The organism is Arthrobacter sp. Y3221087 (assembly GCF_059089905.1).
In genome coordinates, this window is the sequence record NZ_JBNHFE010000009.1 from 1 (window position 1) to 104,734 (window position 104,734).

Annotated in this window: 95 protein-coding genes, 1 tRNA gene, 1 pseudogene and 2 riboswitches; of the genes and pseudogenes, 54 read left to right on the top strand and 43 right to left on the bottom strand. The window is 65.9% G+C overall.

From position 1 onward, the window contains the following. The 3 genes and pseudogenes from AC5RUO_RS18170 to AC5RUO_RS18180 all read left to right on the top strand — a co-directional run. Positions 1-1,024, top strand: a 1,024-nt coding sequence (locus AC5RUO_RS18170) for an ATP-dependent 6-phosphofructokinase (protein WP_494104246.1), incomplete at its 5' end; no start/stop codon positions are given. Between the two features lie 161 nt (positions 1,025-1,185). Further along, positions 1,186-2,058 (top strand): annotated as a pseudogene (locus tag AC5RUO_RS18175) (aldehyde dehydrogenase family protein); the annotation flags it as partial. Positions 2,059-2,110: 52 nt separating this feature from the next. Next, the gene (locus tag AC5RUO_RS18180; RefSeq protein WP_494104247.1) at positions 2,111-2,944 is read left to right on the top strand and encodes an endonuclease/exonuclease/phosphatase family protein; all 834 of its coding nucleotides are present in this window, start codon (positions 2,111-2,113) and stop codon (positions 2,942-2,944) included. A gap of 105 nt (positions 2,945-3,049) precedes the next feature. Here AC5RUO_RS18180 and AC5RUO_RS18185 read toward each other — a convergent pair whose 3' ends face one another. The 6 genes from AC5RUO_RS18185 to AC5RUO_RS18210 form a co-directional block, all read right to left on the bottom strand. Next, positions 3,050-4,255 carry a fumarylacetoacetate hydrolase family protein gene (locus AC5RUO_RS18185; RefSeq protein WP_494104248.1) on the bottom strand — a complete coding sequence of 402 codons (1,206 nt, stop codon included), beginning with the start codon at positions 4,253-4,255 and terminating at the stop codon, positions 3,050-3,052. Continuing rightward, entirely contained in the window at positions 4,252-5,721 is a 1,470-nt protein-coding gene (locus AC5RUO_RS18190) for an aldehyde dehydrogenase (NADP(+)) (protein ID WP_494104249.1), read from the bottom strand. Before AC5RUO_RS18190 ends, AC5RUO_RS18185 begins: the two co-directional genes overlap by 4 nt. A 121-nt stretch (positions 5,722-5,842) precedes the next feature. Continuing rightward, complete coding sequence (locus tag AC5RUO_RS18195) at positions 5,843-7,030, bottom strand: mandelate racemase/muconate lactonizing enzyme family protein (protein ID WP_494104250.1); 1,188 nt, start codon at positions 7,028-7,030, stop codon at positions 5,843-5,845. Positions 7,031-7,040: 10 nt separating this feature from the next. Then, positions 7,041-7,874: a carbohydrate ABC transporter permease gene (locus AC5RUO_RS18200; protein ID WP_494104251.1), complete on the bottom strand. Its 834-nt coding sequence runs from the start codon at positions 7,872-7,874 to the stop codon at positions 7,041-7,043. Beyond that, positions 7,871-8,596, bottom strand: a complete 726-nt coding sequence (locus AC5RUO_RS18205) for a carbohydrate ABC transporter permease (protein ID WP_494104252.1) — start codon at positions 8,594-8,596, stop codon at positions 7,871-7,873. Before AC5RUO_RS18205 ends, AC5RUO_RS18200 begins: the two co-directional genes overlap by 4 nt. A 257-nt stretch (positions 8,597-8,853) precedes the next feature. Next, positions 8,854-10,155 carry an ABC transporter substrate-binding protein gene (locus AC5RUO_RS18210; protein ID WP_494104253.1) on the bottom strand — a complete coding sequence of 434 codons (1,302 nt, stop codon included), beginning with the start codon at positions 10,153-10,155 and terminating at the stop codon, positions 8,854-8,856. Positions 10,156-10,223: 68 nt separating this feature from the next. Here AC5RUO_RS18210 and AC5RUO_RS18215 point away from each other — a divergent pair, with 68 nt between their 5' ends. Beyond that, a complete protein-coding gene (locus AC5RUO_RS18215) occupies positions 10,224-10,967 on the top strand; it encodes a FadR/GntR family transcriptional regulator (protein WP_494104254.1) in 744 nt (247 codons plus the stop codon). 175 nt (positions 10,968-11,142) lie between these two features. Beyond that, positions 11,143-12,552: an aldehyde dehydrogenase family protein gene (locus AC5RUO_RS18220; protein WP_494104255.1), complete on the top strand. Its 1,410-nt coding sequence runs from the start codon at positions 11,143-11,145 to the stop codon at positions 12,550-12,552. 69 nt (positions 12,553-12,621) lie between these two features. Here AC5RUO_RS18220 and AC5RUO_RS18225 read toward each other — a convergent pair whose 3' ends face one another. The 6 genes from AC5RUO_RS18225 to AC5RUO_RS18250 form a co-directional block, all read right to left on the bottom strand. Then, positions 12,622-13,008 carry a hypothetical protein gene (locus AC5RUO_RS18225; protein WP_494104295.1) on the bottom strand — a complete coding sequence of 129 codons (387 nt, stop codon included), beginning with the start codon at positions 13,006-13,008 and terminating at the stop codon, positions 12,622-12,624. 169 nt (positions 13,009-13,177) lie between these two features. Further along, positions 13,178-13,603 carry a heat shock protein transcriptional repressor HspR gene (locus AC5RUO_RS18230; protein WP_494009823.1) on the bottom strand — a complete coding sequence of 142 codons (426 nt, stop codon included), beginning with the start codon at positions 13,601-13,603 and terminating at the stop codon, positions 13,178-13,180. Between the two features lie 15 nt (positions 13,604-13,618). After that, the gene (locus AC5RUO_RS18235) at positions 13,619-14,590 is read right to left on the bottom strand and encodes a DnaJ C-terminal domain-containing protein (protein WP_494009824.1); all 972 of its coding nucleotides are present in this window, start codon (positions 14,588-14,590) and stop codon (positions 13,619-13,621) included. A gap of 83 nt (positions 14,591-14,673) precedes the next feature. Beyond that, entirely contained in the window at positions 14,674-15,354 is a 681-nt protein-coding gene (locus AC5RUO_RS18240) for a nucleotide exchange factor GrpE (RefSeq protein WP_494009825.1), read from the bottom strand. A gap of 3 nt (positions 15,355-15,357) precedes the next feature. Further along, on the bottom strand, positions 15,358-17,229 hold the full coding sequence (gene dnaK, locus AC5RUO_RS18245; RefSeq protein ID WP_494009826.1) for a molecular chaperone DnaK: 1,872 nt from the start codon (positions 17,227-17,229) through the stop codon (positions 15,358-15,360). Positions 17,230-17,351: 122 nt separating this feature from the next. After that, positions 17,352-18,407 (bottom strand): helix-turn-helix transcriptional regulator, encoded by a 1,056-nt coding sequence (locus tag AC5RUO_RS18250; protein ID WP_494104256.1) that lies wholly within the window; start codon positions 18,405-18,407, stop codon positions 17,352-17,354. An 82-nt stretch (positions 18,408-18,489) separates the two neighbouring features. Between AC5RUO_RS18250 and AC5RUO_RS18255 the strand changes: the two genes are divergently transcribed. Beyond that, the gene (locus AC5RUO_RS18255) at positions 18,490-18,924 is read left to right on the top strand and encodes a nuclear transport factor 2 family protein (RefSeq protein WP_494104257.1); all 435 of its coding nucleotides are present in this window, start codon (positions 18,490-18,492) and stop codon (positions 18,922-18,924) included. 20 nt (positions 18,925-18,944) lie between these two features. Here the strand turns inward: AC5RUO_RS18255 and AC5RUO_RS18260 are convergent, their stop codons facing one another. Then, the gene (locus AC5RUO_RS18260; RefSeq protein WP_494104258.1) at positions 18,945-19,169 is read right to left on the bottom strand and encodes a hypothetical protein; all 225 of its coding nucleotides are present in this window, start codon (positions 19,167-19,169) and stop codon (positions 18,945-18,947) included. Positions 19,170-19,321: 152 nt separating this feature from the next. Continuing rightward, positions 19,322-21,532, bottom strand: coding sequence for an MMPL family transporter (locus AC5RUO_RS18265; protein ID WP_494104259.1), 2,211 nt, complete (start codon positions 21,530-21,532; stop codon positions 19,322-19,324). 191 nt (positions 21,533-21,723) lie between these two features. Between AC5RUO_RS18265 and AC5RUO_RS18270 the strand changes: the two genes are divergently transcribed. The 7 genes from AC5RUO_RS18270 (at position 21,724) to pabB (ending at position 27,688) form a co-directional block, all read left to right on the top strand. Continuing rightward, complete coding sequence (locus AC5RUO_RS18270) at positions 21,724-22,236, top strand: MarR family winged helix-turn-helix transcriptional regulator (RefSeq protein WP_494104260.1); 513 nt, start codon at positions 21,724-21,726, stop codon at positions 22,234-22,236. Positions 22,237-22,283: 47 nt separating this feature from the next. Beyond that, a complete protein-coding gene (locus AC5RUO_RS18275; RefSeq protein ID WP_494009832.1) occupies positions 22,284-23,102 on the top strand; it encodes a methyltransferase domain-containing protein in 819 nt (272 codons plus the stop codon). Positions 23,103-23,184: 82 nt separating this feature from the next. Then, entirely contained in the window at positions 23,185-23,808 is a 624-nt protein-coding gene (locus tag AC5RUO_RS18280; RefSeq protein ID WP_494104261.1) for a LysE family transporter, read from the top strand. 148 nt (positions 23,809-23,956) lie between these two features. Beyond that, complete coding sequence (locus tag AC5RUO_RS18285; protein ID WP_494104262.1) at positions 23,957-24,496, top strand: low molecular weight protein-tyrosine-phosphatase; 540 nt, start codon at positions 23,957-23,959, stop codon at positions 24,494-24,496. Between the two features lie 54 nt (positions 24,497-24,550). Beyond that, complete coding sequence (locus tag AC5RUO_RS18290) at positions 24,551-25,456, top strand: CobW family GTP-binding protein (RefSeq protein WP_494104263.1); 906 nt, start codon at positions 24,551-24,553, stop codon at positions 25,454-25,456. Then, positions 25,453-25,575 carry a type B 50S ribosomal protein L36 gene (ykgO, locus tag AC5RUO_RS18295; protein ID WP_009357396.1) on the top strand — a complete coding sequence of 41 codons (123 nt, stop codon included), beginning with the start codon at positions 25,453-25,455 and terminating at the stop codon, positions 25,573-25,575. Before AC5RUO_RS18290 ends, ykgO begins: the two co-directional genes overlap by 4 nt. Before the next feature lie 16 nt (positions 25,576-25,591). Beyond that, entirely contained in the window at positions 25,592-27,688 is a 2,097-nt protein-coding gene (pabB, locus tag AC5RUO_RS18300) for an aminodeoxychorismate synthase component I (protein WP_494053072.1), read from the top strand. Between the two features lie 55 nt (positions 27,689-27,743). On the opposite strand, the gene AC5RUO_RS18305 is transcribed toward pabB, so the two are convergent. Then, on the bottom strand, positions 27,744-28,475 hold the full coding sequence (locus AC5RUO_RS18305) for a polysaccharide deacetylase family protein (RefSeq protein WP_494104264.1): 732 nt from the start codon (positions 28,473-28,475) through the stop codon (positions 27,744-27,746). A 228-nt stretch (positions 28,476-28,703) separates the two neighbouring features. Beyond that, on the bottom strand, positions 28,704-29,732 hold the full coding sequence (locus AC5RUO_RS18310) for a LacI family DNA-binding transcriptional regulator (protein WP_494104265.1): 1,029 nt from the start codon (positions 29,730-29,732) through the stop codon (positions 28,704-28,706). Between the two features lie 192 nt (positions 29,733-29,924). Between AC5RUO_RS18310 and AC5RUO_RS18315 the strand changes: the two genes are divergently transcribed. After that, positions 29,925-31,091 carry an endo-1,4-beta-xylanase gene (locus tag AC5RUO_RS18315; protein ID WP_494104266.1) on the top strand — a complete coding sequence of 389 codons (1,167 nt, stop codon included), beginning with the start codon at positions 29,925-29,927 and terminating at the stop codon, positions 31,089-31,091. Positions 31,092-31,193: 102 nt separating this feature from the next. On the opposite strand, the gene AC5RUO_RS18320 is transcribed toward AC5RUO_RS18315, so the two are convergent. Continuing rightward, a complete protein-coding gene (locus AC5RUO_RS18320; protein ID WP_494104267.1) occupies positions 31,194-32,105 on the bottom strand; it encodes an aldose-1-epimerase in 912 nt (303 codons plus the stop codon). A gap of 29 nt (positions 32,106-32,134) precedes the next feature. Further along, entirely contained in the window at positions 32,135-33,160 is a 1,026-nt protein-coding gene (locus AC5RUO_RS18325) for a LacI family DNA-binding transcriptional regulator (protein WP_494053067.1), read from the bottom strand. Between the two features lie 141 nt (positions 33,161-33,301). Here AC5RUO_RS18325 and AC5RUO_RS18330 point away from each other — a divergent pair, with 141 nt between their 5' ends. From AC5RUO_RS18330 to AC5RUO_RS18355, 6 genes are all read left to right on the top strand, one after another. Further along, positions 33,302-34,600: an extracellular solute-binding protein gene (locus AC5RUO_RS18330; RefSeq protein WP_494104268.1), complete on the top strand. Its 1,299-nt coding sequence runs from the start codon at positions 33,302-33,304 to the stop codon at positions 34,598-34,600. Positions 34,601-34,608: 8 nt separating this feature from the next. Then, positions 34,609-35,562, top strand: a complete 954-nt coding sequence (locus AC5RUO_RS18335; RefSeq protein ID WP_494104269.1) for a carbohydrate ABC transporter permease — start codon at positions 34,609-34,611, stop codon at positions 35,560-35,562. Then, complete coding sequence (locus AC5RUO_RS18340; RefSeq protein ID WP_494009844.1) at positions 35,563-36,381, top strand: carbohydrate ABC transporter permease; 819 nt, start codon at positions 35,563-35,565, stop codon at positions 36,379-36,381. It begins immediately after the preceding gene. A gap of 2 nt (positions 36,382-36,383) precedes the next feature. Further along, positions 36,384-38,747 carry a beta-xylosidase/alpha-l-arabinosidase gene (locus AC5RUO_RS18345; protein WP_494104270.1) on the top strand — a complete coding sequence of 788 codons (2,364 nt, stop codon included), beginning with the start codon at positions 36,384-36,386 and terminating at the stop codon, positions 38,745-38,747. A gap of 91 nt (positions 38,748-38,838) precedes the next feature. Then, positions 38,839-39,066: a hypothetical protein gene (locus tag AC5RUO_RS18350; protein ID WP_494104271.1), complete on the top strand. Its 228-nt coding sequence runs from the start codon at positions 38,839-38,841 to the stop codon at positions 39,064-39,066. A 61-nt stretch (positions 39,067-39,127) separates the two neighbouring features. Next, entirely contained in the window at positions 39,128-40,402 is a 1,275-nt protein-coding gene (locus tag AC5RUO_RS18355; protein WP_494104272.1) for a multidrug effflux MFS transporter, read from the top strand. Between the two features lie 18 nt (positions 40,403-40,420). On the opposite strand, the gene cls is transcribed toward AC5RUO_RS18355, so the two are convergent. Next, positions 40,421-41,860, bottom strand: a complete 1,440-nt coding sequence (gene cls, locus AC5RUO_RS18360; RefSeq protein ID WP_494104296.1) for a cardiolipin synthase — start codon at positions 41,858-41,860, stop codon at positions 40,421-40,423. 132 nt (positions 41,861-41,992) lie between these two features. Here cls and AC5RUO_RS18365 point away from each other — a divergent pair, with 132 nt between their 5' ends. From AC5RUO_RS18365 to AC5RUO_RS18375, 3 genes are all read left to right on the top strand, one after another. After that, positions 41,993-42,922 (top strand): aminodeoxychorismate lyase, encoded by a 930-nt coding sequence (locus AC5RUO_RS18365; protein WP_494009848.1) that lies wholly within the window; start codon positions 41,993-41,995, stop codon positions 42,920-42,922. Positions 42,923-42,963: 41 nt separating this feature from the next. Further along, the gene (locus AC5RUO_RS18370; RefSeq protein WP_494009849.1) at positions 42,964-43,431 is read left to right on the top strand and encodes a pyridoxamine 5'-phosphate oxidase family protein; all 468 of its coding nucleotides are present in this window, start codon (positions 42,964-42,966) and stop codon (positions 43,429-43,431) included. A 232-nt stretch (positions 43,432-43,663) separates the two neighbouring features. Then, the gene (locus AC5RUO_RS18375) at positions 43,664-43,918 is read left to right on the top strand and encodes a hypothetical protein (RefSeq protein WP_494009850.1); all 255 of its coding nucleotides are present in this window, start codon (positions 43,664-43,666) and stop codon (positions 43,916-43,918) included. A 106-nt stretch (positions 43,919-44,024) separates the two neighbouring features. On the opposite strand, the gene opgC is transcribed toward AC5RUO_RS18375, so the two are convergent. Beyond that, complete coding sequence (opgC, locus tag AC5RUO_RS18380; RefSeq protein WP_494104297.1) at positions 44,025-46,499, bottom strand: OpgC domain-containing protein; 2,475 nt, start codon at positions 46,497-46,499, stop codon at positions 44,025-44,027. A 235-nt stretch (positions 46,500-46,734) separates the two neighbouring features. Further along, positions 46,735-46,849: riboswitch (SAM riboswitch) on the top strand. Between the two features lie 13 nt (positions 46,850-46,862). Here opgC and AC5RUO_RS18385 point away from each other — a divergent pair. The 3 genes from AC5RUO_RS18385 to AC5RUO_RS18395 are packed head-to-tail and all read left to right on the top strand — an operon-like array spanning position 46,863 to position 48,751. Next, positions 46,863-47,135 carry a DUF1737 domain-containing protein gene (locus AC5RUO_RS18385; RefSeq protein ID WP_009357403.1) on the top strand — a complete coding sequence of 91 codons (273 nt, stop codon included), beginning with the start codon at positions 46,863-46,865 and terminating at the stop codon, positions 47,133-47,135. Further along, entirely contained in the window at positions 47,132-47,542 is a 411-nt protein-coding gene (locus AC5RUO_RS18390; RefSeq protein WP_479772852.1) for a rhodanese-like domain-containing protein, read from the top strand. The genes AC5RUO_RS18385 and AC5RUO_RS18390 overlap by 4 nt, the downstream gene beginning before the upstream one ends. Next, complete coding sequence (locus AC5RUO_RS18395; protein ID WP_494009852.1) at positions 47,543-48,751, top strand: O-succinylhomoserine sulfhydrylase; 1,209 nt, start codon at positions 47,543-47,545, stop codon at positions 48,749-48,751. On the opposite strand, the gene AC5RUO_RS18400 is transcribed toward AC5RUO_RS18395, so the two are convergent. From AC5RUO_RS18400 to AC5RUO_RS18410, 3 genes are all read right to left on the bottom strand, one after another. Continuing rightward, positions 48,748-49,071, bottom strand: coding sequence for a DUF1905 domain-containing protein (locus AC5RUO_RS18400; RefSeq protein WP_494009853.1), 324 nt, complete (start codon positions 49,069-49,071; stop codon positions 48,748-48,750). The genes AC5RUO_RS18395 and AC5RUO_RS18400 overlap by 4 nt on opposite strands. Positions 49,072-49,120: 49 nt before the next feature. Then, the gene (locus AC5RUO_RS18405) at positions 49,121-50,350 is read right to left on the bottom strand and encodes a glutamate--cysteine ligase 2 (protein ID WP_494009854.1); all 1,230 of its coding nucleotides are present in this window, start codon (positions 50,348-50,350) and stop codon (positions 49,121-49,123) included. 67 nt (positions 50,351-50,417) lie between these two features. Continuing rightward, on the bottom strand, positions 50,418-51,941 hold the full coding sequence (locus AC5RUO_RS18410; RefSeq protein ID WP_494009855.1) for a UDP-N-acetylglucosamine 1-carboxyvinyltransferase: 1,524 nt from the start codon (positions 51,939-51,941) through the stop codon (positions 50,418-50,420). A gap of 200 nt (positions 51,942-52,141) precedes the next feature. Between AC5RUO_RS18410 and AC5RUO_RS18415 the strand changes: the two genes are divergently transcribed. Further along, positions 52,142-52,975, top strand: coding sequence for a glycoside hydrolase family 25 domain-containing protein (locus tag AC5RUO_RS18415; RefSeq protein ID WP_494104273.1), 834 nt, complete (start codon positions 52,142-52,144; stop codon positions 52,973-52,975). Here the strand turns inward: AC5RUO_RS18415 and AC5RUO_RS18420 are convergent. The 3 genes from AC5RUO_RS18420 to AC5RUO_RS18430 are packed head-to-tail and all read right to left on the bottom strand — an operon-like array spanning position 52,972 to position 55,945. After that, a complete protein-coding gene (locus AC5RUO_RS18420) occupies positions 52,972-53,772 on the bottom strand; it encodes an energy-coupling factor transporter transmembrane component T family protein (RefSeq protein ID WP_494104274.1) in 801 nt (266 codons plus the stop codon). The two genes, AC5RUO_RS18415 and AC5RUO_RS18420, sit on opposite strands and share 4 nt — an antisense overlap. Continuing rightward, the gene (locus AC5RUO_RS18425) at positions 53,769-55,322 is read right to left on the bottom strand and encodes an ABC transporter ATP-binding protein (protein WP_494104275.1); all 1,554 of its coding nucleotides are present in this window, start codon (positions 55,320-55,322) and stop codon (positions 53,769-53,771) included. Before AC5RUO_RS18425 ends, AC5RUO_RS18420 begins: the two co-directional genes overlap by 4 nt. Continuing rightward, positions 55,322-55,945: an ECF transporter S component gene (locus AC5RUO_RS18430; RefSeq protein WP_494009859.1), complete on the bottom strand. Its 624-nt coding sequence runs from the start codon at positions 55,943-55,945 to the stop codon at positions 55,322-55,324. Before AC5RUO_RS18430 ends, AC5RUO_RS18425 begins: the two co-directional genes overlap by 1 nt. Before the next feature lie 62 nt (positions 55,946-56,007). Then, positions 56,008-56,143: riboswitch (TPP riboswitch) on the bottom strand. An 80-nt stretch (positions 56,144-56,223) separates the two neighbouring features. Here AC5RUO_RS18430 and AC5RUO_RS18435 point away from each other — a divergent pair. From AC5RUO_RS18435 to AC5RUO_RS18470, 8 genes are all read left to right on the top strand, one after another. Next, a complete protein-coding gene (locus AC5RUO_RS18435) occupies positions 56,224-56,775 on the top strand; it encodes a heme-degrading domain-containing protein (protein ID WP_494009860.1) in 552 nt (183 codons plus the stop codon). Further along, positions 56,772-56,978, top strand: coding sequence for a hypothetical protein (locus tag AC5RUO_RS18440; RefSeq protein ID WP_494009861.1), 207 nt, complete (start codon positions 56,772-56,774; stop codon positions 56,976-56,978). Before AC5RUO_RS18435 ends, AC5RUO_RS18440 begins: the two co-directional genes overlap by 4 nt. A gap of 98 nt (positions 56,979-57,076) precedes the next feature. Further along, positions 57,077-57,535 carry a DUF4383 domain-containing protein gene (locus AC5RUO_RS18445; RefSeq protein WP_494104276.1) on the top strand — a complete coding sequence of 153 codons (459 nt, stop codon included), beginning with the start codon at positions 57,077-57,079 and terminating at the stop codon, positions 57,533-57,535. A 61-nt stretch (positions 57,536-57,596) separates the two neighbouring features. Beyond that, positions 57,597-58,646 carry an iron-containing redox enzyme family protein gene (locus AC5RUO_RS18450; RefSeq protein ID WP_494009863.1) on the top strand — a complete coding sequence of 350 codons (1,050 nt, stop codon included), beginning with the start codon at positions 57,597-57,599 and terminating at the stop codon, positions 58,644-58,646. Then, the gene (locus tag AC5RUO_RS18455) at positions 58,643-59,713 is read left to right on the top strand and encodes a glycosyltransferase family 2 protein (protein WP_494104277.1); all 1,071 of its coding nucleotides are present in this window, start codon (positions 58,643-58,645) and stop codon (positions 59,711-59,713) included. Before AC5RUO_RS18450 ends, AC5RUO_RS18455 begins: the two co-directional genes overlap by 4 nt. Next, positions 59,710-59,922 (top strand): CDGSH iron-sulfur domain-containing protein, encoded by a 213-nt coding sequence (locus AC5RUO_RS18460; protein WP_494009865.1) that lies wholly within the window; start codon positions 59,710-59,712, stop codon positions 59,920-59,922. Before AC5RUO_RS18455 ends, AC5RUO_RS18460 begins: the two co-directional genes overlap by 4 nt. Positions 59,923-59,991: 69 nt before the next feature. Then, on the top strand, positions 59,992-62,163 hold the full coding sequence (locus tag AC5RUO_RS18465) for a hypothetical protein (protein ID WP_494104278.1): 2,172 nt from the start codon (positions 59,992-59,994) through the stop codon (positions 62,161-62,163). A gap of 66 nt (positions 62,164-62,229) precedes the next feature. Beyond that, complete coding sequence (locus tag AC5RUO_RS18470) at positions 62,230-62,493, top strand: DUF4235 domain-containing protein (RefSeq protein ID WP_494009867.1); 264 nt, start codon at positions 62,230-62,232, stop codon at positions 62,491-62,493. Positions 62,494-62,502: 9 nt separating this feature from the next. Here AC5RUO_RS18470 and mnhG read toward each other — a convergent pair whose 3' ends face one another. Genes mnhG through AC5RUO_RS18500 form a run of 6 tightly spaced genes read right to left on the bottom strand, consistent with a single transcriptional unit; the run spans position 62,503 to position 68,937 of the window. Then, positions 62,503-62,928 (bottom strand): monovalent cation/H(+) antiporter subunit G, encoded by a 426-nt coding sequence (gene mnhG, locus AC5RUO_RS18475; RefSeq protein ID WP_494009868.1) that lies wholly within the window; start codon positions 62,926-62,928, stop codon positions 62,503-62,505. Further along, positions 62,918-63,196 carry an MrpF/PhaF family protein gene (locus tag AC5RUO_RS18480; protein WP_494009869.1) on the bottom strand — a complete coding sequence of 93 codons (279 nt, stop codon included), beginning with the start codon at positions 63,194-63,196 and terminating at the stop codon, positions 62,918-62,920. Before AC5RUO_RS18480 ends, mnhG begins: the two co-directional genes overlap by 11 nt. Continuing rightward, positions 63,193-63,738, bottom strand: coding sequence for a Na+/H+ antiporter subunit E (locus tag AC5RUO_RS18485; protein ID WP_494104279.1), 546 nt, complete (start codon positions 63,736-63,738; stop codon positions 63,193-63,195). Before AC5RUO_RS18485 ends, AC5RUO_RS18480 begins: the two co-directional genes overlap by 4 nt. Next, positions 63,735-65,408 carry a Na+/H+ antiporter subunit D gene (locus AC5RUO_RS18490; protein ID WP_494104280.1) on the bottom strand — a complete coding sequence of 558 codons (1,674 nt, stop codon included), beginning with the start codon at positions 65,406-65,408 and terminating at the stop codon, positions 63,735-63,737. Before AC5RUO_RS18490 ends, AC5RUO_RS18485 begins: the two co-directional genes overlap by 4 nt. Further along, entirely contained in the window at positions 65,405-65,926 is a 522-nt protein-coding gene (locus AC5RUO_RS18495; protein ID WP_494009872.1) for a Na(+)/H(+) antiporter subunit C, read from the bottom strand. The genes AC5RUO_RS18490 and AC5RUO_RS18495 overlap by 4 nt, the downstream gene beginning before the upstream one ends. Beyond that, positions 65,923-68,937, bottom strand: coding sequence for a Na+/H+ antiporter subunit A (locus tag AC5RUO_RS18500; protein ID WP_494009873.1), 3,015 nt, complete (start codon positions 68,935-68,937; stop codon positions 65,923-65,925). Before AC5RUO_RS18500 ends, AC5RUO_RS18495 begins: the two co-directional genes overlap by 4 nt. A gap of 191 nt (positions 68,938-69,128) precedes the next feature. Between AC5RUO_RS18500 and AC5RUO_RS18505 the strand changes: the two genes are divergently transcribed. The 6 genes from AC5RUO_RS18505 (at position 69,129) to AC5RUO_RS18530 (ending at position 75,172) form a co-directional block, all read left to right on the top strand. Next, positions 69,129-70,532 carry an MFS transporter gene (locus AC5RUO_RS18505; RefSeq protein ID WP_494104281.1) on the top strand — a complete coding sequence of 468 codons (1,404 nt, stop codon included), beginning with the start codon at positions 69,129-69,131 and terminating at the stop codon, positions 70,530-70,532. Positions 70,533-70,656: 124 nt separating this feature from the next. Then, complete coding sequence (locus AC5RUO_RS18510) at positions 70,657-71,757, top strand: Gfo/Idh/MocA family protein (protein ID WP_494009875.1); 1,101 nt, start codon at positions 70,657-70,659, stop codon at positions 71,755-71,757. After that, on the top strand, positions 71,754-72,731 hold the full coding sequence (locus tag AC5RUO_RS18515; protein ID WP_494104282.1) for a DUF6807 domain-containing protein: 978 nt from the start codon (positions 71,754-71,756) through the stop codon (positions 72,729-72,731). Before AC5RUO_RS18510 ends, AC5RUO_RS18515 begins: the two co-directional genes overlap by 4 nt. Further along, complete coding sequence (locus tag AC5RUO_RS18520; RefSeq protein WP_494009877.1) at positions 72,728-73,462, top strand: cupin domain-containing protein; 735 nt, start codon at positions 72,728-72,730, stop codon at positions 73,460-73,462. The genes AC5RUO_RS18515 and AC5RUO_RS18520 overlap by 4 nt, the downstream gene beginning before the upstream one ends. Positions 73,463-73,502: 40 nt before the next feature. Next, positions 73,503-73,985 carry a cation:proton antiporter regulatory subunit gene (locus AC5RUO_RS18525; RefSeq protein ID WP_494009878.1) on the top strand — a complete coding sequence of 161 codons (483 nt, stop codon included), beginning with the start codon at positions 73,503-73,505 and terminating at the stop codon, positions 73,983-73,985. A 5-nt stretch (positions 73,986-73,990) separates the two neighbouring features. After that, complete coding sequence (locus AC5RUO_RS18530) at positions 73,991-75,172, top strand: cation:proton antiporter (protein ID WP_494009879.1); 1,182 nt, start codon at positions 73,991-73,993, stop codon at positions 75,170-75,172. Between the two features lie 12 nt (positions 75,173-75,184). On the opposite strand, the gene dcd is transcribed toward AC5RUO_RS18530, so the two are convergent. Further along, positions 75,185-75,760 (bottom strand): dCTP deaminase, encoded by a 576-nt coding sequence (gene dcd / locus AC5RUO_RS18535; protein WP_494009880.1) that lies wholly within the window; start codon positions 75,758-75,760, stop codon positions 75,185-75,187. 134 nt (positions 75,761-75,894) lie between these two features. Here dcd and AC5RUO_RS18540 point away from each other — a divergent pair, with 134 nt between their 5' ends. Further along, positions 75,895-77,619, top strand: a complete 1,725-nt coding sequence (locus AC5RUO_RS18540; RefSeq protein WP_494104283.1) for a CAP domain-containing protein — start codon at positions 75,895-75,897, stop codon at positions 77,617-77,619. A gap of 28 nt (positions 77,620-77,647) precedes the next feature. On the opposite strand, the gene AC5RUO_RS18545 is transcribed toward AC5RUO_RS18540, so the two are convergent. Next, positions 77,648-78,109, bottom strand: a complete 462-nt coding sequence (locus AC5RUO_RS18545) for an SRPBCC family protein (RefSeq protein WP_494009882.1) — start codon at positions 78,107-78,109, stop codon at positions 77,648-77,650. Between the two features lie 239 nt (positions 78,110-78,348). On the opposite strand from AC5RUO_RS18545, the gene AC5RUO_RS18550 reads away from it, so the two are divergent. Both AC5RUO_RS18550 and AC5RUO_RS18555 read left to right on the top strand, forming a co-directional pair. After that, a tRNA-Gly gene (locus AC5RUO_RS18550) sits at positions 78,349-78,422 on the top strand. 96 nt (positions 78,423-78,518) lie between these two features. After that, positions 78,519-78,662, top strand: a complete 144-nt coding sequence (locus AC5RUO_RS18555; RefSeq protein ID WP_494009883.1) for a hypothetical protein — start codon at positions 78,519-78,521, stop codon at positions 78,660-78,662. A gap of 69 nt (positions 78,663-78,731) precedes the next feature. Here AC5RUO_RS18555 and AC5RUO_RS18560 read toward each other — a convergent pair whose 3' ends face one another. Further along, the gene (locus AC5RUO_RS18560) at positions 78,732-80,138 is read right to left on the bottom strand and encodes an MFS transporter (protein ID WP_494104284.1); all 1,407 of its coding nucleotides are present in this window, start codon (positions 80,136-80,138) and stop codon (positions 78,732-78,734) included. 135 nt (positions 80,139-80,273) lie between these two features. On the opposite strand from AC5RUO_RS18560, the gene AC5RUO_RS18565 reads away from it, so the two are divergent. Next, positions 80,274-81,128, top strand: a complete 855-nt coding sequence (locus AC5RUO_RS18565; protein ID WP_494104285.1) for a LysR substrate-binding domain-containing protein — start codon at positions 80,274-80,276, stop codon at positions 81,126-81,128. A gap of 186 nt (positions 81,129-81,314) precedes the next feature. Further along, on the top strand, positions 81,315-81,629 hold the full coding sequence (locus AC5RUO_RS18570; RefSeq protein WP_494009886.1) for a hypothetical protein: 315 nt from the start codon (positions 81,315-81,317) through the stop codon (positions 81,627-81,629). Positions 81,630-81,736: 107 nt separating this feature from the next. On the opposite strand, the gene AC5RUO_RS18575 is transcribed toward AC5RUO_RS18570, so the two are convergent. Next, complete coding sequence (locus AC5RUO_RS18575) at positions 81,737-85,243, bottom strand: proline dehydrogenase family protein (protein ID WP_494104286.1); 3,507 nt, start codon at positions 85,241-85,243, stop codon at positions 81,737-81,739. A gap of 299 nt (positions 85,244-85,542) precedes the next feature. After that, on the bottom strand, positions 85,543-87,006 hold the full coding sequence (locus AC5RUO_RS18580) for an amino acid permease (RefSeq protein ID WP_494009888.1): 1,464 nt from the start codon (positions 87,004-87,006) through the stop codon (positions 85,543-85,545). 153 nt (positions 87,007-87,159) lie between these two features. Between AC5RUO_RS18580 and AC5RUO_RS18585 the strand changes: the two genes are divergently transcribed. The 4 genes from AC5RUO_RS18585 to AC5RUO_RS18600 all read left to right on the top strand — a co-directional run bounded on the left by AC5RUO_RS18585 (position 87,160) and on the right by AC5RUO_RS18600 (position 90,701). Next, positions 87,160-88,074 (top strand): LysR substrate-binding domain-containing protein, encoded by a 915-nt coding sequence (locus tag AC5RUO_RS18585; protein WP_494009889.1) that lies wholly within the window; start codon positions 87,160-87,162, stop codon positions 88,072-88,074. 82 nt (positions 88,075-88,156) lie between these two features. Beyond that, positions 88,157-88,582 (top strand): aspartate 1-decarboxylase, encoded by a 426-nt coding sequence (gene panD / locus AC5RUO_RS18590; protein WP_494009890.1) that lies wholly within the window; start codon positions 88,157-88,159, stop codon positions 88,580-88,582. Positions 88,583-88,633: 51 nt separating this feature from the next. Further along, positions 88,634-89,560: an AEC family transporter gene (locus tag AC5RUO_RS18595; RefSeq protein WP_494009891.1), complete on the top strand. Its 927-nt coding sequence runs from the start codon at positions 88,634-88,636 to the stop codon at positions 89,558-89,560. Between the two features lie 13 nt (positions 89,561-89,573). Further along, positions 89,574-90,701 carry an FAD-dependent oxidoreductase gene (locus AC5RUO_RS18600; protein WP_494104287.1) on the top strand — a complete coding sequence of 376 codons (1,128 nt, stop codon included), beginning with the start codon at positions 89,574-89,576 and terminating at the stop codon, positions 90,699-90,701. 44 nt (positions 90,702-90,745) lie between these two features. On the opposite strand, the gene AC5RUO_RS18605 is transcribed toward AC5RUO_RS18600, so the two are convergent. After that, positions 90,746-91,735 (bottom strand): LLM class flavin-dependent oxidoreductase, encoded by a 990-nt coding sequence (locus tag AC5RUO_RS18605; RefSeq protein ID WP_494009893.1) that lies wholly within the window; start codon positions 91,733-91,735, stop codon positions 90,746-90,748. A gap of 162 nt (positions 91,736-91,897) precedes the next feature. Between AC5RUO_RS18605 and AC5RUO_RS18610 the strand changes: the two genes are divergently transcribed. After that, complete coding sequence (locus tag AC5RUO_RS18610; RefSeq protein WP_494104288.1) at positions 91,898-92,596, top strand: type 1 glutamine amidotransferase domain-containing protein; 699 nt, start codon at positions 91,898-91,900, stop codon at positions 92,594-92,596. An 89-nt stretch (positions 92,597-92,685) separates the two neighbouring features. Here AC5RUO_RS18610 and AC5RUO_RS18615 read toward each other — a convergent pair whose 3' ends face one another. Next, complete coding sequence (locus AC5RUO_RS18615) at positions 92,686-95,022, bottom strand: coiled-coil domain-containing protein (RefSeq protein ID WP_494104289.1); 2,337 nt, start codon at positions 95,020-95,022, stop codon at positions 92,686-92,688. 246 nt (positions 95,023-95,268) lie between these two features. Between AC5RUO_RS18615 and AC5RUO_RS18620 the strand changes: the two genes are divergently transcribed. The 3 genes from AC5RUO_RS18620 (at position 95,269) to AC5RUO_RS18630 (ending at position 98,549) form a co-directional block, all read left to right on the top strand. After that, positions 95,269-95,667: a GvpU-like protein gene (locus AC5RUO_RS18620; RefSeq protein ID WP_494104290.1), complete on the top strand. Its 399-nt coding sequence runs from the start codon at positions 95,269-95,271 to the stop codon at positions 95,665-95,667. 71 nt (positions 95,668-95,738) lie between these two features. Further along, the gene (locus AC5RUO_RS18625) at positions 95,739-97,418 is read left to right on the top strand and encodes a helicase HerA-like domain-containing protein (protein WP_494104291.1); all 1,680 of its coding nucleotides are present in this window, start codon (positions 95,739-95,741) and stop codon (positions 97,416-97,418) included. Between the two features lie 138 nt (positions 97,419-97,556). Further along, positions 97,557-98,549, top strand: coding sequence for a hypothetical protein (locus tag AC5RUO_RS18630; RefSeq protein WP_494009898.1), 993 nt, complete (start codon positions 97,557-97,559; stop codon positions 98,547-98,549). A gap of 83 nt (positions 98,550-98,632) precedes the next feature. Here the strand turns inward: AC5RUO_RS18630 and AC5RUO_RS18635 are convergent, their stop codons facing one another. From AC5RUO_RS18635 to AC5RUO_RS18650, 4 genes are all read right to left on the bottom strand, one after another. Further along, positions 98,633-99,487 (bottom strand): endonuclease domain-containing protein, encoded by an 855-nt coding sequence (locus AC5RUO_RS18635; protein ID WP_494104292.1) that lies wholly within the window; start codon positions 99,485-99,487, stop codon positions 98,633-98,635. Positions 99,488-99,652: 165 nt separating this feature from the next. Continuing rightward, positions 99,653-101,674, bottom strand: a complete 2,022-nt coding sequence (locus AC5RUO_RS18640; RefSeq protein WP_494104293.1) for an NHL domain-containing thioredoxin family protein — start codon at positions 101,672-101,674, stop codon at positions 99,653-99,655. After that, positions 101,674-103,827: a bifunctional copper resistance protein CopD/cytochrome c oxidase assembly protein gene (locus AC5RUO_RS18645; protein ID WP_494104294.1), complete on the bottom strand. Its 2,154-nt coding sequence runs from the start codon at positions 103,825-103,827 to the stop codon at positions 101,674-101,676. The genes AC5RUO_RS18640 and AC5RUO_RS18645 overlap by 1 nt, the downstream gene beginning before the upstream one ends. 142 nt (positions 103,828-103,969) lie before the next feature. Next, positions 103,970-104,257: an HU family DNA-binding protein gene (locus AC5RUO_RS18650; RefSeq protein WP_009358243.1), complete on the bottom strand. Its 288-nt coding sequence runs from the start codon at positions 104,255-104,257 to the stop codon at positions 103,970-103,972. Positions 104,258-104,734: the final 477 nt, after the last annotated feature.

A 104,734-nucleotide genomic window follows, 5' to 3' on the forward strand; every position in this document is an offset into this window, starting at 1 on the left:
GAAAATTGGAATCCTCACCAGCGGTGGCGACTGCCCCGGATTGAACGCGGTGATCCGCGGCGCCGTGCTGAAAGGCATCGCCATCCACGGCCACGAGCTCGTCGGGTTCCTCGACGGCTGGCGCGGCGTGGTGGAGGGCGACATCATGGAGATCCCCCGCACCATGGTCCGTGGCATTGCCAAGCAGGGCGGCACCATCCTCGGCACCTCCCGCACCAACCCGTTCGAGAACGGCGGCGGCCCCGAGGTCATCAAGGCCCACATGGACCGGCTGGGAATCGACGCCATCATCGCCATCGGCGGTGAGGGAACCCTGGCCGCCGCCAAGCGCCTCACCGACGCCGGCCTCAAGATCGTCGGCGTCCCCAAGACGGTGGACAACGACCTTGACGCCACCGACTACACCTTCGGTTTCGACACCGCCGTGCAAATCGCCACCGAAGCCATCGACCGGCTCCGCACCACCGGCGAATCCCACCACCGGTGCATGATCGCCGAAGTCATGGGCCGGCACGTGGGGTGGATCGCGCTGCATGCCGGCATGGCCGCCGGTGCCCACGCCATCCTCATCCCGGAGCAGAAGGTCAGCATCGAACAGATTACCCAGTGGGTGAAGGAAGCCCACGCCCGCGGACGCGCACCCCTGGTGGTGGTGGCCGAAGGCTTCGTTCCGGAGCACATGGAAACCCCGCACTCCGAACGCGGCCTGGACACCTTCGGCCGTCCCCGCCTGGGCGGCATCGCCGACCAGCTGGCCCCGGAGCTTGAAGCCCGGACCGGCATCGAAACCCGCGCCACCATCCTCGGCCACATCCAGCGCGGCGGCGTCCCCTCCGCCTTCGACCGGGTCCTGGCCACCCGGCTCGGCATGGCCGCCATCGACTCCGTGGTGGAAGGCTTCTGGGGCACCATGGTGGCCCTGAAGGGAACGGACATCGAGCACGTAGGCTTCCAGGACGCCCTGGGCCAGCTCAAGACCGTGCCGCAGAAGCGCTACGACGAAGCCTCAGCCCTGTTCGGCTAAGGCAAGGACTGGGAAGAGAACCAGTGAGCGCCCACCCGCTCCTGGGAGGGGGTGGCTGGGGTGAGCAGCATGGTTATAGTGTCAATGCGCTCATCAGCGTCCTGTCCCTCCACCAATGCCACGGCTTCGCTGCGCGTTGACACCACCGGGACCGAACCGAGGAGCGTGGCCTGCCCGCCGGCGTCCTCAATGTTGTTTCATCGTCGTCCGCTTCGGGGGTTTCCGGACCGCTGCTGAAGGACTCCCGCCTGCGGAAGGTCTCGTTCACAGGGTCCACCCCGGTCGGCAAACGCCTGATGGCCGACGCCGCCCAGAACGTCCTGCGCACCTCGATGGAACTCGGCGGGAACGCACCCTTCATCGTCTTCGAGGACGCCGACCTCGATGCCGCGGTCGAAGGGGCCATGGCGGCGAAGATGCGGAACATGGGCGAAGCCTGCACCGCCGCCAACCGCTTCCTCGTCCACGAAACCGTTGCCGCCGAGTTCACCCGGAAGTTCGCTGCCGCGATGGGCGCCCTGGCTACGGGACGGGGCACCGATCCTGCCAGCCGGGTTGGTCCGCTCATCGACGCCGGCGCCCGCGAGGATGTCCACGCTTTGGTGCGTGCCGCCGTCGACGCCGGAGCCGTTGCTGTCACCGGTGGGGCGCCCGTGGACGGGCCAGGCTACTTCTACCAGCCCACCGTCCTGGCCAACGTCCCCAACAACGCAGCGATCCTCGGCCAGGAAATCTTCGGCCCCGTCGCCCCCGTCACCACCTTCACCACCGAGCAAGAAGCCATCAACCTCGCCAACGCCTCCGAATACGGCCTCGCGTCCTACCTCTACAGCCGCGACTTCAACCGATTGTTAAGGGTGGCCGAGCAAATTGAGTTCGGCATGGTCGGGTTCAACGCAGGCGTCATCTCCAACGCCGCCGCACCCTTCGGCGGCGTCAAACAATCCGGACTCGGCCGCGAAGGCGGCACCGAAGGCATCGCCGAATACACCACCACCCAATACATCGGCATCGCAGACCCCTACGCCGGCTGACCCGCACCGCATGCCCTAGGGATTCTGGCGATCCCAGGGGCATGCGGGCAGGATGGATGGCGCAGCACCTGGACATTCCGCCGAACTTTACGGCGAGCTGATCACAACCAGCACCCGTGTGATCACCTGGAATGTGTGGGGCCTGTACGGCCCCTGGCAGGAGCGTGAAGCGGCGATAACTTCCACGCTGCTGGAGGCAAAGCCGGATCTTCTTGTGCTGACGGAGTCCTGGGCGAAGGGTGACGACAGCCAGTCCGCGAGGCTGGCCGGACCTCTGCGGCTGCCGTACCACGCCTTTAGCGGGGTTCCGGCTCAGGAGGACGAGTCAGCGCTCTCGGGCGTTGCCGTCTTGTCCAGATGGCCGGTTGCCGATGCTGCCGGCTTCAGCTTTGGTGCGTTGCGGGTGCAGTACGTCCAGGTGGACGGCCCGCGTGGACCGCTCCACGTGTACGGAGTGGTGATGAACGCCTGGTCGCTGGACCAGAGCCAGGCACGGCAGGATGCGGTCCGCGGACTGATCACCCACCTGCACGCGGCACAGGATGAGCGGACTCCCCTGGTTGTCTGCGGAGACTTTAACGCCGACCCCGACAGCGACGAAATGCGCCTCATGACGGGCCGAGCGGCAGCACCGGTTCCTGGTTTGTCCTTCTACGATGCCTGGGAAGTGGCGGCACCGGGCATAACAGGCAGCACGTGGTCCAATACCAATCCATGGGCAGCCCAGCTCTTGTGGCCGGACCGGCGGATCGACTATATCTTCACCGCCGCACCACGGAGGGGTGGAGCCGGACATCCGAGGGCAGCAGCCCTGCTGGGCACCATCCCGATGGCTGGCACCTATCCGTCGGACCACTACGGGCTGGAGGCTGATATCCGTTACTAAAAAGGTCCTGCTGGACTTCACTGACTCGCGCTGAGCGCCGAAGTTACATCCGGAGGAGTATTACCAATGCCGGAAGGCTGCTTGCGCAGCCTGCCGGCACGGTCATTAGGCAATGGGCTGGGTGCTTGCGGCGTGTATTCTCGCCGTCTCGGTTCCCAGCCCGGCGAGGTAGTTGAACAAAGCGTTGATACCAAACGTCCAGGGCTCCATGTCCTCAGTCTTTTGGGTTTGGTTGATCAGCGCCCCAAGCTGGGGGCTGCTGATGGTGACTATATCCCCGTGTTTGTGGGTGAAGCCCATCCCTTCTATGCCGCGGTCTTGCGTCGGCGCGAAGAGTGTTCCGGTGAAGAGGACGAAGCCGTCAGGGTATTGGTGATGCTTGCCTCGAGCCGCTTTGACCAACTCTTCGAAGGGGCGGCTGATGTGGGCCAAGCTATTGCGGCCCTCCAACCGGTACCCATCCTGTCCCTCTACCGTGAGGGTAATTTCTTCTTCCCGGAGGGATTCCAGCGTGAAGTCCTGGTGAAAGAGCCGGATCAACGGACCGATCGCACAGGAAGCGTTGTTGTCCTTGGCCATGCCCAGCAGGAGCGCGCTGCGGCCCTCCACGTCCCGGAGATTGACGTCGTTTCCAAGCGTTGCACCTCGAACTTTCCCGGCAGAGTCGACGATGAGCACGAGCTCAGGCTCGGGGTTGTTCCAGGAGGAAAAGCTGGGGATGCCCACACCGGAACCAAATCCCATTGATGCCAGGACGGGGGCTTTGGTGAACACCTCGGGATCGGGGCCGAGTCCGACCTCAAGGTACTGCGACCACATGCCCTGCCCCGTCAAGACGTTTTTGACCTCTTGCGCCTCTTCAGATCCCGGCCGTAGCGAGTCCAGGCTTCCGCCCAAGGCGTCCGCTACAGTCTTTCGGACTTCTACCGCGCGGTTGAAGTCACCGCCACAACGCTCTTCGATAACACGCTCGATCATGCTCTCGACGAACGTCACGCCACAGGCCTTGATCACCTGAAGGTCAATCGGGGCCAGCAGATGAGGTCTGCTGCGGTCCCCTTCCAAGGAGGCTTCTATGAGTTCCGGGAGGACCCATTTGGGAGCGTCAGGCCTGGGGAGAAGGAATCCCAGCGGGTTCTCGTGATTCACCAGCTCGGCAACAGTGCGGATCTCGGGAGTCAGATCGAAAACCTCGTCACCGCGGACAGAGACCACTCGGGGACCTTCGGAGATGGGATCCCAGACGCGCCCAATAAGAACGGCTTCCTCCCAGTCAGCCGGAAGGATCTGCCGTGACGCCTCGTTGATCATTTGATGTCCTTACCTTTAGCGGTTGGTTCCCAGAATCCGTCTACCCTTCGTCGGACGCCCCATGGATTGCTGTCTTGCAGCGGCGCTGGAAGTTGCTGGGCCGGGAAGGAGTCGTAGGCGACGGGACGCATGAAGCGACCAATCGCTGCTGTTCCGACGGAGGTAGTGGTGGCGGTGGTGGCCGGATAGGGGCCGCCGTGGTGCTGGGCGTACGAGACAGTTACCCCCGTTGGCCACGCGTTCCAGAGCAACCGCCCGGCCCGCTCCCGCAACTCCACCAACAGTTCAGTGACGTCTTCGTCGGGCTCTGCCTGCACGGTGGCGGTGAGTTGCCCATCCAAGAGCCGGGCCAAGCCCGCCAAGTCAGTGCCCTGTTGGTAGCCGATCACCAGCGTGGCAGGCCCGAACATCTCCTGCTCCAGGATTCCCGGGCGCTGGTGGACGTCCTCAGCAGTGGTAAGCAGCACCGTCGGCCGGGGAGCCAGCGACTCGTCCCCGGGCACCAGGACCTGGACGCCGGGCGTTGCACGTACTGAGTTCAGGGCCTTGTCGAAACCTTCCCGCAGCTTCGGGCTCAAGAGGGGGCTTGACGGTTTCGAGGCCAGTTCCTGGTGCAGAAACCCAGCGAGCTCTTGGATGTCGTTCACCGGGGCGAACAGCAGCCCGGGCTTTGTGCAGAACTGGCCCATGCCCAAGGTGAAGGATGCCGCGTAGCCGGCGAGGATTTCGTTCTGTCTGGCACTCCATGCCTGCTCGGTGACGAAGACAGGGTTGATGCTCCCCAATTCCCCAAAGAATGGAATGGGAACTGGGCGGCGCGAGGCCCGGTCAAAGAGGGCCCTCCCACCGGCCGTTGACCCCGTGAAGCCGATGGCCTTCACCATCGGGTGATCAACCAATAGTTCCCCTGCCTGCCGGCCAGCGATCGTCGAGAAAAGCCCGTGGGGCGCGCCTGCCCCTTGAAGGGCATCCTGGACAATGGCGCCGGTCCGCACAGCCAGGTTCAGGTGGCCCTCATGGATTTTGTGCACCACCGCACAGCCGGCCGCGAGGGCTGACGCGCTGTCTCCGCCCATGACGCTGAAGGCAAAGGGGAAGTTAGAGGCGCCGAAAACACCGACGACGCCGAGCGGCACAGAGTAGCGCCGTATGTCCGGCCTGGGACCCATCCCCCAGCCAGGATCGGCATGGTCAATGGTTGCGTCCAGGTGTTCCCCGTGCATTATTTCCGCTATGAAAAGCCGGACCTGAAACACGGATCGCTTCAGCTCAAAGCGGAGCCGGCCTTCCTCCAGGTGAGTTTCGTGGCGCCCAAGGAAGACCAGTTCATCCGCGTGGGTCTCCAGTGCAGCCGCGATAGCCTCCAACCAGCGGGCCCGAACTCCCGGCTCAACATCTCTCGCCTGCTTAAACGCCCGGTGAGCGGCAACGATCTGCTGATCTGTCGCCTCAGGTGATGTCATCATCGTTGGTTCCTTCCGGGGCAACGGCCCCAAATTCACTGCCGCCTTGCTGATTTCCAATGGCTTGAGCCCTCCGGACAGGGGCGCAGGGACGTGCGCCGGCGCCCCTTCGGGTCACTTTCGGTCAGAGGGCGGGCGTGCGTTCGAGGTTGAAGTAGGAGCGGGCATCCGGCGGCCGAATGTCAGCAACTGCGTCGTTGAAGATCCGCATCGGATGCGGCGTGTACGGATGCTCAGCAATCGCGTCGAAGTCGAGTTCGATACCCAGTCCGACGCCGTCAGGAATGAGAATGTCACCCTCCTCGGTCAACTGGAGGCGCTCGTTGGAGATCTCGCTTCGCCACGGTACGTCCGAGGCCATGATTTCCAGGTATCGGAAGTTGGGCAGCATCGCGCCCAGCTGGAGTGTTGCCGCGGTACTGAGGGGTCCGCTCGGGTTGTGGGGTGCGAACGGGATGTAGTGGGCTGCGGCGAGCGTGGAGATGAATGACAGCTCCAGCAGGCCCCCCGCATGGGTGACGTCCGGCTGTATGTAGTCAACTGCATTCCGTGCCAGGGCGGGGACGAAAGTGTTCCGTCCGAACCAGCGCTCCCCTGCTGCAATAGGGACTGGCGATTTGGAGCGTATCTCCAGGAGGGAATCGATACCATCCGGCGGGCATGGCTCTTCGAAGAACACTGGTTGGAACTGCTCGATTTCGCGGGCAACGCGGATGGCTGTGGGCACGTCGAAGCGGCCGTGTCCTTCGATAAACAGCTCAATGTCGTCGCCTACTGCCTCACGGACAGCGGCGACGGGCTCGAGCATTCGCCGCAGATCCCGCGGTTCGAGGGTGAGGTCAGCGGCTTCGAAAGGGTCCCACTTGAGTCCGCGGAAGCCTTGGGCAACTGTCTGTAGGGCGGCGTCCGCGAAGTCCTCCGGTGTTTTGGCTCCTGAGAACCAGCCGTTGGCGTAGGCGCGGACCCTGTCGCGGACCTGGCCGCCGAGCATGCGGTGGACCGGGACGTCCAACGCGCGGGCGGAAACGTCCCACATTGCCATTTCGAGGGCGCTGAGAGCGGTCATGGTCACGGGCCCGCCGCGCCAGTAGGCGTCGCGATTGAGCTCGTAGATGTTGTGGGCGATCCGAGTGGGATCCTTGCCCCGTACCGCGTCGGCGAGGACGGCGACGGCGCCGCGCACGGCGTGCTCCTGGCCTTCGAGGGTTGCCTCTGCGACCCCGGTGAGTCCCGAATCGGTGTGCAGGCGGACGAAGATGAGGTTCGTCCGGTAGAAGTCGACCACAACTGTGTCGAGATTGGTGATTTTCATAGGTGGAATGTCATCCCTTAACAGCGCCAGCGGTCATACCGCTGACGACATAGCGTTGTGCGAACAGGTAGAAGGCGACGGCCGGAAGCGTAAACAGCAGACCGACGGCCATGATGCTTTGGATTGAGGTGTCCTGCTCGCCGATGAAGCCAGCCACACCAACCGAAGCTGGCTGGAGCGATTTGTCGAACACAAACGTCACTGCGAAGACGTACTCATTCCAGGCGCTGAAGAAAGCGATGACCGCGGCGGCCGCGATGGCTGGCGCGATCAGCGGCAGGATGATGCGGGCGAGGACGGTGGGCGGGCGGCTGCCGTCAACACGGGCCGCCTCGTCCAGGTCCCGGGGAACGCCGTCGATGGCGCCCTTGAGGATCAGTGCGACAACGGGAAGGGTGAAAGCTGTGTCGGCCAGGATCAGCCCGTGCAGCGAATTCAGCAGGTCGAACCGCCGGAAGATGGCGAACAGCGGCACAACCAGCAGGGCTTCAGGGAGCATCTGCGTGAACAGCAGCGCCAGGCCAACCGCAGCCTTGCCCCGAAAGGTGAATCTCGACAGGGCGTAGCCCAGCGGGATCCCCAGTCCGATGGACAGAACAGTTGTCCCCGCCGCAACGATGAAGCTGTTGAGCAGCCAGCCGACGACCTGGCCGTCCGCGAGTGCGTCTGCGAAGACGAACCGGGAGAAGTCGGGAAGCAAGTTTATTGAAGATGATCCGAAAAGCACGTCGTCAGGCGCCAGAGCGGTCACAAACATCCAGTAGATGGGAAAAACTGAAATCCCGAGGACGAAGAGAACGGCGAGGGTACGGGCTGTCACCCCGAAGCGTATGCGGCCCATCATGCCTCCTTGGCGGCCGCACGGGCGACCAGTTGACTGCCGACGATGACGATCAGGGAGATGACAATGCCCACCATGCCAATGGCTGCTGCCGTCCCCAGCTGCTTGGACTCGAACGCCTGAGAGTAGAGGTCGATCACGAGGGTGCGTGTGGAGCCCAGCGGTCCGCCCCGGGTCATCAGCCAGATCAGCTCGAAGCGACGCAGTGACCAGATGGTCATGAGTACCGCGACTAAGCCGACCGTCGGTTTCAGGACCTGCCAGGTCACCACACGGAAGGTCATCCAGCGCCCGGCGCCATCCACCTGGGCTGCCTCCACCAGCTCCTGCGGAACTCCTTGCAGGGCCGAGAGGAGCACAACCGCCACGAACGGCACCAGCTGCCAGATAGTGGTGACGAGGATCGCCGCGAGGGCCAGCTGCGGGTTGTCAAGGATGCCGTTCGGACCCGGGTCGATTCCTATTCCCCGCAGCAGGCGTGTCAGGATACCGAACTGCGGGTTGAACATCCATGTCGCGATAAGGGCAACTGCAATGCCAGGCGCGGCCCAGGGAACGGTAACCAGCGAGCGGGCCATAACACGGCCGGGGAACCGCCCGTTCAGCAGCAGGGCAACGAGCAGGCCAAGGCCCACTGCGCCGACGACGCATGCTGTGACGTAGATCAGCGTTGTGAGAAGGGTCTGGCGGAAAGCAGGATCTGCCAGGACGGATTGGTAGTTCACCAACCCGACCCAGACGTTGTTGTTCGGGTTGAGCAGGGTCGTCCTCGTAAAGCTGAGCCAGACTTCCTGCAGGAGCGGGACCAGTTGAAAGACGACGATGTAGAGAATGGCGGGGGCCAGAAAAAGGTACGGCGTCCAGGGGCTGCCGACCGCGCTCCTGCGGCGGCGTTTACTCCCTCTGCGATTGGTGTCCGGGGCCGGCCCTCCGGTCGGTCCCGGGGACCGCACCAGAAGGCGCGGTCCCCTGCTTGGTTCAGTCATCGCCCGACCAGCTCCTCCGCCTGCTTCTGGGCCTTCTGCATCGCAGTCGCCATGTCCTGCTGGCCCTGAAGTGCGGCCAGCACCTCGCTCACCACGATGTGACGGATGTCGGCTGTCTGCGGACCGAAGCCGTTCACGATCTGGGGAACTCCAGAATCGGTCAACTCATCCAGTGCCGGAAGGAACGGGTACTTCTCCAGGCTCTCAGCGCTGCGCACTGTCGGAGTCGCAACGCTGCTGGCGCCCAGTACTTCCTGCAGCTTGACCTGCTGGGCGGGTTCGAGCAGCCAGTTGATGAAGTTCAAGCCGGCATCCTTGTGCTTGCTGTTGGCGTTGATAGTAATCGGAGCCAGCAACGCGCCCTGCTTCTTCTCCGGGAAAGGAATGCGTGCCACGCTGAAGTTGAGGTTCGCGTTGGCGGATTTGGTGGCAGTGACATAACCGCCGTTGTTCAGTTCCATTCCAACCTTGCCGTTGGCGAACATCTTGCGGAACGTCGCGGCGTCGGCACCCTTCGGGATGACATTTGCGTCGTAGAGCTGCTGGTATGCCTTCAAGCCCTCAATCACCTCGGGCGAGTCAATTGTGAGCTTCTCGCCGTCGGACCAGTCACCGCCGAAGCCCAGAACATAGTTGAAGATGTCCTGCCAAACGCCGGCTTCCTCCGCCTGGGTTTGGCGGAAGGCAAGACCGTAAACATCTCCCTTGGTCGTATCCTTTGCCGTCTGGAGGAACTCCTCGAACGTCTTGGGCGCTTCGGGGATGAGGTCCTCGTTGTAGAACATGCCGTAATTCGAGTTCTCGAAGACGACGCCGTAGCGGTGATCATCAACCGTAAGGTACTTGTCCGGGCCAGGGATGAGGTTCAATTTTTCCGCGTCGATCTGGTCGTCGAGCGGTTCGAGCAGGCCTGAGGACGCCGCTGTCGAGAACTCGGGCATGTCGAAGCGGACGACGTCCGGCCCTTCGCCTCCGCCCATCTGGGTCAGCACGGTCTGCCCGAAGCTCGGGAACGGGATCGATGCGGGCTCAACCTTGACGACGTCCTGGCTGGCGTTGTACTCGTCCATAAGCTTCTGCAGGCCTGGACCGCGGCCAGGGTCACCAAGTGTCGACGCCGCGAAAGTAATTGTCGCCGGCTGCGGATTGGCCGACGAACCCTCCGGCGAGGGCGAACAGGCGGAAAGGACGAGAGCTCCCGCGGCCACAACAGCCAGAGCGGAGATGCTTTCGAGCGGCGGGATGGGCGTAGAGACATTGCTACTCCTTCGTAGGTGGCGGGGTGATCTGCCCCACATCTGGCTATATATTACTAATAATAGGTATAAAGGCAATAGTGGCCCCGAAGCAAGGTAAAGTAGCCCGTATGGCCAGCCTGCACTCCGAGATCGTCGACTTGCTTGGACTCCGCATCGTGCGCGGTGACTACCCGCCGGGGGCGCGCATCGATGTGGACTCCCTTGAACCTGAGCTTGGTGTTAGCAAGACCGCCATCAGGGAGGCCCTGCGCACCATCCGGGAAAAAGGACTGATCGACTCCTGGCCCAAACGCGGCACGATCGTGAACGACCGCGCAGCCTGGAAGCTGCTCGATGGCGACGTGATCATGTGGCGGCGCTCGGCGCGCCGGGACGATGACCGGCTTCTTGCCGAGCTGTCCCAGCTGCGGGATGTTATTGAACCGGCCGCCGCCAGGCTGGCTGCGCAGTACCGAAAACCGGAGGACATCGAGGCGCTCAGGCGCTCGTTCGCTGAGTTCGAGACCGCGGGGCAGGACATCGAAAGGCTCGCCGCCGCGGACCAAGATTTCCACATTCACCTGCTGCGGGCGACACATAACGAGCTGATGATGCGCCTGGACGTGGTCATCGTCCACGCCCTCAACGCCCGTAACCGGATTCAACACCACCCTGGCGCGGCCTGGCTCGATCCCGTGCCAGACCATAGGAGCGTGCTGGAAGCTGTCGAAGCCGGCGACCCAGAGGCAGCAGAGGCAGCCATGAGATACGCGATTCGAGAATCCGATCAGGACCTGACCAGCGGAGAACCGGCGTTTACCGAGCGCGCAGCTCTCCCCGGCGTCAGTGCCCGGAGAACGCCCGCCGGGTAGGACTGGACTGCAATGGGAAGCCTTTCGTCAGCGGCCCACCACGCGCAGCCTGTTCCTCCCACGCCAAGGGCCTTGCGCCAAAAGACAAGAGCGGAGCCGGGACGGTAAACCACACTGGGGGTAACCCGCTACGCCGCCCGGCTGGCGTCCTTGCCTACTCGAAGTGGAGTATCCCTTGGAAAGCTACGATGCGCTCCTCGCGTCCATCACGCCCACGTCCGGTCCCAGCCGGAGCATCCAGAACCCCGCCACGGGCGAAGCCGTGGGCGAGGCCCCCATCCATGACCTCGGGTTCCTGGAGCAGGCCGTCGCCACCGCAGTCGAGACACAGCCGGCATGGGCGGCGCTGGGCCACGAGGCAAGGTCCGCCGCACTCCTGAAAGCAGCCGACGCCGTCGAACGCTCCGCCGAGGAACTCGCCCAGCTGCTCTCCCGCGAGCAGGGCAAACCCCTCAACGGCCCCAACGCCCGCTTCGAAGTCGGCGCTTGCGTTGCCTGGCTCCGCGCCACCGCCGGCCTGCCGCTGGAACCGGAAACGATCGTGGACGACGGCGAGACCCGCGCCGAACTGCACTACAAGCCCATCGGTGTCGTCGCGGCCATCGGCCCCTGGAACTGGCCCATGATGATCGCCATCTGGCAGATCGCCCCTGCCCTGCGCATGGGCAATACCGTGGTGGTCAAGCCCTCCGGCAACACCCCGCTCTCCGTCCTGGCCCTGGTCAAAGTCCTCAACGAGGAACTCCCCGAAGGAATCCTCTCCGTGGTCTCCTGCGGCCGCGAAGTCGGCGCCCGGCTGACCGACCACCCCGCCATCGGCAAGATCATGTTCACCGGCTCCACCGCCGCCGGCCGCGCCATCATCAAATCCTCCGCGGACACCGTCAAGCGCCTCACCCTGGAGCTCGGGGGCAACGACGCCGGCATCGTCCTGCCCGACGCCGACCCCAAGGCCATCGCCGAGGACATCTTCTGGGGCGCGTTCCTCAACACCGGGCAGACCTGCGCCGCGCTCAAGCGCCTCTACGTCCATGACGACATCTACGACGCCGTCTGCGAAGAAATCACCACCGTCGCCAAGGCCATGCCCATGGGCAACGGCCTGGATGAGACCAACGTCCTGGGCCCGCTGCAGAACAAGGCCCAGTACGACGTCGTCGCGAACCTTGTGGAGGCAGCCAAGGCTTCCGGAGCACGCGTCCTCCTGGGCGGCAACCCGGATCCCAACCAGCCCGGCTACTTCTACCCCACCACCCTGGTGGCGGACATCGACAACGACAACCCGCTCGTGGCCGAGGAACAGTTCGGCCCCGCCCTCCCGATCATCCGCTACAGCACCATTGATGAAGCAGTGGAAAAGGCCAACGCCCTCGACGTCGGCCTCGGTGCCTCGGTCTGGTCCTCAGACCTTAATGCTGCCCGCGAGGTGGCCACCCGGATCCAGGCCGGCACCGTGTGGATCAACCGGCATGGCGCGGTGGACCCCCGCATCCCCTTCGGCGGCGCCAAGCAGTCCGGCTACGGCCTCGAATTCGGCGTCGAAGGCCTCAAGCACCTCGGCGTACCCCAGGTCATCAACGGCTAGGAAGCGTTGGAGACGGGAGCCCCGCATCCCTGCTGCTGTGCGGGGCTCCCGGGCTTTTCGGTGCTGCCGCTACCCCATGGCCGGGGCGGTGGAGGTGCGGCCGGCCAACTGCCGCCGGGCCCAGCGGGCCAGCTTCTTGCCCTTGCCCTTCCACCAGTTGTCCTCGTCCTTGTCATGGTGCAGCCGGAAGATGATGGCCACCAGCACGAACATGCCCATGACCACATCCACCCAGGACGCCACCACCAGGGCGATCAGCACGGTGAGGCCGTTGGCGATGATGGACGGGACGGCCAGGGTCCGAAACACGGTGCTGGCGACGTACCGCCGATGCGACCGCGGAACCGACAGGGCGCGCACCATGTCGAAGCACACGCACACCACCACGATGGTCTGCCCGATGGCCAGCAGGACCTGGCCGGGAACCGAGCCGCTGAACGCGGCCACCGACTCCATCCCCGGGCTCACGGCCGGGCCTTAAGCTGAGAACCAGACATCAAAAACCCCCCAAAAACTTAGGAACCACTGCTGATCCAGCGGTGGTTCCATTGAAGTTTCCGGGGGCGGACGGGGCACGAGTAGTGGGTACTCGAATTTCGGCCCGGGCCTGCAGCGGAGTACTTATCTACTGTCCGATGGCGCGCGGCCGCCACAGCACCACGGCCTGCGACCTGGGACGGGGGCGCTGGCCGCGTGCCAGGGTCACCACGTCCCCGGCCGCTCCGGCGGCGAAAATGCGGGAGTCGAACGGCTGCGGCCGGCGGCCCAGTTCCTCAGTCAATTCAGAGACCCGCCGCTGCAGGGCGGCTACCTGGTTTTCGAGCTCCAGGATGCGCTTGATCCCCTCCAGCGAAACGCCTTCCTGGGACAGCCGCTGCACCTCCCGCAGCATGTTGACGTCCCGCTGCGAGTATCGGCGGGACTTCCCCGGCGCGCGGCTGGGCTTGACGATGCCCAGCCGGTCGTACTGCCGCAGGGTCTGCGGGTGCATGTCCGCCAGCTCGGCCGCCACCGAAATCACGAAGATGGGCTGGTCCGCATTGATGTCCACCGAACACCTCCGCTGCTACAGCCGGGCCTTGGCGGCCAGGCCCTCGCGGACGTCCGCACCGGCTGTGGCGTCGGCAAAGGCCTTGACCGCGGCTTCGGCTTCCTTATTCAGGTTCTTCGGTACCGCGACATCGATGGTCACCAGCAGGTCGCCGGTCACCTTCGAGGTCTTCACGCCTTTGCCCTTCACCCGCAGGGTACGGCCCGACGGCGTCCCGGCCGGAACACGGACCCGCACCTTGTCGCCGTCGATGGTGGGCACCTCGATGTCGGCGCCCAGCGCGGCTTCCGGGAAGGTGACGGGGACGTGGATCCGCAGGTTGTCGCCGTCGCGCGTATAAAACGGGTGCGGCTGGACCGAGACGGACACCACCAGGTCGCCGTTGCCGGCGGCGCCGGGCTGGCCCTTGCCGCGCACGCGCACCTTCTGGCCGTCCTTGATACCGGCCGGAACCCGGACGTCGATGACTTCACCGCTGGGTTCGCGCAGGCCAATGGTAGTGCCGCGGATGGAACCGGCGAAGGAAATGCTGGTGGAGGCGGTACGGTCCGCGCCCTTCTGCGGGGTCCGCTGGAAGCCGGTCTGGCCGAAGCCGCCACCAAAGAGGTCGGCAAACTCGGGCGGAATGCCACCGGCGGAGGGGTTGAACCCGCCCGCATGCCGTCCCGTGTTGCCGGTGAAGAGGCCGCCGAACAGGTCCTCAAACCCGCCGTTGCCCGCGCCGGCGCTGCCGGGAGCAAACCGGGCACCGCCACCCATGGCACGGATGGCGTCATACTGCTGGCGTTCCTCGGGATCGGAAAGCACCGAGTACGCCTCGGAGATGTCCTTGAACTTCTTCTCGGAAGCGGTGTTCCCCGAGTTGGTATCAGGGTGGTGCTCTCGGGCCAGCTTCCGGTAAGCCTTCTTGATATCGGCGTCGGAAGCGTCCTTGGCAACACCAAGGATCTTATAAAAGTCCTTGTCCACCCAATCCTGGCTAGCCAATGGCGTTTCCTTTCAAAAGTTATGGGTCGGTGGTTGAGCCTGTCGAAACCAGGTTCCGGCAAGCTCAACCACCGAAGGTAATGCTACGCAGGGACCGCTACGATGACCTGGGCTGCGCGGAGGACGCGTTCTCCTGACTTGTAGCCGGAGCGGAGCACCTGGCTGACGGTGTCAACCTCGATGTCCTCGCCGGGCTGCTGGATCAGGGCCTCGTGGATCGTGGGATCAAACTCCACGCCGGTCTCGTCGATGCGCGTCAGGCCGTAGGTCTTCAGCGCGTTTTCCAGCTTGGTGGCGATCGCGGCGAAGGGCCCGTCGGTCAGGTCGCCGTGCTGCCGCGCGGCGTCGACGTCGTCCAGGACCGGAAGCAGGGAGTTCAGGACGCCGATGACGGCCATTTCCCCTGCCACGGCGCGGTCGCGTTCCACGCGCTTGCGGTAGTTGACGTACTCGGCCTGCAGGCGGAGGAGGTCGTTCTTCAGTTCGACCGCCTCGGCGTTGCCGGCTGAGCCTGCCGAAACCCCCTGGGCCACGGATTCCTCGGCGGGCACCTCAATGCCGTTGAGGATTTCCTCGGCCTGGGCAAGTGCGTCGCCGTCGGAATCCTGGGCGCCGGCTTCGGGGGCGGACTGGCTGCCCTCGGGGTGCCGTGCCTGGCCGGTCACCGGGTCAACCTTGCGGTTGTCCCGGATGACCGGTTCGGAGGCGCCGCCCTGCTGGCCCGCGGATGAGTTGTGCTCTTCCTCGTTACCGTGGTGCGGCATGGTTTACTTCTTCGCTTCGTCTTCGTCGATGATCTCGGCGTCGACGATGTCCTCGTCGGCCTTGGACCCTTCCGGACCTGCTGCTCCTTCAGCACCTGCGGCACCGGTGGCGCCGTCGGGTGAACCGGCCTGGGAGTAGATGGCCTCGCCGAGCTTGGTCTGGGAAGCCTGCAGCTTCTCGAACGCAGCCTTCACAGCGGCATCGTCGGTGCCTTCGAGGGCCTTCTTGAGGTCGTCGACGTCGGTCTGGACCTCGGTCTTGACCTCTTCCGGCAGCTTGTCCGCGTTGTCGGCGATGAGCTTGTCCACGGAGTAGGCGAGCTGCTCGGCCGTGTTGCGGGTGTCGGTGGCCTCGCGGCGGGCCTTGTCCTCGGCTGCGTGCTCCTCGGCGTCACGGACCATGCGGTCGATGTCTTCCTTGGAGAGCGCGGTGCCGCCGGTGATGGTCATGGACTGTTCCTTGCCGGTGCCCTTGTCCTTCGCGGAGACGTGGACGATGCCGTTCGCGTCGATGTCGAAGGTCACCTCGATCTGCGGGATGCCGCGCGGTGCCGGGGCGATGCCGGTCAGTTCGAAGGTGCCCAGCGGCTTGTTGTCGCGGGTGAACTCACGTTCGCCCTGGAAGACCTGGATGGCTACGGACGGCTGGTTGTCGTCTGCCGTGGTGAAGGTCTCGGACCGCTTGGTGGGGATGGCGGTGTTGCGTTCGATCAGGTGCGTCATCACGCCACCCTTGGTTTCGATGCCGAGGGACAGCGGGGTGACGTCGATCAGGAGGACGTCCTTGCGCTCACCCTTCAACACACCGGCCTGCAGGGCTGCACCAACGGCCACGACCTCGTCCGGGTTGACACCCTTGTTTGGTTCCTTGCCGCCCGCCAGTTCCTTGACCAGTTCGTAGACAGCCGGCATACGGGTGGAGCCACCGACCAGCACGATGTGGTTGATGTCGGTCAGCTTGATGCCGGCTTCCTTGATGACGTCGTGGAACGGCTTCTTGGTGCGCTCCAGCAGGTCCTTGGTGAGGTCCTGGAACTTGGCGCGGGTCAGCTGCTCATCCAGGTGGACCGGGCCGTCGGGGGTTACGGACAGGTACTGGAGGGAGACGTTGGTGCTGGTGGAGGAGGACAGTTCCTTCTTGGCCTGCTCGGCAGCTTCGCGGAGGCGCTGCAGGGCGATCTTGTCCTTGGAGAGGTCGATGCCCTTGACCTTGAGCTGGTTCAGCAGGTAGTCAACCACGCGCTGGTCCCAGTCGTCGCCGCCGAGGCGGTTGTCACCGGCGGTGGCGCGGACCTGGATGGTGGAGAAGTTGTCTTCGTCCTTGCCGACTTCCAGCAGGGAGACGTCAAACGTACCGCCACCGAGGTCGAAGACCAGGATGAGTTCGTCTTCCTTGCCCTTGTCCAGGCCGTAGGCGAGGGCCGCGGCGGTGGGCTCGTTGACGATGCGCAGGACGTTGAGGCCCGCGATTTCGCCGGCTTCCTTCGTGGCCTGGCGCTCGGCGTCGTTGAAGTAGGCGGGAACGGTGATCACAGCGTCGGTGACCTTTTCGCCCAGGTAGGACTCGGCGTCGTTCTTCAGCTTCATGAGGATACGCGCGGAGATTTCCTGCGGCGTGTACTTCTTCTCATCGATCGCCTTGGTCCAGTCGGTGCCCATGTGGCGCTTGACCGACGAGATGGTGCGTTCGATGTTGTTGACCGCCTGGCGCTTTGCGATTTCGCCAACCAGGACTTCGCCGGACTTGGAGAATGCAACCACGGACGGCGTGGTGCGGCCACCCTCGGCGTTGGCAATAACGGTGGGCTCGCCACCTTCGAGAACGGAGACGACGGAGTTGGTGGTTCCGAGGTCGATACCTACTGCACGTGACATTGTGTTGCTTCCTTCTTTCCTTGGAAACTTGCTGGCGCCCGCTAATTGAGCGTTCTGCACTCAACCTTACTCAGGGCTCCCATGATGTCAAGCAGAGTTGAGTCGACTACGCTCAACTTTGCCTACTCAAGGAAAAGGGCAGCAACGAGTTCCCCGCGGCTCGCGACACCCACCTTGCCGAAAATGTGCCGCAGGTGTTCCTGTGCGGTGTAGGGCGAAATGCCCAGAATGTGGGCCATCCGCTGGGTGGCATGCCCTCGCACAACAAGCTCCGCGACCTGCAGCTCACGCGGGGTCAGTCCGAAAATCGCCGCGGTCAGAGGGGCCAGGCGCACATGATCAGCCGGTCCGATGATGACGCCTGCAGAACCGGGCTGCGCCAGCTCCGCCTCGACCCCGTACAGGGCAGCCCATTGCCCGTTGGCCAGCCGGAGATGGAGCGGCCCCGCCGGGCTGCCCCCGGCCAGCGTCGCGAACGAGACGGCGTGAATGGGCAGCGGCAGGCCGCCCGCAGACGCGGGACCGTCAGGAAACAGTGCCAGCCATTCCCGCGCAGTTGCGCTCACGGCAATCGGAAGGCCTGCCGGGTCAACGATCACCAGCCCGGGCGAGCCGGGGCTCGGCGCGGCGGAGGTGGGACCGGCGAGCAGTCCCCGCCTGACCCCCTCTGCCAGCAAGGGCGCAACCGAACGCATGAAGTGCCGGTCTGACTCGTCAAAGGCAGGCATGGCCGCCGGCCTGTTAAGACGCACCGTCGCCCAGACCTGGCCGGCATCGTCCCGCAGGGCCACCACCATCTCCTGCTCAAGATCGTGGTCCCGCATGTAGTCGCGGTAAATGGCACTGCGCCAGGGGTTCCCGCCGGTAACTTCGGCGAGGGTCTGGACGCCGGCGGGGTTCCGCGCAACCTCAACCGACTTGTTCACATCGTCGTCGAGGTATTCCCAGCGCATCTGGGCGGCACCGTCCAGCGTGCAGTCGGGCCCGTACACACCGTTGATCAAAAGCGAGCGGGGGTCCAGGGAGTACCAGGTGGGCGTCGCCGCTGCGCCTGCCGCCGAGGGCACCGCCTGCGCAACGAGCGGTCCGGCAGCGGCGCAGAAGGCCGCGGCGTGGAGGGCGGCATCAACCAGTTCACCCAGGTCGCGCCTTACCCTGCCCGCCGCCCGTTGGTCCATCTTCCCGCCTCAATCCGCCAGAAGCCCCAATAACAGAATCCTGTTATCGACGGAAGCCGTCAATGCCCGCACCATGGCTGCCATGGATGAATTCACTGGTTATGGCCAGGGGCTTGCGAAGACCTTCATCACCACTGTGGGAAGCCGTGATCCTGGCGGCTGGGCCGCAATGTTCACAGAGGACGCGACGTATAGAACACCAGATCTCCCGGACGCCCTCCATGGCCGGCCGGCTTTGAAGGCGATGGCGGAGACACTCTTCACCGCCTTCCCTGACATGGTGTTCGTGGTGCGGTCGGTAACAGAGCAAGGCAACGTGGTGGTCCTGGAAGGCGCAACCAAAGGCACCTTCACCGGGCCGATGCAAACGGCTGCGGGAGAAGTGCCACCGACCGGAAAGTCCTACGAGGCACCCTTCGCTGCCGTGTGCGAACTATCCGACACCGGGCTCATCAAGGCCTGCCGCGAGTATTACGACACGGCGGCTTTCGCCACCCAACTCGGGCTGGCCGGCTGACCCTGGCGCTGCCGAAGCGGCTACCGCTCGGCGTCCGGATCGCCGTGCAGCGGACCGCGCTCGTCAGTGGTGGACATGACCTGCCCGTCCGTCAGGCCTTCACGGACGGCATCCTCGTTCCGGAAGTCCTCGGCAAGGTTTTCGGCGTCGCCCTCCCCGTACTGGCCGCCTTCACCTTCCAGCCCCGGCTCTGTGCTGCCGCGGCGGGGGTGCTCATCAAATGCTGCTTCGTGGCTTTCGGTCATGGCGGAACCTCTCCTTCGAGTCCGCGTCCGTGCGGGCGCACTGGCAGTCTATCGAGCAGCACAGCCAGCCAACAGGGCGCCAAGCGCAGCCCCACGCCCCTCGAAACGTCTGCTGCCGCCACCGTGGACGGTGGCGGCAGCAGAATTGAGGCTCAGCGGCTGGCGACATCTGCGACCTCCGGCTCGACGCCGGGTTCGCGGTCACGCTGCACAGCCGGGTCGCCGCCCGGCCGAGAGAGCTGGCCGGGCCACCAGATCCTGGGGCCGATGTCGTAAGCCAGCGCCGGTACCAGCAGCGAGCGCACCAGCACCGTATCCAGCAGGACGCCGAACGCCACGATAAAGGCCAGCTGCACCAGGAACATGATGGGAATGACGCCCAGCGCCGCGAACGTTGCCGCGAGCACCACGCCCGCGGACGTGATCACGCCGCCGGTCACGCCCAGGCCGCGGAGGATGCCGGGGCGGGTGCCGTGCTTCAGGGACTCCTCCCGGACCCGGCTCATCAGGAAGATGTTGTAGTCCACGCCCAGGGCAACCAGGAACACGAAGCCGAACAGCGGCACGGTGGCGTCGGCACCCGGGAAGCCCAGGATGTTGTTGAAGACCAGCGCGGACACGCCCATGGCCGCCGCGTAGGAGAGCACCACGGAGAGCACCAGCAGGACCGGCGCGAGCACGGACCTCAGCAGCAGCATCAGGATAAAGAGGATCACCACCAGGACCACCGGGATGATGATCACCAGGTCACGCTGGGCTGTGGTGTTGGTGTCCAGCGCGGTGGCGGTGACGCCGCCCACCAGGGCACCGGGGTCCACCGCCTTGACGTCCACTCGGAGGGCCTTGACGGCTTCTTCGGCCTCGAGGGAGTCCGCTGCGGAGCTCAGCGTGGCGTTGATCAGCACCTTGCCCTCGCGGACGTCGGGCTCCCGGGGAGCCCCGGGGGCGCCGGTGATCGGTACGCTGCCTTCAGCCAGCAGGTAGGCCTCCCCCACGCCGTCGGCCGCTTTCACCGCGTCCAGCACTTCCTGTGCCTTGCCTTCGTCCGCAACCACGACGGCGGGGCTGCCGCTGCCCGCGTCGAAGTGGCGGGCCAGCGCGTCCTGGCCGTCCACCGCATTGGAGGCGGTGAGGATGACGTCCGTCTGCGGGACGCCGTTGGCCTTGAGCTGGAGGACGCCGGCGGAGGCTGCGGCCAGCAGCAGGACGGACGCGATCCAGACGGTCCGAGGACGCCGCTGCACCAGTGCGCCGGTTGCCCGCCACAACCCCTTCTGGCCTTCCAGCCCCGTGACAAGCTCGGGCTCGCGCTCGCCCGCGGGGGCGGGCTTGGGACGGAACGGCCAGAAAGCGGCACGGCCCAGGAGCGCCATCAGGGCGGGCAGCAGCGTGAGTGCGGCGAACAGCGAGCAGATGATGCCTGCCGCTGCGACCGGCCCCAGCGCCTTGTTGGAGTTGAGGTCTGAGAAGAGCAGGCAGAGCAGGGCGATGATGACCGTGGCGCCGGACGCCAGGATGGGCTCAAACGAGGTCCGCCAGGCCGTCAGCGCCGCGGACGTCCGGTTGGCCGTGTGCGTCAGGGCCTCACGGAAGCGCGCCACGTAGAGCAGGGCGTAGTCGGTGGCCGCGCCAATCACCAGGATGGAGAGGATCCCCTGGCTCTGGCCGTTCAGCTGGATCCAGCCCGCCTTGGCCATGCCGAAGACCAGCAGGATAGCGGCACACAGCGCGAACACCGAGGTCAGGAGCACCATGAAGGGCAGGAGCAGCGAGCGGTACACCACCAGCAGGATGACGAACACTGCGGCCAGCGCCACCAGCAGGAGGATGCCGTCAATCCCGGCGAAAGCGGCCACCAGGTCGGCCGCGAGGCCGGCGGGCCCGGTCACGAACGTCCGCATCCCGTCGGGCGCAGCTTCAGCCACAACGTCCCGAAGTTCCTGCACGGCCTCCTGCACTTCCACCTCGGACTCGCTGATGGGCGCAATGAACTGGACCGCCTTGCCGTCCTCCGACGGAATGGGCCCAATCACCGCGCTGCCCAGCTTCAGCCCTTCCAGGTCCGCCCGGAGCGCGGCCACTTCCCCGAGCTGCGCCGATGTGAAGGCCTCGTCGCTTTCGATGACGATGATGCCCGGCAACTCGTCCGAGTCCCGGAACTTGGCCTGCCAGTCCTGGGCGGCAGTGGCCTCCGCACTTGCCGGAAGGAAGGACGCCTGGTCATTGGAGGACACTTCCCCCAGGCGCCCGAAGGTGGGGCCGCCCACGCCGGCGAGCACCAGCCACGTGAGCACCAGGATGACGGGGACCAGCCAGCGCAGCCAGAACGGCACGCGCTCCCTGCTTTCGGTTTTGTGCTTCATGATGCCTTCCGGACGTACGGGACACGAGCAGCAGTTCCAGAGTAGACTATCTCCAGGGTGGAGATAAGTGATCATCGAGGTTTTTCCTGGCGATTGCGATGAAGGCACGGAAGGCAGGGCTGAAGTAATATCCGTCAGTACGGCCGGGCAGACCCGGCGGTACTGCCCACCAGAAGGATGAGGAGGCGGCCATGGCAGCAAGCGGGCCCACGGACACGCCGCACCCTCCGGCAGCCCCCGGGCAGAATGGCGGCCCGCACCCCCTCGTCCGGCTCCTGCAGGAATTCACCTTGGAGGCCAACCGGTACGTGGACACAGCCGGCGGCAGGAAGGACATGCACCGAACGGACCTGAATGCCCTGGCCGTGATCATGCGCCACACGGCCAAGGGGAATCCGGTGACACCGGGACTCCTCCGCAAGGAGCTGCACCTCAGCTCCCCCGCCACCACGGCGCTGATTGACAGGCTGTACAGCTCCGGCCACGTGGTCCGCGAGCGCAACAGTTCCGACCGCCGGCAGGTGCAGCTGAAGATGACACCCAAGGCCTTCCAGGAGGGCGGCGCCATTTTCGCGCCCCTTTCGCGTCGAATGGGCAGTGCCATGGCGGAGTTCTCGGAGGAGGAGCTGGAAACCGTCTCGCGGTTCATGACCGCAATGGTGGAAGCCACTGTGGCGGCGCGCGAAGAATCCTCGGCGGATTAGGCCGGCGAAATCCTTCCGCGCCGAGGCGTGAGGGGTAGCGTTTGGTTATGAGTGCCCAGCAGCCCGAAGAAGACGTCTACACGCACGGCCACCACGAATCGGTGGTCCGCGCCCACGCCGCCAGGACCGCCGAGAATTCCGCCGCCTTTGTCCTCCCCCACCTGACCCCCGGCTCGGACCTGCTCGACGTCGGCTGCGGACCGGGCACCATCACCTGTGATTTCGCGGCCCTCGTTTCGCCCGGAAAGGTCACCGGCCTGGACCGCTCACCGGACATCATCGCGCAGGCCCAGGCGCTCGCCGTCGAACGCCAGGTGCCCAACGTGGAATTCGTGGCCGGCAACATCTACGACCTCGAGTTCGAGGACGAGACGTTCGACGTCGTCCATGCCCACCAGGTACTGCAGCACCTCACCGACCCCGTGGAGGCCCTCCGGGAAATGCGCCGCGTGGCCAAGCCGGGCGGCATCGTCGCCGTGCGCGACGCCGATTTCCACGGCATGAGCTGGTATCCCGCCATTCCTGAACTGGACGAGTGGATGGAGCTGTACCAGCGCATCGCGCGCCGCAACGGGGCAGAGCCCGACGCCGGGCGGCGCCTGGTCAGCTGGGCGCAGTCGGCGGGGTTCACGGACGTGGCCCCCTCCAGCAGCAACTGGCTGTACGCCACCGGACAGCAACGCCGCTGGCAGGCCCGCGTCTGGGGCGAGCGGGTACTGCACTCAGCCTTCGCCGAACAGGCGCTGGAGTACGGCTTCGCCAATCCCGCGGACCTGGCACGGATCTCCGCCGGCTGGCACCGCTGGGGCTCGACCGACGACGGCTGGTTCCTGATCCCCAACGGCGAGGTCATCGCCCGGGCGTAGGCCTACGTTGTCCATCCAGGCGTATCCAGTAGCCACCCTCTGGCGCCCCCGTCACCGACCCTCTGCCGCGTAGGATTGACAGGTGCAATTTTCCCTTTGGCTGGCCCTGGCCGGCGCCGGCGCCCTGATCAGCTTCACCCCCGGCGCCGGAGCCATCAACACCATGAGCAACTCGTTGAACGCCGGCTTCCGGCGGTCCATCTGGGGAATTCTCGGGCAGCAGGCGGCACTGGTGGTGCACGTGGTGATCGTGGCACTCGGCGTCGGCGTGCTGGTTGCCAGCTCGCCGGTGGCCTTCAATGTGATCCGCTACGCGGGCGCCGCCTACCTCATCTACCTGGGCGTCCGCCAGTTCCTCAGCAAACCGAGCCCTGAAAAGGAGCAAACGGCGGCGCTGCGGAACGAGCCCTCCTTCTCGATCTTCCGGCGCGGGTTCTGGGTCAACCTGCTGAACCCGAAGGCCATCGTCTTCTTCCTCGCCTTCACTCCCCAGTTCATCCGGCCCGAACAGCCCTTGTGGACGCAGTACGCCGTGCTGACCGCCACCATCGTCGCGATCGACATCCTGGTGATGTGGTTCTTCTTCGCCGCGGCAGCCAGGTCTTTCCAGCGCTTCACCCAGACTCCCCGGGGACAGCTGGTGCTCAGCAAGGTGTTCGGCGTGCTGTTTGTGGCCGTCGGGATCCTCCTTGCCCTGATTCACTGATTCCCGGGCGTCACATACTCAGGCGTCGCGGAGCACCCAACCTCACTACATACCCCTTCAGGGGGTTCGTCATGCATCTTTACAAACCCGTCAATTTTTATGAACCACCCGCTAGCCATGAGGCCGGAAAGCGCGCATGCTTAGCATCATGAACTCAGCGTCGAGCCCATACCGCGTCATCGCCGTCTGCACCGGCAACATCTGCCGCTCACCCATGGCGGAACTTATGCTGAGGGCCGCGTTTGAGCGCGAAGGACTGGACGGGTTGGTGGCGGTGGACTCGGCGGGCACCACGGGCTATGAGGCCGGGCGCCCCATTGACCCGCGGGCCGCACGGAGGCTCGCAGCCACGCAGTTGGCGTCCGAGCTGCACATCGCCCGGGAGTGGCTCCCGGAATGGTTCCGCGAACGGGACCTCATCCTGGCGCTCGATATCGACCACTACGCCTGGCTGAGCGAGGCGGCGCCGGACCAGGAGTCGTTGGGCAAGATCCGCATGCTCCGAAGCTTCGATCCCGCAATGGCCGGCAAAGACCTGCTGGACCAGGGGATCGAGGACCCCTGGTACGGCGGGCATGCGGACTTCGATGCGGTCTGGCACCAGATCCAGGCCGCCCTTCCGGGGATCGTGGAGCACGTCAAGGCGGCCGTCTCCTCGGACGCGCAGCTGCAACGGCAGGGAAGCTAACGCCCACCCGGCCATTCTTGCAATTGAGAACCGTTCTCAATTAGGCTCTTCGCCATGCGCCTTATTGTTGTGAGTTCCCTTGACGCCCTCTGCCGCCGGGTAGCCTGCGGGGGCCTGGCAGCTGAACATCCCGGGAGCCTCGTGGTCTTCCACGACCTGCTGGAGAACGGACTGGTCATCCGGAGGGTATTTGATGCCGCAGGTCCCGTCGAATACGAGGAAACCATGCTCGAACACGGCTGCCTCAGCTGCGCGGTACGCCTTGACCTCGTGCCCGCGATCAACCGCCTGGCGGCATCAGCACAAGGCCCGATCATCATCGGCCTTCCGCCTGCGGTTCCTGCATCGGTGGCAGTCACGGCACTCAACCGCGGGCTCAGCCGGCCGGCGACAGTTTCCTCGGCCATCCTTGCCCTCGCGCCGGACGCCCTGGAGGACCACATCTGGGATTCGCATACCCTGTTCGAGTCCGGATTCACCCCCATGGCAGACGACGAGCGGACGCCCGGCGAATTCCTGCTGGGCGAACTGGCATTCGCGGATACCATCCTGGTGGCGGAGCCCGAAATCGTTCCGGCGGATCCCGCAGGCCGGGAGCGCGGCCTGCACCTGCTGCGGGAACTCGCACCATATGCGCACCTTGCACACAATGCGGCAAACGTCCGCCCAGGTGGGCATCACTTTCCAAAAGCCGCCTCCCGGACGGCAGCGGGAACCATTCAGGTCCGCCGCTCTTCCGGTCCTGCTACGGCATCGCCCTTTGTTACCGTGGGCCAGCGCATGGAGCGGCCCCTGCATCCCGGGCGGTTCCGCCAGGTCCTGGGCATGCTGGCCGAGGGCTGCTGCGTCCTGCAGGGCCAGTTGTGGGTTGCGTCCGCACCCGAGTGCCGCATCGCCATCCAGGGCATTGGCCCCTGCCACCCCATCGGCCACCACCCCACCCCAAGGAGGACACCATGAAAGTACGGAATTCACTGCGGGCGCTGAAGAAAATCCCCGGCGCGCAGATCGTTAGGCGCCGCGGCAGGACTTTCGTGATTAACAAGAAGGACCCGCGGATGAAAGCCCGGCAAGGATAAAGGTACGCTCTACTTCATGAGCCCAGCCCCCGTCATCATCGCCATCGACGGGCGCTCGGGCGCTGGGAAGACCACTCTCGCCGTCGAACTGGCTGCCCGCCTGCGCGCCCACCACAAGGTCTCGCTGTTCCATCTCGAGGACATCTACCCGGGCTGGAACGGCCTGGCCGCCGGCGTGGAGCGGTACGTCGCCACCGTCCTCACCCCCTTGCACAGGGGTGAGGCGGCAACGTGGGTGGCCTGGGACTGGGAAAACCATTACGACGGCGAGCCCCGGGTCACCCTCCCCGCCGAGATCGTCATCGTCGAGGGCGTGGGCGCCGCCGCGGCAGGTGCCCGGCCGCTCCTGGACGCCGTGATCTGGGCTGAATCCCCTGACGACGTCCGCCGCACCAGGGCCCTGGACCGCGACGGCGCAACCTATGAACCCTATTGGGACCAGTGGGCAGCGCAGGAAGACGAATGGCTGGCCGGAGATGACGTCCCGGCGCGTGCCGACGTACGCGTCCAGAACCTGGCGGACGGCTCCGCCGTCGTTGACCTCCTGCGGCTCCTCCCCTACCTTCCGGCGCTGGCTCCCGTCCTGGCACCCGAACTGTCCGCCCGCCGCGGGCTCCGCCTTCGGTCGGAACGGCTGCAAGAGCGTCCTGATACCGCGGCGCTGTTCCGTTCCCTCTACGGCGGCTCACCCAATGCGGTCTGGCTGGACTCCTCCAACGCCGGAACGGCAGCCTCAGCGGGCAGCGGTGCGGCGGGCACGGACGAGGTGTCCGCGCGAACCGCCGCGGAGCGCAGCCGTTTCAGCATCATGGCGGACGACGGCGGCACGTTCGGGCAGTCGGTAAGCCACCGGTCCGGTGAAAGCCTGATCAGCGCCGGTTCCGCAACCGCCAGGGTCACCGGCCACTTCTTCCGCTGGCTGGACACGGTGTGGGGCCGCCGCGCGGTCCGCGCGCCGGAGGGCTACCCCGGCCAGTTCACGCTGGGCTGGCTGGGCTGCCTGGGCTACGAGCTCAAGCGTGAAACAGGCGGCGCCGACCTGCCCGCCGCCACCCCGGACGCCGCCCTGATCTTTGCCGGCCGCGCCGTGGTGCTGGACCACGCCGAAGGCACCGCCTGGCTCCTGGCCCTCGAGGCACCGGACGCGGAGGACTGGCTGGCGGCTGCTGCCGCCGCAGTTCACCAGGCCGCGGTTCACCAGACCGCCGCCCCGGAACCCGGCGGCAGCACCGCCGTCGTACTTCCCGAGGCCCCCGCCTTCCGCAGCCGGGACACCGGCGAGGCCTACCGGAAGAAGATCGCAGCCGCGCAGCACGAGATTGCCGAAGGCAACACCTACGAGGTGTGCCTGACCACCACGCTCGAGGCACGGGTTCCAGCCGATGCCCTGGACCCGTGGCGCATCTACCTTGCGCTCCGCGGCCGGAATCCTGCACCCTTCGCAAGCTTCCTCCGGCTGGACGGGGTGACGGTGGCAAGCACCTCGCCGGAGCGGTTCCTGAAAATTGCGTCCGACGGCGGCATGCGCGCCGAACCGATCAAGGGAACCCGCCGCCGGGCTGCCGATGAGCAGGAGGACGCACGGCTGCGGACGGACCTCGCCACCTCGCTGAAGGACCGGGCGGAGAACATCATGATCGTGGACCTGCTGCGGAACGACCTCAGCCACTTTGCGGTCCCCGGCTCCGTCACGGTCAGCAGGCTGTGCGCCATCGAAAGCTACGCCACCGTGCACCAGATGGTCAGCACCATTGACGCCCGCCTGCTGCCCGGCTCCTCGCGGGCGGAGGCAGTTGCCGCCTGCTTCCCCGCTGGATCGATGACCGGGGCGCCCAAGATCAGCACCATGGCCATCCTCGACCGGCTGGAGGAAGGCCCGCGCGGACTGTATTCCGGCGCCATCGGCTACTTCTCGCTGAACGGCGCCACGGATCTCGCCGTCGCCATCCGCACCCTGGTGATCAATGCCCGGGGTGACGGAACGGCGGAGCTCACGCTCGGCGTCGGCGGCGCCATCACCGCCGATTCCGTACCGGACGAGGAGTACGAGGAGATCCGGACCAAGGCGTATGGGGTCCTGTCCACGCTGGGCGCGGAGTTCCCGGAGGACTGAAGGCGGCTGCTCGGCGGGCGGCCCGCGCCGGGCAGACCCGCCCTGGCCGGGCCGGCTAACCCCGCCGGGCAGGCCTGTCGAACTTCCAGCCCTCGGCTTTGAGTTCCGGGATCACCTGGTCAACCGCTTCCACCGTCTGGGTCCTGTCGCCACTGCCGTCGTGCAGGAGCACCACGCCGCCGGGCCGGACCCCTTCGCGGATCCGGCGGACCAGTTCGGGCGTTCCCGGCGGCTCCCAGTCCCCAACGGTCAATTGCCAGCCGAGAGGCTGCATTCCCAGTTCTGCTGCCACTTGGGGCGTCTGTCCCCAGCTCCCGTAAGGGGCACGGAAGTAATCGATTTTTGCGCCCGGGACGGCCTCACGGATCACGGCGCTGGTTTCCAACAGGTCAGCCTTGATGGCCTCCGGGCCCCACGTGGCCATGTTGTCGTGGTGCATGGTGTGGTTGCACAGAAGATGGCCGGCAGCAGCGATCTGCCGCGCTACCTCGGGGTACTGCTTCACATGGTCGCCCCACAGGCAGAACGTTGCCTTGACATGGTGCTTCTCCAGCACGGCCAGCAGCTTGGGGGTGCTGATGGGGTCGGGACCGTCATCGAAGGTCAGGCTAAGGTACTTGCCGTCATGTCGGGTCGAATCGACAATCGCCGGGGTTGCCTGGTCCGCCTGCGCCGGCGTTGCTGCGGCCAGGCTTGCCGGAATGGAGCCACCTACTGCCAGGACTGCGGCGGCGAGGGGCAACGCGGCCTTGCGCAGGGAAATGAGGCGGCGAGTCGGGAGGGGCATGTTTTTCCTTCCTGTCGTCATGACCGCCCCAGGCACAGTGCCGGCCGCACTAGAAGGCCGGACAACAGCGGTGTCTGCGGAACAAGGCAGCATTGACAGCCGGTGGGTCATGGAAAACTTCCGGTAATTTCCGGAACTCGCTCAGCGTAGGCTTCCGCCCTGAATGCCGTCAAGGGTTTTTCGGAATGTTGCCGGCTGTTTCAAAGCGGCCGATACATGAAGAGGGATTCAGCGGTTGGCGGCTGGAGCCGTACTTTCCCGCACCACCAGCCGGGTGGCAAGTTCCACCCGGGGGCTTTCCACGCCTTCGCCCTGCAGGATCCGGAGGACGGTGCGGGCAGCCAGCTTGCCCATCTCGGCCAGCGGCTGCCGGACGGTGGTGAGGGGCGGCGACGCCCAGCGGGCTTCCGGCAGATCGTCGAACCCCACAATACTGATGTCCTCGGGTACCCGCAGGCCCTTCTTCCGCACCGCTTCATAGACGCCAAGGGCCATCTGGTCGCTGGCTGCGAAGACGGCGGACGGCGGCTCAGCCAGCTCAAGCAACCGGCAGCCGGCACGGAACCCGGACTGGTAGTCAAAGTCCCCCTCCATGACGAGCCCGGGATCAAACGAAACTCCTGCCGCGTCCAGGCCGGCCCGGTAGCCGTCCAGCCGCGCCCTGCTGCACCAGAGGCCAGGGGCCCCCGCCACGAAGCCGATCCGACGGTGGCCCAGTCCTGTCAGGTGTTCCGTGGCGCCCACAGCACCGGTCCAGTTGGTGGCACCGATGGTGGGCACGTCCAGGTCAGGGACACCGGCCGGATCCACCACCACTGCCGGGACGTGGAGGCGCTGCAGCTCGGCGCGAAGGAACGAATCAAGGTCCGTGGTAACCAGGATGGCACCGTCACTGGCCCTGGCGCTGACATTGTCCAGCCATTGACGGGTGGATGTTGGATTGCTCTGGCGGTGGATGGCGGATACGACGGTCGAGGCGCCAGCTTCGTTGGCGGCTTCCTCCACGCCGCGGATAATCTCCACGGCCCACGGGCTGTCCAGGTCATTGAACACCAGGTCGATGAGGCCGGACCGGACTTCTGGGCGGACGCCCCGTCGCTGGTACCCATACTCCCTCAGCAGCGTTTCCACGCGTTCCCGGGTCTGCGGTGCAACATCGCTGCGGCCGTTGAGCACCCTGGAGACAGTGGGCACCGATACTCCCGCTTCGGCAGCAATTGCCGAAATGGTGACTGTCCGGCGGGGGCTCTCCTGCACGCATTCCTCCTGGTCCGCTGCAAGTATAGGCCCTCGCGCGGCAGGCCGGGCGTCACAAGTTTTCGAGAAACCCTTGACGCGCTCTCCGGAATGTTCCTAACCTACAACAACTAACTTCCGGAAAGTTCCGGAAGTTAGTTCATCGGCCTTATGTGGTCCGACTGACTCTGTACCTCAAAGGAGAGCTCTTTAATGAAGGTTGCCCAACTAGTCGCCGCCGCAGCGCTGGCGTCGACGTTTGTCCTTCCCACGGCACTGCCCGCAACGGCCGGCCAGAACGACCAGCCGCAGGCACCGGGCATTGCCAAGCAGGACACCCTGCGCTGGGCTGCGCCCAAGGGCGTCCGGATCGGAACAGCCGTTGCCGGCGGCGGCCACCACGAAACCATGCCCTACCCCAACCCCTTCACTTCCGACGCACAGTACCGGGAAGTCCTCGCTGCCGAGTTCAGCTCTGTCTCGCCTGAGAACCAGGCCAAGTGGGAGTTCATCCACCCTCAGAAGGACCAGTACCGGTTCGCCGAGATGGACGCCATTGTTGAATTCGCCCAGCAGCACGGACAGGTGGTCCGCGGCCACACCCTGTTCTGGCACAGCCAGAACCCCGCATGGCTGGAGCAGGGCAACTTCAGCAAGGAGGAACTGCGCTCCATCCTGAAGGACCACATCACCACCGTCGTGAGCCGCTACGCAGGCAAGATCCAGCAATGGGACGTTGCCAACGAAATCTTCAATGAAAACGGCACCCTGCGCACCACCGACAACATCTGGATCCGGGAACTCGGTCCGGAGATCATCGCCGACGCGTTCCGCTGGGCCCATGCGGCGGACCCGAACGCGAAGCTCTTCTTCAATGACTACGGCGTGGAGAGCATCAACGCCAAGAGCACGGCCTATGTGGACCTCATTTCGAAGCTCCAGGCCCAGGGCGTCAAGGTGGACGGCTTCGCTGTCCAGGGCCACCTGAGCACCCAGTACGGCTTCCCGGGTGACCTGCAGGCGAACCTTCAGCGCTTCGATGACCTCGGCCTGGAAACGGCTGTCACTGAGATCGACGTCCGCATGAACATTGCCGCCGGGGCAACCCCCACGGCGGAGCAACTCGCCAAGCAGGCCAGCTACTACAAGCGTGCGTTGGAAGCCTGCCTGAACGTTGAGGACTGCAACTCCTTCACCATCTGGGGCTTCAATGACAAGTACTCCTGGGTGCCCGTCTTCTTCAGCGGCCAGGGCGAGGCAACAGTGATGTGGGAGGACTACACCCGCAAGCCGTCGTACTACGCACTGCAGTCCACCCTTCTGCAGGCAAACCCAGGCGGAGAACAGCGCTCAAACCACCACCCCGCGTACCGGCAGTAACCACTGCCACCTGCAGTGCTGACAAGGCCCAGTGCTGACAAAGCGCAGGCCTGACAAAACGGCCCGGAACCATCAGGTTCCGGGCCGCTTTTTCTGTGGCGGCTAACCCTCCAGGGCGTGGATGCGATAGGTAAGCGTGTGCGACTGGCCCGGATCCAGGATGACCAGATCGCTGCCGGAATTGAAGGCATCTGGAGGGCAGCTCATCGGCTCCACCGCCAGCCCCTTCCGGCCGCGCAGCTCTCCTGAATAGAGCTGGACCCAGGGGGCTTGTGCTCCCGTAGATTGAACCACCGCCGACAGCTGGAGGCCGGGGTTGCGCAGGATGACGTGCCACTCCCCCTCCGGCAGAGCGGTGAAGGCATGGTCCAGGGACTGCGAACCGATGCGGCGGGCAGCCGAGAAATCGAAGTCAGTGCCCTTCGCGTCAGCAAGGCCGGCGGGCCGGAGTAGCTCGTCCGTCAGGAGCACTTTGCCAGCCCGGAATTCCAACTCGCACTTGGCGATGTCCTCGTCGCCAACAGTGACATAAGGGTGTGAGCCGCAACCGTAGGGCGCCGGCGATGTCCCGCGGTTGACCGCGTTGAGCTCGATGCGCAGTCCGGCAATTGGGTCCAGCGCGTAGGAAGCCGTTAGCGCGAGGGGAAAGGGATACCCGGGTTCGCCGTGCAGCAGGTAAGTGAGCGTCACCTCGGCCTGGGAGCGCTGCTCCACACGCCATTCGCTCCACAGGGCAAGCCCATGGAGTGCACTGCCGGTGGCTGCCTCATTGACGGGTAGCTGGTAATGCTGCCCGCGGAAGGTGTAGGCGCCGCCGCTGACCCGGTTCGGCCACGGCATGAGGGTCTTCCCGGCGAAGGCGGGAGGAAGTTCCTCAGGAGGAAAGGGCAGGACCAGGTCCGTGCCGCGGAAAGAAAGCTGCTGAAGCCCTGCTCCAACAGTGGTGACCGCTGCGGTGTAGTCGCCCGCCTCGAGCGTGACGAACTCACCGTTGGTGTTGACGATGGATGACATGAGGTTCCTTTCCGGGAACACCGCCAGGGTCAGTCCTGGCCCGGTGGCGCCGTGCTTTGGCGGACAACAAGCGATGTTGCAAGGTCGAGGCGCAGGTTGTTGGGCCGTTCACCTTCCCGCAGGCGCAGGACCATCCGGGCGGCCTCTTCGGCCATCTCGATCAGGGGTTGGTGCACAGTGGTGAGGGCAGGGCTGGACCAGCGTGCCACCTGGAGGTCGTCGTATCCCACAATTGACAATTCGCCGGGAACAGCCAGGCCAAGCTGGCGTGCGGCGTCCAGAACGCCCAGGGCCTGCAGGTCGCTGCCAGCGAAGATGGCGGTGGGCCGCTGCTCCATCTGCAGCAGCTCAAGGGCATGGCTTCGGCCGCCGTCCACGTGGAAATCGCCGTACCGGATGATGGTCCGGTCGATGGGAATGCCCGCAGTGTTCAAGGCGGAGCTGTAGCCATCGATCCGGGCCAGGGAGCACATCATGTCCCCAGGACCGGAGATGGCGGCAATGCGGGTATGGCCAAGTTCAATAAGGTGGCGGGTGGCCATCATGCCCCCGGCCCAGTTGGCCGACCCCACCGAAGGCACATCGGGGGCAGGGTCGCCTGCCGGGTCGATGATCACGAACGGGATGGAGCGCGCGTCCAGCTGCTGCCGGTACTCCTGTGGCAAATCGGAAAAGACCAGGACCACGCCGGCCGGCCGGCGTGCCATCACGCCTTCAACCCAGTCAACTCCGGGCGCATGCCTCGTGCCGCTCTCGGTGAGGATCACGCTCATGCCATTCGCTTTTGCGACGTTTTCGACCCCGCGGATGATTTCCAGCGCCCATGCACTCTCGAGCTCATGAAAGACCAGCTCCAGGAGGAGGGACTTCGATGCGGTGGTCTTCCGCCGCTTGTAGCCGTGCTCCTCGAGGAGCTCCTCAACTTTCGAACGTGTTTTACGAGAGACGTCGGAACGTCCGTTCAGAACCTTCGAAATAGTGGACAGTGATACACCCGCCTCCTCGGCCAGCTGGGCGAGGGTAACGCGCGTGTCGGGAGATGCAGGGCTGGACATGAGCACCAGCATAGCGGCAGTTTGCCTTATGAGGGGCCACAAAAGTTTCGTGCCTTGCACTGTCGATGTAACGCAACTTACACTTGCAGGCATCACATAACTTTCGATCAAAGCATCGAAACTTTCGAGAGGCGTTCGAAGATGAACAAGCACGGATGGGTCGCCCGCAGTCTTGCCGGCGGTGCGGCTCTTGCCCTTGGCCTGACGATGGCCGGCTGCTCGGGAGGGTCCGGCTCGTCGAGCCGGCCCGAGAACGAGATCCACGTCGCCATGTACGGCGACGCAGGTAACACAGTTGAACAAAAAATGATCGACGCCTTTAACGCCACCTCCGAGGTGAAGGTTGTCCTCGACAAAATCCCTGGTGCCGAGTACCAGTCGAAGCTGCAGACCATCATGGATACGCCGACCGCCCCGGATATCTTCTTCAACTGGGGCGGCGGCAGCATCAAGAGTTTCGTGGATGCCGACCTCGTGCTCCCCCTTGACGATTTCATCAAGGAAGATCCGCAGTTGAAGGACGCCTTCCTGCCGTCCGTGTTTGACACTGCCGTTATTGACGGAAAGTCCTACGGCATCCCGATGCGCGGCACGCAACCGGTCATGCTCTTCAACAACTCCAAGGTCCTCGCTGACGCTGGCATCACTGCCCCGCCGGCAACCTGGGAAGAGCTGCTCGAGGACGTGAAGATCCTCAAGGACAAGGGCATCACCCCCATCGCGCTGGGTGCCGGCGACCGGTGGCCTACGCTGATGTGGTTTGAGTACCTTTACGACCGGGTTGCCGGAGATGGCCTCTTCAAGAAGGCCCTCGAAGGGGACACCAGCGTCTGGGAATCTGAAGACAGCCGCAAAGCCCTCGGCATGCTTCGGGAACTCGTAGATGCAGGAGCCTTCGGCACCAACTTCGACTCGGTGAAGTTCACCGACGGCGGGTCCCCCGCCCTGCTTGCCAGCGGCAAGGCGGGCTTTGAACTGATGGGCTCCTGGGAGTACTCCACCCAGCAGAGCAACGACGCGCAGTTCGCCGCGGAGGTCCTCGGTTACAGCGAGTTCCCGAAGATCGAAGGCGGAAAAGGTGACGAGAACAACCTCGTGGGTAACACCAACAACTTCTACTCGATCCACAAGAACACCCGCTACCCGGAAGCCGCCCGCGATTTCCTGAAGCTCATGTACTCGGACCAGTTCGTGCAGGAGCAGGTAGGAATCGGTAACCTCCCCACCACCTCGAACACGGAGAAATTCCTCGACAAGGCGGCGGATCCCGAATACGCAAAATACCAGTTCAACCTGGTCAAGGAAGCGCCGTCGTTCCAGCTTTCCTGGGACCAGGCGTACCCGCCGGAAGCAACTGTCACCATCCTCACCGCCGTCTCCCAGTTCTTCAGCGGACAGATTGACGAAGACGGCTTCATCAAGGCCATGCAGAGCCTCTAGGAAAAATCATGACCACGACGCTTGCAAACCGCGGGCGCCCGGCACGCGCGGGCGGCCCCGAAGAGGGCCGTCCCGCGCGCCGGGGCGGCTCCTCGTCGAGCCGCCCCGGCTTTGTCTGGGCCCTTCCTGCCACCATATTCTTCGGACTTTTCGCGCTGGTCCCGCTTGTCGCGGTGGCAGTGTTGTCCTTCACCACGTGGAGAGGCCTCGGCGACCCCAAGTTCGTAGGCTTCAAAAACTGGGAATCCCTCTTCCAGGACCCGGTCATGCTCCAGAGCCTCTGGCTCAGCCTGCTGTTCATTGTGCTTGGCATCGTGACCCAGACACCTCTGAGCATCCTGCTGGGAGTCTGGGCGGCGGGCACACAGAAAAACCGCGCCATCCTGAGCGCCATCTACTTCGTTCCGCTGCTGCTGTCCTCGGCCGCGATCTCCGTCCTGTGGCGTGCCCTTCTTGACCCCAACTTCGGTATTCCCGGCCAGATGTCCTGGCTGTTCGGAGACGGAAATATCCTGGGCAGCCAAACGGGTGCCATCGCGGTGCTGATCTTCGTGGGCATGTGGCAGTTCACGCCGTTCCACACGCTCATCTACCAGGGCGCAGCGAAGCAGATTCCGCATGTCCTCTACCAGGCCGCATCAATTGACGGCGCAGGCACAGTCAGGCAGTTCTTCAGCATCACCCTGCCGCAACTGAAAAACAGCATCATCACGTCCGTGATCCTGATGGTGGTGGGTGGCCTGACCACTTTTGAGACGGTCCTCATCCTGACCAACGGCGGACCGGGCACCAGCACCACTATCACCGCTTTCCACATGTACCAGGAGGCGTTCCGCCGGTTCGATTTCGGCGCCGGCAGCGCCATCGCCCTCGTACTCGTCATCATCTCCACGGCAATTTCCTTCGCCGTGGTCCGCGTTTCCGGATACGACAAGATGCGCAGTTCCCTGGAGGGGCTCTAAATGAAAACGCGTCCGAATTACCTTGCCGGCATCGGAGCCTTCATCTGGCTGGCCATCGTAGCGGTGCCGTTGTATGTCATGCTGTCTGCAACATTCCAGACGCGTGCAGAATTCGGCGACAATGGTCCGCTGTCCCTGCCGACCAGCTTCACGCTGCAGAACTATGTGGATGCCATCACCAGCGGGTTCGGCCGGTACTTCTTCAACACTGTCATCGTTACGGCCGGCGTCGTCGGCCTGGTCCTGCTCCTGGTACCCCCGCTGAGCTATGCGATCGTCCGGAGCCAGAGCCGTGCCGCCTCGGTCATTTTCCGCGTGTTCCTGCTGGGACTGGCGATTCCCGCCCAGGCCGTCATCGTTCCGGTGTTCTACCTGATCAACACCGTGGGCCTCTACGACAACCTGCTGGGCGTCATCCTTCCGACGGCGGCCTTCGCCCTTCCGATCTGCACGATCATCCTCAGCGGAACCATGCGGGACATTACTCCCGAGCTCTACGAGGCAATGGCCATGGACGGCGCCACCCCCGCACGTTCCTTCCTTCGCCTGGTACTGCCGCTGTCCAAGGGCGGACTGTCCACCATCGCGGTGTTCTCGGCACTCCAGGCATGGAACGGGTTCCTTTTCCCGCTGATCCTTACGCAGTCCGAATCAACCCGGGTGGTCACCCTTGGCCTGTTCAACTTCCAGACGCAGTTCGGCATCAACATCCCGGGGCTCCTGGCCGCCGTGACCCTCTCCATGGTGCCGGTACTGCTCGCCTACCTCTTCGCGCGCCGCGCGCTTGTCCAGGGCCTCATGGGCGCTGGCGGAAAGTAATCATGACGGAAACCAAAACCCACAGCGCGCCTTGGCGCGACACCACGGCCCCACCGCAAGAGCGCGCCGACAGCCTCATCGCAGCCATGACCCTTCGGGAAAAGACCGCCCAGCTCTTCGGGGTGTGGGTGGGCGCCTCCACTGAAGGCGGCGAAGTGGCACCCCACCAAAATGAGATGAATCCTCCCGTCGACCTGGACGAAATCCTGCCGAACGGCCTTGGACAGCTCACCAGGCCGTTCGGCACAGCACCAGTGGACCCTGCCCTGGGCGCCTTGTCGCTCCAGCGGACCCAGCAGCGTATCGCCGGTGCCAACCGGTTCGGCATTCCTGCGCTGGTCCACGAAGAATGCCTCGCCGGCTTCGCCACCTGGCAGGCCACCGCCTATCCGGTCCCCCTTGCCTGGGGTGCGACCTTCAACCCGGAGATCATCCGTACCATGGGCGCCGCGATCGGCGCTGACATGCGCTCCGTAGGCGTGCACCAGGGCCTCGCCCCCGTCCTGGACGTCGTACGTGACGCCCGCTGGGGCCGGGTGGAGGAAACCATCGGCGAGGACCCCTATCTCATCGGAACCCTGGCCACCGCCTACATCCAGGGCCTGGAGAGCAGCGGCGTCATCGCCACCCTCAAGCACTTCGTGGGCTATTCGGCGTCCAAGGCCGGCCGGAACCTCGCACCTGTTTCCGTTGGCGCCCGGGAGCAGGCGGACGTCCTGCTGCCGCCCTTCGAGATGGCCATCCGCGAGTCGGGCGTCCGCTCGGTCATGCACGCCTACACGGACACGGATGGCGTGCCCACCGCCGCCGATGCCTCCCTGCTCACCGGGCTCCTCCGCGATACCTGGGGCTTCAGCGGCACGGTAGTGGCCGACTACTTCGGGGTGGCCTTCCTCAAGAACCTCCACGGCGTCGCCGGATCCCTCGGTGAAGCCGCGGCCGCCGCGCTGGCGGCGGGCGTCGACGTCGAACTTCCCACCGTGCACGCTTTCGGCGAGCACCTCATTGCGGAGATAGAGGCCGGGCGCCTCCCCGCGAGCATGGTGGACCGTGCCCTGCACCGGGTCCTCGTGCAGAAAATTGAACTGGGCCTGCTTGATGAGGACTGGTCGGCGGTTCCGCCTGCCCTGGCGAACGCCGACCTGCATGATACCGCCGGGCTGGAAGGCAGCATCACGCTGGATACCGAGGCCAACCGGAAGCTCGCCGCCCTGATTGCCGAGCAGTCGATCGTCCTGGCCAGCAACAACGGCATCCTGCCGCTTGCGCACCCCGGCCGCATCGCCGTCGTCGGACCGAATGCGGACAACACGCAGGCGTTCCTTGGCTGCTACTCCTTCCCGGCGCACGTCGGCGGCCAGCATCCGGACGTCCCGCTTGGCATCGAACTGCCTACCGTGGCGCAGGCCCTGCGGGCCGAATTCCCGGACAGCACCGTTACCGTGGCAGCGGGCTGCTCGGTTGACGGCTCCTCCACCGAAGGGTTTGACGACGCCGTTGCTGCCGCCACCAACGCTGACGTCGTCATCGCCGTCCTCGGCGACCGCGCCGGACTGTTCGGCCGGGGAACCAGTGGCGAAGGCTGCGACGCGGAATCGCTGGTGCTCCCGGGCGTCCAGCAGCAACTGCTGGACCGGCTGATCGGAACCGGCGTTCCGGTAGTTGTCGTACTCCTCACCGGCCGCCCCTATGCCGTTGGCTCCGCCGTCGAGAATGCCGCAGCAATCGTCCAAGCGTTCTTCCCCGGCGAAGAAGGCGGCCCCGCCGTGGCAAAGGTCCTCAGCGGCCGGGTCAACCCAAGCGGGCGGCTCCCTGTCAGCATCCCCGCCCGGCCCGGGGCACAGCCCTCCACATACCTGGCATCCAAGCTGGCCCGGGCCAGCAGCGTCTCCAATATCGATCCGGCAGCGGCCTACCCGTTCGGCCATGGCCTCAGCTACACCACTTTCGAGTGGAGTACGTTAACCGTGGACGGACCCACCGCAGTGCCGGTGGACGGCGAAGCCAAGGCGAGTATCACCGTCACCAACACCGGGGACAGGGCCGGAACAGAACTTGTCCAGCTGTACCTGTCTGACCCGGTGGCTTCAGTTGTCCGCCCGGAGCAGCGGCTCGTGGGCTATGCCCGCGTACCCCTGGAACCCGGAGCTTCCGCCCGCGTAGCCTTCACAGTCCCGGCCGACGTCGCGTCTTTCACCGGCCGGGACGGCCGGCGAATCGTCGAGCCCGGTGATCTTGAGCTCGGCTTCGGCGCCTCAAGCGGGGATATCCGCCTACAGGCAACAGTCGCCCTCACCGGCGAAACACGCACCGTGGACCATACCCGCCGGCTGCACTGCGACGTCCAGGTTAAGCCGGGCAGCTGATGTACGGCCGGGGTTTCCTGCCCGGGCGCCCCGGCCGTACACCTCACCTTGCAGCACAGGACCCAACAGCCCTCGAGCGAAAGGAAACCACATGGGCAACGTCCCGCATCTCCTGACGATTTCTGCCACTACCCGCTCCGAGGCGGACGAAAAGCTCAATGCTTCGGTCCGGCGGCTCCGCGACCTTGCCATGGAATACCCCCGCATGGGGATCCTCGTGACAAAACGGGGCGCGGGGCACTTCACGGTTGAACTCACCGACCAGGTGCCCTATGGGCAGACATGGGAATCCGAGAACCACCTGGACACCGCCGGCTGAACCGCCCGAGCCATGCGGCAATCCCACACCATCAAAGCTTCCAACGAGTTAGGTTTGCCGCGTGACGGAGATCCCGCAATCCCCAAACGCCAGCCCCCGGCCGCCGCGCAGCTTCAAATACGTCCTGATGCTGGGAGCCCTGGCAGCGCTTCCCGCAGTCACGACGGACATGTACCTGCCGTCCTTGCCAGCCGTCGTTGACAATCTGGAAACCACCCAGGCCGCTGCCCAGCTGAAGTTGTCCGGAACCCTCCTCGGCGGCGGCATAGGGCAACTTGTCATCGGCCCGTTCTCGGACCGGTTCGGACGGCGGTTGCCCGTGGTCATCGGCATCTCCATGCATATTGTGATTTCTTTGCTGTGCTCCATCACGCCCAACATCGAGACACTCACCGGGCTGCGCGTCCTGCAAGGCTTCTTCAACGCCGCGGCCGCCGTGGTGGCCATCGCCGTCATCCGTGACCGGTTTGTAGGCTCAGCCGCCGCCCGCCTGCTCTCCCGCCTGATGCTGGTCATCGGCGTCGCTCCCCTTTTTGCCCCCACTGTGGGCCAGGCCGTCGCCGGGATCTGGCACTGGCGTGCCGTCTTCTACGTACTGGCGCTCATCGGCGTCGTCCTGGTGGCCATCGTGTTGAAGTTCATGCCCGAAACTCTGCCGGACGGCAGCCGCAGCCCTGGCCACCCCCGGCATGTTGCCGGCGCCTACTGGTCACTCCTGCGCGACAGACACTTTATGGCCCTGGCCGTCATACCGGGGCTCGGCCTGGCCCTGATCATGAGCTACGTGGTGGGTTCCCCCTTCGTTTTCCAAAATAAGTACGGCTTCACAGAGCAGCAGTTCGCCCTCGCCTTCGCGCTCAACGGTGCTGCGCTTGTCCTCTCGGCTCAGCTGAATGCCATGCTGGTCCGGAAGTTCCCGCCCGTGCGCCTCCTGCGCACTGCCGTTCTTGTCCAACTGCTCCTTGCAATGATCCTCCTGGCCACGGTGGCCACGGGCGCGGGTGGAGCAGGGGGCCTTATGGCAGGGCTTTGGCTTGTATTGGGTGCACAGGGAATGATCCCCGCGAATGCCTCCGTGCTCGCCTTGCACAACTACGGGCATATGGCCGGGACCGCGGCCGCCGTTATCGGGGCCCTGCAGTCGGGCGTCGCCGGGCTTGTCAGTCCCCTGGTGGGACTGCTGGGTGGAAACGCGCTGTCAATGGTGGGCGTCATGATCGGCAGCTGTGTTGTGACAGTGCTTGTGCTTGCCGCCGGAACCCCTGCCTACCGCAGGGGCGGATGGCCGGACCACGCGGACCGCCCGGATGACCAGCGGGTCCCGGCGGAGGACTAGCACAACATGCCCGGGCCCTTACTGCACCGTCGCGGTCAGCCGGGCAACGTTGTCCACGTAGCGCGCTGCGAAGGGACGGTTGCGCCACACGGGGAGCTTGAGCTCGTGCGAAATGTCCCGGTAGGTGTCCTCCACCGCCCGCATCTTGGTGACGATGTCCTCGCCGAGCAGCATCACTGACACCTCGAGGTTCAGCGAGAAAGACCGCATGTCCATGTTGCTGGAGCCCAGGACAGCCACTTCGTCGTCGATGGTGAAGTGCTTGGCGTGGAGTACGAACGGGGCCTTGTAGAGGTAAATCCGGACGCCGGCCTCCAACAGTGCCTCGTAGTAGGACTGCTGGGCGTGGTGGACCAGGAACTGGTCACCCTTCTCGGAGACGAAGAGTTCCACGTCCACGCCCCGCTGAGCTGCAGTGGTGATGGCGTATAGCAGCGAGTCGTCCGGCACGAAGTAGGGGCTGCAGATGGAGATTCGGTGCTGTGCGGAATAGATGAGCGTGTTGAACAGGCGCAGGTTATTCTCGGTGATAAAGCCGGGGCCGCTGGGCACCACCTGTGCGGTGACGTTGCCCGGATGGGGGTTCGCGGGGAGCTGCAGCTGATGCTCCAGCGACTCGTCGGTTTCACTCAGCCAGTCCGTGGCGAAGACAACGTTCAGGGTGGTGACAATGGGGCCGCGCAGGCACGCCATCAGTTCCACCCATTCCCTTCCGGCCTTCCGGTGGCGGGGGTTGTTGTAGGAGGGCTCGATCAGGTTCTGGGAGCCGGTGAACGCGATTTCGCCGTCAATCACCATGATCTTTCGGTGGTTCCGGAGGTCCGGCCGGCGCCACTGGCCGTGGATGGGCATGAGCGGGAGCATCCGCTTCCATTGGATCTTGCCCGCCCTGAGGCGCTTGAGGAGTTTCTTGTAGCCCTGGACGCGGAGGGTGCCGATGTGGTCGAAAAGCACGCGCACTTCCACGCCCCGTTCGGCCGCCTCCTCCAGGGCGGTGAACAGGTCGTCGGTGATGTGGTCCGTGCTCATGATGTAAAACTCTGCGTTGACGAACTTTTTCGCCTTCCGCACTGCTTCCGTCATGTTGAGGATGGAGTCCGGGTATCCGGGGATGAGGTCAACCAAGTTGCCGTCCACCATGGGCAGGGATCCCAGGCGGCGGTTGAGTTCCGCGGCGGAGGTGACCCATTCCGGGCCCGGGTAATGGCTTTCGACGTCGGCAAGGGACGAGATACCGGCACGTACCCTCTCATTGACCTCCTGCTGCTGCTCCCGGCGGCGTTTTGACAACTGGAAGTTGCCGAACAGCAGGAACAGGATGATGCCCACAAACGGGACAAAGAAGATGCCCAGCAGCCACGCCATCGCAGTGGTGGGCCTCCGGTTTCCCGGGATGATCCCAACGGCGAGCACCCTGATGACCAGGTCGGCGACGCCGAGCACCACCACCACCCACATCGGTGCGGTGCCGGCAAGCGAAAATGGCCACAACAACGGAAAAACCCCCGGGCTCACGGGCTCCCGGCGGACGGATTCCGGCCGGGGCACTCAGCCCAGCTTATCGGCGCGGCGCCGCACTAAGCTGGAGCCATGACGTCACCTGCTTCCGTGGTTCTTGTTTTCCTTGATCCTGCTTCCCCGGACGGCCGGCTGGCCGACGCGTCCCAGCCGCAGCTGCTGGTCACGGACCAGGGTGCCACCCGCGGTGACGGGGCGTTCGAGACCATGCTCGCCGTCGGCGGCAACGTCCGGAAAATCCAGGCGCACCTGGACCGCCTGGACGGTTCCGGGGAAGCCTTGGACCTCGCGATCCCCGGGCAGGACCAGTGGCGCCGCGCCATTGCCGCCGCCATTGCCGAACACCGTTCCCAGCACCCTCCTGTTTCGGACGGGGATGATGAACTGGTGGTCAAGCTGGTGGTGACCCGCGGGGCTGAGGGCGCCGCTGCCCCCACCGCGTGGGTCCAGGTTTCCCCAGTGGGAGCGGCCGCCCGCCGCCAGCGTGAGACCGGAATCGATGTCATCCTCCTTGACCGCGGCTATGACAGTGATGCCGCAGAGCGCGCCCCGTGGCTGCTCCTCGGCGCCAAGACCCTCTCCTACGCCGTCAACATGGCGGCGCTCCGCCACGCCCACAAGCAGGGCGCCGACGACGTCATTTTCATCTCCTCCGATGGCCGGGTCCTGGAGGGTCCCACGTCCACGGTGCTCCTTGCCCACGTGGACAAGTCCGACGACGGCACAACAGTCAAGCGCCTCGTCACACCGCAGCTGGACAGCGGAATCCTGGCCGGGACCTCCCAGGGAGCGCTGTTCACGGCCGCCAGGGAAGCAGGCTGGGAACTGGGGTACGGGCCGCTGGTGCCGCAGGACCTGCTGGACGCCGACGCCGTGTGGCTGATCTCCAGTGTGCGCCTGCTCGCGCCCGTCAACCGGATTGACGGGCAGGAGATCGGAACGCCGTCGCTCCAGAAGGAGCTGACCGCTGAGCTGAGTGAACTTTTCGCCGGCATTCAGTAAAGTGCCGTTCCCCCGGCCGGCCGGCCCGTAGGGTGTGGTTCATGGATTCACGCGCGCCGCAGCCAGATGACAACCTGACCTTCGACGAGTGCTGGGAACTCCTGGCCGATGACACGCTGGGCCGCCTTGCCCTGGTGGTGGACGGCCATCCGGAGATCTTCCCAATCAACTACGTGGTTCACCGGCGCAGCATCGCTTTCCGCACTTCCGGGGTGACCAAATTGTGGGGGGCCGTCCAGGAGCGCCCGGCCGCCCTGGAAATCGACGGCTACGAACCGCACACGGAGGAAGCCTGGAGCGTGGTGCTGCGCGGGGACACCGAAATCATGGAAGACCAGGCGGAAAAGGACGCCGTGGACGCGTTAGGGCTGGAGCCTTGGCAGCCCGGAGAGAAGAGCCACTACATCCGGATCTCCCCGCGGGCCCTGACCGGCCGCCGCTTCAGGGTGGCCCGTCCGGACATCTGGAACACCCGACTGCAGGACCGGCGGCGGGCCTCGTTCGAATAGTCCGGTTCGCTAGGCCAGGCGGCATTGAAAGCGGTGTTCCGGCGAGATAATCAAGACGCTTGCCGGATGTGTAGTCTACGCGTAGAGTCTACACTGTAGATGGGCTTCCATCCCGCGTGGGTCCTCCTTTCTTGAAGGACCCAGTTCCACTCCATTGCCCCGTGCACGGCATGTGAGGTCTGTTGCTGTAGCCGAACGGCAGCGCCACCGCACTTAGCGAAGGGAAGCCGTCATGGCACATTCGCAGTTCGACATCTTTCTCCGTGAAGCTACCTACCTCGACCAAACCTCCGAACACAGCCTGGACCGTGACCGCCTGTACGGGCTTTACACCAGCTGGTGCTTCATCAATCAGCAGGCACTCAGTCCGGAGGACAGCTTCTGGGCTGCCATGCGCGACAGGATCAGCCCAGACCGCACCGGCCTCCAAATGAAGGGCCCCGCGGCCACCGACTACATCATGGCCAGTTACCCGGGCCTGGTCTAGGACAACCAGGCCCAGGACACAACGGCGGCGTGAACCAAGGGCAAGGGCCCGCGGTTCCCGCCGCTTTTTTATGTCGCGAACAGCCGCCGGTGCCCGGTGCCGGCTCCTAAGTAGGAATGATCCGGAAAAGGAACTTCGTCCGGACCATTACCCACAGCAGCCCCAGCACCGCGGCGTAGGCAGCCGTGTTCAGCAGGACGTTCTCCTGCTGCAGGGCCGGGATGTTCGCCACCACGGCAATCAGCACCACGTGCATGATGAACACGTACAGCGTCGCGCGGCCCAGCGGAATCAGGAACCAGCCCACAGCCCGCTGCACCGGCTTCCAGTACGCGGTGAGGAATGCGTAGGCAGCGACCACCAGGACCAGGACGTTGAGGAGCCGGCCGGGTGCCAGGTAGGTCCGTGCAAAGAGGGCGTCGTAGACCGTCCGGTACAGGGTGTCCGGGACGATGGCCAGCCGGACGTCGAAGCCGTTGGCAAGATAGGGGTTCCCCCAGGACAGGAAAGCCAGCAGGAAGGCAAGCGCCGTGCAGGCGGCCACCACCCATGTCCGCGCCGAAAGCCAGGCGACAATACTGCGCCGGTGGAATCCGGCCACCAGGCCGAGCACGAACAGCACCTGCCACACGAGCAGCGGGAACGAGTCCTCGAACTGCGACGGCAGGAGCCGGAAGCGCGTGGCGGCGCCGACGGCGTAGACCGCCAGGGTGCCGGCCAGCACCCACACGGCCTTGCCCCGGTTGAGGGCAGCAAGAATAAAGGGGCTGGCCAGCAGCAGCACCACGTACAGCCCCATCACGTTGAACTGCCACGGACCGAACTGCAGCAGCAGGATGGCGGGGAGAACCTGGGCCGGCACCGGGAACTGGAAGAGTTGCTCCATTCCTGCATACAGGTCGTAGGTCCGGCCGGCGCCGTCGTGCCCTGCCCCGCCGGTCCCCTGGTCCACGAAGGTGGTTAACGCGTCGATACGGAAAACCGGCAGCAGGGAAGCCAGGAAGACGCCCACGAGGACTATCAGTGCAGTCAGGTAGAGCTTGCCGGCGCGTCGGGACGTCAGGTCCACGACGGTTCCAAAATCGTCTTTCACCCGGGGCCCGTAGACCATCCCCACCACCAGACCGGAGAAGAGGACAAACAGTTCGGCACCCGAAACGAAGCCCACCGCCTCCTGGGTCAGGAGCTGGAACAGGGACGTCATGCCCAGGTGGTTGACCACGACAAACACGATGGCCAGTCCGCGCAGCAGGTCCACGCGCGAATCCCTGCCGGACGGGTCCGTGTAACCCCAAGCTGTTGCGGCGTGAACGCGCCGCGGAATCTGCCAGAGGGCCACCAGGAGGATGACGAGCGCGGCCCCTACTGTCCAGGCGGCAGCCCCGGCCAGCGTGTTGGCCCGGACATAGTCGCTGCCGCCGGTGGACACTTCCGTGACGGGACCGGTCACCAAGGGCGAGGCCTCCAGCCGGTCCAGCGCCGCCCGGGCGATCTCCGGGCTGCCGGTCAGGAGCCAGTCGATGCTGGCCACGCCGGTGTCCCTGGTGCTGGTGCGCTCGTCCCAGACCACCGCGGCCGTCCTGCCAAACTCTGCCGACGTGGCAGTGCCCACCACCTGGTCCCACCAGCCGGTCTTGATCTCAGCCTCGGACGCGCCGCCGGACGCGGGGCTGTAGAAGGCGGCGGTCTGCAGCAGGAACGGCTTGGCCCGCTCCTCGGCATAGGTGGCGTAGAAGTTTTCGCCGCCCGAGGCCGTCAGCATGTCCTCCAGCTCACCGGCGCGCGGAACGGTATTGACTGCGGCGCCACCGGCGGTGTCGTCATGGAAAGCCGTCAGGCCAACCCAGTCCACGGCATCATCACCGGGATAGTACGGTTCGTAGGCGCTGTCAGACCCGTCCCAGGCACCGTCGCCGTTGGTATCGAGCAAGGCGAAACCGTCGCTTCCGCGGGCCGGCGCGTTCCGGTTCCGGTCAAAGGGGTAGTCCTTGCCCAGGTACGGCTCCCAGACCATAACCGTCCGGCCGTCGTCGGAATCCTCAAATGCCGCGGAGACAGCCTGGAACGCCTTCCGGTATTCGGCGGGCTGCTGGCCCCACTCCACCCAGGAGGCGTTCATGTCCGGGGCAAACCGCACCAGCACCTCCCCCTGGAACTGCGCGGTAAGCCGTCTGATTTCACCGGCGAATGACTCGGCAACCGTGGCGTCTATCTGGTCCAGCGGCACCGTGGGCTTGACCGTGAGCATGGCGTGGGCGCCCTGGAGCGAGGACTGTTCAAGGAATCCCCTGATGTCGTTCTGCTCGGAGGAGCGGTAGGGAAAAGCGATGTCGTGTCCATAGACAGCCGGTGACGCTCCCAGCCGCTCGGCAAACCCTGCAGCGGTGTCCTCGCCCCATTCCAGGACGACGCCGAGCAGCGGCTTGCCCGCATCCGGTGCGGGTTCGGCTGCCCGGGCCGCCCCCGCCGGCAGGACCGCAGCCACACAGGCAACAGCAAGCACGGCAAGGAACGCCCAGGCCACGCGAAGACGGCGGGCCAGGGCCGGACGGGTGCGGCGGCAGGGCACGGCTGTTCGCATGTTCAAGGGGACCCCCAGTGCTGATCTTTCATGGCGGGGCGCTGCCCCCAAGAACTGTATCGGGCCGTCCCGCCGGGATGGGAAAGAAAGGCCCGCCCGCCTGCGGTGATACCGCCGTCGGCCGTTCACCGGTGACGGCACCGCGCCGCCGCCTTCGGCAGCGTTTCCGCTTCAGTTACGCAACATGACGACGACGGCGATGCGGCAGCCGGTGCCAGATGTTACGTTTTTGGGGAGTAATGAGTACCGGCGCCAAGCCCTGACTGGCCGGTCGGCAACCCTCCTTCCGCGGCGGGGTGCCTCAGGTGAATACTCGGCATATCGACCGATTCGAGCTGCAAGCGTGAGAGAAGGAGATCCGTCGTGTCCGACGCCCCCGAAGAAAAGTTGTCCTACCGCCTCATCAGCGGCCCGGACAACCGTGAATTCTGTGAGCGGATCTCAACCGCACTCGCCGAAGGCTACGTCCTGCACGGAAGCCCGGCGGCAGCCTTCAACGGCACCAGCGTCATCGTGGCCCAGGCCGTGGTCCTGCCGGCCGCCATCGCATCGGCGGACGCCGCCGTCGCCACCGCTGTTGACGACCTGGAAGCAGCCAACGAGGACCTCGAGTTCGACGGCGAGGGCCACGCATGAGCTACGCAGGAGACCTGACGCCGGAGGAAGCCTGGGCCAAGCTTGAGCAGGGCGCCATCCTGGTGGACGTGCGCACCGAGGGCGAATGGGCGCACATCGGCATTCCGGACACCAAGGCCACGGACAACGATCCACTGTTCATCCAGTGGACATTCCCCGGCGGCATTCCCAACCCGGATTTCCTGAAGGACCTGAGCCAGCAGGCGCCGGAGGATTCCAACACGGAGCTGGTGTTCATCTGCCGCTCCGGCCAGCGCTCCATCTCCGCCGCCATCGCCGCGACGCAGGCCGGCTTCACCTCCTACAACGTCCTGGAGGGGTTCGAAGGCGACCCGGACCGCTACGGCGAACGGACCGTCAATGGCTGGAAGAACCGCGGCCTGCCGACCAACCTGGGAAAGAACTAAGTGACCTTCAATAACGACGCCGCCGGCTGGAGCCCCGACACCCAGGCCGTCCGCGGCGGGCTGGACCGCACCAACTTCCAGGAAACGTCCGAAGCGGTATTCCTGAACTCGGGTTTCGTCTACGAATCCGCCGCTGCTGCGGAACGCGCCTTCACCGGCGAGGATGAGCGCTTCGTCTACTCCCGGTACGGCAACCCCTCCGTGGCGACCTTCCAGGAGCGGCTCCGGCTGCTCGAAGGAACGGAGGCGTGCTTTGCCACCGCGTCCGGCATGTCCGCAGTCTTCACCGCCCTGGGCGCCCTGCTCGCTGCCGGGGACCGCGTGGTGGCCGCCCGTTCGCTCTTTGGTTCCTGCTTCGTCATCCTCAATGAAATCCTGCCGCGGTGGGGCGTGGAGACCGTCTTTGTGGACGGTCCGGACCTGGAGCAGTGGCGCGCCGCCCTGTCCCAGCCCACCACCGCCGTCTTCTTCGAGTCCCCGTCCAACCCGATGCAGGAGATCGTGGACATCGCCGCGGTCAGCGAACTCGCGCACGCTGCCGGGGCCACCGTCGTCGTCGACAACGTCTTTGCCACTCCCCTGCTCCAACGCTGCGGCCAGCTGGGCGCGGACGTCATCGTCTACTCCGGCACCAAGCACATTGACGGCCAGGGCCGGGTGATGGGCGGTGCCATCCTGGGCACCAAGGAGTACATCGAGGGTCCGGTCAAGCAGCTGATGCGCCACACCGGCCCGTCGCTGTCGCCGTTCAACGCGTGGGTGTTGACCAAGGGCCTGGAGACCATGGCGCTGCGTGTCAACCACTCCTCCGCCACCGCCCTCCGGCTCGCCGAATGGCTGGAGCAGCAGCCTGCCGTGAGCTGGGTGAAGTACCCGCTGCTGAAGTCGCACCCGCAGTACGAACTTGCCGCCAGGCAGATGCGCGCCGGCGGCACGGTGCTCACCCTGGAGCTCGCTCCGTCCGGCGGCCGCTCGGGCAAGGAAGCCGCTTTCGCGCTGCTGGACGGGCTGCGGATCATCGATATCTCCAACAACCTGGGCGATTCGAAATCCCTGATCACGCACCCCGCCACCACCACGCACCGTGCGATGGGGCCGGAGGGACGGGCTGCCATCGGCCTCAGCGACGGCGTGGTGCGCCTGTCCGTTGGGCTCGAGGACGCCGACGACCTGATCCGCGACCTCGAACAGGCCCTGAAGCAGATCTAGCTTTCTCCCGGCGAGGCATTGTCCGGCTGGAGCTCCAGCCGGACGTCCACGCTATCGCCCGCCTTGATGCGCGCCTTTTCCCGTACAGCTTTCTTGACGGGAAGCAGGTACGAGCCCATTTTGCTGTCCGGAAAGATGGACGTCAGCCAGCGGTGGCCGCTAATTTCCACCGCGACCTTGACCGAGCCGAAGGCCTTGTTGCTCGCCTCACTTTGCTCTGCAATGTCGTCCGCCACCTCCGGCGGCAGGGTGAGGAAGTGCCAGCCGGCTTCGCCGGGATAGAGCCAAAGCTCGGCATGAAAAGAGTACGACGGCGCCACGCGCCGAGTATGGCACGTGGCCTTCCTTAGCGCCACGGTTACCAACGGGCTAGGCCTGCCGCACCCGCAGCAGGTCTGGAACGGCATCGACTTCCGAGAGGTCCAAGTCGCCGCGCATGGTGACGTTCACCGCATGCCGCACCACGGCGCCGAAGCCCATGTCCTTGGTCGATGGCCCAGACAGCAACCGGTCACGGACCCGGCGCTGCTCGGCTGCCCCTGTGCCGCGGGCGATGATCGCTTCCACGCCTTGCCGCGCCAGGTCGAGCTCACCCTGTTCCTCCAGCACCGGCGCGAGGTACTCCACCAGGGAGCGCACTACCTCGGGCGCGGGGGCCGGCCGGAAGCTTCCAAAGTCCAGCAGCTCCCCACCGAGGCCCCCGCTGCTGGCCTGCCAGGAAGCCATCCTCAGCAGGACAGTCGGGACCGGTACAGGTTCCACGCCTTCCCGCCACTCCCGGCCGGCGGTCTCCACTAGGGCACGGACCAGGACCGCGAGGAGGGCCGCATCCTCGGCCCGCAGGCAGACGTCGGCCACCCGCACCTCCACGGTGGGATGGTTGCGGGACAGCCGGGCGTCGAAATAGATCATCCCTTCGTCCAGCATCACGCCCGTGTCCAGCAGCCTGGTGACCAGCCGGCGGTAGGCGGCGTAGGTGCCGTAGATGCCCGCCGGCCCCGCCGTCGGCCAGCGGTTCCACGCCTGGGTCCGGTAGCTTTCAAAACCGGTCTCCAGCCCGTTCCAGAACGGCGAGTTGGCGCTGAGCGCCGTCAGCACGGCCAGTTTGTCGCGGATGCGGTCAAGCACCGCCACGCCTTCTTCGGGTGATTCCACAAAGGTGTGGACATGGAAGCCGCACGTCAGCTGCTCCTGGGCGGTCAGCCCGAAGCGTTCCAGCATCCTGGCGTAGCGCGGATCAGGAGTGGTGTGGCTGTTCAGGCCCAGCGGCGAGGTGGCCAGCGCGGCGACGCGGGCGTTGTGTTTCTTCGCGGCCTGGTCTGCGAGCAACCGTCCGGCCCTGATCTGGTCCAACAGGCTTCCGGAGTCAAGGCAGGGCCGGGTCTGGGTCTCAATCTGCTCAAGCTTCAGTTCGGCACTCAGGCCCGTCTCGTCGTCGTCATAGACCGTTTTGTCCTCGGTCTCAAGCGCACGCGGATCCTGGGCGGAATCGTCGGCAGCCACCCGGCGGCCGGACAGAAGCGCGTCGGCCAGCGCCAGCGGCTCCCCGGTCTCCGGATCAACAATCAGCAGCTCTTCCTCCACGCCGAATGTACGCATATTGACATTCTGCGGCAGCGGGAACGTATTTGAAGCGGCCCTGCCGTTCATGACGAAGCATTAATGCTCAATCCTGGAAGTACTCCACCTTGGCGCCGATGGTGTTCAGCCGCTCCGCCAGGTCCTCATACCCGCGCTCGATGACGTAGATGTTCCGCAGTTCGGACACCCCGCGGGCCGCGAGCATGGCCAGCAGCAGGCACGCTGCCGGCCGCAGTGCCGGCGGGCACCCGACTTCGGCCGCGCGCCACTTGGTGGGCCCGTTGACATAGATGCGGTGCGGATCCAACAGCTGCACCTGGGCCCCCAGCCGGTTCAGCTCCGTCAGGTAGATGGCACGGTTTTCGTAGACCCAGTCGTGGATCATGGTCTGGCCTGTCGCATTGGCTGCTATCACGGCGAAGAACGGCAGATTGTCGATGTTGAGGCCGGGGAACGGCATGGGGTGGATTTTGTCTTCGGGTGCATGCAGCTCCGACGGCTTGGTGGTGACGTCCACCAGGCGGGTCCGGCCGTTGCGCGCCATGTACTCGCCTGAAATTTCCAGTTGCTGCCCCATCTGGCCCAGCGTGGCAAGCTCAATCTCCATGAACTCGATGGGCACGCGGCGGACTGTGACCTCGGAATTTGTGACGATGCCGGCGGTGATGAGGCTCATGGCCTCAATGGGGTCCTCCGAGGGGAAGTACTCGATGTCCGCATTGATAACGGGCTTGCCCGTGATGCTGAGGGTAGTGGTTCCCACGCCGTCGATGGTCACGCCAAGCATCTGCAGGTAGAAGCAGAGGTCCTGGACCATGTAGTTGGGGCTGGCGTTGCGGATGACCGTGGTTCCCTCGCGGTGCGCGGCGGCCATGATGGCATTTTCGGTGACGGTATCGCCGCGCTCGGTGAGGACGAAGGAACGGTCCTGGGCATCCGCCGGCGGCGCCTGGATGGCGTAGAAGCCCGCCGTGGCCTCCACCGAAAGCCCGAACTGGCGCAGGGCCTGCATGTGCGGCTCAACCGTGCGGGTCCCCAGATCGCAACCCCCGGCATACGGAAGCCGGTATTCCTCCGTCTCATCCAGCAGCGGACCCAGCAGCATGATGACGCTGCGGGTCCGGCGCGCGGCATCCACGTCCATGGCCTCAAGGTCCAGGACGGCCGGCCGGCGGAGCCGCAGGTCGGTATCGTTCAGCCACGTGCACTCCACACCGATGCTGGTTAGGACCTCCACGATCCGGTTGACTTCCTCAATCCGGGCCAGGCGGCGGAGCACGGTGGTGCCGCGGTTGATCAGGCTGGCGCAGAGCAGGGCGACGCCGGCGTTCTTGCTGCTGTTGACGTCGACGGCGCCGGAGAGGGTCCGCCCGCCCTCCACGCGCAGGTGCGTCATCTGCGGCTTGCCCACGTTGACGATGCTCCGGTCGAAGATGCTTTCCAGGCGCTGGATCATCTTCAGGCTCAGGTTTTGCTTTCCCTGCTCCATCCGGGCCACTGCGCTCTGGCTGGTTCCCAGCTCGGCAGCCAGCTGGCCCTGGGTCCAGCCCTTCTCGGTCCGGGCATCCCTCAGCATGGCGGCAACGTGCTCAGTGGTTTCCTGCGTCATGCCAGAAATATATCATAAATGAGTTATTCGGCGTCATCACAGCCGCGTAACGCCCCTCCCAGGCCAAACCCTACCCGCTTTATGCGATAGAAACCTTGATGGAAACAACCTCCATTCTTGAGCATCAGCTGCTTGTTCCGTCGGCACCCCGGCGGGAGACTGGAAGTAACGTTCCTTCCCCGGCATCAAGGAAAGGCGCAATGCTCCGGCACCATGCCCGCCCGTTCCCGTTCAGGCTTGCCTGGCTGCTGGCGGCAGCCGTCCTGCTGGCCGTAGCGGGTCCTGCTTCCGCGGCGCCCTCCCCGGGCGAGGGCGGCCAGTCCCTGCTCGGCAACGACGTGTCATGGCCGCAGTGCAACAAGGATCTGCCTAAGGGGCAGGCTTTCGGGATCGTCGGCGTCAACAACGGGTTGGCGAACACCACCAACCCCTGCCTGGACGAACAACTTGAGTGGGCAGCCGCTTCCCCCGGCCTGCCTGGCCAGCCAGCGGTGTCGCTGTATGTCAATACCGCGAACCCGGGAAGCTCCGGCTCCTGGTGGCCGGACAGCGACGAATACCCCATCGGGCGGCAGGTCCACAACCCCTACGGCCCCTGCAGGGAGGGCGACTACGGCAAGGCCTGCGCCTACATGTACGGCTGGGCGAAGGCCTACGACGACGCCTACATCCGGGGAATCACTAATCCCGCCGACTATGTCTGGTGGCTCGACGTGGAGACCGAAAACAGCTGGTCCGGCGACAAGGACGCCAACCGCGCCGTCCTGGAGGGCATGACGGACTTCTTCCACAGCATCAACGTCAAGGGAGTGGGCATCTACTCCACGTCCCTGCAGTGGGGCCGGATCGTTGGCAACGTCAGCAACACCAGCAACCTGTACCGATTGCCGAGCTGGCTGGCCGGCGCCCGCAGCGCGTACCGGGCGGCCGGCGCGTGCCTAAACGCACCGCTGACGGGTGGGGGTACCGTGGTCCTGACCCAGTTCGTGGCGCGGGGCTTCGACTACAACCATGCCTGCACGCCGGAACCCTAGCTTCCCAGCCACACCATGTTCCAGGTGCCGGCAGACACGGCCGCCACCACTGCGAGTCCTGCCATGAGCAGGCCGCCCGCCAGCACCCACGCATCCAGCGCACTGTAGGTTGAGGCGCGGGCCCAGGTTCGGGTCCCGCCGCCAAATCCACGCGCTTCCATGGTGACTGCCAGCCTCGACGCCCGCCGGATGGCCTGAACCAGGAGGCCGAAGCTTTGCCCCAGGGTGGCTTTCGCCCGCTGCAGTACGTTGCCGCGCGACCCCACGCCGCGCGCGCGGCGTGCCATGCCAATGGTTTGCCACTCCTCCGCCAGCAGGCCCACCAGGCGCATGGCGGCCAGGGTGCCCAGCACGAACCGGTGCGGCAGGCGGGCCTTCTGGGCCAGCGCGTCCGCGAGATCGGTGGGATCGGTGCAGCTCATCAGCAGCACCGCCGGCAGCGCAATCGCGAGCCCGCGGAGCATGAACCCGAGCCCCGTCTCCAGGGACCCTTCGCTCATGGTCCAGATGCCGACGTCGATCAGCGTCCTTCCGCTGTCCGGCGCGAGGATTGAGGTGCTCCAGCCGCCCACGGCGGCGGCGAGGATCAGCGGCCACCCGCGCTGCCAGAGCAGCGCGAGCGTGAGCCCGGCAAGCGGGAACAGCAGGACCTCGAATGCCAGCGCCACCGAAGCGGACACCCAGTCGATGGAAAGCGCCAGGACCACGGTGATCAGGAGGACGGCGGCCAGCTTGCTGAGCGGATTGGCGCGGGTCAGCAGGGCGTTGTTGCCGCGCAGGTGCAGTTCCTGCCTCACAGGGCTACCTTTTCCGCCGCGGCCAACTTCAGCTCGGTTCCGCCCAGGGCGGCGGTGAACTCGGCGTCGTGGGTCACGGACACCACGGCGGTGCCGGAGTCCAGGAGCTCGGAGAGGAAGGACGCCAGCTCAGCCCAGGTGTTGGCGTCCTGGCCGAATGTGGGCTCATCCAGGACCAGGACCTGCGGGCTGGCCGCCAGGACGGTTGCCACCGAGAGCCGCCGCTTCTCCCCGCCCGAGAGGGTGTAGGGATTGGCATCCACCAGGGGCGTGAGCCTCAGCCGCTCCAGCAGCTCGTCAACGCGGTCCTCGCCGTGGCCCAGATGGTGCGGGCCAAACAGCAGCTCATCATGCACCCTGCCGGTGACAAACTGGTGTTCCGGCTCCTGGAACACCGTGCCTATCCGCTCGATCAGTTGCTCGGCCCTCCACCTGAAGGGGTCGATTCCCGCGCCCCGGCTGAGGCGGGTTGTTGCCGAGATCTTGCCCGCAACCGGCTCCAGCAGCCCCGCGAGGGTCAGTGCAAAGGTGGACTTACCGGCACCGTTGGGCCCGGTGATGGCAAGCGCCTGCCCGGCCCGTACCTGCGCGGTGATGTCCTCCTGCACCGGAAGCGGCTGGATTTTCCGGAATCCGCTGCGGCGCGGGCGTTCCCGGGAGACAGCCACTTTCTCCGCGGCCAGCATCAGGTCTCCCGCGCCCGGACAGGTGGCGTCTGTGCGGGGACGGGTGGCCGGCACGTAGCCGGGCACCCACACCCCTGCGGCGGCCAGCATGGTGCGGGCCTCGTCCAGGACCCGGTCCGGCGGACCTTCCAGGAGGACGCCAGAATCGGCGGCTGAGCCTGGTTGCAGGACCACGATCCGGTCCACCAGGTCCTTCCACACCGACACCCGGTGCTCCACCACCACCAGCGTGGCACCGGTCTTGTCCAGGCAGCGAGCCACGGCGTCCCGGACCTCCAGCACCCCGGCCGGATCGAGGTTGGCGGTGGGTTCGTCCAGCAGGATCAGCCCGGGCCGCATCGCCAGGATGCCTGCCAGCGCAAGCCGCTGTTTCTGCCCGCCGGACAGCGCCGACGTCGGATGGTCCAGCGGCAGGTGGGACAGCCCGACGTCGGCGAGCGCCTCGTGCACTCGGGTCCAGATGGCGTCGCGGGGGACGGCGAGGTTCTCCGCGCCGAACGCGACGTCGTCCCCGACCCTGGAGAGGACCACCTGGGTTTCGGGGTCCTGCTGCATCAGTCCGGCCCGTCCGCGCTGCCCCCGGGGGGACCCGCCGTCGACGAGCAGTGAACCTGACTCGTCGGAGTCGCCGGCCTCGCCGTCGTCGTTCACATCGCCCAGGACCCCGGCGAGGGCGTGCAGCAGCGTGGACTTGCCGGCGCCCGAGGGTCCGAGCAGCAGGACGCGCTCCCCCGGTGAGATGTCCAGGTCAAGGGCGTGGACGGCGGGCTTGGCACGCCCTGCATGCCGCCAGCCCCAGCCACGCGCCGTGACTGCGGCCGGCCGCACCGCCCCGGCCGTGCCGTGGTGGGTAGGTGCCTGCATCAGGAGAAGACAGGCTCCGTTGCTGCCTTGCGGGAAGCGAAGGAGCTCAGGACCCCGGTCCTGGCCAGGCCGCGGGTGGCGATCCAGGACAGGGCACCGGCGATGATCGCGCCGGAGATGGCGGTGAAGATGATGTAGGCCAGCTTGTCACCGCCGGAGTACGCGATGTTCCAGCCCCACGGCGCGAAGGAATCGTTCAGGCCGCAGAACAGGCCCGCGGCAGCACCGGCCAGCAGCGACACCGGCAGGTTGAACTTCTTGTAGACGAAAATCGCGAAGATGATTTCGGCGCCCAGGCCCTGGACGAAGCCGGAGAACAGCACGGACGCGCCGTACTGTGAGCCCATCAGGAGCTCACCGGTGGCTGCCACGGTCTCGCAGAACAGCGCAGCGCCGGGCTTGCGGATGATCAGCATGCCCAGCACTGCCGGGATCATCCAGCCGCCGGCGATCAGGCCGGTGAGGGGCGGGTAGACGGCGTTCATCGGGCCGGATACCGCGGCCGCGCCCTGGGACCAGGCCCAGAAAATCACGCCGCCGGCGATAGCGATCAGGGCCGCCACCACGATGTCCACGACGCGCCAGGACTTGCTGGTGGTCTTCTTGATTGCTGCAGTGCTCATGAAAAAAATCCTCCTGGGAAACAGGAGGGGAAAGCACGGCAGACGGCACTTCGCCGCTGCCGGACTTCGAGAACTCGACTCCCTTGCGCCGGTACTAACCGGATCAGGTTCGAGGGTCTGCGGCTGTCCGCACTCTCAGCGCCCACCTGCGGTTCCCGGCCATGCGGGCCCGACGGCGGCGCTCCCCTGTCGTTATGTGTTGCTTGCTTGAATAATGCATTGGATTGCCCTGTTGGGCGTGGTCCAGTTTACACCGGGACAGGGGTAGATTGTGGGCCATGACTGCCAATCCGCCGCATGTGACTGAGTTCGATCCAGACTCCGATTCCGCCCAGCCGGAGGGATCCCTGCAGGTCCTCATCGGCCGCGTCGAGGGTGAAATCCATGAACTCCAGTTTCCGGGCTTCTCCATGGATGATGCGCTCAACCTTGGCCTCCTCCTGGTGGAGCTGGGCAAGGAGCGCGGCCTGCCCATCGCTATCGACATCACCAAGGGCGAACAGGTCCTCTTCCATGTGGCATTGCCGGGCGCCACGCCGGACAACGAACACTGGATCCGCGCGAAGCAACGGACAGCCGCACGGTACGAAGTGCCTTCCCTGCTGGTGGGGCTGCGCGGGCGGCTGCGCGGAGGCAGGATCGAGGACGAGGGCTGGTTCGACCAGACCCGCTACGCGGCACATGGCGGGTCTTTCCCTGTCTATGTGACGGGCGTGGGAGCGGTGGCCACCGTCACCGTGTCCGGGCTGCCGCAGGTGCAGGACCACGACCTGGTGGTGGAGGCCATGCGTGAGGTGTTGCGGTCGACCGGGGCTGACGGGGCACCATGACCGGCACTCCCGCTGACAATCCCGTCCGGGCGGCGGTGGACAAGGCCGAAGACGAGATGATCTTCATCGGCCCGGACCATCCCTACTATCCCCTGCTGGCCGAGCTGGTGTCCGCCGTCGGCAAGGCCTGGCAGCAGGGGTATGAGCAGGGCCGCAGCGGCGGGCACCACCCGAACCCCTACACTTGGACCGGGCTGGCCTGACGGGTTTCCAGCTGCCGGCGGGGAAACAAAGCCTGCTTAGCTTTTATTAGTAATCATGCTTACTATGTTGTTTCCACCGCGTACGAGGAGTCCAGGACATGGCAGTCAGCACCCGCCCACCGGGCGTCCGAACCGCGCTGCAGTGGTCCACGCTGGCTGTTGCCGGCATCTTCCTGTTCGCCGGCATCCTTGGATTCGTTCCGGGTATCACCAGCAACTACGGCTCCCTCGACTTTGCCGGCCCCGGTTCAGAGGCCCTTTTGCTGGGTACGTTCCAAGTGTCCGTCCTCCACAATCTTGTCCACCTCCTCTTCGGCGCCGCCGGAGTGTTCATGGCACGCACCCACCGGCAGGCCCGGAACTTCCTTATATACGGCGGCGTCATCTACTTGGTCCTCTGGCTGTACGGACTGCTCATCGGGGACGACACCCCCGCGAACTTCATCCCGGAAAACTATGCGGACAACTGGCTGCACCTCATTTTGGGGCTGGCCATGATCACGCTTGCGGTCCTCCTCTCCCCGCGGACCACGCCGGCGGACAGCCGGAAATCCTGACCACACCCACCGGCCGCCAGCGCAGACGGCACGGTCACAACCCGAGACCTAGGAGCAACCCATGCGAATCCCGGAACCCCGAGGCCCCATCAGCAGCACGCTGTTCAACGTACTTGCAGGCGCGCCTGGAGGCTCCGTCGAATCATTGGCCGGGCTGCGGGAGCTCGCCTCGAACCGGCTGGCCGAAACCGTGGACATCATCGGCGACGACGATGCCCAGCTGGCCCTTTTCTGCCTGTACGAGCTGCACTACTCCGGGCTGGACGGCGTCACGGACCACTGGGAATGGGATGCCGGGCTGATCCAGGTCCGGCAGATCCTGGAAAAGCCGTTCGAAGCGGCCCTTCGGGCGGCGGCCGCCGAGGCTGCCGGAGAGCTGGAACTTCCGGGGGAGCTCACCAGCGACGCGGTGGCGGATGTGCTGTTCGGCTTGGCCGGCAGGGACACCGGCCCCAGCGTCTCCCGCTATGTGGCCAAGAAGGCCAGCCTGGACCAGCTCAAGGAGTTCCTGATCCACAAGTCCGTGTACCAGCTGAAGGAGGCGGATCCGCACACCTGGGCGATCCCCCGCCTCAGCGGCCGGGCGAAGGCTGCCTTGGTGGAAATCCAGGCCGACGAGTACGGCGGCGGCCGCCCGGACCGAATGCACAGTGCCCTTTTCGCCCGCACCATGCGGGGCCTGGGGATGGACGACTCCTACGGCGCGTACGTTGACGCCGTCCCGGCGGTTTCCCTGGCGGCCGTCAACCTGATGTCCCTGTGCGGGCTGAACCGGCGGCTCCGCGGCGCCATCACCGGACACCTGGCCATCTACGAGATGACGTCTTCGCAGCCCAACCGCTTCTATGGCAACGGCTTCCGCCGGCACGGCTTCGATGCCAGCGTCACCCACTACTTCGACGAACATGTGGAAGCCGATGCGGTCCACGAGCAGATCGCGGGCCGCGACCTTGCCGGCGGGCTGGTGGAAGCCGAGCCGGAGCTGCTGGACGACGTCCTGTTTGGGGCAACGGCAGTCATGGCCATCGACAGCAGGCTGTCCGCCCACCTTCTTGACTCCTGGGAAGGCGGCCGCTCCTCGCTCAGGGCGGCAGTTCCGGCGGCAGCGTGACCTCCCCGGCCAGCGGAGGATCCGCCGCACGGCTCCCCGCGGAGTACATCCTTCCCCTGCGCTGGACAGATGACACCGGACTCGCCGACCTGGTGGACTACCTGCAGCGCCTGGTGGCCTGGATCCCGGTCACGGTGGTGGACGGCTCCGGCCCGGACCTGTTTGCGCGCCACCGGGAGCAGTTTCCGCCGCAGGTGCGCCACATCCGCCCTGCGGGCTGGACGGAGTCGGGCAGCGGCACGCCGCAGGGCAACGGGAAGGTCGCGGGCGTCGTGACAGGCGTGTGCGAAGCCAGGGCGGAACTGCTGGTGCTGGCCGACGACGACGTCCGATACACGCGCGGGTCCCTCGCCGCCGTCGTTGACCACCTCGGGTCGGCGGACGTGGTGCGGCCGCAGAACTACTTTGACCCGCTGCCCTGGCATGCCTTGTGGGACACTTCCCGGTCACTCATCAACCGGGCATGGGCCGCGGACTTTCCCGGAACATTGGGGCTGCGCCGCAGTGCCCTCCTGGCCACGGACGGCTATGAGCCCGTCCTGTTCGAAAACCTGGAGCTGATCCGCACGGTCGAGGCCGCCGGCGGACGGGAGCGGATCGTTCCGGGCCTTTACATCGCCCGAAGGCCGCCCAAAGCCAGGCACTTCCTCAAGCAGCGCCTCCGCCAGGCCTACGACGATTTTGCTCAGCCCCGGCGCCTGGCCGCGGAACTCGCCCTGCTTCCGGCCATCATCGGGGCAGCCGCCCTCCCCCGGCGGGCACGCACCGCGGCGCTTGCGGGACTGGCGGCCGCGGCGGTGGCCACAGCCGAGACCGGACGCCGGCGCCACGGCGGTACGGCCGTGTTTCCCTTGCCCGCGGTGTGCTTCGCGCCGCTGTGGGCGACGGAGCGGGCCGTTAGCATCTGGGGCGCCCTCGCGCTCCGGCTGATGGGAGGCGTCCCCTATGCGGGTGCCAGGATCCGCACGGCCGCCCATTCGAAAGCCGTTCTCCAGCGCAGGCATCACGGGAAGCTGCAGGCCTTCCGGCAACAAGCGACGGCACCAAACCTGAAGGAGCAGCAATGAACCAGGACCAGCCCGATAGCTCCATCGTGGTATGCCCGGATGGGCCACTCATCGTCCGGGGGGATTTCGAGATCGTCACGCCCTCAGGCGAGCCGGTCCCGCGCGAACGGAAAACGGTGGCCCTGTGCCGGTGCGGGGCTTCGGCGATCAAGCCGTACTGCGACGGCACCCACAAGATGATCAAGTTCCGGACTGAGCCACGTGATTGACTCCTAGGCTGTGCAACACAAGGATGGGTTCTTGGAAAGCGTTTTCTGATTCTCGAGGAGCGTGAGCGCTTGCACCGCCAGCAGGCCGTCATAGACCGTAAAGCACTGGTGCGCCGCCACAATGTGGAGCAGCGCACCCTCGATCCCCGCAGCCCCGTTTCCGTAGGCAACGGGGAATTCTGCTTCACTATGGACCTGACTGGCCTGCAGTCCCTGCCCGCCCGGTATCCGGTAGCCGCACGGGACGGGCTGCCGTCCGGCACCCTGCTGGGGACGCAGTCACAATGGGGCTGGCATTCCATTCCGCCTGTGCAGGACTACACGCTGGCCGGTTCAACGGCCCTTTACGATTCACCCCGCGGCCCCGTGCGGTACGTGGACATGGTGGGCGGAATCGTGGACGGGCGGGACACCGGCGCGTCGGAGAGCGAGGCCTGGTTGCGGGCCAACCCGCACCGGCTGGACCTCGGGCGGATCGCCTTCATCCTGCCGGAGCGCGACGATCCGGGGCTGGCAGCGGATGACATCGCCGATGCCAGGCAGATCCTTGACCTCTGGACCGGCACGGCTGCCAGCAACTTCACGCTACGCGGCCGTCCGGTGACGGTGGGCACCGCCTGCCACCCCGGCAGGGATGAGCTCGGCTTCCGGATTGAGTCCGCCGCCCTGCAGCACGGCCTGGCCGTCTCGCTGGCCTTTCCGTACGGTTCCGGGGCCTGGCACGATGCCGCCGACTGGTCCTGCCCCGACGCCCACACCACACGGCTGGCGGAGCTGCCGGCCGACGGCGGCGGCCGGCAGTGGATCATCACCCGGAACCTGGACGGGTCCGCCTACCGGGTGCACGTCATAGGCAGCGGCCTGGAACTGGAGCAGACCAGCCCGCACACCGTCCTGATCCGGGCAGCGGAGGGACAGGAAGTCCTGGATTTCAGCGTCCACTTCATGAGCACCGGCACGGGTAACTGCCTGCCCCGCGGCGCCGGAGGCATCCGGGGCACCAGCCACGGGGAGGAGGCACCACCTGGTTCCGGGGCCGGCACCGCCGTCATCCAGGCCTCCCGCACGGCGTGGCCGGAATTCTGGAAGTCCGGCGCCGCCGTCGAACTTTCCGCGCCCGGCGATCCGCGCGCGGCGGAGATCGAACGCCGGGTGGTCCTCTCCCAGTACCTCACCGCCATCAACTGCTCCGGCTCCCTACCGCCGCAGGAAACAGGACTGGTCTGCAACTCCTGGCGCGGACGCTTCCACCTCGAGATGCACTGGTGGCACGCCGCCCACTTCGCAGCCTGGAACCGGACGCGGCTCCTGCTGCCCGCGCTGCGCTGGTACGCCTCCGTCCTAAAGCCCGCCCGGCAGACGGCGAAGGCCCAGGGGTTCGACGGCGTCCGCTGGCCCAAGCAGGTGGGGCCGGACGGGCGCGAGAGCCCCAGCCCCATCGGCACCTTCCTCATCTGGCAGCAGCCGCATCCCATCTACCTCGCGGAACTGGCCTACCGGGCAGAGCCATCGCGGGACCTGCTGGAGGAGTTCGCGGAAATTGTGTTCGACAGCGCCGAGTTCATGGCCGGCTTCGCGCATCCTACCGCCCGTGGCTACGGGCTGGGCCCGCCACTGGTTCCTGCCCAGGAGAGCTACGAATCCACCAGGACCACTGCCAGCAACCCCACGTTCGAGCTCGCCTACTGGCAGTGGGCCCTGCGCATAGCCAACATGTGGCGGAAGCGGCTGGGGCTGCCGCCCCGGGAGAAGTGGGCGGCCGTGGCCGACGGGATGGCCAGCCCCACAGTGGTGGACGGTGTGTACGCGGCCATCGGCGTGGAGCCGTACACCATCCGTACCGACCACCCCTCCATGCTCTGCGCGCTGGGTGTGCTGCCGCAGACGGACATCATCGATCCCGCCATCATGCGCAAAACCCTGGCCAGTGTCCTGGCCGACTGGGACTGGGACAGCACCTGGGGCTGGGACTATCCGGTGATGGCCATGACCGCCGCCAGGCTGGAGGACCCGGAGACCGCCGTCGACGCCCTCCTGCTGGACGCTGCGAAGAACGTGGTGCTGCCCAACGGCCACAACCGGCAGACGGAGTCGCTGCCGCTGTACCTGCCGGGCAACGGCGGGCTGCTGTCGGCCGTTGCGTTGATGGCTGCGGGCTGGGACGGGGGCCCGGCCCGGGATGCGCCCGGTTTTCCGCCGCACTGGACCGTCAGCTGGGAAGGCCTGGTCCGGGCGCCCTGACGTTAGGCTGTCGCCCGGACGTTAGGCTAGGGGAAGTCCTGATTTCACGACGCTAGGAGGCACCGAATGAACTTCTTCATCAAGCTGCTGGGCACGGGCATCAGCCTGCTGGCCGGATTCGCCGGAACCAAGGCAGTGGACGTGATCTGGGAAAAGGCCACCGGCCGGAAACCGCCCAAGGGCGAGAAGGACGATGTCCCCACCACCCTCCGCACCGCGCTCACATTCGCCCTCGTGTCCGCATCGGTGAGTGCCGTGATCCAGGTGCTGACCAACCGCGGCACCCAGCGGGCCATCACCCGGTTCGCGAAGAGCCAGGACGTCGTCTAGCCTCCGGGGCTAGCGCTCAGGGCCGTCGCCGGAGCCGTCCTCGCGGGCGGCCTTGGCGGCGGCTTTTTGCACCACAGCCTCCAGCTCGTCCGAGGTGAGCAGCTCGCGGTGGAGGTGCTTGGTCCGGTAGCCTGCGCGGCCCACCATGTGCGCCGAGACGGGCACGGTGAGGAGCTGGAAGATCCAGGCCACCAGCAGCACCGGCCACACCCACCAGGTCCGCAGCTGCAGCCCGATGGACGCCAGCAGCAGGAAGAGTCCCAGCACCTGCGGCTTGGTGGCGGCATGCATGCGGCTCAGCAGGTCCGGAAAGCGCAGCAGTCCAATGGCGGCGCCGAGGGACATCACGGCGCCCACCACCATGAAGACGGCGGACAGCAGGTTTATCCAGCCGTCAGCGCTTGCAAGGTCGAAATTCCACGTATCAGGGCTCATTCGGTTGCTCCCTCCGGTCGGCCACGAACCGGGCCACCGTCACGGACCCGATGAAGCCAATGACGGAGGTGGCCACCACCAGCATCAGGTTGTTCAGGTGCCGGTTCACTGCCATGTCAACGCACAACGCCCCAGCCAGGATGGCAAGCAGCACGTCGGCGGCGAGGACGCGGTCCAGCAGCGAAGGCCCGCGTCCTATGCGGATGATGGCCCCGGCGGCGGCGAGGGAGAAGATGATGGCCGTGACGGCCAGGACTGCCTGCATCATCCGGCCGCCTCCATCCGGACAGCTTCCAGTTCTTCGCGCGTGCCCATGATCCGGATCAGTCCGGCCTCAATGGACCTCACTTCTTGGCGCAGGTTTTCCAGGTCCTCCGGGGTGCTGATGTTGATGGCGTGCAGGTAGAGGGTGGACGTGGAACGGTCCACCTCCACCACCAGGGAACCGGGAATCAGGGATATGACGTGCCCGGTGGCGGTGACCAGCAGGTCCTGGTGGCTGCGCAACGTCACCGCGACGACGGCGTTGGTCACCTTGGGTCCCCGCACAATGGCCAGGTGCAGGATCTGGGCACTCGCCACCACAACCTTGGCCAGGAACATCAGGGCGAACGGGACGGCGTAGAGGATGTTGAAGCGGCCGCTGAGCTCCACCGGCGGAAGGTAGAACAACCGGGCGACGGCGACTGCCAGCAGCGCCCCGAACAGCAGGTTGCCGGGGCTGAAGTCCTGCCACAGGGCACCCCAGACGATCACCAGCCACACCAGGAGCGGCAGTTCCTGGCGCAGTGAGATGCGTTGGCGGCTCATTGTCCTCCTCCCGCCGTAGCGATGGGCGGCACCACGGTGTCCTCACCCATGACGGCCTGGATGTACGGGGTCCGGTCCAGCATGTCCTCCGCGGCCCGGTCGGACAGTCCAAAGAGCGGCCCGGCGAAAATAGTGAGGGCCACGCCCAGCGCCACCAGCCCCAGCGTGGAACCCACCATGGTCCGCGGCAGCAGCGTGGCGGAGCGGGCGGCACTGGTGCGGGAGGTAAGCAGCATGCCGGTCCGGCGGGCACCGCCGTCCTCGTGTGCTTCCCCCTGGACCTGCCCATCCGCTTGGGCGTCTTCGTCCGGCTCGGCCAGCAGAACGGGGTCCGGATGCTCGGCGTCGGAAGGCCGGCGCCAGAAGGCGCGGTTCCAGACCCTGGCCACCGCCAGCAGCGTCAGCAGGCTGGTGAGGACGCCGCCGATCACAAGCGCGTAGGCGAGGGGCGTTCCCAGTTCGATGCCGGCCTGCAGAAGCCCCACCTTGCCCAGGAACCCGGAGAACGGCGGGATGCCGGCAAGGTTCATGCCGGGGATAAAGAACAGCAGCGCCAGGACCGGCGACAGCTTGGCCAGTCCGCCCAGGCGGTCCACGGATGAGCTCCCGCCGCGGCGTTCGATAAGCCCGGTCACCAGGAACAGGCTGGTCTGGATGGTGATGTGGTGGGCAACGTAGAAGACCGCCGCACCGAGTCCCGCTACCGAGGACATTGCCAGCCCGAACACCATGTAGCCGATGTGGCTGACCAAGGTGAAGGAGAGGAGACGCTTGATGTCGCTCTGCGCCAAGGCACCCAGGATGCCCACCACCATGGTCAGCAGCGCCGCCACCATCAGGGGCGTGTTCAGCGAGTCCCCGGGGAACAACAAAGTCTCCGTCCGGACCATCGCGTAGACGCCTACTTTGGTCAGCAGTCCGGCGAACACGGCGGTGACGGGGGCCGGGGCCGTGGGGTAGGAGTCGGGCAGCCAGAAGGACAGTGGGAAAACGGCCGCCTTGATGCCGAATGCCACCAGCAGCATCACGTGCAGGAGGGTCCTGGTGCCCTGGTCCAGTTCGCCCAGCTTGAGCGCGAGGTCCGCCATGGTCACGGTTCCGGTGGCCCCGTACACCATGGCAATGGAGATCAGGAACAGCACCGAGGACACCACTGACACCACCACGTAGGTGACGCCCGCCCGGATCCGGGGGCCCGTGCCGCCGAGCGTCATCAGCACGTAACTCGCGGTCAGCAGGATCTCGAAGCCGACGTACAGGTTGAAGAGGTCGCCGGAGAGGAAGGCGTTGGACACTCCGGCCACCAGGATCAGGTAGGTGGGGTGGAAGATCGAGACCGGCGCATCGTGGTCGCCGTCGGCCATGCCCTGGCCGGTGGCGTACACCAGCACGGCCAGGCTCACCGCGGACGAGACCACCAGCATCAGCGACGAGAACTGGTCCACCACCATCACGATGCCCCAGGGCGGCAGCCAGCCTCCGATGGTCACCGCAACCGTCCCGCTGTCCCATACGTGGGCCAGCAGGAGGCATTCGAGCAGCAGGGTCAGGGACAGCAGGCCGATGCTGACCGCCTGCTGAGCCCGGGAATGCCGGATCAGCATGAAGGTCAGGGCAGCGCCCAGGATGGGAAGTACGACGGCGAGCGGGGCGAAGCTTGCGATGTTCACTTTCCGCCTCCTTCCGGGCCGGGGCTGAAGTTCGGGGAGCCGGGTTTTTCTTCCGCGGCGGCGTGCTCGGCGGGCATTTCACGGCCGCCGGCCACGAGGGTTGCCACCGGAAACTCGGAGGTCTCCGCCGGGATTTCGGCGTCGTCCTCGGCATCGAAGCTGGGGGTTTCGGCGACGCGGAGGTCTTCCACGTCATCCTGGATCTCATCCCGCCGGGCAAGCACCCAGGTCCGGTAGATGATGCCGAGCATGAAGGCGGTGACCGCGAAGGAGATGACGATGGAGGTCAGGATCAGCGCCTGCGGCAGGGGGTCGTTGTAGTCTTCGGCCGCGATGTCCTTGGAGTAGAGCGGAGCCAGTCCGGCGTACCCGCCGGTGGCGAGGATGAGCAGGTTGGTGGCATTGGCCAGCAGCATCAGCCCCAGCAGCACGCGGGTGAGGCTGCGTTCGAGGATGAGGTAGATTCCGCAGGCGTACAGGGCGCCCATGATGAGCAGCAGGGTCAGGTTGACGTTCATGCCTTGCCCTTCGCTGTGGTTTCCGCCGGGATGCCGTCCGGCTCCTGGTCCTCGGCGGGAGCGGCGGCACGCTCCTCGAAGTGCTCGTCGATTTCGGCGCCGAGGCTGCGCAGGACGTCAAGCACCAGCCCCACCACCACGATGTAGACGCCGATATCGAAGATGGTGGAGGTGACGAACTTGATGTCACCGAACACGGGCAGCCAGAACTGGATGATGGCAGTCTGAAATACCTGGCCGCCCAGCAGGAGCGGCACCGCGCCCGAGGCCGCGGCAACGGCCAGCCCGATGCCCAGCAGCGCCCCTGCACTGACGGGGGTTGCCTCCCGCAGTTCGAACCGGCCGCCTGCAAGGTAGCGGATGGTGAGGGCCAGTCCGGCCGTCAGGCCGCCCGCGAATCCGCCGCCAGGAAGGTTATGGCCTGCCAGCAGCAGGTACAGCGAGAAGATCACCAGGGAGTGGAAGACCAGGCGGGTGACCACCTCGAAGATGATGGACCGGCGCTCCGGCGCGAGGGTCCGCCCGGCCACCAGCCAGGCGTCCCGGGTGGCGGAAGCGAATTTCCTGCTGATGGCCAGGGCGGCGCCGTCACGGCTCCCGGGGTCGACGCCATGGTGGCGCCCGACGGATCCTTCGGCCACAGATGCGGACGCGAGGATCCTGTCGCCCCGGCCGCGGATGAAGATCAGGCTTGCCACACCGGTGGCGGCGAGCGCCAGCACGGTGATCTCGCCGAAGGTGTCCCACGCCCTGATGTCCACGAGCGTGACGTTCACAATGTTCATCCCGCCGCCGCCCTCATAGGCCAGTTGCGGGAACTGCAGCGAAACGGGGGTGGCGATGCGCGCTCCCATGGCGAAGATGGCGGCGAACACCATGGTGGTGCCGAATCCCAGACCGATGAGGACGCGGACCACCCGGTACTTTCCGCCCGTGCGGTCGCGGAGTTCGGCCGGCAGGCTGCGCATGGCCAGCACGAAGGCCACCAGGATGATGGTTTCCACCAGCATCTGGGTGAGGGCCAAGTCCGGAGCGCCCTGCAGGGCGAACATCAGGGCAATGCCATAGCCGGTGACGGACACCATCAGAACGGCCAGGAAGCGCTTGTTCGCCTTGACCGCGGCCAGGGCGCCGATCACGATGCCGGCTCCCACGACGAGTTGGAGGGGCGATCCGGGATCCACGAGGTAGAGGCCCTCGGGAAGCGGTTTGCGGGCGGCGAGTATGGCGGCCAGGGGCAGCACGAACGCCACACTGAGGATGACGGCCAGGTAGTAGTAGAGCGAACCGCGCTGGGTGCGGCCGGTGACCCAGACGGCGATGTCGTCGAGGGCGCCAATGGCCAGCTGGTACGCGCGGTCGGCGTCCACCCAGGCCGGTACCCAGGACTGCAGCCGCGCGACGGCGTTCCGGCCGAAGAACATGGCCACGCCCAGCGCGAAGGTGAGCGCAGTCAGGCCAAGTGCGGGGGTGAAGCCATGCCACAGCACCAGGTGCCCAGCCTGCTCAGCCGGGGTGCCGGCGTCGGGCTCGGTGGATGCGAAGAGTGCGGCGTAGGGCTGGAGCCAGGCGTCCACGGGGACGGGCCAGAGCCCGTACACAATAGTGAGGAGGCTGAGGATGGCGGGCGCGGCAAGGAAGGACGGCCGGACGGCCTTGAACGGGGTGGGCTCCACGCCCGGCTTCATGGCGAACGCCCCCCACATGAAGCGTGCGCTGTAAGCGAACGTAAGGATGGATCCCAGGACGATCCCGGCCAGGACCACCGCTCCCCACGGTCCCGCGGCGGGGTCTCCGGCATGGTGCACAAAGGCCTCCAGCACCGATTCCTTCGCGACAAAACCGGCCAGCAGGGGAACGCCTGCCATCGACGCGGCACCGATGCCAGCCACGATGCCCAGGGCGCGGGACGACCGGAAGACGCCGGAAAGCTTCCCGACGTCGCGGGTGCCGGACTGGTGGTCGATGATGCCCACCACCAGGAACAGGGTGGCCTTGAACAGGCCGTGGGCCAGCAGCATAGCCAGGCCGGCCAAGGCGGCGTCGGGGGTGCCAAGCCCCACCACCATGGTGAGGAAGCCCAGCTGGCTGACGGTCCCGTAGGCGAGGATGAGCTTGATGTCTGCCTGGCGGAGCGCGCGGTAGCCGCCCACCAGCATGGTGGCCAGGCCCAGGCCCAGCACCACTGGCTGCCAGTACGCCGTTTCGGCGAAGCCCGGCGCGAGCCGCGCCACCAGGTAGATGCCGGCTTTCACCATCGCTGCGGCATGCAGGTATGCGCTGACGGGAGTGGGGGCCGCCATGGCTCCGGGAAGCCAGAAGTGGAAGGGCACCAGCGCCGACTTGGTGATCGCACCGACCAGGATGAGCACGACGGCGGCGCTCACCACGGAGCCGGACGCTCCGCCCGCCAGGGCGGGAGCCTGGTCGAGGATCGCGGAGATACGGTACGTGCCGGCGGTATGCCCCAGCATGATCAGGCCCACCAGCATGGCCAGGCCGCCTGCCGTGGTGACCATCAGGGCCTGCAGGGCGGACCGGCGGGCTGCCAGCCTGGTCCGGGCGAACCCGATCAGGAGGTAGGACAGGATGGTGGTGAGCTCCCAGAAGATGAACAGCAGCAGGAGGTCATCGGCCACCACCAGGCCGAACATGGCGCCGGCGAAGGCCAGGAGCTGGGCCCCGAACGCCCCGAGATCCTGGTCCTTCCGCTTGAAGTACCGTCCGCAGTAGGCCAGAACCAGGGCACCGACGCCCAGCACCAGCAGCGACATCACCCAGGCCAGGGCATCCATACGGAACGCCAATTCGAGGTGCAGGCCGGGAATCCACGGAAAAACCTCAGCCACTGCACCTGGGGCCGAGTAGACCGGGGCGTGCTGGAAAAGGAGCCAGGCGAAGGAAACTGCGGGAACAACAGCCAGGGCGTAGAACGCGTTGCGGCCCCAGGCCCGGAAGAGAAGCGGCGCCAGGACAGCCACCGAAAAGTGCACGGCAAGGACTGTAATCACTGGATTCTCCGCAACGTCAGGAATTCGATTGTCAAAAGTTAAAGCAGGCGGCAAAAAGTAAGGTTCGGGAACAGGCAGTTTATCAAGCCTCTTTTGCCCGCCGTCCCGCGTCGGGTAGCATGGCCGCCGCCCCCGCGGCATTCCGGGCAGGGTCCGCGTCCTGTTCGCCCTCGGCGGATACGATGCATCATATGAACAGCGCCAGCGCTCCGGGGGCCATGCAGCCGGCCTCGGACCTTGAATCCGGCCAGCACGCCTCCAACAAGGGCAGGATCCTGGCCTGGGCTTCCTGGGACTGGGGCTCGGCGGCCTTCAACGCCGTGATGACAACCTTCGTCTTTACCGTGTACCTGACCTCCAGCGCGTTTGGCGGGGAAGACCAGGCGTCCGCCGTACTCGGCGGCGCCCTTACCGTGGCGGGTCTGGCCATCGCCCTGCTGGCCCCGGTGACTGGGCAGCGTTCCGATGCCGGCGGCCGGCGGAAGCTGTGGCTCGGCGTGAATACCGCGGCCGTCGCCGTCCTGACCGCCCTGTGTTTCTTCGTGTTTCCGCGGCCCGAATTCCTGCTCCTGGGTGTGTCCCTGATCGCCCTGGGAAACATCTTCTTCGAGTTCGCCGGCGTCAACTACAACGCCATGCTCGCCCAAATTTCCACGCCCCGGAACATTGGCAGGGTCAGCGGCTTTGGCTGGGGGGCGGGCTACCTCGGCGGCATCGTGGCGCTGCTGGCCGTCCTGCAGTTGTTCGTCCAGCCCAGTTTCGAGTGGTTCGGCGCGTCCACCGAGGACAGCCTGAATATCCGGCTGGTGGCCGTCTTCTCCGCCCTGTGGTTCTTCATTTTCGCCCTGCCCGTGCTGTTCGCCGTCCCCGAACTGCCCCGCACAGGCGAGGCCAACAAACTCGGGTTCCTGGCCAGCTACGGGCTGCTGGTCCGGCGGATCAAGGCCATCTACGCCACCAGCCCGCATACCATCTACTTCCTGCTGGCCAGCGCCGTGTTCCGCGACGGGCTTGCCGCCGTCTTCACGTTCGGCGGGATCATCGCGGCGGGCACCTTCGGTTTCGAACTCTCCCAGGTCATCTTCTTCGCCATCTTCGGGAATGTGGTGGCGGCGGTCGGGGCCGTGATCGGCGGATTCCTGGATGACCGGGTTGGGCCGAAAGCCGTCATCATCGGTTCCCTGCTCGGCCTGCTGGCTGCGGGCACCGTGATCCTGGTCCTTGGCAACGGCGGGTACGTCTTCTTTGGCATGCCCTGGGCCGGCAGCACCACGTTCTGGGTGTTCGGCCTCTTCCTCTGCCTGTTCGTGGGCCCCGCCCAGTCCTCGTCGCGGGCATACCTGGCGCGCCTGGCACCGCACGGCGAGTCGGGTGAGCTGTTCGGCCTGTACGCCACCACCGGCCGCGCCATCAGCTTCCTGGCTCCAGCCCTGTTCACCCTCTGCATCGCCATTGCCACACCCCTGGTTCCCGCCGGCGAAGCCCAGCGCTGGGGAATCCTGGGCATCATGGTGGTCCTCCTGGCCGGGCTGCTGGTCCTGCTGCCGGTGAAATCGCCGGACAAGGCGCCCATCGCGGTTGTTCCAGCGGCCTGACCGCGTATTTTCGCGGCCTCTTTCTGCCACGTTTGGGGAAACTCCTTGACGCACCGCTGTTATCGTTCACATAATTTCAGTGATCGATAACTTTTCCAACCTTTCTCAACGAGGAGACCGTCCTGTGCGTTCATCCCCTTCCCGCCCCCGTGCCGGCATCATCGGCGCCGGCGGCATTGCCAGTGCGCACGCCGAAGCCCTGCAGCTGGCAGGAGCGGAACTGGCGGTAGCAGTCGATATCGACCCCGGCCGTGCTGCCGCCTTCGCGGACAAATGGCATGTGCCCGCCACGGCGCCGAGCCTGGCTGTGGCGGCGGACGCCGGACTGGACCTGGTGGCGGTCTGCACGCCGCCGTCGTCGCATGCCTCCCTGGCCCTGGAGGCGCTGGCGCTGGGCCTGAACGTGGTGCTGGAAAAGCCGCCGGCCCTGTCGCTCCGGCAGATGCGTGAACTGCAGGACGCCGAGTCTGCATCGGGCAAGCATGTCAGCTGCATCTTCCAGCACCGTTTCGGCAGCAGCGCGCGCAAGCTGGCTGCGCTTCAGGAGTCGGGCGCCCTGGGGAATGCCCTCACCGGGTTCTGCAACACGCTCTGGTTCCGCAACCAGGAATACTTCGACGTGCCCTGGCGCGGCCTGTGGGACGTGGAAGGCGGCGGGCCCACAATGGGGCACGGCATCCACCAGTTCGACCTGCTGCTCCACCTTTGGGGCCCGTGGCAGGAAGTCACTGCGTTCGCCGGGCGCCTTGCCCGCCGGACGGAAACCGAAGACGTGTCCACCGCCATCGTCCGGTTTGAATCCGGTGCATTGAGCACGGTCATCAACTCCGTGATCTCCCCCCGGGAAACGTCCCAGCTCCGGTTCGACTACGACCACGCCACCGTGGAGCTCGAGCACCTCTACGGCTATGACAAAGCGCACTGGCGCTTCACGCCCGCCCCAGGCCAGGAGCACCTGGCCGCCCAGTGGGCGGACGGCTCCCCCGGCACTCCTAGCGGGCATCCCGCGCAGTACGAGCACATCATCGAGGCCGTCAGTGCCGGGAAAGTTCCCCCGGTCACCCTCGCCGAGGCCTATCCCACCATGGAGCTGGCCGCCGCGATCTACGCCTCAGCCATCACCGGCCAGACCGTGCACCGGGGCGACATCACCGACGGAAACCCGTTCTTCGACCGCGCCGACGGCCGGCTGGAACCCTGGAAACTGGAAAAGAGCAACACATGAGCACCACTGCAGAACCCGCCGCCGGTACACCGTCCGCGTCTACCGGCACCCGGTTCAGTTGGACCGACGACGGCGCCGCGGTAGCGGTCTCCCTCGACGGCGCGGACGTCCTCACGTATATCTACGTGGCCGATGACCCGCAGGAGGAGTCCCCCAGGCCGTATTTCCATCCGGTCCGGACCCGCAGCGGGGACCTGGTGAGCATTTACCGGCCGCACGACCATGTATGGCACAAGGGCATCGCCTGGTCCCTGCCGCACCTTGGCGCCGACAATTTCTGGGGCGGGCCAAGCTACCGGCGGGGGCAGGACTACCAGTGGCTGCCCAACAACGGCGCCATGCGGCACCGTGAGCTGCGGCAGGCAACGGACGACGGCGGGACGTTCCGTTTCGCCCATGACCTTCGCTGGATCAGCCAGCAAGGCTCCCTGGTGGTGGAGGAGGAGCGGTCCTTCAGCGTGGTGCCAGGGGCGGACAGCATCTACACCCTCATCTTCGAAACGGCCATGACCAACGTTTCCGGCGACGCCATCCACATTGGCTCCCCCACCACGGAAGGGCGGGAAAATGCGGGCTATGGCGGCCTGTTCTGGCGCGGGCCCCGGTCCTTCACGGGGGGAACGATCCTCGGACCCGGCGGTGCCACCGGGGAAGAGCTGCGCGGCCGGCGGGCACCCTGGCTCGCGTTCGTGGGGCAACACGATGAAACCTGCCGTTTCTCCACGCTGGTCATGGTTGACGATCCCGCCAGCGGCCACCCGGAACCGGAGTGGTTTGCCCGGTCCGAGCCCTTCGCCTGCATGGGTCCGGCGCCCTTCTTCAGCGAGGAAGTCCTGTTCGAGGCCGGCGCCACCCTCCGCTTCCGGTATGCCGTGGTGGTCGCCGACGGTGCGTCCGATGCCCGCCGGGCCGAAGACCTGGCACTCGGGGCGCAGGAACTCCTCGCCCGCGGCACCGGGGGGATGCACCGGTGACCGGCGCCGGCGTACCCGGTTTCCCGGGCGGAACGGCCGTCACCGGGCTCCGGGTCTATGACTGGGAGTCCGCTGACGGGCTGTGCGGCGGCTCGCCGCACCTCCACACGGTGTCCTCCGAGGCCTACATAGTCACCGGCGGCACGGGCCAGGTCCACACCATCTCGATGTCCGGGGCGGAGGAATATGACCTGGCGGCCGGATCATTGCTCTGGTTCAGTCCGGGCACCGTGCACCGGCTGGTCAACACGGACGGGCTCACCCTCACCGTCATCATGTCCAATGCGGGACTGCCGGAATCCGGCGACGCAGTCCTGACCTTCCCCGGCCATATCCTGGCGGATCCAGCGAAGTATGCGCAGCAGGCTGTCCTTCCGCGCGGACTGGACCCCGCCGCCATGGCCGCGGCTGCCCGTGCCCGGCGGGACCTTGCGTTGGAAGGATACGCCGAACTGCATGTGGCGGTACTGCGCGACGGCCCGAAAGCCCTGGCCGATTTCCACCGCGCCGCGGCGGCGCTGGTCCGTCCGCGCGTCGGGCGCTGGCAGCAGATCTGGGAGGACACGGTCCGGAAGCAGGCGGATGCCACTGGCCGGGCGCTGGATCAGCTGGCGGAAGGGTCCGTCGCGCCCATGGCCCAGGCTGCAGTGGCCTCTGCGGTCCCGCGCCCGGGCGAGGGGTTCGGCATGTGCGGCAGGCTCACAACCTGGGAGGACTCCCGGGTGGTCTGACCGCACCCCATGAGTCTCCCCGGAAGACTAGGCTTGGACCATGAACGTGGATGAGACCAACCTTCCGGGCCTGGGCCTGCGGAAGGATTTCATGACAGCCTCCGGCCGCCGGATCGGCGTGGTGGAGCTCCGCGAGGGTCAGACGGAACTGATCATCTCAACCTGGGACGATCCCGATACCTGCCAGGCGTCGATTCCGCTGACCAGTGATGAAGCCGCCACCCTCGGCAATCTCCTGGGCGGGCAGCACCTGGCCATGAAGCTGACCGAAGAGCACAAGGATGTCCCCGGAATTGTGACCCGGCAGTTCTCCATCGCTCCGGACTCCCCGTTCCAGAACCAGCCGATGGGGAAGGCGTGCATCCGTACCCGCTGCGGCGTCTCCATCGTTGCCATCATGCGTGAAGGTGAGGTGCTCCCCTCGCCGGGACCCGACGTCGTCCTCCACACCGGAGACCTGCTGATAGCAGTCGGAACCCAGGAAGGCCTCGACACGGCGGCCGATATCCTGCGCCACGGCTGAGTCCTGTGGACCCGCTGGCCCTGACCCTCATTGAACTGGGGGCCGTTGTGTTCTGCCTCGGCCTGTTGGCCAGGCTGGCCGGACGGATCGGAATGTCTCCCATCCCGCTGTACCTCCTGGGCGGGCTCGCCTTCGGCGCGGGCGGCATCGTCAAGCTCGAAGGCATGCACGAATTTGCCCATGTCAGCGGCGAAATCGGGGTAATCCTGCTGCTGCTTATGCTCGGACTGGAATATACGGCGACGGAGCTCTTCACTGGCCTGCGGCGGTCTTGGCAGGGCGGTGTGCTCGATCTGGTCCTGAACTTCCTGCCCGGGGCCGCGCTGGCTTACCTGCTGGGCTGGGGCGGAGTGGGGGCCATGGTGCTGGGCGGCGTCACCTACATCTCTTCATCGGGAATCGCGGCCAAGGTCATCACCGATCTGGGCCGGCTGGGCAACCGCGAAACGCCCGTCGTACTGTCCATCCTGGTGTTCGAAGACCTGGCCATGGCCGTCTACCTGCCTGTGCTGACCACCATCCTGGCCGGGGTCAGTTTCCTCGGCGGGCTCACCAGTGTGGGCATCGCACTTGCAGTCGTGAGCGTGGTTCTCATGGTTGCGCTGCGGCACGGGCATCACGTCTCCAGGGCCGTGCACAGCGAGAACTCGGAAGTGTTCCTCCTGAACCTCCTTGGCGCAGCACTGCTCGTGGCCGGCGTCGCTTCGGCCATGCAGGTATCCGCCGCGGTGGGAGCGTTCCTGCTCGGCATTGCTATTTCCGGCGCCACCGCCCATAACGCCACCCGCATCCTGGAACCGCTGCGAGACCTGTTCGCAGCGATTTTCTTTGTGGCGTTCGGGCTCAACACGGACCCCACGTCCATCCCGCCCGTGCTGGGCTGGGCCCTGGTGCTGGCTGTCATCACCGCCGCCACCAAGATGGTCACGGGCGTCTGGGCCGCGAAGCGTGCGGGCATTGCCCGGCGCGGCCGCTTCCGCGCCGGAGCAGCGCTGATTGCCCGCGGCGAGTTCTCGATCGTGATCGCAGGCCTGGCGGTGGCTTCGGGAGCGGTACCGAATGAACTTGCGGCCCTGGCCACGGCCTACGTGCTGATCATGGCCGTGCTGGGCCCGCTGGCTGCGCGCTATGTCGAACCCCTTGTTGGTGCAGCAGGCGGCCAAAAAGGCGTTCCGGCGAAGGCCTAAGTGCGTTTCCCGCTAGATGCTGGTGCGGTGGAAGTTCAGGTGGCTGCGGCTGGCGGTGGGGCCTCGCTGGCCCTGGTAGCGGTTTCCGTACTCGCCCTGGCCGTAGGGATACTCCGCGGAAGATGTCAGCCGGAAAAAGCACAGCTGCCCGATCTTCATGCCCGGCCACAGCTTGATGGGCAGCGTGGCCATGTTGGACAGCTCAAGGGTGACATGTCCTGAGAAGCCGGGGTCAATGAATCCGGCGGTGGAGTGCGTCAGCAGGCCCAGCCGGCCCAGCGAGGACTTGCCTTCCAGCCGGGCTGCAATATCGTCCGGCAGCGTGACGGTTTCGTAGGTGGAGCCTAGGACGAACTCGCCCGGGTGCAGGATGAAGGCTTCGTCCTCTTCGACTTCCACCAGCCGCGTCAACTCAGGCTGCTCCTGTGCGGGGTCGATGTGCGCGTACTTGTGGTTGTCGAACAGCCGGAAGAACTTATCGATCCGAACATCCACGGACGACGGCTGCACCATCGCCGAGTCGTAGGGTTCCAGCACGATCCGCTGGGAGTCAATTTCGGCACGAATATCACGGTCAGAGATCAGCACCGTCCCAAATTACCGTATGGCTTATCCACACTAATATTTTTTCCGTTGTTGCTGTCGCCTCATGGGGCTAATGTTGCCTCAGGTACTCAGGCGCCGGATGGTCTCCCGGATGGCCCAACAGAGCTGGGGATGTTGTGAATAAATTGGTAGCGCCCTCTTTCATTGGCGTGCTCTGCGCCCTGGCGCTGGTCTCCTCGTCAGCAGGCACCCTTTCCGCGCCGCTTCTGGCCAACGACTCGGCGGTCGCGGCCGGTCCGCGGAGTGTCTTGCTGGAGCCTGCACTGCACGACGGCGGCGCGGGCTCTGCTGTCGACCCCCCAGCAGGATCCCCGCTCACCCCTGCCGTGGAACCGGAGATCCGTCCGGCGTCTCCGGCCACCGCGTCACCTGCCCCTGAGGCCCCCGCCCCCGCCCCCGCGGGGACGGTCCCGGTCCCCGAGCCCGTGACGTCCCAGGCCACTGCCACCGGCACGCCGGAGACGGCCCCGGAAGTTCCGTGGATCCCGCCGTTGTGGGCACCTGATGAGGAACTGGGGAAGCCCGCACCGGTGCTGCCCGCCCCTGAATCCATGCTTGCCGCGCCGAGTCCTGAAGCCCTGGTGCGGGACGACAACTCAGCAGCGATCCTCACGGTCTTCAACCGGATCAACGAGTACCGCGTATCCAAAGGCCTGGCGCCGGTGAAGTACCACCCCACAGTGGCGGGACTGGCCCAGGAATGGTCGGACAACATTGCCTCACGCGAGGTCATTGAGCACCGTGCCAACTTCTGGACCGATCCCCGCGCCATGAATCCCAACAACGGCGCCGGTGAGGTCATCGCCATCCGCACGGACCGCGATGCCGCACTGCTGGTGGAGTGGTGGAAGGGCTCCCCCGGCCACAATGCGATGCTGCTCGACCCCCGGTTCAACGTGATGGGGGCTGGCATCTCCTACACCGACCGTACCTACAAGATCTGGGGCGTGGTGAACTTCTTCGGTTACACCACGCTTCCGGCAGGCACCGTCAACTCGCCCGGTGGTGCCACCGGCGGCGGTGGCGGCGCCGCCCTGCCGCCTCCCGCTCCCACCATGTGTGATGCCACGGTACGGCACATGCCGCCAACACTGGACCTGTCCGCCGCTGCCATCACGGGCCCCGGCGACCTTGTCACAGTCGACTCCGCGGGGCAACTCCTCCGCCGCGCCTCCCTGGGTGCCCGTGCCTACGCTGCCGCAAACGTCATCGGCTCCGGCTTCTCCGGCGCCAAGGAAGTCTTCGTCACGGACTGGGACCGCGACGGCGCCTATGACCTGCTCACCCAATGGACCAACGGCAACCTGACCCTGCACCGGGGCATTGCCACCGGCGGGTTCCAGGCGCCGGCCACCCTGGGCTCCGGCGGGTGGGACACCCTGACCCTGGCCGTGGGCGGCTGGTGCGCCAATAACCGGATGCCCCAGATCCTGGCACGGGATGCCGCCGGAAACCTCTACCTGTATCCCAACAAGGGCACCGGCGACCTCGCCGCTCGGACCCTGGTGGCCAGCGGGCTTCCTGCCGGCAGGCTGGCCATGGTCGATTACGATGCCGACGGCTTCCAGGACCTGCTGGCCATCCGCACCGACGGAGCGGTCCTGCTGTACCGCGGCTGGGGAACCACTGCGCTGCGCGCCGAAGCACGGCCCACAGTTGCCACCGGCTGGCAGGACGCCACGGGGGTGAAAGCACTGCGGGACGTGACCGGGCTCAACTCGACAGGCGTGGCTCTGCGTCGAGCAGGCGACGTAGTGCAGTACTGGGACCTGACCGGCGGAAGCCTTGCCTCGGCGTCGAACATTGCCGGGCCCTGGACCGGCCAGCGGCTGGCCCAGTAGGCAGGATCAGCGGTAGGGCCGGCGGGGCCTAGACGGCGGGCTGGAGCTCCAGGACGTCCTTGAGCCGCTCCAGCTGGGCTACTTCTGCCCGGACACTTCGCTGGACCATCTTGTTCAGCAGGCCCAGCCGGTCAAGGAACGCGAACCGGCCCTCGGCCTGCGCTTCGACCGCAAACCGCACCCGGGTTCCCGCCCCTTCCGTGCTGAGGTAGTATCCGCCGCTGCGGTTTGCGGGGCCGGACAGGACGCGGAACTCGATTTCAGCGCCCGGCCGGGCCTGGGTGATTTCGAGGTCAGCCGGAATGCTCAGCCCGGACCGGCCCGCGACCATCTGCCGGTAGACGGCGCCCTTGGCCTCGGCCGGGCCCTGCAGCAGCTTCACGCTGCGGACACCCTCGCGCCAGAGCGGAAGATTGGTGGCGTCGAGCAGGTACAGGTACACAGCCATGGCGTCACGCCGGATGAGGACCTCGTGTTCTGCGAATGCCATGTAAATCTTCCCGTGGTTGACGTCGGCCTGCCGTGCTGACCGCCTCCCCCTGACGCCGCAGCCTTCCGGTTCAGGTTAGCCAGCGCTCCGGACCCGCACCTAGCCAGGGCCTGCGACGTTATTGAAGAGTTACTGGATGACGCCGCGGCTTACGGGACACGGCCAACAGCGCTCCGGGTTGGGCGGTTTGTGGCTCCATCTGCGCTAAGCTAAGTTCTGCCCCGCGCGAGTGGGGCAGTGCGGCTGTAGCTCAATGGTAGAGCGCTAGCTTCCCAAGCTTGATACGCGGGTTCGATTCCCGTCAGCCGCTCCACTTTCTGCAGTATCGCGGACGCCGCACGGAGGGTATTAGGTGCCGCCGTGTAGGGTCTGTAGTCAGGAACCTTTCGGTTCCGCTACAGGAGCAATCATGGCTGATAAGTCCCCGCGTCAAACGGCATCAAAAAAGTCCGGCAAGTCCATCAAGGAAAAACGCGCAGACAAGAGGGCCGCTTCCGCGCCGGCCAGTTCCCTGGATACTCCGTCCGGCAAGGGCGCTGGCAAGAAGAAGTAGCCGGGAAACCGCCGGCTGAGGGCTGGACCGGCAGCTTGAAGCAGCTATCAGAAAAAGCTGGCGTTTGCTTCAGGCTGCCGCTGCGCGGTTCACGATCTGCAGCGGTCGGCGCCGGTCCTTCAGGTCCACCCGGAGCGTGAGCGCTGCTTTCCGTGCCAGCAGGACGGCCACCGTCAGGGCCGCGAGCGCCGGAACCCCGCCCGAGACCAGGAGCGCGACGTGCGGGTCAGCGTGTTCGGCGATCCAGCCCAGCATGGGTCCGCCCAAAGCCTGGCCGCCGATCAGCACCATGATGTAGAGGCTCATCACCCGACCCCGGATTCCCATGTTCGAACTGACCTGGACCAGCTGGTTGGAGCCGGTGAGGAACATCAGGCACCAGAATCCGGACGTGACCATCGCCACGCCGAACCAGGCCATGGACGGCGCCAGCGATGCCAGGCAGAGCATCGCACCATACATGCCGGCGCAGAACACCACGGACCGCAGCCGAAGCCGTCGGCGGCGGGTGGAAGCCACCGCACCGGCCAATGCACCGAGAGCCACCAGGGCGTTGAGCAGCCCGTAGCCGCCTGCACCCACCCCAAAGACGTGGTCGGCGAACGCTGCAAGCACCACCGGCAAACTCATGGCGAACACCGCAATGAAGCCTGCCATCAGCCATGGCCAGTAGATGGTGGGCTTGCTGAGTGCGTACCGCAGGCCTTCGCGAAGCATCCCCTTGCTCTTGGGTGCCGGCGCGCTGACGAACAGCTGGTCCTTACGCAGGATCAGCAGCATGGCAACAGTGCAGCAGCAGGCGAAGGCGTTGCCGGCGAAAGCCCAGCCTGCACCGACGGCGGTCAGGAGCAGTCCGGCCAAAGCGGGGCCGATCAGGCCGCCCAGTTGGAAGGTTGTGGAATTCACGCTGATGGCGTTGCGGAGATAGGCGGGCCCCACCAGCTCGTGCACAAACACCTGGCGGGCGGGCTGGTCAAGGACGGTGACCAGGCCCAGCACCAGTGCGATGACGTAGACATGCCACACCTCAACGGTTGCGGTGAGGGCGAGGACAGCCAACGCCCCGGCCAGGACCGCGGCCATGCCCTGGCACAGAATCAGGATCTTCCGCTTGGCGAACCGGTCGGCCACCATCCCACCCCAGGGTCCCAGCAGCAGGGACGGCAAGAATTGCAGTGCCACCGTGATGCCCACAGCTGTGACGGAACCGGACAGTTCCAGCACCATCCAATCCTGGGCAATGCGCTGCATCCAGAGTGCGATCACGGCAATGAAGTGGCCGGCGGCGAAAATCCGGAAGTTGGGCACTTTCAGGGAGATGAAGGTGTGCCGCCAGGGAAGGTGTTCGGCCACAACCGGGACCGGCTGGGTGTGGATGTCCTCCACCGGACGGTCAGGTGCGGAATCCGGCGCAGAACCTGCGGAGTCGATAACGGGCTGGGTGACGGTTGCCGATGACGGCGGTGGGGGTGCCACAGGTATGTCCTCACATTGATGGCGGCCTGGGATGCCCTTAACGCTAGGCTGGGCCAGAAGATTATGGAGACGTATCGTCCCTATAAGTCCCATTGCAGTCCGTAATGCCATCCCAAACCCTCAGAGGAGTCCGTCTTGTTTGACCCCACCCAGTTGCGCTCCTTCCTGGCGGTGGCCGAAACGCTGAGCTTCACCAAGGCTGCCGAGCGCCTGGGCCTGGCGCAGCCCACCATAAGCCAGCACGTCCGGAAGCTGGAAGTGGCAGCCAAGCGGGTACTGATCACCAGGGACACCCGCGATGTCCGGCTTACGGACAACGGGGATGCGATGGCAGGGTTCGCGCGGAACATCCTGTCCGCCCATGACGCCGCGGCCCGCTATTTCTCCGGCTCGGCAATGCGCGGCCGCCTCCGGTTCGGCACCGCGGACGATCTTGCCATCACCGGCCTGCCCCGGATCCTCCGCGAGTTCCGGCAGATCTATCCACAAATCAACCTTGAGCTGACGGTGGGCCAAAGCGACCAGCTGTACCGCAAGCTCAACGCCGGCCAGCTGGATCTCGTTTTCGTGAAGTGGGTGGCCGGCGCCAAAGACGGCACCGTGGTGCAGCATGACTCGTTCTCCTGGGTGGGCCTGGAGCAGACCAGCCTGGAGCCGGGCACCCCGGTCCCGCTGATTGCCTACCCCTCGCCCAGCCTGAGCAGGAAGCTGGCCATTGACGCCCTCGAGGCACACGGCAGGACCTGGCGCATCACCTGCACCACCCGCCAGATCAGCGGGGTGCTGGCCGCCGTCCGGGCTGGAATCGGCGTCGCGGTCATGCCGACGTCGCTGGTCCCCGACGACCTGAAAATCATCACGCGTCGCTTCGACCTGCCCGCCGTAGGGGACGTCGACTTCACCCTGATCCGCAATCCCCTGGCCAACTCGGAGGTCATCGATGCCCTCACGCAGTCCATTGTGGGCAGGACCATCAACCGCCAGGCCTAGGAACGGGAACTCCGGCAGGCTTTACCTCCGGCAGAAGTCGGAGCAAAGCGCCACCCCGTGAAAGCTTTCCATTGATGTCAGAACGTTACCTAATCTATGCTGGTCTCCCAGGGTCAAGCAGCTGGCCGGTTCACTCACACGGGCGTGCCCTGCACAACAGAGCTCTCCGCCCGGGACAGGCAGCCAATGAAGACAGCCAAGAACACCCATTTCAATGCGGCCCATGCACACCCGCACACCTCTCCGCGGCCCGCAACCCGCCAATCGAACCTCGGCGCGGGAGTAGCAACCACAGATTCCGGCTACGTAGGCAAGCCAACCTGCGACAAGTGCCGTACCGACGAATTCATCTACCTCGAGTCCTATATACCGCCGACGTACCGGCGCGACGGCGCAGTAGCCACCCTTGGGGAAGTGGCCTACACCTGCACCCGCTGCGAGGACTTCTCAGCACACAGCGTTCCCGTGACATGGACGCCGCCCGGGTGGTACCTGGGCTGACACACGCAGGTCTCCTGCCGCGCAGCCAGCGCGGACACTGACAGCAAACAAGGCCGGGCGGCCACCCGAGAAGGTGGCCGCCCGGCCTTGTGTTGGCCTGCGCCTGCTTAGATCAAGGCATCTGAGAGGTGGTTCGGGGTGCCGAAGCGGTGGGCCGTGATGCTGACGGCCTGCTCGTGCAGGAACGGCAGCAGTTCCACGCGGCCAGCCTCCGTGACCGGGTGCGCGTACACCGCCAGGTCGGGCCTGCCGCCGGTTGCCTCGGCGAGCGCGGCTGCGTCCCCGCCGATCAGTCGAACGCGCGCTCCCGAGAGCTTGCCCACGGATGCGAGGCGTCCTGCGGAAGCCAGCCAGCCGGCGTCGGACTCCACCGTCACATCGATGTCCAGCGCGGTAAGCACCGGGCGCAGCTGGGCGGGAAGTTCGACGGCGGTGGACACCGTGAGCTCCGATCCGGCCAGGACACCGGCTGCCACGGTCCGGACGAGGTCCGCGAGCGGCGCCCCTTCGGACAGGCGGATGGTGACGGGCAGGCTGCGGTAGCGGAAGATGTTGCGTTCCGCGCTCAGACCGGACACGTCCTTGGCGGTACCGAACTCCTCCGCCCAGGCCTCGGCGTCGGACGCCAAGGCGCGCTGGACGGATTCCAGCTCGGCAGGCTCCAGGGCGGCGCCTGCGGCGTTGATGATGCGGCGGACACCCGGGTGGGCGACGGAGGCCGTCGCCGTGCTGCGGGCTGCGGTCCAGTCGCCCAGGCCGGCCAGGTAGTTGGGGCCGCCTGCCTTGGTGCCGGCGCCCACTGCGGACTTCTTCCAGCCGCCGAACGGCTGGCGCTGCACAATGGCACCGGTGATGCCGCGGTTAACGTACAGGTTGCCGGCCTGGATGGAGTCCAGCCAGACGCCGAGTTCCTCCGAGTTGAGGGAGTGCAGGCCGGCGGTGAGGCCGTATTCGATCTGGTTCTGGATGGCGATGGCCTCCTCAAGGGTGTCCGCGGTCATCACGCCCAGGACCGGGCCGAAGAACTCGGTCAGGTGGAAGTAGGAACCGCGCTTGACGCCGTAGCGCACGCCAGGGCTCCACAGCTTTCCGGTCTCGTCCAGCTTCTTCGGCTCGACTGCCCAGTTCTCGCCTTCGCCCAGGGTGGTCAGGGCGTTCAGGAGCTTGCCGTTGGCCGGCTCGATGATGGGGCCCATCTGGCTGGTGGGATCCTGCGGGTAACCCACCTTCAGTGAGGTGACGGCATCGATCAGCTGGTTGTGGAAGCGCTTGGACTTGGCCACCGAACCCACCAGGATCACCAGGGACGCGGCGGAGCACTTCTGGCCGGCATGGCCGAACGCGGAGTAGGCCACGTCCTTGGCTGCCAGGTCCAGGTCCGCGCTGGGGGTGACGATGATGGCGTTCTTGCCACTGGTTTCGGCCAGGAGCGGCAGGTCTTTGCGGAAGGAGCGGAACAGCTCGGCGGTCTCGTAGCCGCCGGTGAGGATGACCCGGTCAACGGCCGGGTGGGAGATGAGCTGCTTGCCCAGCTCCCGCTCGCCCAGCTGCACCATGGTCAGCACGTCGCGGGGAACGCCTGCTTCCCAGAGGGCCTCGACCATCACGGCCCCGCTGCGGGCGGCCTGCTTCGCGGGCTTGATGACGACGGCGGAGCCGGCGGCGAGTGCCGCCAGGGTGGACCCTGCCGGGATGGCGACCGGGAAGTTCCATGGCGGGGTCACCACGGTGAGCTTGGCAGGGACGAACGTGGCGCCGTCGACCTTGTCCAGCTTGCGTGCGGACTCGGCGTAGTAGTGGGCGAAGTCCACTGCCTCGCTGACCTCGGGGTCACCCTGGTCGATGGTCTTGCCGGTTTCGCTGGCCATGACCTCGAGCAGGTCGGCGCGGCGGGCCTCAAGGATGTCGCCGGCGCGGTGCAGGATCTCGGCGCGCTCGTCGCCGGAGAGCTCGCCCCAGGCCTTGCCCTTTTCGACGGCGGTGGCGATCACCGTGTTGAGGGTGGCTTCGTCCTTGATGGACGCGGCGGCCACGGAGGCGTTGCCCAGGGTGGAGGACGGGATGCGATCCAGGATGGCCCGGCCCCAGTCACGGTTCGAGGGCAGGGACGGGTCGGTGTCCGGGGTGTTCCGGAAGCCGGCGTGCGGCATTGGGGTGGGCGGGAGGTTGCGGTTCTGCTGGCGGTTGGCCGGCGGCACGCTGTTGTCCAGGGCTTCCAGCGAGGACAGGAAGCGCTGCTTTTCCCGTTCGAACAGGGCCTCGTTCTCGCTCAGCTCGAACACCGCGGACATGAAGTTGTCCTGGCTAGCGCCCTCTTCGAGGCGCCGGATCAGATAGGCGATGGCGACGTCGAACTCGGACGGGTGCACCACGGGGGTGTAGAGCAGCAGCGAACCGACGTCCTTCTTGACGGCCTCCGCCTGGCCCTGGGCCATGCCCAGGAGCATTTCGAATTCGATGCCCGATTCCACCCCGCGCTGCTTGGCCAGGAGCCAGGCGAAGGCGATGTCGAACAGGTTGTGGCCGGCGACGCCGATCCGGATGTTCTTGATCCGCTCGGGGTGCAGCGAGTAGTTGATGACGCTCTTGTAGCTGGTGTCGGAGTCCTGCTTGCTGCCCCAGGTGGCCAGCGGCCAGTCATGCAGGGAGGCCTCCACCTGCTCCATCGGCAGGTTGGCGCCCTTGACCACGCGGACCTTGATGGCGGCGCCACCGTTTGCGCGGCGTTCGGCTGCCCAGTCCTGCAGCCGGATCATCGCGGAGAGCGCGTCCGGCAGGTAGGCCTGGAGCACGATGCCGGCCTCAAGGTTCTTGAACTCTGGCTTGTCCAGGATCCGGGTGAAGACCGCGATGGTCATGTCCAGGTCCTTGTACTCCTCCATGTCCAGGTTGATGAACTTGGCCTTCCCGCCGCCCGCGGCAAAGGAGTTGGCCCGCTGGAACAGCGGAGTGAGCTTCTCGACGACGTGCTCCACGGCTTCATCGAAGGCCCAGGCGGAGTGCGGGGCCACAGTGGAGGAAACCTTGATGGACACGTAGTCCACGTCCGGGCGGGCCAGCAGGGTGTGGGTGCCTTCGAGACGGCGCGATGCCTCGTGCTCGCCCAGGACTGCCTCGCCAAGGAGGTTGACGTTGAGCTTAATGCCGTCCTTCCTGATCTTGGCGATGGCCGGGCCCAGCTTGGCGTCCGTGGCGTCCACGATCAGGTGGCCCACCATCTCGCGGAGGACCTTGCGGGCGACGGGGATGACAACCTGCGGCAGGACGGGAGCCATGGTGCCGCCCACCGCCACCGCGCTGCGCATGTACCACGGCAGGAATGCCGGAACCTTAGGGGCAAGCTTGGCCAGGTTGCGGGCGGCGACGTTCAAATCTTCGGGGCGGACCACGCCGTCCACGAAGCCCACCGTGAAGTCCAGGCCGTTGGGGTCCTTGAGAACGCCGGCGAGCTGCTCTGCGGAAGCATCGACCGGAACCTTTGCGGCCTCGGTCAGCCAGCGGCGGACCAGGGCCACTGCGTCGTTCGCCAGGGCCTTGGCCTGCGGGACATCGACGTCGACAGTCTGCGGCGCAACACCGGCGGCAACAGCCGGCTCCATTGCTACGTGGGTCATGGCTTTCCTCGATCTTTCCTGGGGGTTCGGAGTGGTCTTATCCACCAGTATGCGCCTGCGTTCACATAAGATAAAGCGATGTTTTCTAAGCAATACAGGTTAGAAAAGCTGAAGTTTTAGCGCCTTCTCCTACCCCCTCAAAACCCTCTCGCAACTCCTGCACTCAAACCCCAAACGCTCTCTCACCTTTCGCGGTAAAACGGTGAACCCTCCTGCACACGATGTACAGGAGGGTTCACCGAAAAGGCGCCGAAAGGTGCGAGAGCGTTCCGGGATAAGGCGCGAAAAGTGAGAGAGGGTCAGCGGAGGGGGCGGTGCATCTCCACGAGTTCCTCGTGCCGCGGACTGTCCGGGTTCATCAGGGAGTGCCTGCGGCCATAGAAGAAGTAGATGGCCAGGCCGATGACCAGCCAGACGCCGAACCGCAGCCAGGTTTCCCAGTGCAGCTGGAACATCAGGAAGGCGGATGCCAGGACACCGAAGGCCGGGATGACCGGCATCAGCGGCAGGCGGAAGGTCCGCGGGGCATCGGGGCGCTTGTAGCGGAAGATGATCACCGAGAAGCAGACGACGACGAACGCGGCCAGGATGCCGATGTTGGTGAGGTCCGCGACCTCCTTGATCGGGAAGACGCCGGCCAGGAAGGCCGAAGCGATGCCGGCAATCCAGGTGACCCGTTGCGGCGTGCCGTGCCGGTCCGTCTTGGAAAACCAGCCGGGCAGCAGGCCGTCGCGGCTCATGGCGAACCACACGCGGGTGACACCCAGGAGGAAGGTGAGCATCACAGTGAGGATGGACAGCACCGCGAACACGGAGATGATGGTGGCGATGACCGGCAGGCCAACCCCGGTAAATGCCGAGGCGAAGCCGGCGGTGGGATCGATGTCCTTGTAGTTCTGCATGCCGGTCAGGACCAGGGTGGCGGCCACGTAGAGCAGCATGGCGATGACGAGGGACAGGATGATGGCCTTGGGCATGTGCTTCTTGCCGTCGGTGGCTTCCTCGGCGGCGGTGCTCATCGCGTCATAGCCGAAGACGGCGAAGAAGACCGTGGCCGCGCCGGCCAGGACCGGGCCGAAGCCACTGGGCATGAACGGGTTGTAGTTGTTGGTATCGATGTAGAAGACGCCCAGGCCGATGATGAAGAGGATCAGGATCACCTTGATGGCTACGGCGACGAGTTCGAACCGCCCGAAGGCCTTGGTGCCGCGGGAGAGGATCCAGGTGACCAGGAGGCAGACCAGGATGGCGGGGATGTTGACGATGCCGCCCTTGCCCTCGTCCGCCGTCGAGGTCATCCAGGCAGGCATGTTGATGCCGATGCCGGAGAGGAAGGCGTCAAAGTAGCCGGAGATGCCGATGGCCACCACGGCCACGATGGCAATGTATTCCAGCAGCAGGTCCCAGCCGATGAACCAGCCGACAATTTCGCCCAGCGCCACGTAGCCGTAGGTGTAGGCGGAGCCGGCGCGCGGGATCATGCCCGCGAACTCGGCGTAGGACAGCGCTGCGGCCGCGGAGGCCAGACCGGCAACCAGGAACGAGATCAGCACCGCGGGCCCCACCCCGGGTGTTCCTTCGCTGCCGGCAGCCACCAGGCCTGCCAGCGAGAAAATGCCGACGCCGATGATGCCACCTACGCCGATGGCGGTGAGCTGCCACAGCCCGAGTGACTTGAACAGGCCACTGTGCTTGTTTTCTTCCTCAATGTCGTCAATCGGCTTGCGCCGCATGATCGACTGGCTCATATCTCTAGTGCTCATCAGGAACTCCTGCTTGGGGTGCGACCCCGCCGCGGCACGCCAAGAAATGGCTGTGACGGGGGTAACTCGATCACAACAGTATGCAAGCCTGCTTGCATTAGATAAAGTGACTACTTCTAACCTATATTCGTTAGTTTCGGTAAGGATTGCATCATGCTCGACGTCCGCCGGCTCCGGCTGCTCCGGGAATTGAGCATCCGTGGGACACTGGCCGAGGTGGCGGATGCACTCCAGTACAGCCCGTCGTCGGTATCGCAGCAGCTGGCCCTCCTGGAGAAGGAGGTGGGCGTGGAACTACTCCGCAAGACCGGCCGGCGGGTGCAGCTGACGCCGCAGGCGGAGGTGCTGGTGGCGCACACCGCGCAGCTGCTGGAAACCATGGAACAGGCGGAGGCCGACCTGGCGGCATCCCTGACCACCGTCACGGGAACCGTACGGATCGCAGTGTTCCAGTCCGCGGCACTGGCGCTGATGCCGGACACGCTGACCCGGATGTCCGCTGCCTATCCCGAGGTGCGGATCGAGATGATCCAGCGCGAGCCGGAAACCGCGCTCCATGAGACCTGGGCGCGGGACTTCGACCTTGTCATCGCCGAGCAATATCCCGGGCATGCCGCCCCGCGCTACCCGGAGCTCGACCGGATCAAGCTGACCACGGACGCCATCCGGCTTGCCGTCCCGCCGGAGTCCGACGGCGGCCCCGCCATCCGCGGGATCGAGGACACGGCGGAGCTCGCCTGGGTCATGGAGCCGCGGGGGGCAGCGTCGCGCCATTGGGCGGAGCAGGCCTGCCGCAGCGCCGGCTTTGAACCGGACGTGCGCTTTGAAACCGCCGACCTGCAGGCGCAGATCCGGCTCATTGAGTCCGGCAACGCCGTGGCCCTGATGCCGGACCTGGTATGGACGGGCCGGGGCACCACCGCCAAACTGCTGGAGCTGCCCGGCAAGCCGCACCGCACGGTGTTCACCTCGGTACGCCGTTCCAGCGCCAAGCGGCCCGCCATCCTCGCCGCGAGGGAGACCCTCGCCGCGGCCGCTGCCGCCATCGCGGCGGACGACGCCGGGTGACCCGCCGCCGTCGTAAGCTGCTGCCGGGAGTGTTCCCTGCGTCACTGCGACGGATCGGGGCCGGCGCTAGACTGGTGCCGTTATGAATCGAACAATGTTCAAGTCGAAAATCCACCGGGCCACCGTCACGCACGCTGACCTGCACTACGTGGGTTCAGTCACCGTTGACCTGGACCTGCTGGAGGCTGCCGACATCCTCCCCGGCGAGCTTGTCTCGATTGTGGACATCACTAACGGTTCACGCCTGGAGACGTACACCATCGCCGGCGAGCGCGGTTCCGGCGTCATCGGCATCAATGGCGCTGCGGCGCACCTGATGCACGAAAACGATCTCGTCATCCTGATTACCTACGCGCAGATGACCACCGAAGAAGCCAGGGCCTACGAGCCCAAGGTGGTCCACGTGGACGCCAACAACAAGGTGGTCCAGCTCGGCAACGATCCCGCCGAGGGCATCACCCCCGGCCTCCTGCGCCCGCCGTTCGCACTCAACAACGCCGACTTCTAACCGGAGCGTGGTCTCCGGTACGCTGCCCCGCCGCACTCCGCAGGTTCTTCATTGCTAGGAGTGCTGGCGGGCTTCTTTGTGGTGTGGTGCATCATCCTGGTGGGCTGGTTCGTGGGCCGGCAGAAGGTGCTGGGGGACAACGCCCGGCCGGTGCTGAGCTCCCTCACCTTCTTCGTGGCCAGCCCCGCCCTGCTCTTCGAAACGCTGAGCAAGGCCCGACTGCAGGAAGTGTTCGCCGCTCCCCTGCTGGTCACGGCCGTTGCTGCCATCACCACGGCGGCGCTCTTCTTCACGCTCGCCAAATTCTGGCTAAAACGTTCGCTGCCGGAGTCCCTGATGTCCTCCATGGCTGCCTCGCTGGTCAACTCCGCGAATCTCGGCATCCCCATCGCCGTCTACGTCCTGGGGGACGCGAGCTATGTGGCCCCGCTGCTGATCTTCCAGCTCGCCTTCTTCACGCCGCTGTTCCTGCTGATCCTGGACTCCAGCACCAGTTCGCACCGCACCACTCCCCTGAGCTTCATCTTCATGATCCTGCGGAACCCGATGATCGTGGGTTCCGCGCTTGGCCTGGTGGTTGCCGGCACGGGATTCAAGGTCCCGGAGCTGGTCATGGAACCGATCCACCTGATTGGCGGGGCTGCCATCCCGGCCATGCTGATCGCGTTCGGCATGAGCCTCAACGGGACCCGGCCGCTCCAGGCGTCATCGGCACGCCGAGTGGACACCCTGCTCGCCAGCGGTTTCAAGCTGGCCGTGCAACCGGCCCTGGCCTACCTCTTCGCCCGCTTCGCCATGGGGATGGAAGGGCACGCGCTGTTCGCCGTCGTCGTCATCTCGGCGCTGCCCACCGCCCAGAACGTCTTCGTGGCCGCCAGCCGGTACAAGACGGGACTTACAGTGGCAAAGGACACCGTGCTGATTACCACCGTGGTGGCTGTGCCTGCGATGATCGGCGTCGCGCTGCTGCTCACATGATGGGAGAAAACTGATGGGAACCATCCTTGACACCGTGGTGATCGGAGGCGGGGCCATGGGCTCAGCCGCCGCCTGGGCATTGTCCCGCCGCGGCTGCCAGGTGACGCTGGTGGAGCAGTTCGGGCCCGGGCACGCTGTCGGCGCATCGCACGGCAGCACCCGGAACCTCAACCCCGGCTACCACCGGCCCGAGTATGTGGCCATGCTGGCCGAAAGCCTCGCCCTGTGGGACGACCTTGAGCAGGAAAGCGGCGAACAGCTGCTGGCACGCACCGGCATCGTCGCCCACGGCCCCGAGCCGCTGCTGCCCGAGGTTGCCGGTGCCCTCACGCAGGCGGGCATCCGCGCCGAATTCCTCCCTCTCGGGGAAGCGGCAGAACGGTGGCGCGGCATTCGCTTCGACCAGCAGGTCCTGCACATGCCAGACGGCGGCCAGCTCAACCCGGAAGCCGCGCTTCCCGCCTTCCAGCGGCTGGCGGTTGCGCGGGGCGCCGACATCCGGCATCACACCAAGGTGGTGGACTTCCAGGTGATGGACGACGGCGTCCGACTGGTTCTTGAGTCGGCGTCCGGTAGCGAGACGGTCAGCGCCGCCCAGGCGGTAGTGACTGCGGGCGGGTGGACGGGGAAGCTGCTGGGCATTGCCGGCGGCGCACTTCGGATTCCGCGGCTCACCGTCACCCAGGAGCAGCCCCTGCACTTCCGGATTGCGGACGAGGGCGCTGCCTGGCCCGGCTTCAACCACTACCCCGGCACTGGCGCCGATTACCAGGGCTGGTACTCCCCCGTGTACGGGATGCTGACGCCCGGCGAGGGAGTCAAGGCCGGCTGGCACGGCACGGGGCCCGTAGTGGATCCGGACGGGCGGTCCTTCCAGCCCGAGCCCGTGCAGCTCGCAGCGCTGCAGGACTACGCCCGGACGTGGCTGCCGGGGGTGGACGCGGATTCCTTCGAGGCCGTCAGCTGCACCTACACCACCACCCCTGACGAGGACTTCATTCTGGACCGGATCGGACCCGTGGTCATCGGCGCCGGCTTTTCCGGGCACGGCTTCAAGTTCACGCCCGTGATTGGCCGGATCCTCGCAGACCTGGCCACCGGAACCCGCCCCGCGCCGGAGATCTTCCGCGCGTCACGGTAGCAGGCTCTACTTCCTGCCTCCCACCGCGTCCGGCAGGCGGGCCGTCACACCCGCGCGAGCCCGGCCGCCTGGGCCAGCAGCTCGACGGACCGCAGCCGCTCTTCGGTGCCGGTGCTCTGGTGCGCCACGATGAGCTCATCGGCGTCGGCATGCCTGCCGAAGCTGTCCAGGTAGTCCAGGACGACGTCGGGCGTGCCCACCGCGGAGTAGGTCATCATCTGCGAGACGTGCTGGCCCTGGGGCGAGTCGAGGATCATGTCCGCCTCGTCATCGGTGAACTCGCGTCCGCCACCGAAGAACAGGGAAACCCTGGCACGCTTGGTGGCCTGCAGCATTGCCTGCGCCTCGGATACGGAATCGGCGGCGATGACGTTCACCCCGGCGATGACATGCGGCGCGTCCAGCTGGGCCGACGGCTTGAACTCCCGCCGGTACACGGCGACGGCGTCCTGCAGCGCAGTCGGGGCGAAGTGCGAGGCGAAGGCGTAGGGCAGGCCGAGCTGTGCAGCCAGCCGGGCACCGAACAGGGAGGAGCCCAGGATGTAGAGCGGAACATTGGTGCCCTTGCCCGGGGTGGCTTCCACGCCCTGGATGCGGGTGGGGCCGGTGAGGTAGCCCTGCAGTTCCAGGACGTCCTGCGGGAAGCTGTCCGCAGACATCGGATCCCGGCGGAGGGCCCGCATGGTGTTCTGGTCGCTGCCGGGCGCCCGGCCCAGGCCAAGATCGATCCGGCCCGGGTGGAGGGTTTCCAGGGTCCCGAACTGCTCGGCGATGGTCAGCGGCGAGTGGTTGGGCAGCATGATGCCGCCGGCGCCGAGCCTGATGCTCTCGGTGTGGGCGGCCACGTGGGCGATCAGCACACTGGTGGCTGACGAGGCGATGGAGGACATGTTGTGGTGCTCGGCGTACCATACCCGCCGGTATCCCAGCCGTTCCGCGCTCTGCGCCATGGCCACGCTGCCCGCGAAACTCTCTGCCGCCGTCTGGCCTTTGCCGATGGTTGCCAGGTCGAGGATGGAGAGCGGGAGAGTCACGTGGGTGCCGGCCTTTCGAAGCATTGCGTAGTTTTGCCCGTCGGGTCGCGGCGGGCATAACGACGGCGGGCCCCGGCTTATTTCTGTGATGTGCGGAATACCCAGCACCCTGACGAGGTTGCCGCCCCTAAGCAACCAAGTGGAACAGACAGGAGAAACACCATGGCGAAGATCCTGATGGTTGTCTCGGCAGCCGACTCCCTCACCATGAAGGACGGCAGCGAGCACCCCACCGGCTTTTGGGCGGAGGAGCTGGTAGTGGCCCACCAGACCCTGCTCGACGCCGGGCACACCGTGCACATCGCCACCCCCGGTGGCCGCAAACCCACGGTGGACCAGGTCAGCCTGGCGGCGGAGTCGGCCGGCGGCGAGGATCGGGCGCAAGGCTTCCGGGACTACCTCGAGGCGATCGACGGTGAGGTGTCGCAGCCGCTGGCGCTGGCCGGCGTCGACCCTTCCGGCTATGATGCCGTGGTGCTGCCCGGCGGGCACGGGCCCATGGCGGACCTGTACAAGGACCCTGACCTTGGCAGGCTCCTGGCTGCCGCCGACAGGGACGGCAAGATCATCGCGCCGTTCTGCCATGGTCCGGCCGGGCTGCTGAGTGCGACGGACGACGGCGGCGCGTTCACGTTCAAGGGCCGCCGCCTCACGGTGTTCAGCAATGAGGAGGAGCTGGGCGGCGGCACGGGCGAAAACACTCCATGGCTGGTGGAGGACGCGTTGAAGGAGAAGGGCGCCGTCATTGAGAACGGTCCGGCCTGGAGCTCCAACGTGGTCCGCGACGGCAACCTCATCACCGGGCAGAACCCGCAGTCCAGCGAGGACGTGGCCAAGGAAGTCATCAAGGCCCTGGGCTGACGCCCGCTTACGTACAAGAGGGGACCAGCTCGTGGCGAGCTGGTCCCCTCCTTGCGGCGCACGTCGTTGGGCGCCGGCCTGCACGCCGCTTAGACGGCGCAGCCTCCCAGCGCGATCGTTCCGTCAATGGCTGCAATCTGCTTTTGAACGTCGCCGAGCTTGGCTGTCAGATCGTTCACCACCACTTTCTGTGCAGCGATGGCATCCTTGTTGGGCTTCTTCTGGGCCTGCAGGTCTGCCAGCTTTTTCTGCTCGGCCGTGAGTTGAGTGTCCAGCCCCGTCAGTTGGGTCTGCAATGCGGCCAGGTTCGCTTCCGCCGCGGTGATCTCACCGTTCAGCTTGTTGAGCTGATCCAACAGGGGCGCAACCCGGGACTGCAGCGCCAGAATTTCCGCTTCCTTGGCCGTGATCTGGGCGTTCAGGGCTTTTACGTCACCGGCCAACTGCTCCGCAATCAGGTTGATGCTGTTAATCTGAGCAGTCTTGTCAGCCACAGCTGCGTTCGCTGCCGTGAGGGCTGACTCGAGCCGGAGCAAGGCGGCCTGCAGGTCCAGGATCGCGTCTTCCTTGGACTCGACAGCCTCCGTGGCGGCGGTCAAAGCGTCGTTGGCGTCCATCAGCGCGTCCTGCTTGGCCGCGAGGACGTTCTTCTGGTCGGTAACGGCCTGTTGGGCTTCAGCTACCCCGGATACCAGCGCGGGCAGGGCATTCTCAAGGTCGGTAACAACCTTCTGCTGGGCTACAACGGCCTCTGCTGCATCGGCGGCTGCTTCCTCGAGAGCAGGCAGCCCCGCCCGCAGGTCAGCGAGTTGACCTTGCTTTTCGACAACATCGTTGTTCGCAGAGGCCACCGCGTCCTGGAGCCCGGGAAGTTGGGCATTCAGCGCTTCGATCTCAGCCTGCTGTGCGGAGACGGCATCATTCGCGATGTCGAGCACTTCTTGGAGCGGTGCCACTTTCTGCTGCAGTGCGCTGCTCTCCTCTTGCTTGGTGGCAAGCTGGGCATTCAGTGAGTCCACCTGGGTTTGAAGCGTCTTAAGGTCGCCCTTAAGGCCCGAAATCAGAGTGTTCTTGTCGGTGATCTGGGTGGTGACCGTATTGAGCTCGCCCTGCTTCGCGTCGCGGAGGGCGATCAGGTCCCGCTTGCGCTGCGAGTTGCCGTTGATTGCGTCGATCTGCCGGTTAAGGTCCGCGATTTCTGCCGTTAGCGCGTCCTTGGTGGTCGTCAGGGCCGTCAGCTCATTTTTCGCCGTGGTCAGCTGGGACTGCTTGCCTGCAATGGTCGTGTTGAGAGAGTTGATCTGCCCCTGCAGCGTGGCGATTGCCGTTTTGGCGGCTTCAATCTTCGCCACGTTGTCTTCCACCGCTTTCGCCGCTGCCGCCGCATCAGCCTGCAAAGTGACCAGCTCTGCCTCGGCATCGACGATGTCGGCCTTTTTGTCGGCGAGAGCTTCCGTGGCATCAGCCGCGACGGACTGCAGCGTGGCGAGCTCACCCGCGGCGGTGCTTATTTGGGCCTTCTTCTCGGTGAGGGCTGCGTCTGCGGCCGTCGCTGCCGTCTCCCGTTCAGCCAGCGTCTGCTCCGCGGCAGCCAGCTCACCCTGCGCGGCTTCAAGGGTGGCAGCTGCTGACGCGCTATCCGCCTCAAGTGCAAGCAGCTTGGCCTGGGCATCAGCGACCTCCTTCTGTGCGGCGGTAACAGCAGACGCAGTTTCCTCCACCTGGGTGGTCAGCGTCTGTAGCTCGCCCTGCGCCTGCTGAATGGCAGCATTCTTTGCGGCCACGGCGTCAGCAGCGTCGGCGGCATCCTGCGTGAGTGTTTCCAGCTCGGCTTGTACCGCGGTGAGCTTCTCGCTGTTGGCCTGCTGATCTGCAACAGCTTGGGCCAACTGGCCTTCCAGGTGGCCCGCCGCTGCCTCAGCGGCCAGCAAGTCCTCCTGAAGCGGTGAAAGCTCACTTTCAACGTCGGCTTTCTGTTCCCGCAGCCCAGCTAGCGCTGCCTCCACATCCGCGATGGCCGCCGTCGTGTTGGCTCGTTCTTCGACCAACCTTTCCAATTCGGCCTGCGTCGCTGCCTCGTCGGCTGCGAGTTGCTGTTCTTGGGCCTCAAGATCGGCGATCGCCTTGTCTGCCGCTGCAATCTCGTCGTTGAGGCTGGTTTCCTGGCTTTGGAGCTGGACCTTCTCGGCCTCCAGCTTCGCGATGGCGTCTGCGTTCTTCTTGGCGGCTGCCTTGAGAAGGTTTGCTTGGACGCCTCCCCGGTGTGCCTGCTGGTTGACCACACCGTTGCAGATGTTGGTATTGGACGTGGTTCCTGCGGCAAAGGCCGGCTGGACCAGAACCAGGCTGCTGGTGAGCAGGCCCGGCAGGACAACTGCCGCTGCAAGACGGCGGGAGAGGACAGATTTGCTGGGGGAAGTGCGCATGCGAGCTCCTGAGACCATCGGGCGGCCCACTTTGGCCGCTGCCTGAACTAAAGGTAAGTTCCAGCCCCACCGGAGAACACGCGTAATTGGCCACCTGACTTTGGACTTCAAGTACTCGTTTTCTGGAGCCGCCGGGCGGCGCGACTACTTGGTTTCGGCGCTGCACTAGCCCACGCGCAGAGCAGGCGCCCGGCTTAAGCTGTTATTCGGAGTGGATCCAGGTTCAAAGCCATGAGGGGTCGGGGAATGGCGGAAAGTGCATATGGCATAGACAGGCGCCTGGTGCAGCTGTTGGCCCGGACCGTTCGAGTCGACACCGATGCAACCCTTGAGCTCACTGTTGTAGTCGACGGCACCGTCATCTCGGGGTCCGCGGTGTCGGAGCAGGCCTGGGAGCGGCGGCAGAATGACCAGATCCGGGTTGGCAGCCCGGACATCGCCAACGCCTTCGATTCGGAGGCGTCAACCTTAAATGAACAGAGGCCTGAGCAGGATCCGTACCTTCATTTTCTGGGGCCGGTGCTTGTGACCGGGGGCCGGAAGGTTCGCCTGCAGGCAACAAGGGTCGATCTTCGGAAAGTCTCCGCCTGGAGTATAGGCAGGATGCCCGCCGACCAGGAATGGCACCGGCCGTCCTACGAGTGATCCCGCCGGAGCTGTAGCCTGACGCTGCCGGCCTCCGCGGCGCCGGCACCGGCCGCCGCTAAGCTTGCGCCATGGCCAAGAAAACCACAGCAGAGAAGCTTGCCACTATCCAGAAGGGTTACGCCCTGGAAGGGGCCACCATCGAACTGGGGGCCGCCATCGTCGACGGCGAGCTTCACAGAGACGCTCCGGTGCGGCTGCCGCTGGCCATGATGAACCGGCACGGGCTGGTGGCAGGGGCAACCGGCACCGGCAAGACCGTCACCCTGCACATGATGGCCGAGCAGCTGTCCACGGCTGGCGTCCCCGTGTTCCTGGCGGACATCAAGGGTGATCTTTCCGGGCTGGCCACGGCGGCAACGGGCAGCGAAAAGCTCAGCGCGCGCACCGAAAGCCTCGGCCAGCCCTGGCAGGGCCGGGCGTTCCCTGTCGAATTCCTGGCACTCGGCGGTGACGGCAACGGCGTCCCGGTCCGCGCCACGGTCTCGTCCTTCGGCCCCATCCTGCTCTCCCGCATCATGGAACTGAACGACACGCAGGAGTCCAGCCTGCAGCTGGTGTTCTACTTTGCGGACAAGAACGGCCTGGAACTGATCGACCTCAAGGACCTGAGGGCCGTCATCCAGTTCCTCACCTCCGCCGAGGGCAAGGACCAGCTGGAGGAGCTCGGCGGGCTGTCCAAAGCCACCGCCGGCGTCATACTGCGGGAACTGGTGAACCTGGAAGCGCAGGGGCTGGAGAAGTTCTTCGGCGAACCGGAGTTCGATACCGCCGAACTGCTCCGCACCGCCCCAGACGGCCGGGGCGTGATCACCTGCCTGGAGCTGCCCACGCTACAGACCAAGCCCATGTTGTTCTCCACGTTCCTGATGTGGCTGCTGGCCGATCTCTTTGAGGACCTCCCCGAGGCCGGCGACCTGGACAAGCCCAAGCTAGTGTTCTTCCTTGACGAGGCCCACCTGCTGTTCAACGGGGCGTCCAAGGCCTTCCTGGAGGCAATCACCACCACCGTCCGGCTCATCCGGTCCAAGGGCGTGGGCATCTTCTTCGTCACCCAGACCCCCAAGGATGTTCCGGCCGACGTCCTGGGCCAGCTGGCGAACCGGGTGCAGCACGCCCTGCGGGCCTTTACCCCGGAGGACGCCAAGGCCCTGAAGGCCACCGTGTCCACGTTCCCGGTCAGCGACTATGACCTTGAGGAAACCCTGACGTCCGCCGGCATCGGCGAAGCCGTCATCACCGTCATGAATGACAAAGGCGCCCCCACGCCGGTGGCTCATACCCGCCTGCGCGCGCCGGAGTCCGTCATGGGCCCCAGCGATGAAGCCCTGGTCCGAAGCACGGTGGCCGGGTCCGCCCTGCTGCCGAAGTACGGGACGGCCGTGGACAACCCGTCCGCCTACGAGAAGCTGACCGGCAAGGCCGCCGCACCCACTGGCCCGGCAGCGGAAGTTCCCGGCCCGCTGGACATCGATGAGGAGGCCCGCCGCATCGAGGAGGAGATCCTGGGCAGGCCGAGCAACAGGACCAGCAGCAAAACCGCGCCGCGCCGGGATGAGACCCGTGGTGAGGCGCCCCGCAGGCAGCCGCAGCCCCAGCCCGGTGGCGGGATGATGGACGACCTGGGCGCGGTCCTTGGCGGCGCACTCGGCGGCGGCCTGAAGAGCATGGCCAGGTCCGTCGGTACCCAGCTGGGCCGTGAACTGTTGAGGGGCGTCTTCGGCACGTCATCCCGGCGCCGCCGCCGCTGACCACAGCGCTTTCCACGGCGCCCTGACCGGCTGTGCCGCACGCCGTCGTCGGATGCTTTCCCCACGCTTCCGCCCCAAGTAGGGGAGACACCAACTTTAGTGTGCGTTCGCACTAACGTTACTGTAAGGAACGTGCAGATGAGTCAAGCGTTGGTGAGGATAGCGGCCGGATGGCTGCTGGGCCTCATGCTTGCCGTGGCCGGAGCCATCGTTGCCGTGAACCTGGTGAACAACACCGTGGCGAGCCCGCAGCAGCCGGTCCGCGAGTATCTGGACGCCCTGCAGGACGGCGACGGCGGCAAGGCGCTGGGACTGCTGCGCGCCACCGTGCCGCCAAGCAACGCCGCAATGCTGGACGGGACCGGGCTGCAGACCGCTGCGTCCCGGCTCGCCAACGTGGAGATCGGCGACCCGCAGGAACGCCCGGGCGACCAGGTGGTGGTGCCGATGGAATACACAATTGACGGCAGCCGGCTCAGCACCGAATTCCTGCTGGAGAAAACCGGCACGGAATGGATCTTCTTCAACACGTGGGCGTTCGTCCCCACCCGCCTGCCCACCCTGGACATCACCGTGGTCAACGGCAACCAGGCCAACGTCAACGGCGTCCCCGTGAACATGCCCAACGGCCGGAACTCGTTCGCCGTCTTCTACCCCGGCGAGTACGAGGCTGCCCTGAACGGCCAGTACTTCTCCGCTCCCGCCACCCGGGCCACCGTGACGGCCCGCGACGTTCCCGTGGCACCGCTCAACCTGCTGACCCAGGCAACGGGCAAGCTCAAGGAAGACGTGGCGGACAAAGTCAAAGAGTTCCTGGACGGTTGTGCTGCGGAAGCGGCCAAGGAACAGAAGTTGCAGCCGGACTGCCCGTTCTACTACGCCAGCAACAACCGGGTGCAGGACGGCAGCATCAAGTGGACCGTCACGGAGTATCCCAACGTCTCCATCGAACCCTTCGACGGACGCTGGGTGGTGGCCCCGCTGGACGGCAAGGCCAAAGTGGAGGCGCTCCAGCAGAACTCCTTCACCGGCATCTGGTATCCCCTCGAGGCAGAGGTGGACTTCAGCTTCACCACGCGCCTGGACGTCTCCGGTGACGCGGTCAAAGTCACCCCGATGCTGAGCTTCTAGCTCGTTTGTTCCGGTCCTGCGCCACACTGGCCCAGTTTTAGCCGGTTACGGTAATTGCGCCTGCTGCCTCAAGCCGCACTGACCTAATAAGTGGGCCGGTTTGGTTGCGGCCATCGCAGTGAACCGCGTGCCAGCACCTCCCGGACCTGCGACAGGACGCCTTCGGGCGCATGAACGACGTCATCGTAGAAGAACCGGAGCACGGGCATTCCCTGCCGTATTGCCGCGTTATCCCGGCGCCGGTCCTTCTTGAACTGCCGTGCCTCCAAGTGGAAGGCAAGCCCATCAATCTCCACGATCAGGAAACCCTCCAGCAGGAAATCAACCCGCCCTATCCCGGGAATCCATACTTGGGTATCCGTAGTGATGCCGGCGTCACGAAACAGCACCCGGGCCAGGGTTTCCAGGAGGGAGTCGGCGCCATGTTCAACCTTGGACAATACCCGGCGGGCCCTACCACAGCGCCTGCCGTTCAGGTGGCGGAGGAGGTTAGACAGGTCAATGTCTCCACGGTTGTAGGCACACTCTACCATCACCAATGACTCGAGTTCGGGCAGGCACAGCAGTGCGTGGAGCAGTACATCAGGAAGTGCCGCTAGCGTCCGGTGGCGGGGCACCTGCGTCAATGCCAGCCGGTGGCTCACGCACCGCACCGAGCTTCGGCCGTTGCTGTGCCAGTAATGGGGCATCGAAGGTGCCTTGAGTTGCCAAAGTCTGTACATCGGCGCCGCTGACACGCACGTCAACAGCCCCCGTGCACGCCCAGCCTCCACCAGATCCGACTCAGCATCGGCCACAGCCAGCAATCCGCGCTCCAGCCGTAGCACGTTGCCGTTCCGGACCGCCCGCCGCAAGTCCACATCCCTGGCACCTGCGGCCAGCACGTCACGCCTCAGCAGAACTCCCCCGGCGGCGCGAAGGATCTCTGTTGCATCCATCAGGCCACCATGCCTGCAGTTCCTGGCTTCGGGGAGGTACAGCCGCGGCTATGTGGATACCGGGGGCGCCCACTCTGGCCCGGTTTTTGCTGCAAAGCGCAATAAAAGTGGCCCGCTTTCCACTCTTTCGGAGCGAAAACCGGGCCACTTTGGCGGCAGGAGCCGTCAGTCCATGCCGCGGAGGTCCAGGACCAGCTCGATGTCGCCGTCGGCCTGCAGGACCACGGGGATGCCCCAGTCCTGCTGGTACAGGTGGCAGGCAGCGTGGTCCGGGATTTCCCCGTCTTCGGTCTCGGGGCCGTCACAGGCGGCAGCGCGGGCGGTAATGTGCAGCACACCCTCCGGAATCTCGGATGAGAGCTCCACCGTGCGGAGCAGCCCCACGGAGGTTCCGCCGCCGGACACCAGGAGCTCGGGCGGGGTGGAGGAGATCTTCAGCTGCGTGGGGTCGCCCCAGCGGTCGTCCAGCTTCTGCCCGGTGGGGGCGGTGAACCGGACAGTGAGCTCCAGCGGGCCGGGCGCCACGGGGCTCTTGGGCCGGTGCGTCTGGGACGCGCCCTCGTCCACCTGCTGCGCTTCCTTGGGGATGGGGACGTACACCAGTTGGTGCTGGTTGGCCTCCACCACCACCAGCAGCGGCTCGGAACCGGCGGACTGGGTGTGGTCCACAATGACGTCGGAGGGTTCCAGGAGACCCCGCGCCAGGGTTGAGACCGTTCCTGCCGACGGGTCGTAGCGGCGCACGGCACCGTTATAGGTGTCCGCAATCGCGACGGAGCCGTCGGGGAGGACTGTCACGCCCAGCGGGTGCTGCAGGCGGGCTTCAGCGGCAGGACCGTCCCGGAAGCCGAAATCGAACAGGCCCTTGCCCACGGCGGACTCCACGGTGATGGTGCCGGCGTCATCAATCACCAGCTTCCGGAGCGCCGACGTCTCGGAGTCAGCTACCCAGATGTTGCCGTCGGCGTCCTCGGCCACGCCGGAGGGCTGCGCAAACCAGGCCTCGTGCGCGGGACCATCCAGGAGCCCCTCCAGGCCGTTGCCGGCAATGATGTCCACTTCGCCGGATACGGGGTCGAAGCTGAAGATCTGATGGGTGCCGGCCATGGCGATCACTACGGCATTCAGCTTGCGCGACCACACCAGGTCCCAGGGGGAGCTCAGCGACACCTCGAGGGGATGCTCGCTCAACCGGCCGGTGAATCCGGCCGCGTCCTCGTCCACGCGGGCCGGTCCGGTCTCCAGCAGGCGCTGGACGCCGTTGCCGGCCAGAGTGGAGGCCTTGCCGTCCGTGAGGGACAGCCCGCGCAGGCGGTGGTTGACGGAGTCGGCAATCACGACGTCGTAGCCAACCTTCGCTGCCACATCCTCGGGCAGCAGGACCAGGCCCTGGGGTTCGTTGAACTGCGCCGTGGCAGTGTCGCCGGCCGCCGGGCCATCAGCATAGCCCTTGGTGCCGGAACCGAAGGTGGCCAGGACCGTCTTGAAGTCGGTGCCGAGTTCCACCACCCGGTGGTGCCCTGTGTCGGTAACCAGCCAGGAACCCTTTTCAGCAGCATCCTTCACCGCGGCACCTGCTGCCGGGCCGCCGTCGGACACTCCGTCCGCACCGGAGCCGCGGCCGGCGGGAAGGAAGAGCGCCTTGCCGGGGAACCGCAGGGTGCCGGACGTCGGTTCGGGCGCCACATAGGGGCCTGAGCCGCGGTGGAGGGTGCCTTTGGCGTCGTGCTCGGCGATGAGCTCGGGGATCAGCACGGCCAGGCCGTCCGCGTGGCCTTCACCCGAAAGGTGCGCCACGATGTAGCCCTCAGGGTCGATGACCACCAGGGTGGGCCAGGCGCGGGCGGTGTAGGCCTTCCAAGTGTCCAGCTCCGGATCGTCGAGGACCGGGTGGTGGATTTCGTAGCGCTCCACCGCCGCGGCAAGGGCCACAGGGTCTGCCTCGTGCTCGAACTTGGGTGAGTGGACGCCGACGGTCACCAGGACGTCCGAGTACTCCTCCTCCAGCGGACGCAGCTCGTCCAGGACGTGCAGGCAGTTGATGCAGCAGAACGTCCAGAAGTCCAGCAGCACGATCTTGCCACGGAGGGCCTCAAGGTCCAGCGTTTTGCCACCGGTGTTCAACCAGTTGCGGCCCACCAGTTCAGAGGCGCGGACCCGGGCGTGGGTGCGTACGGTTTCGCTCATCAGCGTCCTTCCAGCTTGTTGCGGTCAGCCAGCTTGGCGTCGCGTTCGGCCAATTTGGCAAACATATCGTTGTAAGCGGTGAGATCGGCGTCGTTATTCCTGTCCGCTGCGCGGTCCACCCGCTTGGTCTCCCGCGCGTCGGAACGGGACCACATGATGGCGACGCCGATCGCCACCAGAAGGGTGGGCACCTCGCCGATGCCCCAGGCCACTGCGCCGCCCTTCTGCTGGTCCACCAGCGCGGAGTCTCCCCAGGCCCGGCCAAGGTTGCCAAAGTAGTCGGCGGCCAGGAGGTTGTCCCCGCCCATGATGGCGACGCCGAAGAAGGCATGGAAGCCCATGGTGGCCAGCAGGAGGAGCAGCCGCAGCGGATAGGGCGCACGGCGGGGCAGCGGGTCCGTGCCGATCATGGTCAGGATGAAAATGTAGCCGGTCAGCAGGAAGTGCACGATCATCAGCTCGTGGCCCACGTGCTCGCGCATCGCGAAGCCGAACAGGTCCGAGTAGTAGAACAGCACAATCGAGCCGGCGAAGTTGGCCGCCGCGAAGAGCGGGTGGGTGACCACCTGCGAAAACTTCGAGTGCACGAAGACCAGGATCCACTCGCGGGCACCGCGAGTACCGTCGCCGCGGGGCTGCAGGGCTCGGAGCGCGAGGGTAACGGGGGCGCCCAGCACCAGGAAGATGGGGGCCACCATGGTCAGTGCCATGTGGTCCACCATGTGCGCGGAGAACAGTATGCGGCCATAGACCGACGGCGGACCGGAGGTGATGTAGGTCAGCACCAGCAGGCCGATCACCCAGTTGATCGACCGGAACCACTGCCAAGAGTCGCCGCGGCGGTGGATTTTGGCAACGCCCAGGAAGTAGGACACTAGGCCGAACAGCGCGACGGCGATCCACAGCCAGTCCAGCCGCCATTCCGTCAGCCAGCGCTCCGGCGTGAGCTCCGGGGGAAGTTCGTAGCCGGTGAGGATGAAAGCGGGGGAGGCGTCCGGCGCGTACGTGGTGGGCTGCGGCGGAGCCGAACGGCCCAGTGCGACGGCGACGCCGGACGTTGCGGCCATCACCAGGAGCTCCGCGAGGACCAGCTGCCAGAGCACCCGCCGGGACGACATCGTGTTGCCCTGGCGGCCCAGCTGCGGGATAACCCACTGGCGGTGCATGAAGCCGATTCCGCCCAGCACCAGCGTGGCGGCGGTCTTGGCCAGGATCAGCTGGCCGTACGTGGAGCCGAAGAGGTCGGCCCAGTTGGTGATGCGGATGCTCGCGTTGATGACGCCGGAGGCGAGCACCAGCACGAAGGCGAACCCGGCGAGGCTGGAGAACCTCCTGAGCGTGGCCTCGGTGATGTCTCCGGCGGCCCCTGCCTTGGCGCCGGTCAGGATGCCGGAGAGCAGGGCCAGCATGATGATGCCGCCCACCCAGGTGCTGACGCCCACCAGGTGCAGACCCAGGGAGTTGATGGCGCCCTCGTGGTCCGAAGAGCTGGAGGAGTGTCCGATCAGGGCTGTGGGCACGAGCCCTATCAGTGCCAGGATGAGCGTGAGCCCAAGTCCCCCAAGCGACCTGACGCCGAACAGGGCTGTGGTTACCACTGCCGCGATAATGGTGACCGCCAGCCAGGCGCGGCCGGTTTCGATGTCGGTCATGAAGTACACGAGGGCCTGGGTGAACTCTGCGTCACCTGACAGGCCCTGGCCGGCCACGTCCGCATAGGTGAGGACCAGGACGGCGATGGCCGAGAGCGTCCAGGCTGCACCGGCGGCCGCCGCTGCCGCCAGGGCCCTGCTGAAGGCGGGGTGCTCCGGACCTTCGTTGCCATCGGCCCTGCCCCTGCTGTGGGGGGCCAGGTTCCTCGGCAGGATACCGACGGCGAAGACCAGGCCCCCGATGACCGTCGCCAGTGAAATGTTGTGGAGGGCCTTGCTGACGGGAAGTCCCCATCGGACCAAGGCGCCTGGATCAGCTACGCCGCGGGTGGCAGCGGCGCCGGAAAAGATGAGGGCCGCCGTCAGGCCCAGGAACAGAGTGGCCAGTCCCGCGAGCTGCCATGGGATGGAGACACCCAGGGCATCACCGCCCGGTGCCCGTCCGCCTTTGCCGGCGGGCAGGGGTGTGGTGGATTGGGATTTTGCGGCAGAAGACACCATTCCATTGTCCGCTACGCCTGCCCGGGCCGCGAATCTGCCGATCAAAGGGCAGGGCGCACGCAAAAGGGGCGGCAACCATCCGGTTGCCGCCCCTTTTCTGTCCGGCCCGCGCCGCTAGGATGGCGGACCGAGAAGAAGTTGCCTACTTCTTGTTGGAGACCGCAGCCTTCAGCTTGGAGCCGGCGGTCAGCTTAACGCTGTGGCCTGCTGCGATCTGGATGGTCTCACCCGTCTGCGGGTTGCGGCCGGTGCGAGCTGCACGGTCGGTACGCTCGACGGCGAGCCAGCCCGGGATGGTGATCTTCTCGCCCGCGGCGACGGAAGTCTCGAAAACCTCGAACAGTGCGTCGAGGACGGAGTTGACGGCTGCCTGGCTGGTGCCGGCCTTGCCCGCTACCTCTGCAACAAGTTCACTACGGTTCTTAGCCATTTATGTCCTCCTGGACGATCATGATTCTGGAGCCTCTACGCGGCATGCGCACAAGCCACTGTTCGAAAACTTACCAGCTTGGGCGGTCGGGGGCCGCAAATTCCGCGTGTTTCCGCGACTTTTTGAGGTTAATCACCGGATTTTGGGGAGTTTGCGGCCCTTCCGGCGGCCGGTGATCCTTTGGATTCCCCGCTGCGGAACCCCTCGCCGGCACGCTCTCTCAGTTCCTGCGGTGTTTGCGCGGATGCTCTCCCACTTGTGGTGGTGTCTTCGCCGATGCGCGCTCACTTCTGGCCGCTCCCGGGCCGGACGCGTGGGCGGTCGTTCCTGGGGAGGGTGGGCGGGGGTTGGTGCCAGAGCCGCCACGGGTGGGCGCGGGTTGGTGGTTAAAGTGGTAGGGCCCTGACAGTGATTGTCAGGGCCCTACTAATGTTATGTCCGGCGGTGTCCTACTCTCCCACACCCTCCCGGGTGCAG

Excerpts from the sequence above, each read along its gene's own strand:
- AC5RUO_RS18365 (WP_494009848.1), top strand. The coding sequence starts at position 41,993 with ATGACGTCACCTGCTTCCGTGGTTCTTGTTTTCCTTGATCCTGCTTCC.
- AC5RUO_RS18275 (WP_494009832.1), top strand. The coding sequence starts at position 22,284 with ATGAGTGCCCAGCAGCCCGAAGAAGACGTCTACACGCACGGCCACCAC.
- AC5RUO_RS18620 (WP_494104290.1), top strand. The coding sequence starts at position 95,269 with ATGGCGGAAAGTGCATATGGCATAGACAGGCGCCTGGTGCAGCTGTTG.
- AC5RUO_RS18340 (WP_494009844.1), top strand. The coding sequence starts at position 35,563 with ATGAAAACGCGTCCGAATTACCTTGCCGGCATCGGAGCCTTCATCTGG.
- AC5RUO_RS18225 (WP_494104295.1), bottom strand. The coding sequence starts at position 13,008 with ATGGAGTCGGTGGCCGCGTTCAGCGGCTCGGTTCCCGGCCAGGTCCTG.
- AC5RUO_RS18610 (WP_494104288.1), top strand. The coding sequence starts at position 91,898 with ATGGCGAAGATCCTGATGGTTGTCTCGGCAGCCGACTCCCTCACCATG.
- AC5RUO_RS18315 (WP_494104266.1), top strand. The coding sequence starts at position 29,925 with ATGAAGGTTGCCCAACTAGTCGCCGCCGCAGCGCTGGCGTCGACGTTT.
- AC5RUO_RS18200 (WP_494104251.1), bottom strand. The coding sequence starts at position 7,874 with ATGATGGGCCGCATACGCTTCGGGGTGACAGCCCGTACCCTCGCCGTT.
- AC5RUO_RS18445 (WP_494104276.1), top strand. The coding sequence starts at position 57,077 with ATGGCAGTCAGCACCCGCCCACCGGGCGTCCGAACCGCGCTGCAGTGG.
- AC5RUO_RS18625 (WP_494104291.1), top strand. The coding sequence starts at position 95,739 with ATGGCCAAGAAAACCACAGCAGAGAAGCTTGCCACTATCCAGAAGGGT.
- AC5RUO_RS18480 (WP_494009869.1), bottom strand. The coding sequence starts at position 63,196 with ATGATGCAGGCAGTCCTGGCCGTCACGGCCATCATCTTCTCCCTCGCC.
- AC5RUO_RS18430 (WP_494009859.1), bottom strand. The coding sequence starts at position 55,945 with ATGAGCACTGCAGCAATCAAGAAGACCACCAGCAAGTCCTGGCGCGTC.
- AC5RUO_RS18240 (WP_494009825.1), bottom strand. The coding sequence starts at position 15,354 with ATGCCGCACCACGGTAACGAGGAAGAGCACAACTCATCCGCGGGCCAG.
- AC5RUO_RS18645 (WP_494104294.1), bottom strand. The coding sequence starts at position 103,827 with ATGGTGTCTTCTGCCGCAAAATCCCAATCCACCACACCCCTGCCCGCC.
- panD (WP_494009890.1), top strand. The coding sequence starts at position 88,157 with ATGAATCGAACAATGTTCAAGTCGAAAATCCACCGGGCCACCGTCACG.
- AC5RUO_RS18330 (WP_494104268.1), top strand. The coding sequence starts at position 33,302 with ATGAACAAGCACGGATGGGTCGCCCGCAGTCTTGCCGGCGGTGCGGCT.
- AC5RUO_RS18575 (WP_494104286.1), bottom strand. The coding sequence starts at position 85,243 with ATGACCCACGTAGCAATGGAGCCGGCTGTTGCCGCCGGTGTTGCGCCG.
- AC5RUO_RS18425 (WP_494104275.1), bottom strand. The coding sequence starts at position 55,322 with ATGCAGGCACCTACCCACCACGGCACGGCCGGGGCGGTGCGGCCGGCC.
- AC5RUO_RS18515 (WP_494104282.1), top strand. The coding sequence starts at position 71,754 with ATGAGCACCACTGCAGAACCCGCCGCCGGTACACCGTCCGCGTCTACC.
- AC5RUO_RS18630 (WP_494009898.1), top strand. The coding sequence starts at position 97,557 with ATGAGTCAAGCGTTGGTGAGGATAGCGGCCGGATGGCTGCTGGGCCTC.
- AC5RUO_RS18495 (WP_494009872.1), bottom strand. The coding sequence starts at position 65,926 with ATGAACGTCAACCTGACCCTGCTGCTCATCATGGGCGCCCTGTACGCC.
- AC5RUO_RS18250 (WP_494104256.1), bottom strand. The coding sequence starts at position 18,407 with ATGGACCAACGGGCGGCGGGCAGGGTAAGGCGCGACCTGGGTGAACTG.
- AC5RUO_RS18325 (WP_494053067.1), bottom strand. The coding sequence starts at position 33,160 with ATGTCCAGCCCTGCATCTCCCGACACGCGCGTTACCCTCGCCCAGCTG.
- AC5RUO_RS18410 (WP_494009855.1), bottom strand. The coding sequence starts at position 51,941 with ATGACGCAGGAAACCACTGAGCACGTTGCCGCCATGCTGAGGGATGCC.
- AC5RUO_RS18460 (WP_494009865.1), top strand. The coding sequence starts at position 59,710 with ATGAACCAGGACCAGCCCGATAGCTCCATCGTGGTATGCCCGGATGGG.
- AC5RUO_RS18215 (WP_494104254.1), top strand. The coding sequence starts at position 10,224 with ATGGCCAGCCTGCACTCCGAGATCGTCGACTTGCTTGGACTCCGCATC.
- AC5RUO_RS18570 (WP_494009886.1), top strand. The coding sequence starts at position 81,315 with ATGAAGACAGCCAAGAACACCCATTTCAATGCGGCCCATGCACACCCG.
- AC5RUO_RS18435 (WP_494009860.1), top strand. The coding sequence starts at position 56,224 with ATGACTGCCAATCCGCCGCATGTGACTGAGTTCGATCCAGACTCCGAT.
- AC5RUO_RS18210 (WP_494104253.1), bottom strand. The coding sequence starts at position 10,155 with ATGTGGGGCAGATCACCCCGCCACCTACGAAGGAGTAGCAATGTCTCT.
- AC5RUO_RS18485 (WP_494104279.1), bottom strand. The coding sequence starts at position 63,738 with ATGAGCCGCCAACGCATCTCACTGCGCCAGGAACTGCCGCTCCTGGTG.
- AC5RUO_RS18470 (WP_494009867.1), top strand. The coding sequence starts at position 62,230 with ATGAACTTCTTCATCAAGCTGCTGGGCACGGGCATCAGCCTGCTGGCC.
- AC5RUO_RS18405 (WP_494009854.1), bottom strand. The coding sequence starts at position 50,350 with ATGCGTACATTCGGCGTGGAGGAAGAGCTGCTGATTGTTGATCCGGAG.
- AC5RUO_RS18440 (WP_494009861.1), top strand. The coding sequence starts at position 56,772 with ATGACCGGCACTCCCGCTGACAATCCCGTCCGGGCGGCGGTGGACAAG.
- AC5RUO_RS18415 (WP_494104273.1), top strand. The coding sequence starts at position 52,142 with ATGCTCCGGCACCATGCCCGCCCGTTCCCGTTCAGGCTTGCCTGGCTG.
- AC5RUO_RS18180 (WP_494104247.1), top strand. The coding sequence starts at position 2,111 with ATGGATGGCGCAGCACCTGGACATTCCGCCGAACTTTACGGCGAGCTG.
- AC5RUO_RS18555 (WP_494009883.1), top strand. The coding sequence starts at position 78,519 with ATGGCTGATAAGTCCCCGCGTCAAACGGCATCAAAAAAGTCCGGCAAG.
- AC5RUO_RS18195 (WP_494104250.1), bottom strand. The coding sequence starts at position 7,030 with ATGAAAATCACCAATCTCGACACAGTTGTGGTCGACTTCTACCGGACG.
- AC5RUO_RS18545 (WP_494009882.1), bottom strand. The coding sequence starts at position 78,109 with ATGGCATTCGCAGAACACGAGGTCCTCATCCGGCGTGACGCCATGGCT.
- AC5RUO_RS18505 (WP_494104281.1), top strand. The coding sequence starts at position 69,129 with ATGAACAGCGCCAGCGCTCCGGGGGCCATGCAGCCGGCCTCGGACCTT.
- AC5RUO_RS18265 (WP_494104259.1), bottom strand. The coding sequence starts at position 21,532 with ATGAAGCACAAAACCGAAAGCAGGGAGCGCGTGCCGTTCTGGCTGCGC.
- AC5RUO_RS18375 (WP_494009850.1), top strand. The coding sequence starts at position 43,664 with ATGGCACATTCGCAGTTCGACATCTTTCTCCGTGAAGCTACCTACCTC.
- AC5RUO_RS18585 (WP_494009889.1), top strand. The coding sequence starts at position 87,160 with ATGCTCGACGTCCGCCGGCTCCGGCTGCTCCGGGAATTGAGCATCCGT.
- AC5RUO_RS18305 (WP_494104264.1), bottom strand. The coding sequence starts at position 28,475 with ATGCCCCTCCCGACTCGCCGCCTCATTTCCCTGCGCAAGGCCGCGTTG.
- cls (WP_494104296.1), bottom strand. The coding sequence starts at position 41,860 with ATGTGGGTGGTGGTGGTGCTCGGCGTCGCCGACCTGGTCATCAGGGTG.
- AC5RUO_RS18255 (WP_494104257.1), top strand. The coding sequence starts at position 18,490 with ATGGATGAATTCACTGGTTATGGCCAGGGGCTTGCGAAGACCTTCATC.
- mnhG (WP_494009868.1), bottom strand. The coding sequence starts at position 62,928 with ATGAGCCCTGATACGTGGAATTTCGACCTTGCAAGCGCTGACGGCTGG.
- AC5RUO_RS18600 (WP_494104287.1), top strand. The coding sequence starts at position 89,574 with ATGGGAACCATCCTTGACACCGTGGTGATCGGAGGCGGGGCCATGGGC.
- AC5RUO_RS18650 (WP_009358243.1), bottom strand. The coding sequence starts at position 104,257 with ATGGCTAAGAACCGTAGTGAACTTGTTGCAGAGGTAGCGGGCAAGGCC.
- AC5RUO_RS18290 (WP_494104263.1), top strand. The coding sequence starts at position 24,551 with ATGCGCCTTATTGTTGTGAGTTCCCTTGACGCCCTCTGCCGCCGGGTA.
- AC5RUO_RS18260 (WP_494104258.1), bottom strand. The coding sequence starts at position 19,169 with ATGACCGAAAGCCACGAAGCAGCATTTGATGAGCACCCCCGCCGCGGC.
- AC5RUO_RS18350 (WP_494104271.1), top strand. The coding sequence starts at position 38,839 with ATGGGCAACGTCCCGCATCTCCTGACGATTTCTGCCACTACCCGCTCC.
- pabB (WP_494053072.1), top strand. The coding sequence starts at position 25,592 with ATGAGCCCAGCCCCCGTCATCATCGCCATCGACGGGCGCTCGGGCGCT.
- AC5RUO_RS18285 (WP_494104262.1), top strand. The coding sequence starts at position 23,957 with ATGAACTCAGCGTCGAGCCCATACCGCGTCATCGCCGTCTGCACCGGC.
- AC5RUO_RS18345 (WP_494104270.1), top strand. The coding sequence starts at position 36,384 with ATGACGGAAACCAAAACCCACAGCGCGCCTTGGCGCGACACCACGGCC.
- opgC (WP_494104297.1), bottom strand. The coding sequence starts at position 46,499 with ATGCGAACAGCCGTGCCCTGCCGCCGCACCCGTCCGGCCCTGGCCCGC.
- AC5RUO_RS18270 (WP_494104260.1), top strand. The coding sequence starts at position 21,724 with ATGGCAGCAAGCGGGCCCACGGACACGCCGCACCCTCCGGCAGCCCCC.
- AC5RUO_RS18335 (WP_494104269.1), top strand. The coding sequence starts at position 34,609 with ATGACCACGACGCTTGCAAACCGCGGGCGCCCGGCACGCGCGGGCGGC.
- dnaK (WP_494009826.1), bottom strand. The coding sequence starts at position 17,229 with ATGTCACGTGCAGTAGGTATCGACCTCGGAACCACCAACTCCGTCGTC.
- AC5RUO_RS18580 (WP_494009888.1), bottom strand. The coding sequence starts at position 87,006 with ATGAGCACTAGAGATATGAGCCAGTCGATCATGCGGCGCAAGCCGATT.
- AC5RUO_RS18525 (WP_494009878.1), top strand. The coding sequence starts at position 73,503 with ATGAACGTGGATGAGACCAACCTTCCGGGCCTGGGCCTGCGGAAGGAT.
- AC5RUO_RS18615 (WP_494104289.1), bottom strand. The coding sequence starts at position 95,022 with ATGCGCACTTCCCCCAGCAAATCTGTCCTCTCCCGCCGTCTTGCAGCG.
- AC5RUO_RS18320 (WP_494104267.1), bottom strand. The coding sequence starts at position 32,105 with ATGTCATCCATCGTCAACACCAACGGTGAGTTCGTCACGCTCGAGGCG.
- AC5RUO_RS18450 (WP_494009863.1), top strand. The coding sequence starts at position 57,597 with ATGCGAATCCCGGAACCCCGAGGCCCCATCAGCAGCACGCTGTTCAAC.
- AC5RUO_RS18185 (WP_494104248.1), bottom strand. The coding sequence starts at position 4,255 with ATGATCAACGAGGCGTCACGGCAGATCCTTCCGGCTGACTGGGAGGAA.
- AC5RUO_RS18370 (WP_494009849.1), top strand. The coding sequence starts at position 42,964 with ATGGATTCACGCGCGCCGCAGCCAGATGACAACCTGACCTTCGACGAG.
- AC5RUO_RS18190 (WP_494104249.1), bottom strand. The coding sequence starts at position 5,721 with ATGATGACATCACCTGAGGCGACAGATCAGCAGATCGTTGCCGCTCAC.
- AC5RUO_RS18390 (WP_479772852.1), top strand. The coding sequence starts at position 47,132 with ATGAGCTACGCAGGAGACCTGACGCCGGAGGAAGCCTGGGCCAAGCTT.
- AC5RUO_RS18635 (WP_494104292.1), bottom strand. The coding sequence starts at position 99,487 with ATGGATGCAACAGAGATCCTTCGCGCCGCCGGGGGAGTTCTGCTGAGG.
- AC5RUO_RS18640 (WP_494104293.1), bottom strand. The coding sequence starts at position 101,674 with ATGAGCGAAACCGTACGCACCCACGCCCGGGTCCGCGCCTCTGAACTG.
- ykgO (WP_009357396.1), top strand. The coding sequence starts at position 25,453 with ATGAAAGTACGGAATTCACTGCGGGCGCTGAAGAAAATCCCCGGCGCG.